Source organism: Sphingosinicella sp., from assembly GCF_041916975.1.
GTDB lineage: Bacteria > Pseudomonadota > Alphaproteobacteria > Sphingomonadales > Sphingomonadaceae > Sphingosinicella.
Window position 1 is genome coordinate 2,339,321 of sequence record NZ_JAYRYK010000001.1, and the last position, 114,028, is coordinate 2,453,348.

A 114,028-nucleotide genomic window follows, 5' to 3' on the forward strand; every position below is an offset into this window, starting at 1 on the left:
CACCTCCATGGTCCGCCGGCACCAGCGCATCGAGAAAACCGGATTCGGCGACGCCCTGCCACATCGCCGCGATGGGCTTCCCCGCCTCGACGGCCCGCACCGCCGCGGGATCGCAGAGCGCTTCGAGCATGCGATCGAAGGGTTCGAGAAATTCGCTCATCGGCTCACCTCAATCCCATTCCGCGCGCGATAATGCCGCGCAATATTTCCCGGGTTCCGCCCCGCAGCGAGAAGCTCGGCGCCATGTGGGTGACATAGGCGAGGGTCCGGTACAGCTCGGCATCCACGGCCTCGTCCGGATGGGCGGCGAGGTCGTCGCCGATGGCGGTGGGCAGATGCTGTTCGAAACTGGTGCCGAGATCCTTGACGAGCGCCGCCTCGACCGCCGGGCTCTCCCCTGCGACGAGGCGGGCCGTGCAGGCGATCGACATCGCGCGAAGCATCGCGAGCCGCGCGGTGAAATCGCCGACCAGCGCCAAGGTCGCGGCATCGTCGCGGCCCACGGCCTGCAAATGCCGAATCCAGCCATCGAGCAGGACCGCGCTCGAATAAATGCGTTCGGGCCCGCTGCGCTCAAACGCCAGCTCGGCGGTAACCTGTTTCCAGCCGTCGCCTTCATTGCCGATCAGCGCGTCGGCGGGCAGATCGACATCCTCGAAAAACACTTCGCAGAAATGCGCGTCGCCGGTGAGATCGGCGATTGGACGGACGGTGATGCCGGGGGTCTTGAGGTCGAGAATGATCTGCGACAGTCCCGCGTGCCGATCGTCGGCCGCACCCGTGCGGACCAGCGCGATCATGTAGTGGCTGTGCTGCGCGTTGCTCGTCCATATCTTCTGGCCGTTGACGCGCCAGCCGGTCGCGGTGCGCTCGGCGCGGGTGCGGACGCTGGCGAGATCGGAGCCCGAGCCGGGTTCGCTCATGCCGACGCAGAAGAATATCTCGCCCCGGCAGATGCCCGGCAGATAGGCTCCGCGCTGCGCCTCTGTGCCATAATTGAGGATGAGCAGCGCGCTCTGCCGGTCTGTGATCCAGTGCGCCGCGACGGGGGCGCCCACCGACAAGAGCTCCTCGGCGACGACGAACCGCGTGAAGGCATTACGCTCGCCGCCGCCGTAGCGTTTGGGGAGGGTTAGCCCCAGCAGGCCCGCCTCGCCCAGCTTGCGGCTGAACGCGGCATCGAACCCCAGCCACGACCGGGCGCGGATATCGGCCGGGGTTCCGGCGATGGAATCGACAAGCGCCCGGACAATCGGGCGGATAGCCTCCTCCTCATCCGGCAGCACGGCAAGGTTCAAGGTGTCGAACAGTGTTCCTCTCCCATGGCGGGGCCGAAGCCTCCAGCGTTGCCCACCAGAGAGCCCCGCGCCGCGCGGCTTTCAAATATTTACTTCGTCCCCAGCGATATCGATTGCGTATCGGCAGGCGCGCGGGCCACGGCGACGAAATTCCCCACGAGGGGACCGGCATCCCGCCGGCAGGCAACCCCCATCTCGATCTCCACCGGCTCGGCAAGCGGAACCAGCACGACCCCCTTGGGCGCGATCGGCGCCATCGACGCCGGAACGAGCGCGAGGCCAAGGCCGGACTGCACAAGGCTGAGCAGTGTCGGCACCTGCGTCGCCTCCTGAGCGATGCGCGGCGTGAAGCCCGCGCGCTGGCAAGCCAGCAGGACGACGGTTCGCAGCACGCTGACAGGGCCATGCAGCAGCAACGGCTCGCTGGCCAGCTCGGGCAATGCCACGACCGATTGCCGCGCCACTGGGTGTGTATCCGAAACCGCGACCGCGAGCCGGTCGCGTTCGATGACGCTGATGTCGAGCGCCTCTGGCCGCAACATCGGCAGACGAACCAGACCGACATCGAGCTGCCCCGCCATCAGCGCCTCGCCGACCGAGACGCTCGTCATCTCCTCCAGCCGCAGATCGACGTGCGGAAAGCGGGCACGGAACGCTGGCACGATGCGCGGCAGGACGACGCTGATCGCCGATCCGACGAAGCCGACCGCGATTGTCCCGCTCTCGCCCAGCTTCGCGTGGGTAGCCGCTGCCCGGACGCGGCCAGCCTGCTCGAGCGCGGCGCGGGCCGCGGGCAGCGCGGCGCGGCCCGCCTCCGTCAGCCGGACACCGCGCGTTTCGCGGATGAACAACCGGATTCCCAGCTCCTCCTCCAGCTTGCGGATGGCCACCGTGAGCGGCGGCTGCGACATGTGGAGCCGCTCGGCCGCGCGATGGAAATTCAGCGTATCGGCCAAGGTCGTGAAATAGCGTAATTGGCGAAGGTCCATCGATAGTTCCCAAATATCGCAATCGCGATAATCAATATTGGCGACTGCAGGACGCCTTGCCTAGACGCCTAACAACCCACCCTTCAAACGGGAGCTGATCGCGCCATGGACCCATTTCTTCTTGTCGAGCGTGACGGCCCCGTCGTGACCGCCACGCTCAATCGCCCCGACCAGCGAAACGCCATTTCCGAGCTGTCGCACAGCGAGGAGATACAGGATTTCTGCGCCGACGTGACGCGCGACACGACGATCCGGGCCGTGATCCTGACCGGGGCGGGCAAGGCGTTCTGCGCCGGCGGCAACGTGAAGCACATGCAGGACAAGGCCGGAATGTTCGCCGGATCGCCTTACACGCTGCGCAACAAGTACCGCACCTGGATCCAGCTGATCCCGGCCGCCCTCCACGAACTGGAAGTGCCGGTGATCGCCGCCATCAACGGTCCGGCGATCGGTGCCGGACTCGACCTTGCCTTGATGTGCGACATTCGCATCGCCGCTGACGACGCGGTGTTCGCGGAGATTTTCGTGAAGCTTGGCCTCGTTCCCGGCGACGGCGGCGCCTGGCTGCTGCCGCGCGTCATCGGCATGGCGCGCGCCGCCCAGATGACGCTGACCGGGGACACGATCGATGCCGCCAAAGCCCTTGGATTCGGCCTGATCTCTGAAACGATGCCAGCGGCGGATCTGATGGACCGCGCACGCGCCATCGCCGCCTCGATTGCCGCCAACCCCGGACACGCCACGCGCCTCGCCAAACGCTTGCTGCGCGAAGGGCAGGACATGAAGCTCGGCCCGCTCCTTGAGCTGTCGGCGGCCTATCAGGCGCTTGCCCATCACACCGCCGATCACGACGAAGCCATCGCCGCCGCAGTCGCCAAACGCCCGGCGAAATTCACCGATCAATAGCGGTCCCGCTCACGCGCCGGCCACCTTCATGAAGGTGGCGCGGCCCGTGGCGGCGATCCGCCCCGCGGCATCCACGACGCCGCCCTCGACGCGCGACAGGCTTTTCGAGGCGTGCGTCACACGGCCAAAGGCGCGCACGATGCCCGGCGTCAGCGGGCGCAGGAAACTCGCGGTCAGTTCGATGGTCGGCCGGTAGCTGCCGACATCCAGCGCGTGGCGGACCGCGCGCGACATGGCAGTGTCGAGCAGCGCCAGGATCACCCCGCCATGCACCAGATGCTGGTCGTGCAGATGGGTTTCGCCGGCCTCGATCTCGATCCAGTAGCCATCATCGCGTATGCCGAGGTGGCGAACGCCCAGCAACGCATTGAACCCAGATATCCCGTCGTTCCCGGCCACCGCGCCCTCCCAACGAGAAGGCTACGCCCGAAACCGGTTCAAGAAATACTCACCTTCGCGGCGCCGCTAAACGAGTTTTACCTGAGCGCCCGCTTTCCTAGGCAGGCTGGCAGCAGCGCACCGCCCGGCCTGCGGCAGGGTGACAGAGCGGAGAGAAAATGTTCAGAACCGGTATCACCTCGATCGCGGGTTATCTCCCGAGGCGGCGGCTCCTGCGCAAGGCGATCGTCGATGCGGGCAAATGGGCCAACCCCGGGCTGGCGGCGCATGGCAAGGGTCGGCGCACCATCTGTTCGCATGACGAGGACAGCCTGACGATGGCGGTCGAGGCGAGCCGCTTTTGCCTGGCGGGCGCCGATGACACGCCGCTTGGCCTCATCCAGTTCGCCAGCACCACGGCGCCCTTCGCCGACCGTGCCAATTCGGTGATCCTGAACGAAGCGCTCGGCCGGTCCGCCGATGTCCGCTGCAGCGACGTCACCGGCTTCCTCGGCTGCGGCGTGACCGCCTTGATCAATGCGCTGGAATGCGAGCGGCCGGCGCTGACCGTAGCTTCCGAAAAGCGGCTGGCAAAGGCGGCATCGGTGCAGGAATTGTCGCTCGGCCACGGCGCAGCGGCGGTCACGACCGGCACCGACAATGTCATCGCGCGCGTCCTTGCCGCGCATTCGATCGCGGCCGACTTCGTCGACCACTACCGCACCGCCGGGGCGCAGACCGACTATCTCCTCGAAGAACGCTGGGTGCGCGACGAGGGGCAGATGAAGGCGGCGCCGCCGGCAATCGCGGCGATTCTCACCGCCGCCAATCTGGGCCCCGGCGATATCCATCATCTCGTGCTCGCGGGGGCGAGTCGCGCCGCCGCGCGCCAGATCGCGGCGCAGGGGGGCATTCCCGAGGCGCGGCTCGTCGACATGCTCGACGCCGGATGCGGCGACACCGGCTCCGCACAGGCGCTGCTGCTGCTGTGCCACGCGCTGGAGACGGCCGGGCCCGGCGAGACGATCCTGTTGGTGAACATCGCGCAGGGTTGTCAGGCACTGCTGTTCGAAACCACGGATGCGGTCGGCAAGCAGGCACCCGTTCGTTCGATCCGCAGTCAGCTGGACGGCGGCGTCGATGACGACAATTATCTGCGCTTCCTGTCGTTCAACGATCAGATCGATATCGACTGGGGCATTCGTGCCGAGCGCGACAACCGGACGGCGCTGTCCGCCTTCAATCGTCATCGCAAGACGGCGACGGGCTTCGTGGGCGGCCTTTGCACGGCCTGCGGGACACGGCAATTTCCCAAGGGCCGGTGCTGCGTCAATCCCGAATGCCGGCAATTCGACACGCTGGTCGACGAGCCCTTCGAGCACAAGGTCGGCACGGTCAAATCCTACACCGAGGACTGGCTGGCCGTCTCCGCCAACCCGCCACTGATGTACGGCAATGTCACCTTCGACGACGGCGGCGTCATCATGATGGAATTCACCGATTTCGAACCGGGCGAGCTGCGCGTCGGCCTACCCGTCCGCTTCGTTTTCCGCATCAAGGAAAAGGACCCCAAGCGGCAGTTCCACCGATATTTCTGGAAAGCCGCGCCGGTGCATGGAGAAGAAGGAACGGCGCATGGCTGAGGGCATCAGGGACAAGGTCGCCATCATCGGCATGGGATGTTCGCGATTTGGCGAACGATGGGACTGCAGCGCCGAAGACCTTATGGCCGAATCATTCCGCGAAGCCATCGCCGATGCCGGCATCGACCGCGACCAGATCGACGCGGCCTGGTTCGGCTTGTCGATGGACGAGCAGAACCTGGGCAAGTCGGCGCTGTCGCTGTCGCAGACATTGCGCCTGCCGAACATCGCCGCGACGCGCGTGGAAAATCTCTGCGCGACGGGATCGGAAGCGCTGCGCGGCGCCGTCTATGCGGTCGCGGCCGGCGCGGCCGACATCGCGCTCGCGCTCGGCGTCGAAAAGTTGAAGGACACCGGCTATGGCGGCCTTCCCGAACGCAGCAGGGGCACGTTCAACGACCTCTGGCAGCCGGGCGTGACCGCGCCGGGTTCGTTCGCCCAGTTCGCGAGCGCCTATATGTCGCGCCACGGGCTGACGTTCGACACACTGAAGGAAGCGATGGCGCACGTTTCGTGGAAAAGCCACGAGAACGGCGCCAGGAACCCCAAGGCGCATCTGCGGCGGCGGCTTTCGAAGGACGCGATCATGAGCGCGCCGATGATCGCCTACCCGCTCGGCCTGTTCGACTGCTGCGGCGTCAGCGACGGGTCGGCCTGTGCGATCGTGGCCAGCCCGGAAATGGCGAAGCGGCTGGGCCGGACGGGCGATCTCGTCAGCGTCAAGTCCATGCAATTGTCGCTGAGCAATGGTTCGGAAATGTCGCACAATGGCTGGGACGGCAGCTACGCGCACACGACGCGGATCGCCGCCGCCAAAGCCTATCGCGAGGCCGGCATCACCGATCCCGTGCGCGAACTCGACATGGTGGAGGTGCATGACTGTTTCTCGATCACCGAGCTGGTGACGATGGAGGACCTCGGCCTGTCCAAACCCGGCGAAGGTTATCGCGACGTCCTCGCAGGCAAGTTCGATGCGAACGGCGAGGTCGCGAGCAACATCGACGGCGGCCTCAAATGCTTCGGCCACCCCATCGGCGCCTCGGGACTGCGCATGGTCTACGAGAGCTACAACCAGCTGCTCGGCCGCGCCGGCGATCGCCAGCTTTCGCGGCCGCGCCGGGCGCTGACCCATAATCTCGGCGGTTTCCCGAACAATAATGTGTGCAGCATCTCCATCCTTGGATTGCTGGACAGCTGATCTCGAATCGCATTCACGAAGGAGCGCGCGTGCACAATCCGGCATCGCTTGAGAATAAGGTCATCATCGTCACCGGCGCGGCGCAAGGCATCGGCAAGGCGCTCGCCGACCATGCGCTGTCGATGGGCGCGCGTGTCGCCGCTGTCGACATCAACGCGGCGGCGCTCGACGAGAGTTTCGGCGCGCAGGATGCGAAACGGGTGCAATGCTTCGCGGGCGATATCACCGCCGAGGATTTCATCGCCGGCGTCGTCGCGGAAACCGCCGCGACCTTCGGCGATGTGAACGGCCTGCTCAACAACGCTGGCATCGTCAGGGCGGCGATGATCACGGACATGCGGCGCGATCAGTGGCAGGCGGTTATCGACGTGAACCTGACCGGCGCCTTCCTCTGCCTGCAGGCCGTCGGGCGCTTCCTTGTCGACAAGGCGAAGAGGGGCGATCCGAATCTGGGTTCGATCGTCAACGTGTCCTCCGATGCGGGACGTCGCGGCACGTTCGGGCAGATCAACTACGGCGCGGCGAAATCGGGCATGCTGGGGCTGACGATGAGCGCGGCGCGCGAATGGGGCCGCTATAACATCAACGTCAACAGCGTCTGCTATGGCCTCGTCGAAACCGCAATGACCGAGACCATCCGGCAGGACAAGTTTCGCGACCGCTATCTCGAAGCGATCCCGCTCGGCCGCTTTTCCACACCCGAGGACGTCGCACCGGCGACCTGCTTCTTCCTGTCCGACGCCGCCGCGTACATCACAGGGCAGCATATCGGCATCGACGGCGGGTTTCACATCACTGCGTAGGAGGATTGTGCGCGCTCAATCCGGCTGAAGCCACTGCTTCCCGTGCCGCGCCCACGGATTGTCGCCCGCTGACGCCGGCAGAGCATACAGCGCCTCGCACGTCGTCGCGAGCCGGCCCTCCACCGACAGGGTGATGTTGACCGCCGCCGAGGCACCGCACGGCCCTTCGGCAAGCACCTGTTCGACGCTGCCGCCGAGCAGCACGCGATCGCACGCGAAGATGGACGACTTCATCCGGAACTGCATCCGGGCGATTCGCCCCAGCGGGCCGGACCAATCGCCGAGATAGCGCTCGATGAGCGCGGCCTGAAACTGGGTGTTGGCGAAGATGTCGCGCTGCCCCGCCACATCGACGACATAGGTGCGGTCGTGATGGAGCGGCGAGTAATCGCGGCTTGCGAGCGCTCCGGCGATCAGCCGGGTCGCGGTCACTTCGTAGGTCAACGCCGGAAGCGCCGCACCCACCGCGACGTCCGCGATCAGCAGCTGCGTCACGGCGCGTCCTTTCGAAATCCGAAAAATTCGTAGCGCTCGACCCCGACCAGATCGCCGGCCTCATCGAGATACTGCATCTCGACCGTCCAGAAGCGACCCCGTCCCAGCTTCGTGTCCTTGATGTCGCCGATGTCCCGAACGACCTGCTGCGTCCGCAGCCGGTCGCCGATCTTCACCGGCGCGTAGAAAATGAGGCTGTTCGACACCGCGACCGAGGCCGGATACCCAAGCAGGTCCTTGAGATCGAAATGCGCCTGCAGCGCCCGTAGCGGCTCGCTCTGGCCAGGCTCCCAAAGCTCGGGCCGGCCCCAGGCGGCCAGCATCGTCGCCGGCGTGTAAGGCGCGCCCAGCACGGCTGAGGCCTCCGCCTCGTTCCAGTGCACGGGGCCGGCGTTTTCCACCGCCGCGCACATGGCGCGCACCGACAGCGCATTGGCCGTGATACCGAGATCCGACACATATTGCGGCTTGCCGATCAGCCGGACGACAGCCTCGTCCAGCGCATCGGCGGGGCCGGCTTCCCGGTTCATCTCACCGGCCGCCGATCATGCGAAGACATGATCGGATATCCGCGCTCTGAGCTCCGCCGGTGTCCCGTACATCAGTTCGTGAAATTTCGACCGGCGGTAAAAGAGTTGCGGCTCGGCCTCGGTCGAATAGCCGATACCGCCATGGACCTGAACGCTCACCGTCGCCAGCCGGCGGAACAGCGATGTCGCCTTCAGCTTCGCCATCTGCGCGAGGTGGCGATGCGGCATGCCGCCGTCCTTCGCCCACGCCGCCTGATAGACCAGATAGCGCGCACCCTCCAGTTCCGTGGCGCACTCCGCCAGCGGATGCGACACCGCCTGGAAATTTGCGATCGGCCGGCCGAATTGCTGGCGCTGGTTGGCATAATCCGCCGTCAGCGCGAGCAGCCGTTCCGCCGCACCCACCGCCTCCGCGGCGACCGCGACCAGAACATCGCCGAAGATGGCCGCGTCCGATCCGGGCATCTCCCCATCGGCGAAGCTGCGCGCCGGATCGATTTCGACATCATCGAAACGGACGGCGAACAGCGCCTGCGAGGCGTAGTTGGGCTGCGCCTCGATGGAAACGCCGCTGGCGTCCGCCGGTATCAGCGTCCAGCACCCGCCGCCCTCGCCGCGCGCGTGGACAAGGAACAGGTCGGCGACGCTGGCGAACGGAACGAGCAGCCTTTCCCCCGACAACACTGCGCGCGCAGAATCGATCGTAGCCAGCGCTGCGTCGGCTTCATTCCCGTCCCACGCGGGAATCACGATCCGCGCGCCGGCCGCTATGGCGGGCAGATATTCATCCTGCACATCGGCCGGCGCCAGCGACGCCAGGATGCTGGCCGAAAGGATGCAACTGGAGAGGAAAGGCGACGATGCGAGCGCGCGGCCGAACTCCTCACTGACAAGCGCGAGATCGAGCGTGCTCATCGCGGCGCCGCCATGGGCTTCGGCGATGCGAAGCCCGCACAGCCCCGCCGCGCCAAGCTCCGTCCAGAACGGGCGGTTCAATTTGTCGTCTTCGGCTTCGAGCGCGCGGATCTTCCCGGCGTCGAAGGTCGCTTCGCAAATCCGCCGAACCGTATCGCGCAGCAACTGCTGCCCTTCGTTCAGATCGAGATCCATCGCTACGCTCCGACCATCAGTCCCAGCCCGCGTCGGGCCACGATATTTTTCTGAACTTCGGACGAGCCGCCGCCGATCGTATCGACGACCGTGGCCCGGTCCGACATTTCCCACTTGCCGCCGAACGGCGCGTGCGGGGCCCCGGCCTTCAGCAGCCCCAGCGGCCCGAGACAATCGATCGCATAATTGGCGATCCGCCGGCCGAGCTGCGTGCTGTAATATTTGTACATCGCCGCCTCGACGGTGGGCACTTCGCCCTTGATCGCTCGGGCGATCACGCGCCGTTGCAGCATCTTCGCGGTTTCGACATCGCACGCGAAATCCGCCACCTGCGACCGGACGACGGGGTCGTTCGACAGCGGAACACCGTCCCTGCGGGTCAGCTTCAGCAGTTCCACCAGCGACTGGAATCGCAGCAGCAAAGGCCCGACCGTGTAGAGCGCAAAGCGTTCATAATCGAGCGCCTCACACACGTACTGCCAACCGGCATTCTCTTCGCCGACCAGATAATCCTGCGGCACATCGACATCGTCGAAGAACACCTGGTTCGTCCGGTGGTCCCCCATCGTCTTGATTTCGGTGATCGTCAGCCCCGGATGATCCATCGGGACCAGAAATACACTGATCCCCTTGTGCTTGGGCACGTCCGTATCGGTGCGCGCCGCCACCCAGTACCAGTCCGCGAAATGCGCGGACGTGGTCCACATCTTCTGGCCGTTCAAAACCCATTTGTCGCCGCGCCGTTCGGCACGCAGCTTCAGCGAGGCGAGATCCGACCCGGCGCCGGGTTCCGAATAGCCGAGCGCGAATTCGATATCCGCGGCAAGGATCTGCGGCAGGAATTCCTGTTTCAGCCGGTCCGATCCGTGCGCGATGATCGTCTTGCCGATACAGCCGACACCCTTGCCGATGATCGGCGCGCCCTGGCTCGAAAGCTCCTCGTTGAGCAGGTAATCATAGACGCCGGGCATTTCCCGTCCGCCATATTCGCGCGCCCAGGACATGCCGATATAGCCGGCTTCGGCCAGCCGTTTCATGAACTGGCGACGCTCAGGCGAATCGACGAGCCAGGAATCGGTTTCCCGCCACGGCGCGAACACGATGTTCGCGTCGGGCCGCTGCTTCTCACCTTCCAGATAGGCCTGGAACCGTTCGAGGAACGCCAGCTCTTCTTCGGCAAATGAAAAATTCACGCTGCGTCCTGCTCCATCAGTTCAACGGTGTTGCCGTCGGCATCCTCGACGAGCGCGACGCGCACGCCGGGACGCAGCGTCCGGATCGGAACGCTGACGGTGTAGCCCGCGCCCGCGACGCGATGCACGGTCTCCGAAAGGTTGGAGATTTTGAGCGCGATGTAGCCGATGCCGATCCGGTCCGAAAACACGTCGCCTCTTGCGGCCGGTGCGGGCGTCTTGTCGGGCACGAGGACGCGCAGGATGCTGTTGCCGATCTGGATGCGCGTGACCTGGCCGACGTTCGGAATCTGCACGCTGCCGGCGAGCGGAAAGCCCAAGAGTTCGTTATAGAACCGCATTGGGCCATCGATCGCTGCCGAGACGATGCCAACGTCAATCTGCTCGCAGGCGAGTTTGGCGGTCATGATATTCTCCTATCCACGGGGCGCGGACGCGAGGTTCTTCTCGATCGTTGCGGGGTCGAGGCCGCGATGCCCCCAGATGTCGCCTTCGACGAACTGGTTGGGTGTCCAGCTGTCGTCGATCATCCGCCCGCCGAAGCCGATCTCGACCTCGAAACCAAAGGGCGAGCGCATGTAGAAGGACAGCATATCGTCGTTGACGTGCCGCCCGAGTGTCGAAGTGATCTCGATTCCCGCGTCAGTCACCCGCTCGAGACATTGAAGAACCATATCGATCTCGGTCACCTCGATCATCAGATGGTGAACCCCGCGCACATCGCCGACCTTCAGCAGTCCGATCGAATGATGGCGCGCGTTGCAGCCGTAGAAATTGGCTGAATTGCCGCTGCCGAAGTGGATATAGTCGACGAGGTTGAAGCCCAGAATGCGCGTGTAAAATTCCTGCGCGGATTCAAGATTGCGGGACGCCAGCAGATTGACGTGACCAATGCCGAGCGGACCGGCGAGGAATTCCATGCCGAGCGGCGACGCGAACTTCCTGTCAACGGTCGGGCCGTGAAAGAGCTCGATCGCATTGCCGCAGGGATCGGCGGTGTGGGCAATCGCGGTGACGGCGCGCTGCCGTGCCTGCGCGGCGGTTCCCATTTCGGCGTCGAAGCCCGCAGACCGGAGCTTTTCGACATGGGCCTCCAGGTCAGCCTGATCTTCCACCTCGAATCCGAGATATTTGATCCCCCGGTTGTTTTCGTCGGGATGGACCGCGATGCGCCACTGCCACTCGTCCATCTTCAGATAGACGCTGCCATCGTCGGCGATTCCGCTGCCGCCGCTTTTCGGGCCTGCCCCCGGGATCGCAGGTATGCCCCAATCCTCGCCCGCGTAGGCGCGCGCCGGCATCAGGCCGATGATTTTGGTGGCATAGTCGAGCCAGGCCATCGGGTCCGGTGCGCCAAAGCCCACATATCCCAGGCTGCGAATGGACATGAGATTACTCCTGAACGGGTGCGGTTGTTGGCCTAGCGGCCAAGCTGCACGGGCACATGATCGAATCCGGACAGAAACTCGCCATAGAACCGGGTGCAGCGAGGTGTATCGACGGTGTAACGTCCTGAAACCTTGAAGAACTCTTCGAGCGCGATCGTCCCAGCCATGGTCGCGAGGTGCATCCCGAGACATTTATGACCGCCGATGCCGTAGGTCAGGTCACGCTTGTAGGAACGGAAAATGTCGAATTCGCTGGCCCGCTCGAATTCCGCTTCGTCGCGATTGCCCGATGCATAAACCATCAGCAGATTTTGGCCCGCCTTGATCTGCCGGCCCCTTACCGAAAAGTCCTTCGTCGCGCGCCTGCACAGTATATTGGTCGGCTGGTCATAGCGCGCGGCCTCGAAATAGGCGCGCGGTGCCAGTGCGACATCGTCGATCACCGCCTGCTGCTGCGCCGGGTGCTGCGCGAGATAATAGACCGCGCCGGCACAGACGTTGGGAGTGGTCCCCGATCCGACGGTGAGAAAAATGATCAGGATGTTCACGATGTCCTGATCTTCAAGGCGGTGGCCATCGACCTCGGCTTCCAGATATTTCCGGATATGTCCGCCCGCCAAATCCGGCTGATCGCGGATTTTGCGGACATACGCATGTAGCTGCTGGAACAGCTCGGCACCGGCAGCCTGGTTGCGCGCCGAGGACGTGCCGATCTGCCCCGTCTCACGGTGCATGGTTTCATCGATCAGCTTTCGCCACGCGATCGAGTCTCCGGGAGGGAGGCCCAGATTATAACCAGCGTTGATCGCGAACAGGCGATTCACGTAGTCGGTGTAGAAGTCAAATGCGCCGTTTTCGGCCAGCGGCTTCAGCAATTCCCGCGCCAGCGCCGTAATACGCTCGCTGTCCTGCTCGACATTCGACTTCGTATAATCGGCATGGACAATACGCCGCCATTTGCGATGTTCCTGAAGGTCCATGCTGGGAAAGGCATGCGGGACCGGCTCACCAAGAAGAACGTTTGTCAGCGGCTGCCCTGCCGTAAAGGTAATGTCCGCCTCGTGCTCGACACTGACCTTCCAGATGTCATCGAAATGAACAAGCGCCCATGCGTTATACTTTTCGATGAAGTATGCCCCGTCGCTTTTCCTCAGCTGATCATAAAGAGCATGCGGATCGCGCATCGCCGCATCGGAGAAAGGGTCATATTCCATTCGCGATCACCCCGGATGAGCCTGTTTCAGCGCTCTTCACGCCTTCGATCGTGGCGGAGCCTATTCGGCGGGGCGGCTCATAATAAACTCGTGTTCCCCAGCGCCGGGAAAGCGAGTTTAACCTTAGCCGCCCGAATACCAGAGTCCGTGCCCGGAAACCGAGTGACGGACAAAGGCGGCAATGGTCGAAACGGAACCCACGGGCATCGAGGTGACTGTCGCCGACCGGATCATGACGATCCGGCTGAACCGGGAAGCCAAGCGGAACGCGATCACCTACTATATGTACCGGGAATTGGTCGATCTTCTGCATGTGGCCGAACGCAGCGAAGAGATCAGCTGCGTCCTCTTCGCATCGACCGGCACGATTTTCACGGCCGGCCACGACGTCAGCGGTTTCGCGCAGGGGCTGGAGATAGCCTACGACGAAAAGCCGTCCTTTCTGTTCATGAAGGCGCTCGTCGATTTTCCCAAGCCCGTCGCCGCGGCGCTGAATGGTAATGCCGTCGGTATCGGCGCGACCATGCTGTTCCACTGCGACCTGGTGTACGGGGTGCCCGAGGCGCGGATCGTCTTTCCGTTCGCCGACATGGGGCTGATCCCCGAATTTGCCTCAAGTCTGCTGCTGCCGCGGCTGGCCGGGCACCGCAGAGCGATGGCGATCCTGCTTCACGAGCGTGGCTGCGACATGAACACGGCGGTGGACCTCGGCCTTGTCAACGAGGCGGTGCCGCGGAGCGGATTGGAGCCTCGCGCGCTTCAGGTCCTGCGCGGAATCGCGGCACTCTCGCCGGACGCCGTTGTCATGACCAAGAAGCTGCTGAAGGCCGAGGAACGAACGGCGATCCATGCCGCGATCCGGCACGAGGCCGAGAGTTTTCACCACCTGTTGCAATCGCCCTTCGTCCGCAACCGGTTGGCGGCCATCAAAGAACGCATATCGCGTGATTAGGAGCGCTCCGCCCTATTTCGTAAGATAATTGACCGCCATTCGCGTCACTTCGTCGATGAGCTGCTCCTCCGAGATGTTGGTCGGATTATGCGCCAGGAAATATTCGATATTCTGAATGGTCGCGCGCTCGACGAGGAGCAGCGCCGTCCGCAGGTCCGAGACCTTGAGTTCGGCCTGATGCTGTTCGAGGAAAGCCAGATTTGTCGAGTGCGTATAGTTCTCGACCGAAAGGCTTGAGGTATATTTCTTCAGTTCCGGCACCTGGTCCAGAATGCGGAACAGGATGAAATGGTTTTCCTTGTAGATTTCAAGCAGCAGCGCCATCACACGCCGCAGCGCCGGCTCAAGCGGCTCCTCCATGGAGTTTCGCAGCGTTTCGCGGATGCGCGCCGCGGCCTTCGTCACCGTCTCTTCGATCAGCGCCTTGACGATCGCCTGCTTGTTCGGAAAATACTGATACAGCGATCCGACGCTGACCCCCGCCACCTCGGCGATCCGGTTGGTCGTCGCGGCCTGGAAGCCTTCGCGAACGATGATCTGTTCAGTGGCCTGCGTGATCGCTTCGGCGGTGACCATTGCCCGCTGCTGCTTGGGGTTCTTGCGGCGTCCAACGTCAGTCGCTTCGCCTTGAGCGGCAGGGGGCGTGTCTGCAGGGGGCGTCATCGGCAACTCGATCCCATCGACTTTACACAAACTCGGCCCGATAGTGTCGCAAAAGCCCCACTTCGGCAATTCGGCAATGGACTGCTCTGACACGGCCTGCCTGTGCGCCGGCCCCCATGCGAGTTCATTGTGAGGACAGGCCTTGATATGCGGCAACCAAAGAAGATGGAGCCACCATGCCGGCATATGTATTCGGGAAGCTGATCGTCGAGGACTGGGATTGGTACCGGGAGTATCGCTCCGTGACCGAGCCGCTCGTGGAAAAATATCGTGGTCGCTACCTGATCAAGGGCGGTGACGCCGAAAAGCTGGAAGGCGCCGAGCCGCCGGGCCACGCACTGGTGCTGATCGAATTCCCGGATCGCGAGGCGGCGCAAGCTTGGTACTCCGATCCCGATTACGCGCGCATGATCGCGCTGCGAAAGGCCAGCGGGGTGACGACGGAGCTGCTGCTGGCCGAAGGCATACCCCCGACAGCCTGACCCTTCACCCCTGTTGCTTCGGGAGCCGGACGACGAGACCGTCCATCTCCTCGGTCACGGTGATCTGGCAGGACAGCCGCGAACCGCCGCCGGGCTCCGAAACATATTCGAGCATCGCCTGCTCCATCTCGTCGGGCATACCCGTTCGACCGATCCACGCCGCATCCACATAGACATGGCATGTCGCGCAGGCGCAGGCCCCGCCGCAATCGGCGTCAATGCCCGGGACCATGTTGCCGATCGCCGCCTTCATGACCGACACATCGACTTCAGTCTCGGCCACATGCTGCGTTCCATCGGCCTCGATGAAAGTGATTCTGGGCATGCGCTATTTCTTCAGCTTCATCATGTTGCAGATATTGTTCTTCTGGATCGCCGACGATCCGCCAAGGATAGGCATGATCAATATGTCCCTGACATGCCGCTCCATGTCGAATTCCTTGATATAGCCATAGGCGCCCAGAACCTGTTGGCAGGTAAGGACGATCTCCTGAGCCGCCTGGCATACGAACAGCTTGGCCATCGACGTTTCGAGTGACGCCCTGCCTTCGCGGTCCAGCGTGTCGGCGGTTTGATAGGTCAGCACGCGGCAGGCGTGCAGCTTTGTCTGCACCTCGGCCAGCATGTGCCGGATCGACTGGAAAGCCGATATGGGCTGGCCGAACTGGATACGCTCCTGCGCATACGCCCAAGCCTCCTCTACCGCCGCGGATGCAATGCCCAGCGCCATGGCGGCAACTTCCATCTTTTCGATATCGAGCCCGGGGCCAAGCAACATCGACCAGGCGTTGTTCCAGCCTGCTTCTTCGCCGACGACATTCTCCAGAGGGACCGCGACATCGGCGAAGGTCACGTCATAGGTGCCGGTTCCCTTCAGACCCATGGCATCTTGCGCCTCGTAGGTCAGACCGTCTGCATCGGACGGAACCAGCACCAGCGTGAGATTGCGGTATTTATCTTCCTGCGGCCCTGTGCGCACCAGCGTGTAGATGTAGTCGGAGATTTTCGCGCCCGAGCAAAAGCGCTTCGATCCGTTGATGATCAGCCGGTCGCCATCGGCCTTGGCGGTCGCTCGCACCGAAGCGACGTCCGCCCCCACATCGGGTTCGCTGATGCCGTATGCGAAAATCATGCCGTCGCTGACGACCTTGGGCAGGATCTCCCGTTTCTGACGCTCGCTTCCCACCTCGGCGATGTTGAGACCTGCATAACAGGCGGACTGGATATAGGGTCCGCCGACGGCCATGCTGCGGCCGCACAGGATTTCGATCGCTACGATCGTCGCGCGGACGTCGCGGCCGCCGCCGCCATATTCGGCGGGCACGGTGAGCCCCATCAGGCCCAGCTCCGCCAGCTTGCGATGCACGTCGCGCGGAAAATGGTTATCGTGATCCCATTTCCTGACGAGTTCGAGCGGCATCTCCCTTTCGATGAAGCGGGACAGCGTCTCACGCAGCATCAGGATGTGGTCGGCCTCGGATAAGCTGTTCATAGGTGTTCCGGCAATGCGGTCCGGCTCCAAGTCCCGCCCCGCACGTGTCCTTCTCGATGATCAATGTCCGGTGCTTCGACTAGGGAGAAAGGCGTTCAACTTGAACTCGCATAAGCCTCGCATGGCTGGATGCGCGCACCGCCCGAACACACCTAAAACGAGTTTAAGGTGAGCGCTGCACGAGGTTAATCCAGCGACGTTCGCAGCCGCGGTGCGAACCCGGATTACGGATCAAGAACATCAGCGTGACCAACCCCGCAGTCCTCCTGTCCGAATGGATCGCCCCGGCCGCTGCACAGCCGCGTGCTGGCTTGGCTCTGGGCGCCGCTCTTGCGGAATCGGCACGCAAATGGGGGGATCGGCAAGCCGTCGTCTACCGCCATCAGCCCGCCATAGAAGACCGGGCCTGGACCTATTCCGAACTGGACGCCGATGCCGGACGGCTGGCGGCCGTCCTGCTGGCGCTGGGCCATGAGCCTGGCGACCGGATCGCCTTGTGGGGACCCAACAACCCGGAATGGGTGCTTCTGGAATATGCGATCGCCAAGGCCGGCATGGTGCTGGTCGCGCTCAATCCGCTCTATCGGCTGACCGAGCTGGCGTTCGCGCTGCGCGATTCAGGCGCGGCGGGGATATTCCATGCCGACCTGATCGGCGGCGAATCCCCGGCCGCGACAATCGCCCAGGCCCGGATGGATGCACCGGCGCTGCGCCACGTTCACAGCTTCTCCAGCATCTGGACCGACCTCATGCAACGGGGCACCGAAGGCCCCGTCTCGGTCGCGGTCGATCCCAACGACATCATGATGATCCAGTACACGTCGGGAACGACAGGCGTGCCGAAGGCGGTCCGCCTGTCGCACCGGGCCGTCACCACCACGGCGCGAAACTCATACCATATATGGGGCATCGGCGAAGGCGACCGGGTATGTCCGGGCTTTCCGCTGTTCCATGTGGGTGGGTCTGGAAACTCCCTGCCCGGTGCCGCACTGGTTGGCGCGACCTCGCTGCCCCTTTACATCTTCAAGCCCGGCATCACGCTCGACGTCCTTGAACGCGAGGAATGCACGGCATTCATCGGCGTGCCGACCATGCTCATCGCGATGCTCGACGATCCCTCGGTCCGGCATCGCGCGCTCGGCAAGCTGACGCGGATCATCGTCGGCGGCGCGCCTGTGACGAGGGACCTTCTCCACCGCTGCCAGGATGTTTTCGGCGCCGATGTCATCAATTGCTACGGCCAGACCGAGACCTGCGGCGTGACGACGACAACGGTTCCCGGCGACAGCGCCGAGCGCAAGATCCGGACGAGCGGCACGCCGCTCACCGGAGTCAGCGTCTCGATCCGTGGCAGCGACGGCCAGGCCGTGCCGCGCAATGCGACGGGTGAGCTGTTATACTCCGGCCCCGGCGGCATGCTGGGCTACGGTGCCGCGGCCGGCGGCGAGAGGCCGGACTGGATCGCATCCGGAGACCTCGCCCGGATGGACGACGACGGATTTGTATCGATCGTCGGGCGCAAGAAGGAAATGATCATCCGCGGCGGCGAGAACCTGTCTCCGGTCGAGATCGAAACCTACATGAAGGAGCATGAGGCGATCCGCGATGTCGCGGTCGTCGGCGTGCCTGACGAAAAATACGGTGAGGTCGCCTGCGCGGTTGTCTGCCTGCGCGACGGCGCCGACATCAGCGGCGCGGCGATACGGCAGTGGTGCTTCGACCGGATTTCGCGGTGGAAAGTGCCCGAATATGTCGAATTCATCGACGCTTTCCCACTGACGCCCTCGGGCAAGATCCAGAAATTCCTGCTCCGTGAGCAAATGTCGCAGCGGCTGGGCCTGACCACGGCCCAGCCGGTCGAAACCGAGTGAAACGATCGAGGATGATCAGGCATGAAATATGACGACTACAAAGCGCTTCGCATCGAGCAGGATGGATCGATCCTGACCATCACGGTCAATCGCCCCGAAGCGAAGAACGCGATCAACCATGATCTTCACCGCGAATTTTCACTGATCTTCGACGATGTCGATCGGGACGAGAGCGTCGATGTCGTCATCCTCGCGGGGTCGGGCGGCGCCTTTTGCGCGGGCGGCGACCTAAAATGGCTGCTCACGCTCCACGGTGACCCGGTCGCGACAAGCGCCGGCATCCGGCAGGATCGAAAGATCCAGAACTCTCTTCTCGATCTTGAAAAACCCATCATCGCAAAGGTCGACGGGCCGGCCATCGGCCTTGGCTGTTCGCTCGCCCTCTATTGCGATTTCGTCTATGCCTCCGAACACTCGGTGTTCGCTGATCCTCACGTTTCGGTGGGGCTCGTCGCGGGCGACGGCGGCGCGGTCATGTGGCCGCAGCTGATCGGCTATGCGCGCGCGCGCCGCTATCTGCTGACCGGCGATGCGATTTCTGCACCGGATGCGGCGGCTATGGGGCTGATCACCGAATCGGTGCCGGCTGATGCGCTGGACGAAACCGTCGCGAAGATGGCGAAGCGGCTGGCGAAGGGCGCGACCCATTCGATCAAATGGACGAAGGCATCGATCAATGCGGGGCTGAAGGTAACGGCCAACGCAGTCATCGACCGCGCCGCGGCCTTCGAGAACGTCACGCAGCTTCTGGACGATCACCGGATCGCGCTGGAAGCCTTCCAGAACAAGGAAAAGCCGAAGTTCACCGGACGCTGAACATCTACGTTGCTGGGCCGGAGTCGGAGCTGGCGCGCGGATCAAGCGCGCTCCAGCTCCAGCGACATTTCATAGGGTTCGAGCTTGTGGACCGGGACGTGTCTGCCCTCGGTCTGCGCGTGGAACGCGGCGGACTGGCTGCGCGGATTGTAGAACTGCCGGTACCATGTCCGCCCGAGCCGGAAGTTGCGCTCGGTGGGCAGGCTCATGATGTGGAGGGCGGGCATCTTGTTACGCCAGATATCGAAATCCTGCCCGAAGGCCGCCAGTACCTCGGCCTGATGATGTTTCGCGTGGGCCCTATCCTCTTCGCTGGGGGCATCGCCCGCCACTTGTAGAAGATTATTGTGCCACACCTTCGTCATGCCATCCTCGACCGGTGTGTGAAAGATGAACTCGATCGACCGGATATCGCCGATCGCCTGTCGTGAAAGCAGAAGACCGGGACCGGTGTACCAGGTGAAGGTCATCAGATAGGCATCATATTCGCGGCGAAACCCGCCCTGCCGCTGATAATAGAGATGGCGATCGAACTCGTTCTCGAAATATTCGCACGGCGACCCATGCGTGGGTCCGAGATGGTTGGAATCCGCCATGTTATCGAGAATTTCCTGAGGATGGATGTCCAGACAGCCCAGATGATCATAGGCGCCGTTGATCCAGTTGGGCTGATCCCATTCGGGTAGCCGGGGTGGGTCGAACTCCGGCTCGCCGCCCTCGGGATCATGCCACATCATGATCGCGCCCATCACTTCCTCCACCCGGTACGACCCTAATTTCGCGGCCTTCGGGCACGGCCCGTCGAAACCCGGAATGTCGTCAAGGTCTCCGTCGGCCGTATAGCGCCAGCCATGATAGGGGCAGCGGATGGAATCGCCTTCGATCTGTTCGCCGTGAACCGCGATCGAAGCGCTGGCCGACGCGGCGAGATGCGCGCCCATGTGGCTGCAATGACCGTCGAGCAGCACGAGCCGGCCGCTCTGGCCGCGAAAAAGCGCGAAGTTCTTGCCGAAGAAGCGCAGCGGCAACGGCGCGTCCTTCAGTTCGGACGCATCGGCGATCATGAACCATCCGCGCGGGAAGGTGAATTCGCCCATGTTATAGTCACTCGATTTCGCCACGTTCTCGTTCCTCATTCTGCAACCCATCCGTCAATGCGGACGGAGATCGCTATTCCTCGTTCGCGCCCATCGCCCGCGCCGAGGCGCGGTATGCGATCGTCAGCGCAGGCCCCAAGGTGCAGCCAGCGCCGGGATATTTATCGCCCATGATCGAAGCGCTGCTGTTCCCCGCCGCGTAAAGACCCTCGATTGCTCTTCCAGCTTCGTCCAGCACCTGCCCGTCGCCATTGATCAGAAGGCCGCCCTTCGTGCCGATATCGCCGGGGTAAATGCGTGCGCCGTAGAAGGGCGCCTTGTCGATCGGGCCGAGGCAGGGATTGGGCGCGACCGCTTCATCGCCATACTGGCGATCGTGCTCGTCGCTGCCGCGGCCGAATTTCTCGTCGACACCGCTTCTGGCAAACCGCGCCATCTCGTCCGCCGATGCGCGCAGGCCTTCAGCGTCGATACCCAGCTTCGATGCCAGTTCGGCGAGCGTCGCAGCCCGGGTCAGCATGCCGTTCTCGCCAAAGGCGCCGGGGTTCATCCAGTCGGGTGACATGGTCGACTGCAGCAAGCCTCCGAACATGTAGCGGGCGCGGTAGCGTGCATCGAAGATGACGAAGGCCGGCACCCGTTCGGCATTGTCGTAGTTTTCGCCGTAGATGCATTTTCCATAGGAGTTGTAGGTGATCGATTCGTTCATGAACCGCTCGCCCCTGCGGTCGACGATCATCAGCCCGGGCTTGGATTTTTCGAAGAACAGGATGACGGTGCGGTCGCCCCATCGCACCGAGGGCGCCCACCAGGCTTCGTTCATCAGACCCGTGGCAGCGCCGACCTGGCGCCCCGCATCGATCAGGTCGCCGGTATTGCCGGCGCTACCCGCAGACCAGTCGGGCGAGGTCGGCGCGGCCAGGTGCGCACGCCGCATCGCCGGGCTTTTTTCGAAGCCGCCCGCCGCGACGATCACGCCGCGCCGGGCGCGAAGGAGGCGCGGCTCGCCCCCTTCGCCGCCCACCATAACGCCGCTGACCCGGCCGCCTTCGGAGGCAAGCGCCGATACCGGGCTGCTGAGGCGGAGTTCGATGCCGCGCTGGCGAACGGCGAGATACAGCCTGGCAACCAGCGCCTCGCCCATGCACAGGCGCCGGTCGCGCGCGCCGCGCAGCCGCGCACCGATATCGAACATGTAGCGAAGCACTGCAGTCGCGGCGATCCGCTGCCATCCGGGAGCGACGGCCTGAACCTTCGAGGCTTCGGTGATCGAAAGGTTGATGTGACCGAACGCCTTGGACGCGGGCGGCATCTGGCGCATCCGAGGCAAATGATAGCCGAGCTGCCGCCCATCTACGGGCGCGCAGTCCATGGTGCGCCCGCCGGGTTTCCAGCCGGCGACGTCGGGATAATAATCGGGGTACTTCGCCACCGGGCTATAGGGCACGCCGAGGCGGCCAAGGTAGGCGATCATCCGGGGCGCCGACCGGATGTACGTCCAGATGATGTCATCTGCGATCTGGTCAGCCGGAATGACGGCTCGCAGATAGGCGAAGGCATCCGTCTCGCTGTCGGAGATCCCCACCGCGCCGATGTCCGGATTGTTCGGCACCCAAACACCGCCGCCCGACATCGCCGAATTGCCGCCGAACTTCGCCTCTTTTTCCAGGATCAGGACCCGCCCGCCGAAATCGGCCGCGCGCGCCGCCGCGAGCAACGCCGCCGCCCCGGAGCCCACGACGATGACGTCGTAATCCTCGTCTCTCGACGCCGTCGAAGCAGAGGATGTGTGCGATGTTTGCATGTGGTTCGCAGTCATTCCATAAATTTGCGGTAAGATGGCCGGCCCCGCAAATATCGCCGGAAAAGACGTTCGGTCCTACTCAACATAAACTCGCTTTCGCTCGCGAAGCCTCACGGCCGTTCGGCCTCAAGATGCCTGAAGAGTGGCTGTAAACCGCGAAAATTCCGGCCCATTGGCAAGAAAATGCGAGTTTATCGTGAGCCGCCCCGGCGCCCATAAAACTGCTTCAGGCGCTGTCTGAAGAGGAGCAGGATATTCAGTTCGAGACTTTGCATTACCGGGTCGAGGACGGCGTGGCGGTTATCGAGCTTGCCCGGCCGCAACGGTTGAACGCCGTCAACAGCGTCATGAGCCGCGAACTGCCGGCAGCCTGGCGTGCCTTCGATGCCGATCCTTCCGCGATCGTCGCGATCGTGACGGGGGTTGGCGAGAAGGCCTTTTGCACCGGCGCCGACCTGACCGACCTGCCGGAAATGATCGTCGACGAATCCGGGCGCCCGGCCCTCGAATCGATCCGCTGGACGCCGCTTCAGAACAACGTCTGGAAGCCCGTTATCTGCGCGGTGAACGGCGCTACTGTGGGCGGCGGCCTGCATTTTGTCGCCGAATGCGACATCGTGCTGGCATCCGACCATGCAGAATTTTCGGACACGCATGTCAGCGTCGGCCTTGTATCGGCGCTGGAAACGGCGGTTCTCGCCCGGCGCATGCCGATGGGCGCGGTGCTGCGCATGGCGCTTGGCGGACGCGGCGAAAAGATCACCGCGGACGACGCCTTCCGCCTTGGTATGGTGGACGAGCTTTGTCCTGGTGCCGAACTGGCCGAGCGTGCCCATCGTCTTGCGGACCGGATACGGCGGAATTCGCCCAGCGCGATGGCGCGCACCAAGCGGGCAATCTGGGGCGCCAAGGAACGAGGCCTGCACGACGCGGCCGACTTTGGCTGGGACGCCATCGTCGCGCACAACCAGTCGCATGACTTTGCCGAGGGCATTCGCGCCTTCTCCGAAAAGCGCACGCCGCAATGGGCGGCCTATCCCGGCGAAAGATCTGTGCGATGATCGAAACGATACCATTGCCGGCGACCGACGATCCGCTCGACCGGCCGTTCTGGAGCAACGCCCTCGAAGGCCGCCTTGTCATCCAGGCCTGCGCCGTATGCGGAGAGATGCGGTTTCCGCCGCGCCCGATGTGCCCGCACTGCCAGTCCGAGGACAGCATCTGGAACGAGGTCGCGCCGGAAGGCGCCGTGTGGTCCTTCGCTTGCCCGGCACGGCCCCTGCTCCCGGCCTTCGAGGCTATGGCGCCCTATGTGACCATCATCGGCGCGCTGGGTGCGCATCCCGCGATCCGTATTGCGGGCATGGCTGCGGCGGGCGACGCGGGCAGCGTCACCGGCCTTACCGCCGATGACGTCCGCATCGGACAGCCGGTTCGCCTGCTGTTCCGGCAGGTCTCGGCCGACTGCGCCTTGCCCTTTTGGCACCTCGGCCCGCCGCCGACACGCAAACCAGAGACACATCAATGACGCAGCCTGCCAACATGCCGGAATTGGACCAGCGGGATTATGCGTTGGAGGATCGCTATCGGAAGACAACTGGCCGCGTCTATCTGTCGGGTTCGCAGGCACTTGTCCGGCTGCCGATGATGCAGCGCAGCCGCGATCTTGCAAACGGTCTTAACACCGCCGGCTTCATATCGGGGTACACGGGTTCCCCGCTTGGCGGCTACGACACGGCGCTGAAAGCGGCAAAGCGCGATCTCGACGCGCATCACATCGTGTTCCAGCCCGGAATCAACGAGGAGATGGGGGCGACTGCCGTTTGGGGTTCGCAGCAGACCGACCTGTTCGGCGAAGCCCGCTACGACGGTGTGTTCGCGCTCTGGTATGGCAAGGGTCCGGGCGTTGACCGTGCCGGCGACGCGTTGAAGCACGGCAGCTATGCCGGATCGTCCAGACATGGCGGTGTGCTGGTTCTTGCCGGCGACGACCACGGCGCGAAATCCTCCACCGTCGCGCACCAGAGCGACCATGCCTTCATTCACTACGGTATGCCCTACTTCAATCCGGCCTCGGTTCAGGATTATCTGGATTACGGGCTGTACGGGATTGCCCTGTCGCGCTTTTCCGGCTGCTGGGTCGGCATGAAATGCGTGACGGATACGATCGAGAGTTCGGCGTCTGTCACGATCGCCGACGATCAGGTCGAGATCACCCTGCCTGACATCCCTGGCCTGCCGGAACGGGGGCTGAGCGTCGGCTGGGGCATCCACCCCGTGATGGTCGAGCAGCGCCACTATCAGCAGCGAATTCCCGCAGTGAAGGCGTTCGTGAAGGCGAACCGGCTGAACCGGCCCGTCGTCCACGGCGAGGGCAGCCTGCTGGGGATCGTGACGACGGGCAAGGCGCATCTCGATCTTATGCAGGCGCTGGAGGAGATCGGCCTCGACGCCGATCAGTGCCGCAAGATCGGCGTCGGCGTGTTCAAGGTCGCGATGCCCTGGCCGCTGGAACCCGACCTGATTTCCGAATTCGTCCGTGGCTATGGCGCAATACTTGTCGTTGAAGAAAAGCGGGCGATCGTCGAGACGCAGCTCGCCAGCCTGTTCGTCAATGATAAAGACGCCCCCCTGCTGCTGGGCAAGCAGGACGAGCTGGGCGTGCCGCTGATCCCGGCCGAGGCCGAGTTGAACGCGGCGGCACTTGCGGGAATTCTCCGATCGCTCCTGATGCGTCTGGGCGGCACGGCGGTGGCGCTGCCAGCGGCGGCGGCGTCCGTAGCCGGAGCGGCGGCGGGCGGCGGCCTCATGCGGCTGCCCAGCTTCTGCGCGGGATGCCCGCACAACACATCGACGAAGGTGCCGGAGGGCAGCGTGGCGTTCGGCGGTATCGGCTGCCACGGCATGGCGACGTTCCTTCCCGAGCGCAACACACCGACGCTGTTCCAGATGGGCGGTGAGGGCGCGCCGTGGATCGGCCTTTCGCCCTTCACCAAGCGCAAGCACATCTTCCAGAATCTGGGCGACGGCACCTATTATCACTCGGGCCTTCTGGCGATCCGCGCCGCAGTCGCCGCAGGCGTGAACATCACATATAAAATTCTGGTCAACGATGCGATCGCCATGACCGGCGGTCAGCGCATCGAAGGCAATGTCCGCGTAGACGAATTGACGCGCCAGGTCCATTCGGAGGGTGTCCGCCGGATCGCGGTCGTCAGCGACGATATCGAGAAATACGGCGCGGACTATGATTTCGCGCCCGGCGTTACCATCCATCACCGCGACACGCTGGACGAGGTGCAGAAGGAACTGCGCGAGATCGAAGGCGTCTCGATCATCGTCTATGAACAATTCTGCGCCACCGAGCTACGCCGCCGCCGCAAACGCGGCTCCGCCGCCGATCCCGACAAGCGCATCTTCATCAATCCGCGCGTATGCGAAGGCTGCGGCGATTGCGGCGTGCAATCGAACTGCATCGCCATCGAACCCGTCGAAACCGACTTGGGTCGCAAGCGGCGCATCAACCAGTCCGCCTGCAACAAGGACTTCTCCTGCACCAAGGGCTATTGCCCCAGCTTCGTCACCGTGCACGGGGGAACGCCGCGTACGCGCACGGCGGGAAAGGGAGCGACCCTGCCCGCAGAAGCCGCCGATCGCGCCGCGCGGCTCCCCGAACCCGAGGTCGCGGCATGCGACCGTCCGTTCAGCTTGCTGGTGACCGGAATTGGCGGTGCCGGCGTCGTCACCATCGGCGCGCTTCTGGGCATGGCCGCGCACCTCGAAGGCAAGGGCTGCTCCGTTTTGGATGTCGCCGGGCTTGCCCAGCGCAACGGCCCCGTGACCAGCCATGTGCGGATCGCCGCCCACCCGGATCAGCTGCACGCGAGCCGCATTGTCGCCGCCGATGTGGTGCTGGGCTGCGACATCGTCGTGACGACGGGCCAGGACGTCATGTCGAAAATGATCGCCGGCAAAAGCCGCGCAGTCGTGAATACGCGTGTCATGCCGACATCTGCCTTTGCGCGAAATCCCGATCTCAATCTGACAGCCGAAGCCATGGTGGCGGGCATTCGCGGCCTGCTGGGCGAGGATCGCTCCGAATTCGTCAATGCGGGCCGCCTTGCCTATGCATTGCTTGGCAACGAGGTGGCCGCCAACCTCTTCCTGGTCGGCTATGCCATGCAGAAGGGATGGCTGCCGGTCGGCCGCGTGGCCTTGCTGCGGGCCATCGAACTGAACGGGGTCGGGGTCGACATGAACAAGGCCGCGCTCACGTGGGGTCGACTCGCTGCCACGGATCTGCCCGCAGTCGAGGCGATGGCCTTTGGCCAGGGCGGGGCACATGAAGTTGCGCAGGTGGAGGATGTCGACGCGCTTGCCGCCCGGCTGTCCGATGAATTGACGCGCTATCAGAACGGCGCCTATGCGGAACGATACCGGGCGCTGATCGCGCGCGTTCGCCGGATCGATACGAAGCATGGCGGCAAACAGCAGGCGCTGACCGAGGCCGTCGCACGCTATTATTTCAAACTGATGGCGATCAAGGACGAGTATGAGGTCGCCCGGCTCTATAGCGACGGCAGTTTTCTCAAAGCGTTGAAGCAGGAATTCGAGGGCGACCTAAGGCTCGAATTCCACATGGCGCCGCCCATTCTGCAGCGACGCGACAAGCGCACCGGCCGCTATCCGAAGCGGAGGTTCGGGCGGGGCACGATGCTGCTCTATTCGGTTCTCGCGCGGCTGAAATTCCTGCGCGGAACGCCGTTCGACCCGTTCGGGTACGATGCGCATCGCCGCGCGGAACGTGCGCTGATCGCCGACTATGAAGCGATGATCGACGACCTTCTGAAGGACATGACGCCCGCGACGTACGATATCGCGGTAGAGATCGCATCCTACCCCGAACTGATCCGCGGCTACGATGTCGTGAAGGACGAGAGCCTCGCCAAAGCGCGCACGCATCTGGCCGCGCTGCGTGAGCGCTATTCGGCGGCATCCCGTGTCGAGTAGCTGGTGCCGGCCGAATAGCGCGACACGGAAGGTGGCATGATGCTGAAAGACCAGACCGCGATCGTCGGGATCGGCGAAACCGAATTTTCCAAGAATCTGGAAGCCTCTGAATTCCGGCTGGCTTGCCGTGCGATCAAGGCGGCCCTTGACGACGCGGGCATTCACCCCGCCGAGGTCGACGCGCTGTCCTGCTATACCTATGAACAAACCCCCGAGTTCGAGATCGCGCGCAGCATTGGCATGGGCGAAGTGCACTTCCTGTCGCAGTCGCCGCATGGTGGCGGCGCGGGTTGCGGCGCGGTGGGCCATCTCGCGCTGGCGATCGCAGCGGGCGTTGCCAACGTCGGTGTGGTGTGGCGATCGCGCAAGCGCGGCGCCCGGTCGAAGCGGTTGTGGGCTGGGGTCCGTGAATGCGTGGAAGACCATTGGAAATGGACGCGGCCGCAGGGGCTGCTCCGTCCCGTCGATGAAGTCGCTGTGCTCACACGGCGCTACATGCATGACCATGGCTTGACGCGTGAGCAACTGGCCGAAGTGGCTCTGTCCATGCGGGCCTATGCAAGAAACAATCCCAAAGCGCTGATGGGCGCGCGGCCACTATCGCTGGATGATTATTTGGGCGCGCGGATGATTTCCGATCCGCTGTGCCTGTTCGACAATTGCCTTGAAAGCGACGGCGCGATCGCCCTCGTGCTCGTACGCCGCGACCGGGCGGCGGATTGTGCGAAGCCGCCCGTGCATATCCACGCCTTTTCCCAGGGCATGAAACCGCAGCATCAACTGATGACGGATTATCACAGCGCCGATCCCCTGCGCAGCTCGTCCTGGACCTGTGCGGCCAATCTGTGGCGGCAGTCGGATATTAAGGCGACGGACATTGATGTCGCGCAGATTTATGATGCCTTTTCGCCGCTGGTTCTGTTCAGCCTCGAAGCCTATGGATTTTGCGGCAGGGGCGAAGCCGGAGATTTTGTTGCGGACGGCGCGATGCGGCAGGACGGACGCCTGCCGGTGAACACCTCTGGTGGCAGCCTTGCCGAAGTGTACCTGCACGGCATGAACCTGATGACCGAAGCCGTGAAACAGCTGCGCGGTGACGCGCTGACCCAGATCGCGGGCGCCGCGACCTGCCTCGTGACGTCATGCGACACGACTCCCAATGGCGCGCTGGTGCTCAGGAACTGAAAATCTGGAGCTTGGAAATGAGCCAAAGCCTATCGAAAACGAGTTCAAGTTGAGCACCGTGGGGATGTAGCGGTCGTAAGTCGATTTCCCGGCGGACGGTTGGATTGAAGGATAATCAGTGGCCGGCATGGATTTTCTGCCCATCGAACGAACCATCTTTGCCGAGGAACACGAGCTGTTTCGCGCCAACGTGCGCCGGTTCATGCAGGACATGGTCATCCCGAACCTCGATCGCTGGAACAAGCAGTGCCACACCGATCGCGACGTCTGGCTGGAAGCCGGCAAGCACGGCTTCCTGTGTGTAACAACGCCGGAGCAGTATGGCGGTGCCGGTGCCGACCGCAAATACAGCGCGGTGCTGATCGAGGAACAGCAGCGCGCCAATGCTGCGGGGCCTGGCTTCGTCATGCACTCTGAGATCGTCGCCGGCTACATCGAGCGGTTCGGCACCGAGGCCCAGAAGAGCGAATGGCTGCCCCGAATGGCGCGCGGCGAAGTGATCGGCTCGCTGGCGATGACCGAGCCGCGCGGCGGATCGGACCTGCGGGCCATTTCAACCCGCGCTGTTCTCGACGGCGACGATTATCTGATCAACGGCTCCAAGACCTTCATCACAAACGGCTACATCACCGACCTCATCATCGTCGCAGCCAAGACGGAGCAGGAGGATGGATCGGGCGGCCTGTCGCTGTTTCTTGTCGAGGCGGCGCGCGACGGCGTGTCGAAAAGCCTGCCGCTCGACAAGGTTGGGCAAAAGGCACAGGACGCCGCCGAGCTGTTTTTCGACGGCGTCCGCGTTCCAAGGAGCAACCTGCTGGGACGGCAGGGCGAGGGGCTGCGCTATCTGATGCAGGAACTGGCGTGGGAACGGCTGATGATCGCGATCCGTGCGGTCGCGGGCTGCGAGGTCGCGCTGGAATCGACGATCGACTACACCAAGTCGCGCGAAGCCTTCGGCAAGAAACTGATCGACTTCCAGAATACCAAGTTCAAGCTTGCCGAATGCAAGACGAAGACGCAGATCGCACGCGTCTATATCGACCGCTGCATCGATCTCGCCTGCGCCGGCGCCCTGAACGCCGAAGCATCGGCGATGGCCAAATGGTGGTGCACCGAACTCCAGAACCGCGTTCTCGACGAATGCGTCCAGTTGCATGGCGGCTATGGCTACATGCTCGAATATCCTGTCGCGCGGGCCTGGACCGACGCACGGGCACAGATGATCTACGGCGGCACGAACGAGATCATGAAAGAAATCATCTCGAGGAGCTTTTGATGGCGGCGTCCCCGGACTTTCCCGACGGCGACGGCGTGGCGCTGGTCATCGGCGGGAGCGGCGGTATCGGCAGCGCGATCTGCGAAAAGCTGGCGGCCGCCGGCACCGATGTCGTCCTCACCTATCGCAGCAACGCGGCGGCGGCGATCGCGGTCGCCGAGACCGTCCGGGGCCTTGGCCGTACCGCTTCAGCCTATCCTCTGGCGATCGAGGATAGTGCCCAGGTCGCCGATACCTGCGCCCGGATCATCGCAGCGCATGGACGCGTGCACACGCTGGTCAACGCCAGCGGTTCGCACATCGCGATGAAGTTCATCGGCGACATCGGCCCCGAGGAATTCCGGCAGGTGATGGACGCCGACACCAACGGTTTTTTCAACGTCGTGCAGGCGCTGTTGCCGCATATGCGGCAGGCGGGCGGCAGTTTCGTGACCATCAGCACCACCGGATTGCTGCGCTGGCCCGCGAAGGATGCGCTTTCGGTCATACCGAAGGCGGCCATTGATGCGCTGATGACGGGCATCGCCCGCGAAGAAGGCCGGAACCGCATTCGTGCCAACACGGTCGCGCTGGGCCTGATCGACGCCGGGCTGTTCCGCAAGCTGATCGGCATCGCCTACGACGACGCCTATATCGAGGCGGCAAAGCGCAATTCCGCGCTGAAACGGCTGGGTACGGCGGAAGAGGTCGCCGAGGCCGTTCTGTTCTTCGCTTCGCACCGGGCCCGTTATGTGACGGGACAAACCCTAACGCTCGACGGCGGCTACAGCCTTTGACGCCCAGCGATCCGGCAGACTTCGACGTTGTCATTTGCGGTGCCGGCGCCGCCGGTCTTCTCGCCGCCGTGCGCCTGCACGATCTTGGCCTCAGCGCCGTCGTTATCGAAAAATCCTCCCGCTACGGGGGCACTTCAGCCACGTCCGGCGGCGGCATCTGGATTCCAGGCCACGGCATCGGCGCCGAACCGGACAGTCGTGAGGCGGCGCTCACCTATTTGAACGCCGTGAGCAAGGGCGACTTCCGGCCCGACAAGCTGACCGCCTATGTCGACAACGGCCCTGCGATGATCCGCTACCTGGCGGCGGTCGGCGTGGCGATGATCTCCATTCCGGGCTTTCCCGATTATATCGCCGAGGCACCGGGCGCCGCCACAGGGCGGTCGTTGTTCCCGCTGGAAATGGACGGCGCCAGGCTGGGCCGCGACTTCCATCTGCTGCGTCCATCCCCCTCGGGCTACAAGCTGTTCGACCGTTATGCACTGAACCTGCAGCAGTCCTTCGCGCTCGCGGCGCGCAGGTTCGGCTGGCAGTGGACCGCCGTGAAACTGATCCTGAAATACTGGCTCGACTGGCCGTGGCGCGGCCAAACCGCCGTCGATCGTCGGCTGACGATGGGCCGCGCGCTGGTCGGCGGATTGCGACAGGCCATGCGCGAGCGCGGCATCCCCATGATGCTCAACTGCGCGCTTGCCGACCTCATCGTCGAAGACGGACGCGTGACCGGCATCGAAACAATGTCGAAAGGCAGGGCGGGCCGGATCGGCGCGCGTCGCGGCGTGATCCTGACGGCTGGCGGATTCGAGCAGAACCAGATGCTGCGCGACAAATATCTGCCCGTCGCGACGCGCAGCAACTGGAGCCTGACCCCGAGGGACATGAATGTCGGCGACGCGCTGGTCGCGGGGCAGCGTATCGGCGCGGCGACCGAGACGCTGGACGCGAACTGGTGGGCGCCCAGCATGCAGCTGCCGTCGCGCAGCGTTCCCAACCTCGACTTGGCGCAGCCGATGTTCTTCGATCATCGTCATCCCTACAGCCTGTGCGTCAACCGGCTCGGCAACCGCTTCGTCAACGAAAGCTGTTCCTATGACGAATTCGGCCAGGCGATGATCGCGGACCAGAAAGCGACCGGGGCGAACACGCCCTGCTGGATGGTTTTCGATGCCAAGTTCCGCCGCAAATACGCATGCGGTGCGATCCTGCCCGATTTCATCATGCCCGACCGCAGCCTGCCGCCCGAATGGTGGGACAGCTATATCTTCAAGGCGGACAGCATCGAGCAGTTGGCGGGCAAGATGGCCATCGATCCGGCGGCGCTCAAGGAAACGGTCGCGCGGATGAACGGCTTCGCCGCGAGCGGCGACGACACGGAATTCGGGCGCGGGAAAAACCGGTTCGACCAGTTCTTCGGCAAGGCGGACGTGGGGCCAAATCCCTGCATGGGACCGATAAACCAGGCACCCTATTATGCCGTGCAGATTGACCTTGGGGACCTGGGGTCGAAAGGCGGGCTGAAGACCGATGCCAACGGCCGCGTCCTGGCGGAAGATGGCGATCCGGTCCCCGGGCTTTACGCGGCCGGCAATTGCGCTGGATCGCCGTTCGGCAATTGTTACCCCGGTGCGGGCGGCACGCTGGGGCCCGCCACCGTTTTTTCCTTCGTCGCCGCCAATCATATTGCGGCGCAGACATGGTGACATCAAGGTCCTTATCTTGACCTTTGCTCACGTGTCTCAGCAACAGGATCGAGAGGACACAGCATGATCAAACATGTGGCATTGATGAAATTCCGGTCCGACGTTCCGCGCGCCGACCTGATCGACCGCTATGAAAGGGAGCATGTTCCACTCGTCCGCTCGCTCCTTCCCTTTTTCTCGGATTATCGCCGCAATTATGTCGCCGATCATCCGATGGTGCCGCGCGGACGTGACCAGCGTGATCCGGCGCAGCCCGATTTCGATGTCGCCACCCAACTCTGGTATCAGGACCCGAAGCAATTGATCGCTCTCGGCCAAGCTCTCGGCGACCCCGCCATTGAGGCGGCGATCCTCGACAGCGAAGCGCGGCTGTTCGACCAATCGACGATGACGATCCTCGAATGCGACGAACATGCGACCCCCGCCGCGTATCTCCAGCCGCGCCGCGCCGGCTATTCCGGATGGCCAGCCATCAAGCTGATGGGCTTGATCCGCAAGAAAGCGGGTATGACGCGCGAGGCCTTTATCGACCGCTATGAAAATGGCCATTGCCCGCTGGCGCTCAGCGTTCTCACCAAGGATGGGATGCCGACCTTCGCCAAATATTGCCGCACCTATCCGGTCGCCGCGCCGCGCTTTGCCATGGCTTCCGAGAAGCTTTCGCCGTCGGCGCCAACCATCGACGCCATAACCGAAGCGTGGTTCTGGACCGAAGCGGACTTCCAGCACTTCCTGACCCAGCGGACCGACCCCCATGTCGCTGCCACGATTGCTGACGACGAGGTGGAGTTGTTCGACCCCAGTTCTATCGCCATCTATTTCGTCGATGAAAACCTCTGAGCCGCCGGAACATCAGGCCGGCCCTTTGAGATACCCCATCGCCAGGCGGACCATTTCGTCGATGAACTCCTCGTCGTTCAGGTCCGCCGGTTCGTCCCGGATATAGCGACGTATGTTCGACAGAACGGCGATTTCCAGAATGTTGAGCGAATGGTCGATGTTCTTGACCGATATCTCATCGGCATGCTGTTCGAAAAAGGCCTTGTTCGTCATGTGCGTGAACTTTTCGACCGAAAGGTTCTGCGTCAGCTCAACAAGTTCAGGCGTCTGCTTGGCCAGCGAATAGAGAAGCACCTTGTTTTCGCGAAAGCTCTGGAGAAGATAGGTCAATATCTTCCGGCTTGCCTCTGGGAGCGGCAGGTCCATCGTCTCCCTCAGGATCGTGCGGACGCTGTTGGCGACGGTCGACACCTTGAGTTCGATTAGAGCCGACAGCACGGCGTCCTTGTTGGGAAAATACTGATACAGCGACCCGATGCTTACCCCCGCCCGTTCGGCGATATAATTGGTGGTCGCCTTTTCATATCCTTCTTTCAGGATGATGATCTCGGCGGCTTCCAATATGGCCTCGGAGGTGACTTTCGCCCGGCTCTGGATCGGCGTCTTGCGTCGCAATGTTGGAACCCTAGCTCAAATCACCGTTGCCAACGCCCCGGTAACGCCGCGCGGCCGGAGCGTGCTGAATGGACGGAGGAAAGTCTACAGTCCGCACCTTTAGGCACTGACGACGTGGCACAGCCATTTTCTCCCTACCACTTCCCTTCAGCCTCTTCCTCTTCGCGTAACAGGCTCCGATCGGCGATGCCACAGCAAACTCGATCGGGAAGATCGCAACCGGCCGGTGGCCTGCATGTTGAATGCTTGGCTGAGGCAAACCAAACCTTGCTCGCTCGGCGGCTTACCAAAGCGCTTCTCGCGGTGCAGAAGCCAGCGCCCGCTTCTACTACGCTTGGGGCTGTGGAACATCTATTTCCGCTTTCATGACACAACCGTCATCAATGGCTTTGACGAGGACGACCGGGGGAGGCTCGGGTAATGAATGGGAAAATAACATCGATTGGGAATCGAATTCGAAGCCCTACTTTTGACGGTACATCTGTCGGCATAAGGGATTCAAATTTAACCGTCGTCACATTGAAAATATTGATAAATCTGTACTATTTCGATTTCGGCCGTGGCCGTGAATCCCTTTGCATCTTCGCAATTCTGAACCATGTCAGTTCAAGACTGGTTGTTTCACCTTCTGTCAAATCGGACGTTCCGGCGTGTCAGCCATACCGTTGCCAAGCCGATATGCGAGTACGCAGGCGAAGGTCACAGCAACGGCGCTGAGCGAGCCGATCAAGAGCGGGAGGGCTGTACCCGCGCTGCTGTCGAGTGCGACCCCGCCGAGGAGTGGCCCGAGAGCGCCGGCGCCAAACACGAGCCCGCCGCAGATCGCTGTCATCCGGCCGGAGCTATCGAGCGCGGCGGACATTTCGATGATGTAGTTCCAGGCAAAAACGGATGATGCACTCCAGAACAGGAACGCGCCGCAGTAGAGCAGCGGAGTCTCGACGAGCGCAATCGAGAGCAGTACAAAGGCAGAGAGCAGTTGGCTGAGCGTGACCATGCGCAAGCGCCCGAAACGGAGCCCGAGCCAGATCGTGGCGGCTGAACCGGCCAGGCCGATGACCGTGCCGACCGACAGCACTACCGACAGAACAGCACTATCGATATCGAGCATGACAGCGCGGCGCTCCACGAGCGACCAGGTCGTGGAATCACGAAGCCAGAATGCCGCAGTGCAACCAATGATAAGCACGACGAGGCCCGGGGGCAGGCGCAGCTTTGCCGTTGGCAGGCTTTGGGCTGGTGTGTAATTCTGCAATCCTTCCGCGCGCGAAGAGGCACAGAGCAGTAAGATCATCATGGCGGCCATGCCCGCCGCTTGAAGTCCGAACAGGCCATCGAGTCCGTAGCGCGCGCTGAGCACCGGCGCGGCGGCCCAGATTATCATTTGCCAAGGCAGCATCAGCGCCCAGACCCTTGCGTTGAGACGCGCCGGATCGCGTGATGTCGCGATCAATGCATTTCCACCCGCACTGCAAAGCCCGAAGCCGATACCGGAAAGCGGTAGAGCGATCACGAGTAGACCGGGACTTCCAAAAAGAAGAACAAGCGTCGAGAGAAGCCCGATGGCGGCGCCAAGCAGGATAATCAGCCGCCGCTCGAACCGATGGATGCAAAGACCGGTCAGTGCTGCCGACGCGGCAAGGCAGGCCTGCTGCGCGCTGGCGAGCAGACCTGCTCCGCTTGCGGAATACCCTTGATGTTCGACGAGCGCGCCGATCAGCCACGGCAGAAGCAGTGTCGGGAGATAAGCAATCGCATTTGCCGCGAAGATCGACAAGAGAAGGGCAGGCTCTTCGCGCCAGCCCTTGAGAAGGGTCTGGCCTTCTGTCGGGCGCGCAGTGTCGCCCGCGCTCAATGGTGGCCTGCGGCCGCCATTGCGGCGAGGCCGATCGTGACGCGGAGCGGCTCGATGACCGAACAGCGAACGCCCTCCACGAACAGACGTTCAGCGAGCATGTCTGCGAGATCGGCAAGACCGGTACAACCAAGCAGAATGGCAGTTGCGCCAGCGTCTGCGGCAAGTCGGCTGGCGGCTGCGAGCGCCTCGACGGTGCGCACCGGATCGGTGTGAAGCGCGAGCACGGGAACCTTGATCGACCAGTAGCCTGCAAATGCATGGCCTACACCGAAGTCACGAACCTGTGCCCTGACTTCCACCTCCGCGCCCTCGACCACATCGATGACCGCGAAGCGCAGCCCGAGGCCAGCGGCATAGTGCATCGTGGCCTCGGCAGGCCCAAGCACGGGGATGGCGCATCGCGCGCGGAGCTGAGCCACACCCGGGTCGCACATGCAGTTGACTATGATCGCATCGACGCCGCTTTCAGCGAGTCGCGATCCGATTTCCAGAACATGCGGTGTGCAGGCTGCGACATCCGCTTCGTTTTCGATTGACGACGGGCCGTGATCAAGAAACATCGGTTCAAGGATAATGCCGGGCTGTGCGTAGCTGGCAAGCGCCTGCATCGGAACGGCGCCGGTGTCGATCACGGGATTGAGGATGGCGATCCTCGTCATTGCGCGTGGTGCCGCGTGTCGACCGGCCGGTAGTCGATATCGTATCCGAAAGCGCGGGGGCCGACGACCTCAAGCGCGCGCGGCGTACGCATCAATGCAGGGGCGCTCATCGCCACCACTTTCACACGCTGCCCGTAGCGTATCGCGTCGGAGGTGATGGGCAGGAGCGTGTGGCTATCAAGAACGGAAATGATGTCAGGCGTTGAAGCGACTGCGTTTCCATCTTTCCAGGCGACGAGGAATTCGTTCTGGAAATCGATGCGGAGCGTGTCATCCACGTTGCCGGCGCGCTTCACGATGGCCGTGCCGACGTCGAAGCCGCCTTTCGTGTCATGCTCGCGCGCGGTGATGCTGCCCTCGAACAGCAATTCGCAGGAAAGACCCCAGCGTACACGAAGCGCCGCGCGAAGCGTTTCGAAAGGGTCTCCCGGTGCGCTTGCCGCATCGCGGAGATACCGACCGATATCCCTCGCGAGCGACACGGTTCGTGGCACGGCGTGCGCGCGCACGTCCCGGCCCGAGAGTGGATAGTCGACGCTGAAGCACTTGCTGCCCATCGCCACGGAAAGCGCGCGGACCAGCGCTTCAGCCTTCGCGGTCGACGCGTTCTCGATCACAACGGTCTCGCCGCCTTCGCCCGACACAACGGTCGGCACTGCGCTGAGGCCGCAGATCGCGAACGTGACATGGTCGCTGCGCGGAAAGGCTCTGCCCATGCCGTCTGCGTCGATGACAGGAAGCCCCGTAAGCCCGGCGGCAATCAATGGGACGAGGCCGTTAAAGCCGCCGATTTCGGCTGCGATGAGCGCATCGATCGGTGCGTTCAGGCGCCCCCGCATCGCCGCGATCGCCTGGACGATTTCTCCGTCCATGATCAGCTTTTCAGTGAGCGTGATCGGCGCGCCCACGAACCCCACATTCACGGCAAGCGCATCGTCAGAAAGTTCGGACGGATCGATGATCCTGATTTCTGCCCCGCGCGCGAGGATCGCCTTCAGCAAGGTCACCGCATAGTGCGGCTCGCCGCCGCCGCCCGAACCGAGCATGGCGCAGCCGATGGCAAGATATCCCAAATCCTCGACAGACAAGGTCCAGGCCATGTTCAGGCGTCCGCCAGCTCGCCCGCAACGCGCACGCGTACGCGCCGCGAGTCTCCGGGCATATAGGCCATCGGCAGATCTTCCACCTCGATGGTTTCAATCGACGACGGCGCCGCGCCCGCATTGAGCGCCCGCTCCTCGGCCATTGCGATCGCTGTCCGGATCGCATCTTCGCGGCCGATGTTGTTGAACACCTGATCGACCTCGCCGCTGATCTTGGCCATGGCCGCCCCGACCGCGTTGGCAACGTCGTGATGCTCTACGAACAGCACGTCGGACACGCCTCTCAGTGATTCCGGGATCAGGAACGAACCACCGCCGACTGCAATTAGCGGAACGTCACCGGCACGGGTCTTCATCGAATCGATGCCGTCTTCCAGCATCGTTTTCACCTCGGCGTCAAACCAGTCGAGGGTTGCTGCCGGAATGTTCGCGACACGCTCAGGCGCGCCGATGATTGCGCGGCCGCGGGCAACGCCCATGTCAGTCGCGGTCAGCACGTCGCCGCCAAAAACGCGGCCCTCCTGGGTCAGCCGGTATCCGACGCTGTCGGGGCCAAGGCAAAGCGGATCGGCGTGAATGCGCGTGCCGCCACCAAGGCCGAGACAGAGCACATCCGGCATTCGGAACAGCGTGCGCACGCCGCCGATCTCGACGACGCCATTCGCCTGCCGGGGGAAGCCGTTGACGAGCATGCCGATGTCGCTGGTGGTGCCGCCGACATCGATGACGACCGCGTTCGCAAGGCCGCTCAGCGACGCGGCGCCTCGCATGCTGTTTGTCGGCCCCGACGAGAAGCAGAGCACAGGCGCCCGCTCCGCAGCTTTGGCGGACAGGACGGTGCCGTCGTTCTGCGTGAGGTAGAGCTTCGCGCTGATGCCGCTTGCCGCTATGGCGTCGCGAAAGGCCAGTGTCGTCGTCTTCGCGAGATTTGCGAGCGCGGCGTTCATCAACGCGACATTCTCGCGTTCTAGCAGGCCCATGCGACCAAGGTCGCGCGACAGGGTGACGTTGACACCAGGGCAGAATTTCTCGAGCGCTTCGGCCGCGCGAAGCTCATGGTCGCCGCGCAGCGGCGAGAAGACGCCGGACACCGCCACGGCCTCGACGCCGGAATCGGCGATCCTGCGTGCGGCGTCCTCCATCAGCCGGTCATCGAACGCCGCGATCTCGGCGCCGTCGACTTCGTATCCGCCCGGCAGCAGGATGGTTTCATGCTCCACGAGCGCACGCAGATCGGATGGCCAATCGACGAACGGTGGCAGCGAGGACGAGGCCGGCAGACAGATCCTGATCGCGGTCACGCGGTTGAGGCGCTGGCGTTCGACAACGGCGTTCACGAAGTGTGTCGTGCCGATGATGACGGCGCCGGCCTCGTGCGTTTCCTGGCTCGCACGTGCGATCAGCTCTGCGAGCGCAGCCCTGATACCCGTGGTGACGTCCGCTGTCGTCGGGGACTTGACCGCCGCGACCACGCGCGCACCGTCGAGCAACACGGCATCCGTGTTGGTGCCGCCGACATCAATGCCGATCCGCTTCAATGGGAAGATCCTCTTTGATGGGGGGAGGTGTAATCAAAATCATAGCCGAAGCCGCGCGGTCCAAGCACGGCGAGCGCATGCGCCGTCATGTGCGCAGCGGTGGGTGGCAGTGCCGCGACGACGACCTGCTGTGCATAGCGCAGCGCCTCGGTGCCGATCGGCTCGCCGCGCTGTGCATCGAGGACGCAGATGAGGTCGGGAACGGTGGCGAGGATCGTGTCACCCTGGGCAACCACTGCATACTCGTTCTGGAAATGCACGGTCATTGCATCTCCGTTTGCGGGCATCACTGTCGCAACACCGCGCACGAAGCCGCCCGTGGTTTCGCGGGCGATATCCACGATCCGCCCCCGGACGAGCTCGATTCCCGCTTCCGCCTGCAGAAGCGTTGCAACGGCGTCCGACTGGTCCTGCTGGGCGGCGAGTATGGCCTTGCCGATCCGAATTGCCCGCGAAGGCGTTCCGGCGATACCGTGCGCCTTGATCGTGGCGCCGCGCGCCGCGCTCGCGATTGCGGCAATCGAACCGAAACTTGTCGTCACGGCCCGCATCATGGTTTCCGTCCAGCGGCCATCGAGAGCTTCGGTCATGACAACGCTGTTGTCGCGGATATCGCAGAGCGCCATCGGCGTCATGGGAACGCCGGCGAGCGCAAAGCTCGTCATGTGCGCTTGCGGGAACGAGCGTCCCATCGTGTCGGCATCGACAAGCGGCAGCCCGGTTCGGGCGGCGACGAGCACGGGGATAATGCCGTTCATGCTGCCGATTTCATGGCCCATGATGGCATCGAAACGGTGCCCCAGCGCTTCGAGGGCGCGGACGGGTTTTGCGAAATGGTCAGCGTCAACGAACCGCTCGGTCATGGCGAGCGGGGCACCGGCCATCGCCACCATCGCGACGTTCGCGTCATCGGAAAGCGCATCCATCGGAATCAGCTCGACAGTCGTGCTGCGCAGCAAATCAGCAGCGCACAGGCATTCGAGATAGGGGAAGGAGCCGCCCCCGGCGCTGAGAATGGCCGCGCCCATTCCCAGTGCCTCAAGCGTCTCCGTATCTATACGTGTAGAGGGCATGGCCTAGAACTTTGTCCGCAGGGAAACTCCGTAGGTTCTAGGCGGACCATAGACTTCGATGACAGCCCCGTTTGTTGTCACGAACGGAATGGCGGCGACACGATAGTCCTGCTGGGTGATATTCTGAGCATAGAGCGACAACTCCCATGAGTCGTCGCTGGCGCCGAATCCGATGCGCGCGTTCACGGTCAGATACGCGTCTTCGCGTGTTGCCGGATGATCGGTGAGATTCAGCTTCTGCGAACTCACCCATTTGCCGTCAGCGCGAACGCTCAGCTGGTTTGCATCGATATCCCAGGTCTTCTCAACGTAAGCGCTGACGCTTTCGTCCGGCGCATTGGGAAGGCGCTGCGACTGGAAACTGACAGTGCCGTTGATCACGTCAGGAACGGCGATCGGATCGATACGCGTGTGGAGCAGCGAACCCGACAGGCCTGCCGTCAGCCCCTGACCGAGACGCGCGCGCACATCGATTTCCGCGCCATAGATCTCGCCATCGGTATTGAAGGTCACTGTCGACGGTCCGAGCTGGCTGAACACCTGCACGTCCTTGTAGTCGTAATAGAAGACGCTGCCGTTCACCTGTAGCCAGCTGCCCAGGCTGTACTTCGCGCCGGCTTCGTAGCTCGTCAGCACCTCATCCTTGAACACCGTCTCGTCGACCGTGAAGAATGCGAGGCTGCCTGCGTTATAGCCGCCGGCCTTGGTGCCGCGCGAGATGCCGCCATAGATCATCAGGTCGTCAGACGCAGCATAGGAGAGTTGCAGCTTGCCGTCCCAATTGTCCGACGTGCGGCGCGGGCGGGCGCCGGGCACGGACGCATCGTACCCCGTGCCCTGCACAATGGAAGGATCGGTAAATCCGAACGCATCGCAGCCTGGGCCCGCACAGGGGGCGGACAGGCCAAAATTCTTGCGGTCGTAGGTGTAACGCAGACCGGCAATGAGTTTCAGCTTCGGCGCAAGCGCGAACTCGGACTGCGCGAACACGGCCCAGGTGCGCGTGTCGAGCTTCCAGGCATTGCCGACATTCGCTTCGAAATCGGGGTCGCCGGAATAGAACCCGACCGCGCTGCTGTAGTCGCCATTGATGGCGAGGTAATAGCCGCCGACAACCCATTCCGCCGGACCGCTCGTGCCCGCGAGGCGCAGCTCCTGCGAATAGTCTTCAGCGCGCGCAATCTGATCGTAATAGAGGAGGTCGTAGGATGTGCCGTCGGAATCCTCGTCGCGGTAGGCTTTCCGCAGCCGGCCGTAAGAGGAGATCGACGTGAGGGTGAGATCACCGAGCTTCAGGTTGAGCGTGGCGTTCGCGCCGAAGTGGGTTCGCTCGAAACCGCCCTTGCGATTGTTGGTGATGGTACGCGGACTGCTGTCGTCCACATCGCCGCTGAGGCAATCCGCAGCGTTTGCGCCAATCGCCGTTCCGAAGAACCCGGCGCAGAAATCCGCGAAGTCTGCACCGTTTCCGAGCACAAACAGGCCGGTCGCGGGATCGGGATATCCGGCGCGCGCCCTGAACGGGCTGGTGCTGATCTCGTCGCGCGAGCGGCGTACGGTGATCGAAAGGTCGCTGCCGTTGCCGAACTCTTTGTAGAGCTGCCCGCGCAGGCTGAAATTGTCGCCGTCGCCCTTGCGACCGCCAAGCGTGTTCCGCGCGTAACCGTCGCGCCGATCCTTCACGGCGGAAATGCGTGCAAGCACGCCGCCGCCAAGCGGACCGCTGAGCGCACCTTCCGCACGGAGGCTGTCGTAGTTCCCATACGAGATCTGGCCATAGCCCGAGAACGTCTCGGTCGGTTTGGCGCTGATGATCTGGATGACGCCGCCCGTGGCGTTGCGTCCAAACAGTGTCCCCTGTGGACCGCGCAGGACTTCCACGCGCTCGAGGTCGAAAAGGTTGGCGCCAACCGCGCTGAGATAGGGAACGTAGGAGCCGTCGGCAAAGACCGCGACAGGCGATTCCTGATGATCACCGAAGTCGAACTGCGAAACGCCGCGGAGCGTGAACACGGTGATGACCGGATTGCCGTAGTCGGAAACGGTGAGATTAGGCGCCACGCGTCCAAGCGAGGCGGTCGCAACGATGTTCTGCGCCTGCAGCTCGGTGCCGGTGGCGGCACTGACCGAAATCGGAACGTCCTGGAGACTTTGGGCACGCTTCTGCGCGGTGATGATGATCTCGCCTTCGACCAGAGCCTCACCGCCAGGCGTTTGCGCCAATGCTGCGTGTGAAACGATCGCCGTGCCGCAAAGCGCGAACGCGCGCACCAACGGAGACGTTTTCTTGCCGTTCAACATCCGCGTACCCCCTTTTTCCTCTTTGCTGGCCATTATGTGGCATTGCAGCAAAGGCTCCAGTCATGTTGGTAGTAGGGCGCAAGAGGTGATTAGTAGGGGCCAGTGGAGCGTGCGGCGCCTTTGGCCTTGCGGCTTGCCTGTTCGCGCGTGTGTACGCCAAGCTGCGCATAGATCCGCTTCAGGTGGTAGCGCACTCCGTGGGGTGTGATGCCAAGCTCAAGTGCGATCGCCTTGTCGGACAGGCCGCGCTCCACGCGCTCCAGAACGGATAGCTCTCTTGGCGTAAAGAACGCTGACCCCGCAGTTTCGAAAGTCGCGCCGCGAGGGTGCGGCTTTCCATTCAGCCCGCTGCGCCGCATCCGCTCGATCAGCAGCACCGACCGGGAAAAGCCGCTTTGTGCGATCATGGCCTCGCGCGCGGCCTCACCCCCAAGGCCCATGCTGGCCTGAAACGACCGAAAGCGCAGCTCTGAACGGAGGTTGCCATGTCCCCTGGCCCATTCCGAGGCTTCCTCCAGCATGGCCTGTGCATCCGCATTGCCGGAATGGAAAGCGATCGCGGCCATGGCCTCTACCCGCGCCTCATACGCGCGCCACGGCATGAAGCTGGGTGCAAGCAGGTCTTCGGCAGCAAGGGACGCAAGGGCCCGCCTTGCCTCCGCATGCTTCCCCATCAGAACCAGCAGAAGCGCGCGGTGGTGACCGAGGATATGGGCAAGCGAGCGCACATCCTCCCGGCGCGCATAGTCGATTCCCGTATCGATGAGGGTCAGCGCAGCCTCGTCACTACCTGTGAAGACAAGCTTTTCCGAATAGGTTCGGAAGGCGGCCGCAAAGACATCGGGCCAGCCTTCGAGGCGTGGAAGCCGACGGCAGATGTTACGCAGCCGGGGCAAAGCGGTCTCATCCTCAGGACTGAGCTCGTGGTGTAGTTCCAACCGAAAAGCATCGCGGATCATCGTGAGGCGTTCATCGTCCCGCAGCGCCGCGTTGCACGCGCGGTCGCCTTCATGAAAGGCAGCCTCAGCCTCTGCGACCCTGCCCTTCAGCCCTGCGATCATTCCGATATCGCAGTGCAGGAAGAGCGCCGCATACTGCGATTGCACATCTTCGGCATGGACGATCGCTTTGCGCGCCGCGTCTTCCGCGGCATCGAACGCGCTTTCCATCTGCAGTACGTAGCCTCTCATCGTTCCGGCGGCGCTCATGATGAGCGGCGCCAGGTCCGGAAATTCCATCGTGAAGCCCTCAAGCTCCTCGACATCCGCCATTGTGAGCGGCGTTCCCTGATAGATGGCGAGTAGCGAGCGGCACATCGCCCGCTCGATACGAAGCGCGGGCGGCAGCGAACAGATATCTATCCCGGAGAGCTCGCCTTCGATCTTCGTGAAGAGGTCGCTACTCTCTTTCAGTTGGCCGGTCTTCGACCAGCAGGTGATGCAGGCATAACCAATACGCGGATGCCGCCACCTGAGTTCGGCAGGCAGAAGGTTCACGATCCTGCGTAGTGGCCCGAGGCCGAGTTCGAACCAAAGCCGCAGCGGATTGCAGGCTTCGATGATCTCGGCGATCAAAGGCTCGTCGCCGATGGCAACCGCAATCGCCGTCGCGTGCACGAATTGCCCCATTTCGAGGTGCGCCTCTGCCGCTCTTTTCTGGAAATCCCGCACCGCATTTTCTGTGAGGGCGTCGCTTGCACCCGCGAGCAGATCGACGAAGGCGGGGTGGACCACAAGATCAAGCCCTTCGTCAGCCGGAACCCGGCAGACGAGGCGCCGCTCCAGAAGTTCCGCAAGGAGGCCGTCCGTGGCGCGGCCGTGCATCAGCTGATCGAGAAAGGGTTCAGAAAAGCGCTTGAGATGCGCAAGCCGGCTAAGCAGTTCCCGCTCTTCGTGACCGAGGGCGGAGAGTAGTCGATCATGCAGAAAAGCGCTGATAGGGCTGCTGTCCTGTTCCTGCTGCGGCACGCTGCCCATGCGATCGGCGATCATGATCTGGGCAAGTACAGGCCAGCCTCCGCTCTTCCGGAGTATGACCCGGATCTGATGGTCGGTCACGGCACGCCCTGCAATGGCACGAAGATCGGATCGGTCGAAGAGGAGCATATCTGCCGACAGGCGGCGCAGAAAACCACGACGGGCGAGGTCCGAAACGGGAAGCCTCAGGCGTCCGTCGCTCGCAAGAGCAACAGAGAGATTGCCCGGCATGAAGCGAAAGAGCGGTGCCAGCAGACCGTCCGCGATCTCGGCGGCACTTGACGTGAGATTGTCTAGAACGAGAAGCCATTGCCGTCCCGATCGTTCGATTGCGGCAAGCAGCTTCTGCACTTCGAGCGCAATGACCCCGTCTTCGGCCGGTGAACATTGGATGCCTGCTTCGTGGAGTGCAAAGAAGAGATATTGAAGTGCGGTCTGCGGACTGTCTGTCTCGTCAAAGGTAAACCACGCCGTCCCCCAGCCTTCTGCGTGAAGACGTCCTCGCCAATCGACGAGCAGGCTGGTCTTGCCGAAGCCGGCTGGCGCCTCGATCAGCATCACGCCGCCGGCTGGGGCAACGAAACCATCCAATAACCGAGCGCGTTGGATTCTGGGTGTTTTATCGTGCGCTGGTGCTATCCTGCTCCGCAACAACCACTGAGCACACACCGCACATCTCCAGAACGCTTCTATAAACTGCAACTTTGACACGGAGAGTGCTCAGCACAAGCCTATCGTGACGATTCTGCGGGCGATAGCGTTCGGATGTCCCACTTGTTGGGAACTACTGCCCCCACACTCCGACCGCTCAGTCCGAAGCCCCGCAGTTTACACTGAAGGCAGGGTAAAGAACGCCGACGACACATGCTCTTCCGATTGAAAAATAAGCTATTTTTGTCTTTTTTTATTTCGTCTCCGGCACCACTTTTCACGCTTGTCCGTCGCAGCAACGTGCCGTCCTCGAATGTGCAGGCGTTGAAATGCGCGGATTGCCCGCTCTTAAACGGGAAGCCCCACGTAGTTTTCTGCGATGCTGATCTGCGCGGCGCGGCTTGATGCGATGTAGTCGAGTTCGGCGGCCTGCATGGCGCGCTCGAAAGGGCCGTCGTTCGGGAACCTGTGCATCAGGCGGGTCAGTGCCCAGCTGAAGCGTTCGGATTTCCAGACGCGGCGCAGCGCTTTGGCCGAATAGCCTGCGACGGCATCGTTGTCGGCCTTTTTGAAGAAGCGGGCGAGTGCTGCCGCGGCGTAGTGGACGTCGCTCGCTGCGAGGTTCAGGCCTTTCGCACCGGTGGGCGGAACGATGTGCGCGGCGTCGCCACAGAGCAGCAGGCTCCCGTAGCGCATCGGCTCGAACACGAACGAGCGCAGCGGCGCGATCGATTTTTCGATCGCCGCGCCGCGCGTCATCCGCGCGCCCGCGGTGGGTCCGAGGCGAATCGAAAGCTCGTCCCAGAGTCGTTCGTCGGACCAATCCTCCAGCGCCTCGGTGATCGGCACGTCGATATAGTAGCGGCTGCGCGCCGCGCTGCGCATCGAGGCGAGAGCGAAGCCGCGTTCGTGCGCGGCGTAGATCAGCTCTTCGTTGCACGGCGGCACGTCGGCGAGAATGCCGAGCCATCCGAACGGATAAGCGCGCGCGAACACCTGTCCTGCTGCCGCCGGTATCGCCTGCCGGCTAGGCCCGTGGAACCCGTCGCAGCCCACGATGAAGCGCGCGTCCACGCGGAACTCGCGCCCGTCCTTCCGGTAGGTGACGTAAGGCGTCGTACCCTCGATATCGAACAGGGCGACATCCGCGCAATCGTAGCGAACGTCGAGGCCGCGCGCCGCGCTTGCGTCCATGAGGTCGCGGGTCAGTTCGGTCTGGCCGTAGACCACGACATGTCCGCCCACGAGGGCTTCGAGATCGATACGGATCAGCCGCTCGCCGTCCGCCAGATTGAAGCCGTCATGCTTCAGGCCTTCGGCCTTGAGCCGGGCGTCGAGGCCGAGCCGTTCCATGAGATCGACCGTGATCCGTTCGAGCACGCCGGCGCGGATGCGGGAGAGCACATGCGCCGGGCTGCGGCGTTCGAGAACGATACAGTCTATGCCCGCGCTGTGCAGGCTGTGGCCGAGCAGCAGTCCGGCCGGACCCGCGCCGATGATGCAGACCTGTGTTCGTGCCATCGGCTGCGCCTCAATCGGTGCCGAAGCCGAACAGCGTCTTCGGATTGTCCACGAGGATGAGCTTTCTGTCGGCGGCGTCAGGGGCCCACAGCGCGAGCTGGTTTAGAAGCACGCCGGTGTCGCGGCCGCCGTCCGGAATATGCGGCCAGTCCGATCCCCAGATCGTCCGTTCCGACGCGGCGCGAACGATCGCCTTCGCGATCTCGTCCACGGCGTCCATGCCGCGCTTCTTCGCGAGCCGGTAAGGCGCGCTCGCCTTCAGCCAGCACCGCCCGCCTTTGAGAAGCGCGAGCAGGCGTTCGAAATCCGCCTCGGTGAGCCCGTCTTCCTCTAGCATGTAGCCCATGTGATCGATGACGAAATCAATCTCGAGCGTCGCCAGGAAATCGATGAGATCGCGAACGATGTAGCCGGGGGCGTAGAACTGCAGATGCCATCCGAGCGGCGCCACCTTCGCCGCCGAATCGAGGATGAACTGCTGGATCTCCGCAAGCGGAAGCTCGCGCCGCTTGAAGAGATCGAGCCGGACCCCGCGCACGCCCACCGCGTGCCATTCGCGAAGCGTATCCATCGAAATGTCGGGTTCGATCATGACGACACCGCGTGCGGCGTCTCCCGAAGCCTTGAGCGCGTCGATCAGGCAGCGATTGTCGGTATCGTAAAAGCTCGGCTGAACGATCACGAAAGAACTGAGGCCGAGCACGTCCATCACCGTCCGGTAATGGGCGAGTTTCGCATCGGGCAGTGTGTACTGCGGGTAGCGGACGCTGGGATAGGTTTCAAGCGGGCCGAATACGTGCATGTGCGTGTCGCACGCGCCCGCCGGCATTGCGAAGCCGGGGCGTTCCAGCGAGTCCGCCGCGCGCATCGGCTGCGAGACAAGGGGTTCGATGGGGATCATGTTGCGCGTCTCTCTAGTTCCGATTGAAGTCGTGTCCGGCCATCCGCTCCCGCCAGGCGTTGCAGCGCGCGGCGATTCCGTCCGCGATGATGTCGGTGTCGATCCCGGTGAAGACGAAGGGCGAAAAGCCTGATTTCAGAAAGCCGATGAAGTCCTCCTCGGCTGCAATACCGCCGATGACCGCGATCTTGCCGTGGCGCCGCGCGGCATCGGCCACGGCATTGCAGGCATCGATGAACGCGGGGTGGCGCACATCGCCGGGAAAGCCCATTTCCGCGGTCAGGTCGTTGGCGCCGATGGCGAGAATGTCGATACCGTCCGTGGCGGCGATGGCATCGGCATTCTGAACGCCGAGCCGGGATTCGATGAGCGCCTGACAGATCGTTTGCCGGTTGGCAGCCTCGGTGAGTTCGGCGGTGGATAATCGGCCGAATCCGCTTTGCGGCAACCTGGCGATCATCGACCGCTCGCCTGCCGGTGGGAAGCGGCAGCAGGCCGCAAGGCGCTGTGCCTGTGCCTCTGTTTCCACGCGCGGTAGGATGATGCCTGTGGCGCCGCTGTCGAGAAGCCGCCCGATCACGCCGAAATCGTTTTCAGGGACGCGCACCCAGGCGCCGAGCCCCAAATCGTGGGCGCAGCTCAGGATCTGGCCCGCCACGTCGATCGACATGCCGCAGTGTTCGAGATCGACCCACAGCAGGTCGCAGCCGGCCATGGATGCCATGCGCGCGATATCCGCGGACCGTGCCAAGCGGATGCCGAGCGCGTAGACGGGGGTGCCGTCGGCAAGCCGCACCATAAGATCCGAACCCGTCGCCGATGGCCTGCGAGTGTCGTAGCGCATGTCCCTCGTCCGAAGCTCCCCGCCCGTGGAGCGGCGCTGCCAACCAGCGCGAACTCACGGCACTCCGTTGATTTGCCGGGCCCTATCGATTTATGCTAATTCAATCCGGCTCAACGATTGATTGCTCTGACATATCAATGGACCTCCGCCAGCTTCGGTATTTCGTCACGCTTTGCGAGGAGCTGCACTTCCGCCGCGCTGCGGAAAAGCTGAACATCACGCAGGCGCCGCTCTCGGTCGCGATCAAGTCGCTCGAAACAGAACTGGGTGCCCAGCTGTTTCACCGGACGCAGCGCCGTGTTTCGCTGACACAGGTCGGTGCGGCGTTTCGGCAGCAGGCGGCGGCCGTGCTGGATCAGCTCGATCGCAGCATCGAGGAAATTCGCGAGATGGTCTCCGGCGAAGCCGGGCAGCTTCGCATCGGTTTCACGACGGCATCGTCGCTGCTGGTGTTCTTCCCGCAGATCATTCGCGCCTTCCGCACGCGCTATCCGAAGGTCGATATCCGGCTGCATGACCTGTCGTCGCAGCAGCAGATCGCGGCGCTGGAGAACAGAGACATCGATGTCGGCCTTCTCCGCAGCCCGCAGATTCCCGTGCGTTCGGATATCCACTTCGTCCAGATCCTGCAGGACCCGCTCATCGTCGCGATGCACGCCGACAGTCCGCTGCTGGCGCGCGAGAAACTGCATATCGCGGACCTGCGCGGCGAGCCGATGATCTTCTATCCGCGCAACTCCGGCGTCGGCATTCACGAGCAGTTCCTGCGCCTGTGCGGCGAGGCCGGCTTCGTGCCCAACATCGTACAGGAGGTTCGGGAATCCGCCACGATCATCAGCCTCGCTGCATCGGGCCTCGGCGTTGCCGTCGTGCCGTCCGAGCTGCAATGCATCAATGTCCCCAATATCCGCTTCAAGCCGCTCGCGGACGAGGGTGCCATGACCTATCTGGTGATGGCGTCGCGCGCCGGTGAGGCCAGCACGCTCGTCGCGAACCTCAGGCGCATGGTTCAGGCGTCGATCGCGCGATCGACCACGCCTGTTGATTGCGTTTTCCCATCAATCGACGTGCAAGATTGAATTGGAATAAATCACCCGTTCTCACCTACCTCTACGGTCAGTCACGTTGCACCGCGGAGAAGGTCTGTCAGGGACGGGAACGGCGCGTCGGCTTTCTTCCCCGACCCTGCGATCCCAATTCTCAATGAACCTCCGCAAGGTGCCGGCTGCTGTTCGGGGAGGCACAACAATGAACATGATATCGATGCCGCGTCACGCCGCGATCCTTCTGGCGAGCGCGGCGCTGCCGCTTTACGGGCAGGCGGCCGCTGCCCAGACCAGGGGCGATGCAGTTACCGCGGCGGATGGCGAGGTGCTGGACACCATAGTCGTCACGGCGATGCGGCGCGCTGAAAACCTCGAAAAAATCCCCGTCTCTATCACGGCGCTTACCGGCGGTACGATCGAGAAACTCAACATCGAGACGACCGAGGGCCTCTCGCAATACACGCCGAGCCTCCACATCTACGCGGAGGCGGTCGGTTCGGAAAAATACACGATCCGCGGCATCGGGCGGACGAGCGAGGATCTGAGCGCGGATCCTGGCGTCGCGATCTTCCTGAACGAGGTCTATATTCCGCGGCAGGCGGCCGCGAACCTCGCCTTTTTCGATACGGAGCGCGTTGAAGTCCTGCGCGGTCCGCAGGGCTCGCTCTACGGCAAGAACGCGACCGCAGGCGCCATCAACATCATCACGCGGCAGCCGACCGAGCAGCTCTCCGGCTATGGCGAGGTCGCCTACGGCAGCTTCGACCGCATCACGACCAAGGGTGCGATCAGCGGTCCCATTGTGGATGGTAAGGCCTATGCCCGCCTCGCGTTCCTCACCGACGACCGCGACGGCATGTACCGCAACCTCACCACCGGCGAGAGCGCGAACGACATCAACACGCGCGCTGTGCGCGGCACGCTCAAAATCACGCCGACGGATCGGTTGACCCTGAGCCTGATCGGCGACTGGGCGAAGAGCAAGCAGGACGGTGTGCTGAAGAGCATCATCTCGGACGTTCCGGGGCTGCGCTATGTCTTCTTCACGAACAATCCCGTGACCGGCGCGCCGCGCCCCGGCGTTACCCCGCCGACGCAGGAAGAGAAGCTGCGGACGGCACGCTCGGCGATCAACGGCCGGCAGGGCGTCGAGACCTACGGCGGTGCGTTCAACGTGACCTACGAGGCATCCGGTTTCGATGTCGTTGCGATCACCGGTGTGCGCGCCGAAAAGAGCTACGGCCTCGAGGATAACGGCCGCGCGCAGGAAGTCACTTCCTACACCGAAACCGCGCAGGATACGTGGTCGGCCAGCCAGGAGCTTCGGCTGGTGTCGAGCGAACCGAACGAGCCGGGCAGCGCCAACAGATTCTCGTGGACGCTCGGCGTCTACGCATTCCACGAAGAAGGCAGCCGCACGACGGATATCTACCGCAATGTCGCCCCGTTCAGCGGCATCGCGACCTTTACGCAGCGGATCAACACCGACGCGCTCGCCGCGTTTGCGGAGGCCAAGTACCGGGTTCTCGACAATGTCAGCCTCACCGCCGGCATACGCTACACGACGGAAGAAAAGGCGCTCGACGTCACTGGCATCGCGCGGCGGATCACGGGCATACCCGCAGGTGGACCGGTATCGCCCTTCGTCAACGCCGATTACACGGCAAGCGCATCCAAGCGCTGGAACCGGCTCACGCCACGCGCCGTATTGGACGTATCACTCGCCGAAGGCGCGATGATGTACGCCAGCGTTTCGAAGGGGTTCAAAAGCGGCGGCTTCCAGGGCCAGCCCCCCGCTCCGCCGCTTCGGGAGTTCAGCCCCGAAGACGTGATGAACTACGAGCTCGGCTTCAAGGGCGACTTGCTCGACCGCCGCCTGCAGTTCAGCGCCGCCGTGTTCTACAGCGACTATAAGAACCTGCAGCTTCAAACGTTCGACGTGAACGGCGCCCCGACGACGGCAAGCGCCAGTGCGCGCAGCAAGGGCATCGAATTCGAGATCACGGCGCTTCTTGCAAAGGGCTTCACGGTCAATGCCGGCGCCTCGTTCATCGATCCCGAATATAAGGATTATATCGCGCAGCAGCCGGGCTTCAGCGATCCCGCGCACACTTTCGATCGCTCGGGTGAACGGATCGGCGGCGTGCCCCGGTACAATCTTTCGCTGCGCGCCGATTATCGCTACTCCCTCGGCGATGCCGGCGACCTCGTTTTCTCGGCAAGCGCCGTTGCGGTCGACAAGGTCGTCACCGAGTTCAACACCCTGTGGGCGAACGAATACGCCAAGGGCGATGTCCGCCTGAGCTGGGAGTCGCTGGACGGCGGCTGGATCGTCTCCGGATGGGTCAAGAACGTGACGAACGAGATGTACTATCGCGGCGGCGGACCCGTGGCGAAGTACGATACGGACAAGATTCGGCTGGGCCTGATCAGCGATCCCCGAACTTTCGGCGTCAGCGTCCGGCGTTCGTTCTGACGCCTGCCCGAAAACAGCACGCCGCCGCGCGGCATCGATGTTAGAACCACCTGAAGAAATCGGGGGAGAGCGGAGCGTTGCCGATAGCGATTGACAGGCGTTCGTTCGTTGCGCTCGGCGCGGGTGCAGCAGTATCGATTGCGGCAGGCCCCGTGCTTGCAAAGCCCGCCGCGTCCCACCTGCCCAATATCGTGTTCATTCTGGCGGACGATCTCGGCTACGCGGATGTGTCGTGCTACGGAAATACGTCGCTTCAAACACCGGCGATCGACTCGCTCGCGAGCGACGGAATTCGTCTCCTGAACGGTTATGCGAATTCGCCGGTCTGTTCCGCGACGCGAACCGCGCTCATCACGGGCCGCTATCAGTACCGGCTCCCGATCGGGCTTGAAGAGCCGCTCGCGCATATCAGCCCCGATGTCGGTATCCCGAGGGACCACCCCACGCTGCCGTCGCTGCTTCGCGACGCCGGCTACCGGACAGCGCTTGTCGGCAAATGGCATCTCGGAAAGGCGCCGAATTACGGCCCACTCCTCAGCGGCTATGACGAATTCGTTGGAATGCGTTCAGGTGCGACGGACTATTTCTCGCACCGCAGTGTGGTCGACGAGCCTGATCTCTGGAGAGGGAATGCGCCTCTTGAGGCGGAAGGCTATCTGACGGAGATCCTCGGGCGAGAGGCGACGGGGTTCATCGAGAGAAGCGCGCGGGGGAAACAGCCGTTCTTCCTCAGCCTGCATTTCAATGCGCCCCACTGGCCGTGGGAAGCGCCCGAAGACGGGCCGGAATCGGAACGCATCGCGGGCACCAAGCTGAAGCACCTCGATGGCGGAACGATGCGAACCTATCAACGCATGATCGAGGCGATGGATGCTGAGGTCGCGCGCGTTTTCGAAACGCTGAAGCGGTTCGGCCTCACGGAAAACACCATCGTCGTGTTCACCAGCGACAACGGCGGCGAACGCTTTGCGAAGACATGGCCGTTCAGCGGCCAGAAGTCGGAATTGCTGGAAGGCGGCATCCGCGTTCCCACGATCGTGTCGTGGCCCGCCATGCTGCCGCGCGGCAAGACCAGCACACAGCCGGCGATCACGATGGATTGGCTGCCGACGCTGCTCGGTGCCGCGAAACGCACACCCGATCCGGCCTATCCGACCGACGGCATCGATCTCTTCCCGTTGCTCCGTGGCGGAAGCACTGTCGAGCGGTCGCTCTACTGGCGCTACAAGGGCAATCACCAGCGCGCAATGCTGCGCGGCGCCTACAAATATCTCAAGATTCTCGACAATGAGTATCTCTTCAACGTCGATGAAGATCCGCTGGAGCGGGCCAATCTGCACAGCAGAATGCCCGATATGTTCGAGGACATGAAACGGTCGTGGAAGGCATGGAACCACACCATGCTTCCACAAATCGACGCAAGCTTCACCGAGGCCGTGATGGCGGAGGAGCAGGCGGATCACATCGGCGCTGGGTGGGTCGTCGAAACCGCCGACAATCCCGACTGAGATCTCAGTCCGCGGCCGTGCGGGCCTTGCGCCGCAGGATTGCGGCGGCGAACACCGCCAGTGCGGCAACGGCGCCGGGTATGGCCGCGAAGCTCAGCAGGGTACGGGGGCTCATTTCGGTCGCCATCAGGAAACCGCCGACGAGTGGCCCCACGATCGATCCGAGCCGTCCGACACCGGCGGTCCAGCCCCCGCCAGCGCTGCGAACCTCGGGCGGGAACAGGTCCGCGGTCATCGCCGGGAAGTTCAGCTGTGCACCGAGCAGGAGCATCCCGATGATCAGAAACCCGATCATGGCCGGTGCTGTCCCGGTCGCCATCTGGCCGACGACGAGTACGGCGAATGCGCCCAGCAGCGCGAAGCCGGCATTGAGGAAATAAGGGCCGAACCGGTTGATGACCCTCGCGGTGATGAGCGCACCCACGATCCCGCCGAGATTGAGAACGACAGGCCCCAGCGCCGCGACCTGCGGGCTCGCGCCTTCGGCAAGAAGGATGCTGGGCGTCCAGCTCACGAGGAAATAGGTGAGCATCAGTGTCGAGAACAGTCCGGTCCAAAGCGCAATGGCGGGGAGCAGGCGTCCTTCGGCGAACTGCGCGGTGAACAGTTTCACCATTCCGGAGCCGAGATGGGAATGCGGGGCGACGCGGTAGGTGGGCATCGTCATGCCGACAGCCGCCGCGATCAGGCAGACGATCCCGGTGCCCAGAAAGATCGCGCTGATGCCGTGATGAAGCAAAGCGGAGGTGAGCGCGCCGCCCACCACGGCGCCCAGCGGATAGCCGATGTACATCAGCGTCACCGTGCCGCTGCGTTTCCCGGGTGCGGCGAAATCGGCGGTCAGCGCGATGATGGCGGGGATCGCGCCCCCGAGGCCGAGTCCTGCGACAAAGCGCAGAACCAGAAGGCTCTGGAACGTTTCGGCAAGGGCGCATAGCAGCGTCGCGACGCCGGCGAGCAGCAATGACAGGACGAGCATCGGCTTGCGGCCGAGGCGATCGCCGAGCGGCCCCATCGCGAGCCCACCGATCACCGCCCCGCTGTACCCCGCGGCGAACACGCCACCGATCTGGGGATGCGTCAGGCCCCAGTGCTGCGCAAGGAGCGGCGCGATGAATGCGATCATCAGCGTGTCGTAACCGTCCACCATGGCGATGAAGAACGCCTTCGTCGCAACACTCTTCGATGTCGTGCCCGTAGACTCTGGTGCGCGCGTCATTTCCGTTCACTCCCCCGGATTAACCGACTGAAGCCTCTCCCAAAGGCGCGTGCCGATCCAATTCAATCCTCCTTGACGATTGATTGGTGTTCTAGATCAATTGCCGGGTAAAAATGAAATTGTGCGAACCATTCGGCCGCAATACCCATGCCACGACAGTATAAGCGCAATCCGGGCAAGGCAGGTGATGTCCATCCTTTCGATCCACCAGCGCCTTGAAACCTCGGGCGCAAGAACGGCGCTGCCTTTCAGACTCGGAAACGACATCTGGCTTGGGGTGGCGCAGCTCGCCGAAGACATCGAAGGCACGCCGCCGCACATGAACGGCGGCAACAACGACATCGACGCGCTTCTCTTCAAATGGGTGGGCGAAGGTTTCGAACCGCAAGCCCGCATTCCCGCACACGGCGGGGAGGACATCGAGGTCTTCCGGATCGGCGATGCCGTGTTTCTGGCCCTCGCCAACCTCAGAAGCGGTTCGGGGCCTTACGAGCCGAACGTGGCATCCGTCATTTACCGATGGCGGGATGAGAGATGGGAGGTCTTTCAGACCATCGATACCTTCGCCGCAAAGCAGTGGCGCCACTTCACGTTCGACGGACGCCATTTCCTGGCGCTCGCGCAGGGGCTCACCCTGCCGCATCTCACCGCCGTGAACCCGGCGCAATCCTGCATCCTTGAATGGGACGGTGCGCACTTCGTGCCGTTTCAGGTGCTGGACGGTCTGTGGGGGTATAATTTCACGCACTTCACGGTCGATGGTGCGCACTATCTCGCCTACGCCGATCACACGAGCGAGAGTCTGATCTACCGCTGGGACGGCAAGACCTTCGTTCGCTTCCAGTCGGTTGTCGATAAAGGTGGGCGCGCGTTCAGCCATTTCCGCAGGAACGGGACCGACTATCTCGCCTTCGCCCGGATCGACGGCGAATCCGTGCTTTACCGGTGGAACGGCGGCGAATTCGCGCCCTATCAGACGCTCGGCGGTCCGGCCGGGCGTGAGTTCTGTGTTTTCGAGGCCGGGGGCGATCTCTATCTCGTCCGCATCTGCTTCATCGAAGGCACGCCCGCGGACCCGAAGACCGATCTGCAGTCGGAGCTTCATTGCTGGCAGGACGATCGCTTCGTTCTCGCCGAGACGTTCCCGACCTTCGGCGGAACCGATGCCCATGTTTTCGAGGCGAATGGCGCCAGATATCTCGTCGTTTCGAACAGCCTGACGGCTGATATCCGCTTCCGTACCGACACGATCGTTTACCGTCTCGGCGTTTGAGCAGGGCAATCCGATGCAAGAACCGCACGCAGCATTTCTGGATCTCTTCGAGGCCTATACCGGGCAGCCCGACGCGATCGGCCCGCACCTCAACGCGCACATGGGCAGGTTGTCGGCAGGTGCTCCGCTTCTGGTGGCGACCGGAACCGATCTCGTGCTGTTTCCCGGCGGCGGCGCGAAGCCGCGCATCCTGAACTTCCGTCTCGGTACGCGGGGGTTCAAGGAACTGACGGCGATCTCGCACTTGGGCGTCGCGGTTCCCTACCTGCGGCGCATGTACGAGCTCGACTGCGCCCAGTGGCGGGATGATGCGATCCGGCTCAAGGCTGCTGTCGAGGCCGCGCAGCGTGCGAATTCACCCGAATTCTGGCGGGACGATGTCGCCGCCGTCGCATTCCGGGGACGCGAAGAGGCGATCGCTGGAATGACCGCCTACGCCTGCGCGGCGACGCTCCGGGTCCTGGAACGCCTGCTTCGCGATCCTACGGGTATCGACTTCGAATATCTCCGAACCGAATGGCTGGACGTCCGCGAAGGCGGCGATTTCCCTATCGCCATGAACGACGTGATGGCGGCGACCTTCGCGCTTGTCTTCCTCGATGCCGCATATCGGACGATCACATGGCTCGGCGAGCACGACATCGCGTGGGACCGCGCGATGGTTCTCATCAGCGGAAAGGCGGGCCGGCCGACGGCGGGCGTGACCTGGCAGACGAACAGCATGTGCCATCTCCTTTGGCAGGCATCCGGTCAGCAGTTGCCGCCCGATCGTCTGTACATCGCGCCGCACGGGCCCGATCTCGATCTGGCCCAGTTGGCGGATGAAGGCGTCGCCAGTAGAATCGAGGCGCGGTTCCGGGAAATCTGGTTTAGCACCAACGCGACGGTGGAAATGGGCCGCCTGATGTTCGACGGCTACCCCGCGTTTCATCGCCCGGTCGAGGCGGCGCCCGTCGTCGACGCCGGGACGCGTGAAGCCGCCGAGCTTCCCCACGTCCGCTCTGTCGACGATCGCAGGGCGATCATCACGCGGCTCCGTTTCGTCATGGAAGATCCCGCGCAGCAGCTTGCAAACGCGGGTGCGCAGTTCATTGTCGATCAGCTCTGCGGCAACGGCAATGTTCCCGAAGCGGTCGTCGTTCCGGGCCTCGACAATATCGATTATCGCGCCGGATAATCCGACTATCCCTCACGCTTCAGGAAGCCGCGTGTGAACAGACGGATCATGAACGCGTTGCGCCTTGCGATCATCGGCTTCGCGTACATGGATTGGCCGAGCGCGTGCTCGGCGAAGGGTTCGATGACGGCGGGGCCGATGAAGTCGAACACCATGTAGATCGCCGCCCATTCGCGGTCGACGTCGGGCTGCAGGAAACCGAGCCTTGCATTGTTGTCGATGAACTGGCGCATCACCGCCAGCATCTCGTCGAACAGCGCCTGGCTGCCGGGGGTGCGCTCCATCAGCGACATGCGCGCGTACATCAGCGCGTCGTGGTCGCGGGGGATCCAGTCGAGCGCGTCCTCGATCGCCTTTTCGAGCGCCTCGACGGACGAGTGCTCGAGTACGGTGGCGTAAAGTTCACGAATCTCCTCGCGCACATGCGCGTCGATGGCTTCGCGCAGGCCGTCCTTCGATCCGAAGTGCGTGCGCACCAGCCCGAGTGAAACGCCGGCCTCCGCGCCGATCTCGCGCAGACCAACGGCGGCGAAGCCCCTTTCGGCGAACAGCTTCATGCCGGCTTTCAGAAGCTGGCGGCGGCCCTGCGCCTCGACCTGACTCACAATCGCGTTCCTTCAAAACAGGACTATACAGACGTATACATTCGATATATACGATCGTATACGTGAGGGGAAATTAGACACGATCCCGATCTGGATTTCCAGCGGGCAGGAGGGAGGGGCTCATGGTTAGGGTGGAGAAGAGGCGCGCGGCAGGCTTGCTTGTCGGCGTTGCGGGTCTGGTGGTGGCTGCAACGTCGGCGCTGGCGCAAGAGGAAGGCGGCGTGGAGCGCGAGGAAATCGTGGTCACCGCGCAGCGGCGGGCGCAATCGATTCAGGATGTGCCGATATCGATTTCGGCCCTCAGCGCCGAAGACATCGAGCGCGCGGGCTTCTCCGAGTTCGACGATTACGCGACGCGCATTCCGAACCTCAGCTTTTCCGCCTCGGGCTCCAGCTCGACCGACGGCGCGCTGTCGATCGCGATCCGTGGCGTGTTCGGCAACAACACGACCGGCTTCTACATCGACGATTCGCCGCTGCTCGCAACGCTCAACCCGCGCGTTGTCGATCTCGAGCGCATCGAGGTGCTGCGCGGCCCGCAGGGCACGCTCTACGGTGCACGCTCGATGGGCGGCACGGTGCGGCTCATCACCACCCAGCCCGATCTCGATGAAACGTCCGGACGGGCGCACGCGCTCGTATCGACGATCCACGAGGGCGGCATGAACTATGGCGTCGACGGCGCCGTGAACGTGCCCGTCGTGCCCGGCGTATTTGCCGTGCGCGCCGTGGGCTACATTCAGGAAAACGGCGGCTTCATCGATCGCGCGTCGCGCGATGATGCGCCGACGCCGTTCGCCCGGCGCAAGGACATCGACAGCGAGTCGGTACAGGGCTTGCAGCTTTCCGGTCTCCTGTCGCTCGCGGGCGGCGATCTCACGATCGCGCCGCGCATCATGTACGAACGCACTGAGCGCGACGGCCGCACGCAGGCGGATTTCCGGGCGGGCAACCGCGTCAATCTCCGCCAGTACGACATCGACGAGCCGAGCGAGAACGAATGGACGCTCGCAACGCTCACGGCGACGTACAACGCATCGTTCGGCACGTTCCTCGCCGCCACGTCGTGGTTCGATCGCAGCTACAGCGATTCCGAGGATTTCTCGGAATGGACGACAGCAGTGCTCGGCTTCCAGGGCGCATCGACCACTTTTTCCGAAACCGACCAGAAGATCTTCAGCCAGGAGCTGCGCTTCGTATCGGGCTGGGAAGGCCCCGTCGATCTTACCGCCGGTCTCTTCTACCAGCGCTCGAAGTCGGACTGGCGTTTCCCGACCACGATCGTCGAAGGCTTCTCCGACGACGCGTTCAATCTCGACAACCCCACCAAGGTGACCGAGAAGGCCGTGTTCGCCGAGGCGACGTGGCACGCGACCGATGCGCTTCGGTTCATCGTCGGCGCACGCGCGTTCAAGAACGAGGTCGATTTCCATCTCCGGCAGGGCGGCGATTTCATCGGTCCGGATGAATTCTACGCGGGCAAGCAGAGCGAAAAGGGCGTCACCCCCAAGGTCGGCGTTCAATACGATATCGACGACGACCGGATGCTGTATTTCACCATGTCCGAAGGCTTCCGTGTCGGCGGCGTGAACTTCTATGCCGCTGCGCTCTGCCAGGCGGAAATCGACGGCCTCGGCCTCGGCGATACGACAACGTTCGATTCGGATTCGCTGCGTTCCTACGAGGCGGGATTGAAATCGTCGTGGCTCGATCGCCGTATGACGGTAAATGTCGCCGCGTTCCGCATCGACTGGAAGGATCTGCAGCAGCGGCAGGGTCTCGGCTGCGGCTTCTCGCTCAATGTGAACGCGGGCGAGGCGCGGCTTCAGGGTGCCGAACTCGAATTCGATCTGCTGCCGTTCGACGACACGCGCATTCTGTTCAACGTCGGATACGTCGATACGGAAATCACCGACACGGGCGGGCTTAGCACGGTCACGCGCGGGCAGGCGATCCAGAACGTCCCCAAGTGGACGTGGAGCGTCGCGCTCGATCAAGATTTCGAGATCGGCTCGATCCCGGCGTTCCTGCACGCTGATTACTCCTACACCGGCGGCAGTTGGAGCGGGAACAACAACCCGACGACGCCGCTGCGTCGGCCTGCGTTCCAGGTGGCGAATGCGCGGCTTGGCGCGGAATTCGGGCTGGGCAGGATTTCCCTCTTCGTCGACAACGTCTTCGATGAAGCGGCGAACTATGCGGATATTCCCCCGCTCGGCGTGCAGACGCCCGGCCGTCCGCGGATCGTCGTCAACCAGCCGCGGACGATCGGTATCGAGTGGCGCCGCAGTTTCTAGCGCATCGTGCGGAAAAGTGGGAACCGGTTTTCCGCATGAAACGATGCGTCAACAAAGAGCTAGAGCGTGCGTCCTGCGTCGGATTCCGCACAGCGCGCTCTAGCGCCGGTTTCAGTGCAGGGGTGCGCCCGTATCGTCCGCGGGCGCGCCATCACCTTCGGAGAGCATGATGTCTGATGCAACGCCTCGCAAAGCTGCGGCGCTCGAGAGGCTGCGCGCCCGCACGCCGGGGTCCGCGGCGATGCGTCCGCGCGCCGAACGGCGCCTCGCGCTCGAGGCCGTCCCCACCTTTGCGATGCCGGTGCCGCTCTACATCGAAAGCGGCGATGGGGCGTATATGACCGACGTGGATGGCAACGCCTATCTCGATCTCGCCATGGGCTTCGGATCGCTCATCCTCGGCCACCGTCCGCCCGAGGTCGTGGCCGCGATGCACGGTCAGATCGACAAGGGCTGGCATACGATCCTGCCGGGCTTGGCCCAGATCGAGCTTGCCGAACTGCTTGCGGAGGCCGTGCCGTGCGCGGAGAAGGTCGCCTTCCAGAACTCGGGCACCGAGGCCACGATGTTCGCGATGCGGCTCGCGCGCGCATTCACCGGCAAGGACCGCGTCGCCGTGTTCGGCGGCGGCTATCACGGCACGCACGATTATGCGCTGGTGCAGGAAGACCCGACGACGCCCGAGGCGGCGCCGGCCACCAAGACGGTCGGCGGGGGTATTCCCGGCGCGGTGCGCGACCAGACGATGCTCGCGCTGCCCTATCGAAACGCGGCTGCGTTCGATCTCATCCGCAAGCACCGGGACGAGCTGGCGCTGGTCGTGATCCAGCCCGTTCAGAACACCGTGCCGCATCTCGACAACGGTGCTTACTTACGCGAACTGAGAGCGGTGTGCGATGAGGCGGGCGTGCTCTTGATGTTCGACGAGGTGGTGACGGGCTTCCGCCTCGCCTATGGCGGCGGGCAGGTCTATTACGGCGTCACGCCCGATCTTGCGGCGTTCGGCAAGATCATCGGCGGCGGCACGGCGGTCGGCGCGGTCTGCGGCCGCGCCGATATTCTGGGGCTGTTCGCCAAGGGCGGCACGGCGGGCGTATTCGCGGGCGGAACCTTCAACGGCAACCCGCTCACGATGGGCGCGGGCGCGGCGACACTGCGTGCGCTGAAGGCGCGGAAGGACACACTCTACCCGGCGCTCGCAGCGAAGTCTGCTCGCATGGCCGGAGCGGTTATCGCGCACTGCGAAAAGCATGAAATGGACGTGACGCTGATGCACGCCGCGTCGATCCAGTGCTTTCATTTCCGCAAAGGCCCGATCCATTCGTTCCGCGAGACCTATCCGGCGAACCGCGCCGCCGAGGAGGCGTTCTACGCGCTCGTGCTCGATCGCGGCATTCTCCTGCCGAGCTTCCACGTCTACTTCCTTTCCGCCGCGCACGACGACGCGATGATCGACCGCGCGACCGGCGCGTTCATTGAGGCGCTCGACGATTGCCGCGCTGACGGGCTGCTGTGATGAAGACCAATGATCTTTTGGCGTGGGATCTGCTCGAGGCACAGGCGGCAGCGCTTGGCGACAAGGACTTCCTGCGCTTCCATAGCGGCCGCGTCAGCTATGCCGCGTTTCGCGCGCTTGCCGAAACCACGGCGGGGCGGCTCCACACCGCAGGCGTTCGCCCCGGCGACATCGTGCCGACCTTCCTGCCGAACGGCATCGCCGCGGCTGCAACATGGTTCGCGCTCATGCGGCTGGGTGCGGTGTGGGCGCCGATCAACACCGAGTTCCGCGGCACGCAGCTCGTCGCCGCGCTGAACGCGACGGGCGCACGGCTGATCCTCGTCGATCCGCGTTACGTCGATCTCATCACGGGCGTTCTTCCCGAGCTTCCCGCTGTCCGGGATGTGATCGTTTCCGGCGCGGCAACACACGACGTCGGTACGGTGCGTTTCCAGGCGCTCGAAGATATTCCGCCGACATCCTCGCCCCGCGCCGACGTAGAGCGCACGGCGATCGCCATGATCCAGTTCACGTCGGGCTCCACGGGTGTCTCGAAGCCCGTGCAGCTCAGCCACGGCTATCTCGTCGGGCAGGCGCGGCTCACCTCGCGTTATTTCGATTTGCGGGAGAGCGACGTCGTTTACTGCCCGTTCCCGCTCTATCACTGGGATGCGACAATAGGCACGGTGATGGGATCGCTTGTCACGGGCGCGACGGCGGCGCTCGGCGAACGCTTCAGCGTTTCGCGCTTCTGGGATGATATTCGGGCGTTCGATGCCACCATGTTCGATTTCATGGGCTCGACGCTCACCTTCCTCCATCAACGCGCCCCCGATCCGCGCGACCGCGAGCATCGCGTGCGACTCGCATGGGGGTTGCCGATGCCGGAATTCCGCGCGGACTTCGAAGCCCGTTTCGGCTTTCCGCTCTACGAAGGCTATGGCAGCACCGAAGGGGGTGTCTGCGTCTTCCAGAACCCCGGCGAGGTGTATCCGAAAGGGAGCTGCGGTCAGGTCGCGCCGGAATTCGAGCTGCAATTGCTGGACGACGAGCGGAAGCCGGTGCCTACCGGCGAGGTCGGCGAGATCGTCACACGGCCCCGCGATCCCACGCTGATGTTCAGCGGCTATCTCGGGATGCCTGAAGTGAACGCGGAGCTGATCCGTGATGGCTGGTACCACACCGGCGATCTCGGGAAACTGGATGCGGCAGGCAATCTCTATTTCGCGGGGCGGAAGAAGGACATCATCCGCCGCCGCGGCGAGAACATGTCGGCGCTCGAGATCGAGCGCGGCATCGAAACGCATCCGGCGGTGTTCGAGGCGGCGGCGTTCGGCGTGCCGAGCCCGGCGACCGAGGAGGATGTCGCCGTGGCGGTCGTGCTTCGCCCCGGCGCTGCGCTCACGGACGACGAGCTCCGCGCCTACTGCGAAGGCCGCATGGCGCGCTACATGGTGCCGGAACACGTGCTGTTCATGAATGCGCTGCCGAAGACGCCGACCGAAAAGATCGACAAGCCCGCGCTGAAACGCCTGTTCGCGGAAACACGCGGATGAGCGCAGGCCTTCGCCGCACGCTCACGCCCTTGCAACTGGCGGCGATCGGCATGGGCACCACGATCGGCGTGGGCTGGATCGTCGTCACCGGCGGCTGGATCGCAAGCGCGGGGCCGCTTGGCGCGGCACTCGCGTTCCTCATCGGCGGCGCGGTGATGGGGCTTGTCGCGCTCTGCTACGCCGAGGCCGCGACACGCGCGCCGGAGGCGAACGGAGAGTACGGCTACGTCTCCATGGCGTTCGGGCGCGGCTGGGGCTTCGTCGTCGGCTGGAGCGCGCTCCTCGGCTACGTCGGCATCTGCGGCTTCGAAGGGCTGGCGCTGGCGTGGCTGCTCGGCGTTCTGGCGCCGGATTTCACCGGGCCGACGCTTTACACGGCGGTCGGCGTGCCGGTGCGCCTGCTCGATCTTGCCGTCATCATCGGCGGCGCGCTGTTCTTCACCGCGATCAACTATTTCGGTGCGCGCGAATCGGCGCGGGTGCAGGTGGCGGTCACGGTCGGCAAGGTGCTGCTCAGCTTCGGCTTCGTCGCGATCGGTTTCGGGGGCGGGGCGCCTGCCAATCTTGAGCCCGCGTTCCTGCCCACAGAAACGCCGTGGCACGGGGTGCTCGCCGTGCTCGTCATGGTGCCGGCCTGGTTCTGCGGCTTCAACGCGCTGCCGCAGGCGCTCGGCGAAGCGCGCGAGCGCCCTGCGGCAAGGGCACTCGCGCGTTTGCTCGGGATGGTGATCCTGCTCACCACGCTCTTCTACGTCTCGGTCATCACCGCGACCGCCTTTGCGGCGCCGCGCGGCGTGCTCGATGGTGCAGAGCTTCCGGTCGTCGCGGCGATGGAGGCGGTGGCGGGTCCATGGGGAGGCCGTATCGTGCTCGTCGCCGGTGTCGTCGCGCTGCTCAGCGCGTGGAACGCGGCGATGTTCGCAGCCTCGCGACTGCTCTACGCGCTCGCGCAGGATGGCGCGCTGCCGTCGCCGCTTGCGCGCGTGCATCCGGAGAACGGCACGCCGTCGAACGCGGTTGTGTTCGTCGGCGTCATCGCGCTCCTCGGCGGTCTCATGGGCCGCGCCTTCATCGAGCCGCTGGTGCAGATCGGCGCGATGGGATTCGCGGTCGCCTTCATCGGCGCGTGCCTGTCGAGTCTCGCGCTTCGGCGCGGCACGGGCGGCAGCCGCTTTCCCGTGTTCGCGGCATGGGCGGGGGCGCTGGCGCTCGGGGGTGTCGCCGCCTATTCGGCGTGGACGATCCTCGCGAACGTGGACGAAAGACTGCCTGAGGCCGCCGCGCTCGCGCTCTGGGCGGCTCTCGGCGCGGCGATGTGGGTGTTCGCCCGCGCGCGAAGGGAGAGGATATCGTGATGGCACGTGGCATGGCCGCGCTCGTTGGCCTGTGTCTGCTTGGCGCCTGCGCCGCGCAGACACCCGTGGAGCGCCCTGCGGGCTGGAGCGACCAGTCCTATTATCTGCCGATGCGCGACGGCGTGCGCCTCGCGGTCAGCCTGCATTTCCCGGGGGGCAAGCCGCCCGCCGCGAAGGCGACGACGATCCTCATCCAGACGCGCTACGGCCGCGCCGTGGAAGCGCGCCGCGGCGGCTCGCCGACGGATATCGAGATGTTCCTCGCGCGCGGCTACGTTGTCGCCGTCGTCGATACGCGCGGCTCCACGGCCTCGTTCGGTCCGCGCGATGTCGAGATGGGGCCGGACGAGCGCGTAGACATGGACGAGATCATCGCGCATCTCGCGGCGCGAAAATGGTCGGATGGGAAGGTGATCGGCTACGGCATCTCCTACATGGCCGACACCGCCGATTTCGCTGCGAGCCGCCCTGCGCCCGCGCTCATCGCCGCCGTGCCGCGCCAGATGGATTTCGATGCCTATCTGCAGGGCTTTCTGCCCGGCGGCGTGCAGAACAATTTCCTGCTCTACACGTGGGGCAATTATACGCTGAAGGTCGATCTCGGGCGCTCGCCCCGGAACGATGCGCTCGATTGCCGCCTGCGCGCGGAAGACTGTCCGGGGCTGTTCCCGGATATCCAGCCGGTCGACAACGACACCGATTTCACGCTGCTGCGGCAGGCGATTAATGGCCGCCGGCACTGGACGCCCGAGGATTATGTGAACGCGCCCTTCCGCGACGACAAGGGCGGCAACGGCCATTCGATGCTCGACTTCTCGCCCGCGGCCGAACTCGCCGGGCTGATCCGCGAAAACAAGCCGGTGATGATCTGGGGCTCGTGGCTGGATGCAACCACGGCGCTGGCCGCGATCACGCGTTTCCATTCGACACCCGATGCACCCGTCGAGATCGTGATCACCGCCAACAACCACGGCCACGACCGCAGTGCCGATCCGTTCTTCCCCGATCGCGTCGCCCCGGTGCCGACGCGCGACGCGCAGTTCGCCACTGTGTTCGATTTCATGGACCGTGTCCGTGCCGGCAAACCCGTCGCGCGCAACATTCATTACTACGTGCTCGGCGCCGATACCTTCCGCGACACGAAGGTCTGGCCGCCCGCTGGTGTCGCCGACACGCGCCTCTACCTCGCGGAAGGAACGCTGCAGGCGCAGCGTCAGGCAAAGGCAGAACACGTCGACTACACGGTCGATTTCACCGCGGGCACGGGCAAGAACACGCGCTGGTCCACCCAGTTCGGCGCGCCGCCCATCTATCCCGATCGCCGCGAAGCGGATGCGAAGCTGCTCGTGTTCGACAGCGCCGCGTTCGATGCGGACATGGAGCTGGCGGGCACACCCGTGATCGAGCTCTTCGCTGCCGCGCAATCGAATGATCCGGTGTTCTATGTCTATCTGGAGGACGTCGCGCCCGATGGCCGCGTGACCTACATCACCGAAGGTCAGCTCCGCGCGATCCACCGCGCGCCCGCCGATCCCGCCACACTACCCTACGATCAGGGACCGGCACCGCACAGCTTCCGACGCGCCGACGCGCTCCCCGTCGTTCCCGGCGAGACAATGCGCATCGAGTTCGCACTCAATCCCACCGCAGCACTCATCCGCAAGGGCCACCGCCTGCGCATCGCCATTGCGGGTGCCGATGCGGATGTGTTCCGCCGCTATCCGGAGCAGGGACCGGAGCGGTTCCGCGTATCGCTGGGTGCCGCTGCCGCAAGCGCGATCTCGGTGCCGCTGCGTCCCTGGCGCTAAAGGGATTTGCTCTCCCATCGCCGATGCGGCATCGCTTCCCGCCAGACGAAAGGAAGCGAGCGATGGGTGTGTTGCGGACATTGTATCCCGAGATCGAGCCGTATGAGACGGGACTGCTCGACGTGGGCGACGGGCACCAGATCTACTACGAGCGCTCGGGGAAGCCCGGCGGCAAGCCTGCGGTGTTCCTGCACGGCGGCCCCGGCGGCGGCATTTCGCCCGCGCATCGGCGCCTGTTCGATCCCGATGTCTACGATGTGATGCTGTTCGATCAGCGCGGCTGCGGCCGGTCGCTGCCCTATGCGTCGCTGGAGGCGAACACGACCTGGCACCTCGTCGCCGATATCGAGCGGCTGCGCGCGCTCGCAGGCGCCGAAAAGTGGCTGGTGTTCGGCGGTTCGTGGGGCTCAACGCTCGGGCTCGCCTATGCGGAAACCCATCCCGAGCGCGTCAGCGCGCTCATCCTGCGCGGCATCTACACATGCACGCGGCAGGAACTCTCATGGTACTACCAGTTCGGCGTCTCGGAGATGTTCCCGGACAAGTGGGAGCGTTTCGTCGCCCCGGTGCCGGAGACGGAGCGCGGCGACATGATCGGCGCCTACCGTCGCCTGCTCACCGGAGACGACGAGGCGGCAAAGCTCGCCGCGGCGAAGGCGTGGAGCATCTGGGAGGGCGAGACGATCACGCTGCTCCCCGATCCGTCATTCTCGGCACCGTTCCACGACGGCCACTATGCGCTCGCGTTCGCGCGTATCGAGAATCACTATTTCCACCATGGCGCATGGCTCGAAGACGGCCAGCTGCTGAACAACGCCGGGCGGCTTCGCGGCATTCCCGGCGCGATCGTGCACGGCCGCTACGACATGCCGTGCCCCGCGCGCTATGCGTGGGCGCTTCACAAAGCGTGGCCCGATGCGGCGTTCCATCTCGTGGAGGGCGCCGGCCATGCCTATTCGGAGCCGGGAATCCTCCACCGGCTGATCGAAGAGACGGATCGTTTCAGAAACGGCTGAGATGCCGCTCGGTGCCGGTCAGGCGGCGTGCGCGGCCGCCTTGGGCGCGGCGGTGCTTTCCAGTTCGTCCTCGCCCACCACGCGGTTCCGGCCGGTCGCCTTCGCTCGGTAGAGCGCCATGTCGGCGCGCTCGACGAGCGTGTCGACGGTGTCGTTCCAGCGCAGCTGCGAGATGCCGAGCGACAAAGTGATGCGCCCCACTTCCTTGTTGCTGTTCTTGGCGCGGACGCTGCGCGACGAGATGTAGTCGCGGATCTGCTCGCAGATGTCGTGCGCCGCCTGCAGCGTCTTGCCGGGCAGCACGATCACGAACTCCTCGCCGCCGAAGCGCGCGGGATAGCCGACGCCGTGCGAAAGCTGCTCGAGGCTCTGGCCGACAAGGCGCAGCACCTCGTCGCCCATGCGGTGGCCCCACGTGTCGTTGAACTGCTTGAAGTGGTCGATGTCGCAGAACGCGACGCACAGCGGCTTGCGGTCGGCGAGCGCCCGGCCCGCCTGCGCTTCCAGATACGAGGTGAACGCCTTGCGATTGGAAAGGCCGGTCAGCGGATCGGTGCGGCTTTCGGTGCGCGCCGTTTCCAGATCCTGCTTCAGGATGTTGATTTCCTGGCCCGAGATCGCGAGCTGCGCTTCCAGCCGCTCGGTCTTGTCGATCATCGCGCCGGTGGCGGAAACGAGCTCGGCGAGCAGCGCGCGCTGCGTGTCGATGTCGGCGGCGGCGTTGATGCTGTCGGAGCTTTCCCGCAGCGTGCGGCTGTAATCCTTGGCATCGCCGCCGGTTTCCTCGACGAAGTGCGCCATGCGCTTCAACTGCGCCTGCGTCTGGTCGATGAGCGTGCTGAGGTCCGACGGCATCGAGGCGCCGTAGAGCTCGCGACGGATATTGTGCATCGCGCGCGTCGAAACCCGGCCGACGGTCTGCATCACCGCATCCACGGCAACACGCAGTTCGGGATCGGACCCGGTGACGTAGCGATACCAGAATTCGTAATTCGCGGGCGTGGGCGAGATTCCTCCAGCCTCCATGTGCTGTCGGATTTCCTCGAAAATCTGGCCCGAATCTGTCATTTATAGCCCGCCGAATGTCCCCTGAGACCTTGTCTGCAGCTTTCCGTGCCCGTTTCGGCACACGGAAACACCACTGACCGGCCCATTCCTGGGAACCTATCGCAGGCTCTGGTTAAAATTTCCGAAAAGGAAGAAGAAATCAGCCGCGTGCGGATACGGAAAGGAAGTCGGGGAGGGGGCCGTTCCAGCCGCCATCATCGAACTCTTCCTCGCGCGCCGGGCGCGGAGCCGCCTTGGGCGCAGGGTCTGCGCGCGGCGCTTCCGGCTTGCGGTCGCCGCCCCGCGCACGTTTTCCGCCCCGCGCGCGGCCACCTGCCGGGCGGGCGTCCTTATCGGCGTCCCGGCTCGCGTCCGCATCCCTGTCAGCACCTTTATCGGCACTTTTGGCGCCGCCGCCGTCCTGCTGCGGCACGGTGCCACGGCGTTCGACGCGAGTGCCGATCAGCTTCTCGATGTCGGCGATGAGTTCGGCGTCAGCGGGAGTGACAAGCGTGACCGCGATACCGGTCTTGCCGGCGCGGCCCGTGCGGCCGATGCGGTGCACATAATCCTCGGCGTTGAACGGCACGTCGAAGTTGAAGACGTGGCTGACGCCCTTGATGTCGAGGCCCCGGGCCGCGACGTCGGAGGCGACGAGGATCGAGATGCGGTCGGCCTTGAAGTCTTCCAGTGTCGACAGCCGGTCGCGCTGCTCCATGTCGCCGTGAATCTGCCCGGCGCGGAAACCGTAGCGTTTCAGCGAATCGGCAAGGTCCTTCACGTCGCGCTTGCGGTTGCAGAAGACGATCGCGCTCGTCACGTCTTCAGCTGCGAGCAGGCCGCGCAGCGCTTCGCGCTTCTCGCGCGGGCCGGTCATCAGCAGCGACTGGGCGATGTTGGCGTTGGTGCTCGATTGCCGCGCCACCTCGATCATGCGCGGCTCTTTCAGGAAGCGGTCGGCGAGCTTCTTGATGGGCGGCGCCATGGTGGCGGAGAAGAGCAGGCTCTGACGATTCGGGCCGAGCAGCGAGCAGATGCGTTCCACGTCGGGGATGAAGCCCATGTCGAGCATCCGGTCGGCCTCGTCGATGACGAGGATGTCGACGCCTGAAAGCAGGATCTTGCCGCGCTCGAACTGGTCGAGCAGGCGGCCGGGCGTCGCGATCAGCACGTCGACGCCCTTTTCCAGCGCCTTGTCCTGATCGCCGAAGCTGACGCCGCCGATCAGCAGCGCCATCGAAAGATTGTGGTTCTTGCCGTATTTCAGGAAGTTCTGTGCGACCTGGTCGGCAAGCTCGCGCGTCGGCGCGATAATCAGCGAGCGCGGCATCCGGGCGCGGCCGCGGCCGTGGGCAAGGATGTCGATCATCGGCAGCACGAAAGAGGCGGTCTTCCCGGTCCCTGTCTGTGCAACGCCGATGATGTCGCGGCCCATCAGAACAAGCGGAATCGCCTGCCGCTGAATGGGGGTAGGCTCAGTGTAGCCGCTGTCTTCAACAGCCGCGAGAAGCTCGTCCGAAAGGCCGAGGGCGTGAAAGCTCAAATTCAATGACCTTGTGCAGGCGTTAACAGGGTGCCTTGCGCCGCGCTTTTGGCGCTTCCCTGCCAAATGTCAAGGAAACTGCGCGACGCAGCGACAAGAGGCGGCATTCTCAGCGGACGATCTGCACCCGGTCGCGGCCGCTCGACTTGGCAAGATACATTGCCGCGTCGGCGGCTTTCAGCACGTCTGCGGGCACTCGGCCGCGCGCCAGCGCCGCCACGCCGACGCTGATCGTTACCGGCACGACGCCCTCCGGCATGTCGTCCGTGTCGGAGCAGGCCTTGCGCAGCGCCTCGCACAGGCTCGCCGCCTGATCGAGGCTGCGGCCCGGCATCAGCACGGCAAACTCTTCGCCGCCGAGCCGCCCGACGAGCCCATGGCGCCCAACGATGGCCATCGCAAGCGCGCCGACATGGCGCAGCACGGCGTCGCCGACGTCGTGGCCGAAGCGGTCGTTTACGGACTTGAAGTGGTCGACATCGAACAGCGCGACCGAAAAGGCAGTGCCGTTCGCGTTGGCGGCCTCGCCCGCGGCTTCGAGCCGGGCAAGGAACATGCGGCGCGAAGCGGTCCCGGTCAGTTCGTCGGTCGAGGCCTGCCGCTCCGCGATCGCCGCGAGCGCGTCGCGCTCGTCGAGCACCGAAGCGACCGGAAGCGCGGGCAGGAAGGCGACCGCGAGAAAGAACTGGAAGAAATAAATGCGGTCTGCAACGTCGCCGGGCATCAGTGCGATCGGCCCGGAGCCGATGGTCGTGAAATAGGACCCGATGCACGCGACGGTGACGATGGCGACCGTGGCGCCCGCCGAACGCAGGCGAAATGTCATCAGCAGCATCGGCGGCAGGAGCAGAAACAGCATCGGCCAGCGCGTCTGCGCGAAGACGAGAAGGCTGAGCCCCGTGATGAGCGCAAACAACGCCGCGGCCTCCACGGCGCTGCGGCCTTGCAGGAACGAGCGCTTCCCGGACCAGATCGCGAAGACGATCAGCAGGATAGGCGTCACAAGCAGGAGCCCGAGCGTGTCGGAGGCGAACCACGACAGCCAGCTGCGCCCCATCGCCTCGTCCACAGCCGCCGACATGAAAGGTGCGCTGAGTGATGCCGAAAAGGCGGCGGCGACGATCGAGGAGCCAATGAATTTCAGCAGATGGTCGGGATGCTCGAGCTGCAGCGGCCCGCCGATCAGGCGCCGGGTGAGGAGGGCGGCGAGAGCTGCTTCGGCGATATTGAGCGCGGCGAAGGGCGCGGCGGCGAAGGCGGGGTAGCCGCCCAGAAGATTGGCCGCGAACCCCGCGATCCAGACCGAAATCACATAGGGGGTCCAGCGCCGCGTGGGCACGACCAGCAGTGCGGCGAGCACCAGCGCGTTCGCGGCCCACACCGTCGCCATGCCGACAGACCAGCTCGTCAGGCGGATGTTGATGAGCGCGACGACGAAATGCGCAAGGCCGATGACGAGCGGACCCGTGGTGAACGGGCCTTTCGCCCGCACCACGCGCTTCTCGATCATGTAGAAGCCTTGATTCAGCATGAGTCCCCGCCCGTTTCAGGCGCGATATAGCGCGTAACCTGAATTAAGCCTTTACAAAAAATGCGGGCGGAACCGAAGTCCCGCCCGCATCCCTGTGTGAACCTTATCCTAGAACTTGAAGCCGGCACCCACGCCGTAGCGGCGCGGCTCCAGCGTGAAGATGTTGGTGAAGAGGCCCGACGAGGCGTCCGTCACGTAGAGGCCGGTGGTGGCGCTGTTGTCGAGAAGGTTCTGGACGAAGCCCCGGATGTACCAGCGGTCGTTCGCGCCATTGAGCTGCAGCTGGGCGTTGATCTGGGCGTAGCCCGAGATCTTGTTGACCGTCCCGTTGAAGATGCTGCCGTAGCTTTCACCCGTGTAGGTGAGGTCGACGCGCGGGACGAGCGACATGCCGTTGTCGAAGTCCGCCGTGTACTGGGCGCCCACCGAGAACTTGTAGTTCGGCGCCTGCGGCAGCTTGTTGCCCTTCAGGTTCACCTCGACGCCCGAAGGTGCGACCGAGATTCCGCCAAACAGTGATCCGGCCGATGCGGCCGCGGCCGTGAGCACGCTGCAGATGCTGAATGCACCCGTCGCGCCGATGCCGCTGTCGGAGGGGAACGGCGTCGTTCCGGCGAGCGGCGAGTCGTTCGGCTGCGAGACCGTCCTCGGCACAAGTCCGCTGGATGTGACGATGCTGGGGTTGATGACGTTCGCGTTCACGTAGTTCACGAAGGCGTTGGCGCCCGCGGCGTTTCCGGCGGTGGTCGGGACCACGGCGCAGTTCGAAGCGTTGGTGATATCCTTGATGATCACCACGTCCGAACGGCCGCCGGAGGGGTCGCGGGGGTTCGAGAGGTACTTGTCGCTCGATACCTTGGTGTGCAGGTAGCTGAAGCCCACGTTGAACAGCAGGCCCTGCGTCGGGCTGAGGATCGCGTCCCCTTCAACACCGTAGATGTCGGCGTCGACGTTATCGTTCACCGATGTGCGCGCGACGATGCGGCTGAGCTGCAGACCCTTGTACTTGTAGTAGAAGGCCGTGAGGTTCAGTTGCAGCGTGCCGTCGAGGAAGCTGTTCTTGGAGCCGATTTCGAACGAGTCGATGAACTCCGGCTCGAAGCTGTCCGAAACCGCGAAGATCGGCGACAGCGGCGGATTGATGCCGCCCGATTTGTAGCCGCGCGAGTAAGATGCGTAGAGCAGGTTGTCGTCGGTGATCTTGAAGTCGAACACGGCGCGGCCGGTCCACTCCTTGAACGAAACCTGGCGGTTCTGGAAGGCTTCGCACCCGGCGACAGAGCCCGCCGCGCCGACGGGCGAGCCCGCAGGGCAGGGCGTTCCGGGGTCGGCATCGAAACGCGCCGCAAAGGGCGAATCGAAGGCGTTGTCCAGCCCGTGCGGGGTCAGGAAGTTGGCGAGTGTGGTGCGGGCGCGCACGTTTTTCTTGTCGCTGTTGTAGCGCAGGCCGAGCGTCAGCTTGGCGCGGTCGCTGAACTCGTAATAGACCTCGCCGAAGATGCCGTAGGATTTCAGGCGGAAATAATCCGTATTGTTCCGATACGAAGGCGTGGCGAGGTAGCTCGGCGCCGGTATGCCATTGGAGAAGGAATTGAAGGCGCCAAGGACGCCGCTGGCGTAATCAAGGCCGAAAGCGTTCACGTAATAGCTGTTCTCGGTCAGCTTCAGGTCCGCATAGATGCCGCCGATCAGGAAGTTGATCGGGCCATCGAAGTTGCTGCTGAGAATGCCTTCGATCGACCAGTCCGTGCTTTTCTGGACGGACCTGTCGAAGTCCTGCGGCGTCGCCGCACACACGACATGGCCGCCGTAGCTGCCGGTGCCGGTCGGTTCAGCATCGGACGTGCAAAGCGCGCCGCCCGGACCGCTCGGAATAAGGGCCGACGCGACCGGGGCGAGATAGCCCGAAAGGCCCGGGGGAAGGGGGATGAGGCCGTTTGCCCCGGCGTAGAGCGCGGTCAGGCCAGGCGTAAAGCCGGCCCGGTTCTGCACGGAGAGGTTGTAGTCCTGCCGCGAATCGACCCGGCTGGCATGGTAGAGGCCGGTCACCTGCGCGGTGAAGGCGCCAATATCCTGCGTGATGCGCGCCTGATATTGTTCTTCATCGGTGAAGTAGGTCGGCGTGAAGTCGGTGTTCACCTTCCGCACGTCGTCGGGGTTGGTGAAGCCGGCATAGACGTCGGGGCCGTAGAGGCTGCCGAGCGCGAACGCGGTGGGCAGTCCCTGCGTCGAGAAGAATTCGCGGGACGTCAGGATCGAGGCGACGGTCGCATTGCCGTTCAGCGTTTCGAATTTCAGGTCGCCCGGAAGGCAGCCGAGAATGCCGGTCGGATCGCGCTGGCACTTCTGTTTCTGAATACGGGCGCGGTTGTCTTTTTCGCGGAAATAATACCCCATCAGGTCGATGGTCGTGGAATCGGTCGGCTCCCAGCGCAGCGAGCCGCGGATCGCGTACATGTCGCGGTCGTCGATGTCGTTGCCGTCGTAAAGGTTCTCGGTATAGCCGTCGCGCTTCAGATAGAAGCCGGCGAGACGGACCGCGAGCGTGTCGCCGATCGGCAGATTGACCATGCCTTTCAGCTTGTAGGCGTTGAAGTTGCCGTATTCGGCATCGCCTGCAGCGCCGAAGCTGCCAAGTTCAGGCTTGGCGGTCACGATGTTGACGACGCCCGAGGTCGCGTTGCGGCCGAACAGCGTGCCTTGCGGGCCGCGCAGCACCTCGATGCGCTCCATGTCGAAGAATTCGGTTTCAAAGAGGCGCGTCTGCAGCAGCGGCGTGTCGTTCACGTGGATGGCGGTCGCGGAATCGCAGGTCACGCCGACGCAAAGATCGCCGATACCGCGGATCGTGAAGCTGGATGAGGTGAAGTTGCCTTTGCTGAACGACACGTTCGGCAGCGTGAGCTGCAGGTCGCTCGAATTCTCGATCTGCTGGCGCTCCATCGCCTGCGAGGAGAAGGCGCTGACGGCGATCGGCACGTCCTGCAGCGATTCAGCCTGGCGCTGGGCGGTGACGATGATGGTTTCGATGCCGGAGTCGTTCTGCTCGGTCACCTGCGCGAACGCGGGCGAGGCGGCGAGGACGGCAAGTGCTGAGGCGCTGGAAACGAAGACACTACGGGCGCGGAAACGAGACTGCATGACGAGTACCCTCCCAAGGTTACCGTTGCATCCGCGCGCCTGTTCTGGTGTGGCGCGTCGGACGGCGGGAGGAGGCCCAGCCCATCACAGCGATAGCCTCCCCTATACCGCTCGAAGGGCATAGAAACCCGGATTCAAGGGCTTGTCCAGCGATGCCGCGCGATCCCCCGGTTTTGAACAGGTATACTGACATCGCTGACAGCAAACCGTTGCCGGATTGCAACGCTTGTGGCCTTGCGGACTATCGGTTTTTGCAGGGTGCATTTCGGAAAACGTTGCAGCTTCCGTGGGGCGGCGGTTTCCCCTAAAGCGGGCGCCGCTATGGCGACACAACCCGAAACCACCGTCCTCGACCTCTTTCGCGATGCTGCCGGGCCCGGGGGCTGGTCCGACGATCCCGATCGTCTCGCGCCCAAGCTCACCGATTGGCGCGACCAGAAGACGGGCGTCTCGCCGCTGCTCCTGCTGCCGCGCGACACCGAAACGCTGGCGCGTATCGTCAGAATCGCGAACGAGACCGGCACGCCGCTGGTGCCGCAGGGAGGAAACACGAGTCTCGTCGGCGCCGGCGTGCCAGAGGCGGACGGCCGCGCCGTGCTCGTCTCGATGGACCGTATGAACCGCATCCGCGCGCTCGATGCGACGGGTTTCACGGTCGTCGCAGAGGCCGGCGTGATCCTCGAAACGCTGCACAAGGCCGCGGAGGATGCGGACTGCATGTTTCCGCTCTCGCTCGGCGCCAAGGGCTCGGCGACGGTGGGTGGCCTCATTTCCACGAACGCGGGCGGCGTGCAGGTGCTCCGTTACGGCAACATGCGCGCGCAGGTCATCGGCCTCGAAGCCGTGCTGCCGGATGGCAGCATCCTCGATCAGCTCACGCCGCTCCGCAAGGACAACACCGGCTACGATATCAAGCAGCTGCTGATCGGCGCCGAAGGCACGCTCGGTTTCGTCACCGCCGCGTCGCTCAGGCTGGTGCCCGCACCGCGCGAGGTGGCGACCGCCTTCGTCGCACTCGCCGATCCGCACGCGGCGCTCACACTGCTCGCCCGTCTCAAGGCGGCGACCGGCGACAATGTCGATTCCTTCGAGCTGATTCCCCGCCACGGCCTCGATCTCGTGCTGCAGCATATCCCCGGCGCGCGCGATCCGCTGTCGGACGTCTATCCGTGGTACGTGCTTGTCGAGGCGACCTCGGCGATGGCAGGTGAAACCCAGCGTCAGGCGCTCGAAACCGCGCTTGCCGCCGCGTTCGAAGACGGGCTCGTGGTTGATGCGGCGCTGGCCGAGAACCGCACGCAAGGCCTCGATTTCTGGCGCCTGCGCGAAGAGCTCCCCGAAGCCGAACGGCTCGACGGACCTTCGATCAAGCACGACGTCTCGGTTCCGGTGTCAGACATGCCGCGCTTCATGGAAGAGGCGACGCGCATCATCGAGGCGGACTGGCCCGGCACGCAGGTGATGGCGTTCGGCCATCTTGGCGACGGCAACGTGCACTACAACGTCAAGACCTCCACCCCCGGCCCCCGCACGGAGCTGATGGCCCGGCGCTACGAGCTCAGTGAGCAGGTGTACGACATTGTCGCGCGGTATGGCGGCTCGATCAGTGCCGAGCACGGAATCGGCACATCAAAGGCAAAGACGCTCGCACGCCTCGGCAATCCGGCGAAGCTCGCCGCGATGCGCGCCGTGAAGGCCGCGCTCGATCCGAACGGCATCATGAACCCCGGCAAGATTTTCGTCTGAGGACTCAGGCCGGAACGCCGAACAGGTCCGTCTCGTCGGCATCTTCGATGCGCACGCGCACGATGTCGCCCGGCGCCACATCGGCGTCGCGCAGCAGCACCTGACCGTCGATCTCGGGCGCGTCCCACTGCGAGCGGCCGGTGGCGCCGCCCTCATCGTCGGCTTCGTCGATGATCACGTCGATCTCGCGACCCACGCGGCTTTGCAGGCGACCTGCGGAAATCCGCGCCTGCGTTGACATGAAGCGTTGCCAGCGCTCGTCCTTGATTTCTTCCGGCACCGCGCCGTCCAGCGCATTGGCGGCAGCGCCCTCCACGGCCTCGTACTTGAAGCAGCCCGCGCGATCGATCCCCGCTTCTTCGAGCCAGTCGAGCAGGTACTGGAAATCCGCTTCCGTCTCGCCGGGGAAGCCGACGATGAAGGTCGAGCGGATCGCGAGGTCGGGCACGACCCGGCGCCACGAGCGGATGCGCTCCAGAACCTTCGCCTCGTTCGCGGGCCGCGCCATGCGCTTCAGCACCGCAGGGCTCGCGTGCTGGAAGGGAATATCGAGGTAGGGCAGCACCAGCCCCTCGGCCATCAGCGGCATCAGTTGATCGACGTGCGGGTAGGGGTAGATGTAGTGCATCCGCACCCACGCGCCGAGCTTGCCGAGATCGCGCGCCAGATCGGTGATGTGCGCGCGGTATTCGCGCCCTTCCCACTTGGAAGTCGCGTGTCGGATATCGACGCCGTAGGCCGACGTGTCCTGGCTGATGACGAGCAGTTCCTTCGTGCCCGCTTCCACCAGTTTCGCCGCTTCGCGCACCACGGCGGCGGCGGGCCGGCTGACGAGATCGCCGCGCAGGGAGGGGATGATGCAGAACTTGCAGCGGTGATTGCAGCCTTCGGAAATCTTCAGATACGAATAGTGGCGCGGGGTGAGTTTAAGGCCCGCCTCCGGCACCAGGTCGACGAACGGCGAGGGCACCGGCGGCGCGGCCTCGTGCACGGCCTCGACGACGGCCTCATACTGATGCGCCCCCGTCACCGCGAGCACATCCGGGAAACGCGCGCGGATCACGTCCGCCTCGTTCCCCATGCACCCGGTCACGATCACGCGGCCGTTCTCGGCGATCGCCTCGCCGATCGCGGCAAGGCTCTCTTCCTTCGCAGAATCCAGGAACCCGCAGGTGTTCACCAGCACGACGTCTGCGCCCGCGTAATCCGGGCTCATCGCATAGCCGTCCGAGCGCAGCTTGGTCAGAATCCGCTCGCTGTCGACCAGCGCCTTCGGGCAGCCGAGCGACACCATGCCGACCTTCGGCGGCGCGGGGAGCGTTTTCACGGACATGAGACGCGCGCCAGTGACGGAAAACGTGCCGCGACGCAAGGGGGCGCGACGTTCTATCCGCCCCACGCCGTCGTGTCGCGGGTAGAGGGCCATACGACGGAGCTTATGGATCCCGGCCTGCACCGGGATGGGGAGAGGGTGTGAACTTGCTCCAGTCGATCGGCCCGCTGATCAGCTCGACCGTCTCAAATCGGTCCACGAGCACTTCGCCACTGTATGCGTCTCTAATGCCATAACGGCCTGACCACAGGTTTTCCCAACCGGTCAAGCGGACACGGAACTTGGCATGCCCATCTAGCAAATACTGCGTCAGCACGGGGAAATCGCGTAATGCCTGATCATCGAAGCGCAGCCATTTGCATGGCTCGCCGCTGTCAGGACAGAACTTCGACATTTCGATTCCGTAGGCCAAGGTGCCGCTGAACGATTTCTTGAAGCCGAAACTCGTTTCCCATGGGCATTGCCCCGGCGCGATGCGATCCGCGTAGCGCGCTGGTGTCAATGGAGAGGGTAGATGAGCGCAGATTTGGGGGAGTGGGGGGAATTCATCCCGAAAATCATAAAGTGTGAAGCCAATAGTCGCCGCGATGCCGACCGCAATCAACGCGGCTATGCGCATGGTCTCACCCAACCCCCGGCAAAAGCGGCAGCGGGTCGACCGGCTTCTTGCCCTGCCGGATCTCGAAGTGAAGCTGCGGCTCGTCCACGGATCCGGTCTTGCCGACGCGGGCGATGGGGTCGCCCTGGCGCACGGTGTCGCCGCGGATCACGAGCAGGTCTTCGGCGTGCGCGTAGGCCGTCACCCAGCCGCCGTCGTGCTTCAGCAGCACGAGGTTGCCGAAGCCTTCGACGGCGTTTCCGGCATAGGCCACGACGCCGTTCGCCGCCGCGCGGATCGGCGCCCCGGCGGGCGCGCGGAGGTTGATGCCGTCGTTGTAGAGCCCGCCGGATTTCGCACCGAAGCGGCTGATGAGCTTGCCCTCCACAGGCGCCATGAAGCGCCCGTTGAAGGCCGGGGTCGGCGGCAGCGCGGCCACCGCCTGCGGCGGAGCGGTTTCGCCCGCCGGATGCGCCGCCGCGGCGGCTTCGGTCGCGGCAGGTTCGCTGCCGGTGATGAGGTCGTCGATATCGAGCGTGAAGGCAGCGGCGCGCTCGGCGAGCGTCATCTCGCGCACCTGCGCCTTCGTCGGCAGCCGTAGCCGCTGGCCGACGCGCAGCGTGTAGGGCGCGGTCAGTTCGTTGGTCGCGACGATGCCTTCCCAGTCCGCGCCATAAGCGCGCGCGATGGTGATACCCGTCTCGCCCGCCTTCACCGTGTGATAGCGCCCGCCGGGGATGGTGAGCACCTGCCCCACCTCGATCGTGTAGGGCGGCGCGATACGGTTCGCCTGCGCGATGGCCTGCACGGAAGAGCCGGTGCGCGTGCCGATACCGGACAGCGTGTCTCCCCGCACGACGGTGACCGTCTGCTGCGGCACGTCGACAGCGTCCGCCACCACCTTCACGGGCTTCCACGGCGCGCGCTTGGGCGCTGCCGGCGTCACCGGTGCGGGCGTTGCGGCGCTTTCGATTGGCTTCTTCGGCGTCGGCACGGGAAACTGCGGACGCGACGGGGCCGAGCAGGCAGCGGCGAGAAGCAGGACGAAAGGAACGGCGAAGCGGAACATGGAGATGTCTCTAACCCGGCGCGATCCGGATTTGAATCGCCGATCGTGCCTAGCCGAGGTGCTTCACCGCATCCCGCAGCGCATCCAGCGTTTCGTAGTGCGTGAGGTCGAGGTGCAGCGGCGTCACGGCGATCAGGCCTTCGTGCGTCGCCTGCAGATCGGTGAGGTGTCCGGCTTCCGAAGCCTCGCGGCCGAGGCCGAACCAGTAATAGGTGAAGCCGCGCGGATCGACGCGTTCTTCGATGGCGGTGGCGCCGTAGTCGCGGAAGCCCTGCTCGGTCACGCGCACGCCCTTCACCGCGTCCGGCGCGACGGCGGGGAAGTTCACGTTCATCAGCACGCCCTTGGGCCATGTCTTCGCGGCGAGCGCACGCACGACCGTAGCGCCCCACTTGGCCGCGGTCTCGAACGCCTGTGCGGCGCGCATCTGCCCGAGGCACTGACTGAGCGCGATGGCGGGCACGCCGTACAGCGTCGCTTCCATCGCCGCCGAAACGGTGCCCGAATAGGTCACATCCTCGGCAAGGTTCGCGCCGCGGTTCACGCCCGAGAGCACGAGGTCGGGCAGGTTGTCCTTCATCAGAAGGCCAAGCGCCATCATCACGCTGTCGGTCGGCGTGCCGCGCACCGCGAAGCGGCGCTCGCCGTGCTTCTGCAGGCGGATCGGCTGCGTCAGCGTCAGCGAATGGCCCGCGCCCGACTGTTCCTCGGCGGGCGCGACCACCCAGATGTCGTCGGTAAGTTCGCGCGCGATCGCCTCGAGCACCGCCATGCCGGGCGCGTGGTAGCCGTCGTCGTTGGTGAGCAGGATTCTCATGCCCGCAGCGCCTCCAGCCCGCCCATATAGGACCGCAGCACCTCGGGGATGGTCACCGATCCGTCCGCCTGCTGATAGTTCTCCAGCACGGCGACGAGCGTGCGGCCCACGGCGAGCCCAGAACCGTTCAGCGTATGGACGAACGCCGTGCCCTTCTCGCCCGCCGCGCGGTGCCGCGCGTTCATGCGCCGCGCCTGGAAGTCCCCGCAGTTGGAAACGCTCGAAATCTCGCGGTAGCAGCCCTGCCCCGGCAGCCAGACCTCAAGATCGTATGTCTTGCGCGAAGCGAAGCCCATGTCGCCGGAACACAGCAGCATCACGCGATAGGGAAGGCCCAGCGCCTGCAGGATGCCCTCCGCACACTCCGTCATCCGCGCGTGCTCGGCTTCGGACTGGTCCGGCGCCGCGATCACCACCATCTCGACCTTCTCGAACTGGTGCTGGCGGATCATGCCCTTCGTGTCGCGCCCCGCAGAGCCTGCTTCGGCGCGGAAGCAGGCGGAGAGCGCGGTGAGGCGCAGCGGAAGGCTCGCCGTATCCAGGATTTCGCCCGCCACGAGGTTCGTGAGGCTCACCTCGGCAGTCGGGATCAGCCAGCGGCCGTCCGTCGTCTGAAACAGGTCTTCGGCGAATTTCGGAAGCTGGCCGGTGCCGTACACCGCCTCGTCGCGCACCAGCAGCGGCACGGCGGTTTCGGTGAAGCCGTTTTCGATCTGCCGGTCGAGCATGAACTGCGCGAGCGCGCGGTGCAGGCGCGCGACGCCGCCGCTCATCACGGCGAAGCGCGCGCCGGAAAGCTTGGCGGCACGCTCGAAATCGAGGCCGAGCGGCGCGGCGACGGCATCGTGTTCCTTCGCTTCGAAATCGAAGGCGCGCGGCTCGCCCCATGTCTTCACCACGACGTTCGCGGTTTCGTCCGGCCCTTCCGGCACGTCGGCGGCGGGGAGGTTCGGGATCGCGGAAAGCCGCGCGTTCAGCGCCTCGGAAAGTTCGCGTTCCTTGGCCTCAAGGTCGGGGATGCGCGTCTTGAGTTCGCTCACTTCGACCATCAGCGCGGCGGCGCTTGCCTCGTCCTTCTGTGCCTTCGCGGCGCCGATCGCCTTCGATGCCTCGTTGCGGCGCGTGAGCGCGGCCTGCAGCGTCGTCACCGTCTCGCGCAGCGCGGCGTCCTGGCCAAGGATTTCCGCTGACAAGGGCGTGAGGCCTTTGCGCGCTAGACCCAGATCAAATTCGGCGGGGTTTTCCCGGATATAACGGATGTCATGCATGGCGAAGGCTCTATGGAACGGCCGCCTTTGGGTCGCAACCGGTTTCGCCATGCTGCGTTGAAGCTTCACACACAGGCCGAAAAGGGAGACGCCATGATCCTCCAGCACAAGACCGAGATTTGCGTCGCCGACGGGCGCAAGCTGCTGCTGCTCGTCAACGAGGGCGACACGAAGTTCCCCGATCTGCAGGTGATCCGCGAGGAAGAGCAGGACCTGCGCCCCGACCGCGAACTTTCAAGCGACCGGCCCGGCCGCAGCTTCCGGAGTGTCGGCAGCCGTCGTAGCAGCTACGAGGAAACCGATTTCAAGCAGCTCGCCGAGGATCGTTTCGCAGCGGACGTAGCCGATATCCTGAAAAAGCGTGCACTGGCGGGGAAAACAGACCGCCTTGTCGTGATCGCGCCGCCCGCCACGCTTGGCGAGATGCGCAAGCACTACCACAAGGAAGTCGTGGACCGCATCGTCGCCGAGATCGCCAAGGAAGCGACCAATCTGCCGCCCGATGCCATCGCCGCGATGGTGGAGGCCGCGTAAGTCCGCTTGGCGGGCATGGGCGTCCGCGCTATGCGAGACGCCCATGCAGCCTGCCATCGAAATCCGCGACCTCGAAAAAACCTATTCGGACGGAAAGCGTGCCCTGAAGGGCGTCAGCTTCGATGTGCCGCGTGGCCAGATCTTCGGCCTGCTCGGCCCCAACGGCGCGGGCAAATCGACCCTGATCAACATCCTCGCGGGCCTCGTAAACAAAACCGGCGGCACCGCACGCATCTGGGGCTTCGACATCGACGCGGACCGCAGGAACGCGAAGCGCGCCATTGGCATTGTGCCGCAGGAAATCCTGTTCGACGCCTTCTTCACGCCCTTCGAAGCACTGGAGATTCAGGCAGGTCTCTACGCCGTGCCGAAGGCCGAGCGCCGCTCGATGGAAATCCTCCGCGCGCTCAGGCTGGAGGACAAGGCGCACGCCTACGCCCGCACGCTCTCGGGCGGCATGAAGCGGCGGCTCCTCATCGGCAAGGCGCTCGTCCACAATCCGCCGATCCTGATCCTCGACGAGCCCACGGCGGGCGTCGACATCGAGCTTCGTCAGCAGCTCTGGTCCTACGTGCGCCAGCTCCACGCCGCGGGCACCACGGTCGTGCTCACGACGCACTATCTCGAAGAGGCCGAGGAGCTTTGCGACCGCATCGCGATCATCAACAACGGTGAGGTCGTGGCGAACGACGAGACGCACGCGCTCCTTGCGAGCGCACAGGAAAAGTGTCTGATCGTCACGGTGGACCGCGATCTCGATGGCGCACCGGCCGGTCTCCCGGCCGAGAAGGTGGAGGTGAAGGGCACCCGCCAGCTCATCCTCACCTACAATCGCAGCATGCTCACGGCGGGCGAACTGCTGCAGGCGATCAGCGCCACCGGCCTCGGCGTCGTCGATGTCTCGACGCGCGAGGCGGACCTTGAGGACGTGTTCCTCCACCTCACGCAGCAGCAGGCGGCCTGACGATGCAGTTCGACGTTCTCGTCATCGGCTCCGGTGCCGCCGGGCTCACCTGCGCGCTCAATCTGGCGCAGCATTTCCGCGTCGGCGTGCTCTCGAAGGCGGACCTGTCGGCCGGGTCCACGTCGTGGGCGCAGGGCGGCATCGCGGCGGTGCTGGAGCCGGGCGACACGTTCGAAAGCCATATCGAAGATACGATGGTGGCGGGCGCCGGCCTCAACCACCGCGACATTGTCGAATTCGTCGTCGAGAACGCCCCCGCCGCGATCGAGCGGCTCGCCGAGATCGGCGTGCCCTTCAACGCAGGCGGCACCGAACGCTGGCACCTGACGCGCGAGGGCGGCCACAGCCATCGCCGCATCGTCCACGTCGACGACGCGACCGGCTGGGCCGTTCAGCAGGCGCTCGAAAAGGCTGCCGCCGCCAGCCCCAACATCACGCTTCTGCCGGACCGCGTGGGCATCGATCTCGTCACCAGCCGCCACGGCGAGCGCTATTCGGGCGACGGCCACGTCTGGGGCGTTTATGCGCTCGACCGCACCACCGGCCGTGTCGAGACGCTGACGGCGCGCGCCACGGTGCTCGCCACGGGCGGCGCGGGCCGCACCTACCTGTTCTCCACCGCGCCGCGCGGCGCCACCGGGGACGGCATCGCCATGGCATGGCGCGCGGGCTGCCGCGTCGCCAACATGGAATTCATGCAGTTCCACCCGACCTGCCTCTACAACCTCGAGGTCAAGAACTTCCTCATCACCGAGGCGGTGCGCGGCGAGGGTGGCCATCTCAAATTGCCCCCCGGCGTCCCCGGCGGCGGCGAGCGTTTCATGCCGCGCTTCGACAGCCGCGCCGAGCTTGCCCCGCGCGACATCGTCGCCCGCGCGATCGACCACGAGATCAAGCGCCTCGGCCTCGATTATGTGCACCTCGATATCAGCCACCGTGAACCGGAGTTCGTGAAGCACCACTTCCCGAACATCTACGAAAAGCTGATCGGCCTCGGCATCGATATGACAAAGGAGCCGATCCCCGTCGTGCCTGCGCAGCACTACACGTGCGGCGGCGTCGTCATCGACCGCGACGGGAAGACTGACCTTCCCGGCCTTTACGCGGCGGGTGAGGTCAGCCACTCCGGTCTCCACGGCGCAAATCGCCTTGCCTCCAACTCGCTCCTCGAATGCTTCGTCTTCGGCGAAGCGGCGGCAAAGCACATCACCGCGAACTGGGACGGGCTTGCATCGCCGCCGCCGATCCGCGCGTGGGACGAAAGCCGCGTCACCGATTCGGACGAAGAGGTCGTCATCAAGCAGAACTGGACGGAAATCCGCCGGTTCATGTGGAATTATGTCGGTATCGTCCGCACCACAAAGCGGCTGGAGCGTGCGCAGCACCGCATCAAGCTGCTCACCGGGGAGGTCGAGGATTTCTACGGCCATTTCCGCGTGACGCCCGACCTCATCGAGCTTCGCAATCTGCTGACCGCCGCCGACCTCATCGTCCGCTCGGCGCTCCGCCGGCACGAAAGCCGGGGGCTGCACTACACGCTGGATTACCCGCAGCCGTTGCCGACGGCCGAAGACACGATTCTCGTGCCCTGAAGCGCAGCCGTGCTTCCAGAATAGGAAGCGCCATGCTTGGATAGGCCATATGGCCCTTCACCTCGCGCTTCCGTCATTGTCGTCGAGTCCCCATGCCTCGTCCGGGAAAGTCACACTGAGAGAAATACGCGTTTCGCACAAACTTCGTGACCTTCCGCGCCGTGCGCTCGCCAACGCCGCGCCCGCTTGCTACACGCCTCAGCCATGACCGATGCTCCGCAGCACCTCTATCTCGTCGACGGGTCGAGCTTCATCTTCCGCGCCTATCACCGCCTGCCGCCGCTCACTGATCCCGAAGGCACGCCGGTCAACGCCGTCTTCGGCTTCACGGCGATGCTCTGGAAGCTGATCGAGGAACTCAATCGCGGCGAGGGGCCGACGCATCTCGCCGTTATCCTCGATGCCTCGAAGCACAGCTTCCGCATGGATCTCTACCCGGAATACAAGGCGAACCGGCCGGAACCGCCCGAGGACCTGATCCCGCAGTTCCCGCTGATCCGCGATGCCGTGCGCGCCTTCTCGGTGCCGTGCATCGAGGAGATCGGCATCGAGGCGGACGATATCATCGCCGCCTACGCCGTGAAGGCGCGTGAAGACGGCATGAAGGTCACGATCGTCTCGTCGGACAAGGATCTGATGCAGCTCGTCGGCGGCGGTATCGACATGCTCGATACCATGCGCGACCTCCGCATCGATGTGGCACATGTCGAGGAGAAATTCGGCGTGCCGCCGGAGAAGGTCGGCGATGTGCTGGCGCTGATGGGCGACGCGGTCGACAACATTCCGGGCGTGCGCGGTGTCGGCCCCAAGACGGCAACGCAGCTCATTCAGGAATACGGCGACGTCGAGACGTTGATCGCCCGCGCGTCCGAGATCAAGCGCGACAAGCTGCGCGAGATGATCCAGTCGAGCGTCGACGACATCCGCATGTCGCGCGTGCTCGTCACGCTCAAGATCGATTGGCCGCTTCCCGAGCCGATCGAGACCTTCGCGCTCAAGGATCCGCCTCACGAGCCGCTTTCGGCGTTCTTCAAGAAGCACGGCTTCCGTACGTTGCTCTCCAAGCTCGGCAAGCACGCGGCGGTGGAAGCGGCAGGCGGCGCGCCGGGTACTGCACTGCCTCCGCCCGACGCCTTCTCGCCGGCGCTGTTACCCTTCGAGCAAGACAAGTACGAGACCGTCGCAACGCTTGAGGCGCTCGACCGCTGGATCGCCGAGGCGTTCGCGGTGGGCACTGTCGCCGTCGATACCGAGACGGACAATCTCGATGCGATGCGCGCCAATCTCGTCGGCGTCAGCCTCGCGACCGCACCGAACCGCGCCTGCTACATCCCGCTCGGTCATGTCGCGAGCGAGGGTCTGCTTGGCGAAACGCCCGTGCAGGTGGACCGGGCGGAAGCGCTCGTCCGGCTGAAGCCGCTGCTCGAAGACGCCGCGACGCTGAAGGTCGGCCAGAACCTCAAATACGACATGCTCGTGCTCGCGCGGCAGGGCATCGCCATTGCGCCGTTCGACGACACGATGCTGATCTCCTACGCGCTCGATTCGGGCAAGGCGCTCGAAAACGGCGGCCCGATGGGCCACGGTATGGACGGGCTTTCTGAGCGGCTGCTCGGCCACAAGCCGATCCCGTTCAAACAGGTCGCGGGCACCGGCAAGGCGCAGGTCACGTTCGACAAGGTGCCGCTGGACGTTGCGACGAAATACGCCGCCGAGGATGCCGATTGCACGCTGCGCCTTTGGCAGCACCTGAAGCCGCGCCTGTGGCGGGAGCATGTGACCGGCGTCTATGAAACGCTCGAACGTCCGCTCGCGCCGGTGCTGATGCGCATGGAGCGGCGCGGCATCAAGGTGGATCGCTCGGCGCTGGCGCGCCTCTCGGCGGACTATGCGCAGGGTCTCGCTCGTCTCGAAGCCGAGATCCACGCGCTTGCGGGCGGTCCGTTCAACGTCGCCTCTCCGCGCCAGCTCGGTGAGATCCTGTTCGAACAGATGGGGCTTCAGGGCGGCAAGAAGTCCGCCAAGACCGGCGCTTATTCCACGGACGTCGACGTGCTCGACCGGCTCGCCGGCGAAGGCGTGCCGATCGCGCAGAAGGTGCTGGATTGGCGCCAGCTCGCCAAGCTCAAGTCCACCTACACCGATACGCTGCAGGAACAGATCAACCCCGAAACCGGCCGCGTCCACACCAGCTACGCGCTCGCTTCCACCACAACGGGGCGTCTCTCCTCCACCGATCCCAATCTCCAGAACATCCCCGTCCGCACGGAAGAAGGCCGCAAGATTCGCGACGCCTTCGTGCCGGATGCGGGCAACGTGCTGCTCTCGGCGGACTACAGCCAGATCGAGCTGCGTCTGCTCGCGGAGATCGCCGAAATTCCGCAGCTCCGTCAGGCGTTCGCGGACGGGCTCGACATTCACGCGATGACCGCGTCCGAAATGTTCGGCGTGCCGATGGCGGAGATGACACCGCTCATCCGCCGCCAGGCGAAGGCGATCAACTTCGGCATCATCTACGGCATTTCGGCGTTCGGCCTCGCGCGCAATCTCGGCATCGATCGCGGCGCGGCCGGTGATTACATCAAGAAATATTTCGAACGCTTCCCCGGCATCCGCGATTACATGGAGCGCACCAAGATGGGCGCGCGCGACATCGGCTATGTCGAAACATTGTTTGGTCGCCGCATCCACACGCCGCTCATCAAGTCCTCGAATCAGGCCGAGCGCGCCTTCGGCGAGCGCGCTGCGATCAATGCGCCGCTGCAGGGCACGGCGGCGGACATCATCCGCCGCGCGATGATCCGTATCGAGGATGCGCTCGAAGCCGAAAACCTCACGGATGCCCAAATGCTGCTGCAGGTCCACGACGAACTCGTCTTCGAAGTGCCTGCGGAAAAAGCCGCAGCGGCGGGCGCCGTCATCAAGCGCGTGATGGAGGAAGCCTGCGCGCCCGTCGTTGAAATGACCGTCCCGCTCGTCGTCGAGGTTGGCACCGGCCAGAACTGGAATGCCGCCCACTGATTGGCACTGTAACGGTTCCGCCATTTCACTGTCACCAAAGCGTCATCGAACGCGCCTAGGGGCGGCGTCAGAAACAGGTCGTCCTTGAAGCGGAGACGGAATCCCATGCGCACCACCAGCCTTGCTCTTGCCGGTATCGGTCTTCTGGCGCTCGCCGCCTGCGATTCGTCGCCTGCGCCCACGCCGCCGCAGGGTGGCGACACGGCCGCGACCGGCGGCGTCAACGTCTCCGGCCCGGCGCTCCGCATCGTCGGCTCCTCGACCGTTTATCCGTTTACCACGGCGGTCGCCGAGAACTTCCGCCGCAAGTATCCTGCGGCGGCCGCGCCGATCGTCGAATCGACCGGCACCGGGGGCGGCATCAAGCTGTTCTGCGGCGGCGTCGGCACGCAGCACCCCGACATCGCCAACGCCTCGCGCCGCATCAAGAAGAGCGAGGTCGAGCTCTGCAACACGAACGGTGTCAAGCAGATCGTGGAGGTTCAGGTCGGTCTCGACGGCATCGCCATCGCGCAGTCGAAGTCCGATGCGCATCTCGACGTGACGCCCGCGCAGATCTTCCTCGCGCTCGCTGCCACGAAGCCGGATGGTTCGAAGAACACCGTCACCACCTGGAACCAGATCGATCCCAAGCTCCCGAGCCGCAAGATCGAAGTGCTCGGTCCGCCGCCGACCTCGGGCACGCGCGACGCCTTCAACGAACTCGTGATGGAAGCGGGCTGCTCCACCTTCCCGAACCTGAAGGCGCTGAAGGACTCGAACGAGGACGAATACAAGACGCGCTGCACCAAGCTCCGTGAGGACGGCGTCTATGTGGAAGCCGGTGAGAACGACAATCTCATCGTCCAGAAGCTCGTCGCAAACCCCACGGCGGTCGGCATCTTCGGTTACTCATATCTTGAAGAAAACCTCGACAAGATCGAAGGCGTGAAGATGAACGGCGTCGCGCCGGAATACGAAGCGATCGCGAGCGGTGCTTATCCGGCATCACGTCCGCTCTACATCTACGTGAAGGGCGAGCACGCCCGCGCCAAGCCCGCGCTCGCGGTGTTCCTGCAGGAATATACGAGCGAGGCGGCATTCGGGCCGGAGGGCTATCTCAAATCACGCGGCCTCATCGCGGAGCCGGACGCCGAGCGCAAGGCGAGCGCCGCTGCGGCTGCCGCGCTGACGCCGCTTGATATCACCGCGCTCAAATAGGCGTCAGTTCAGCCGGAGTTCGTGGTCGACAAAACGGTATTCGGCCGGGCGGATCGATGCGCCGTGCATGATCCGCACCGAATGCAGCATTCCATCGATGCTGTGCGACCAGAAATCGAGAAACCGGATCAGCCGCGGAAAGCGCGGCGCCATGTCCAGCGTCTGCCACGTGAAGCTCTGCAGCACGTGCGGGTGGTCCGGCATATGGTAGAGGATATCGGCGGTTAGCGGGCGCCAGTCCTGCATCTGCCGGACAAAATCGCCATCAACCCCGTGCGGTACGTCATCGTGCATCGCAAGTTCCTTCCCTGTGGAACCCAGACACAGGGAATCATGCCGTCACACGACTGTAAATATCCTTAACGGGTGAGGTAAGTGGCTTCTAGGAAGTCACCTTTCCTTCATCGGGCTTGTGGTCGACGAAATGCTCCACCGACATGATTGTCCATGGCGCGCAACGCTGCCATAGACGCCGGCCGCTCGAGGCTGGAAAGGAACCACAATGCCCGCCGGCACAGCCAGCGCCATCGGCATCGACTTCGGAACGACCAATTCCGTGATCGCGCGCACAAACGGCGAGGGCATGGCCGATCTTGTCAGCTTTGCCGCGCCCGATGGACCAACGAGCGTGTTCCGCTCGGCACTTTGTTTCTGGCAGGACGAGGATGCACGCGGCGGGCTTGCCCATGCCGCCGGTCCCTGGGCCATAGCGGAGTTTCTCGAATATCCACAGGGATCGCGCTTCCTCCAGTCCTTCAAGTCGGTCGCCGCCAATCCCAACTTCGAACAGGCGAGCGTGTTCGAGGCGCGGCTGCGTTTCGAGGAATTGGGGCAGGTTTTCCTGTCCCATCTGCGCACTCATGGCGGTGATGCGCTTACCGCTCTGCCCGAACGCATCGTCGTGGGCCGCCCCGTGCGTTATGTCGGCGCACGGCCTGATCCCATGCTTGCACGGACCCGTTACGACGCCATGTTCGAAGCCCTCGGCCGACCGGTCCACTATGTTTACGAGCCGCTTGGCGCGGCATACAGTTTCGCCTCTCGGCTGAGCGCGCCCGCAACGCTGCTGGTCGCCGATTTCGGCGGTGGTACCAGCGATTTCTCGATCGTCCGTGTGACGCCCGGCGCTGCGCAGCGCTGCGTGCCGCTGGGCGCCGCAGGCATCGGCATCGCCGGTGACCGCTTTGACCACCGGATCATGGACCATCTTGTTCTGCCGCTGCTCGGCAAGGGCGGCCGCTATCGCTCCTTTGACAAGGCGCTCGAGATCCCGGCTGGCCATTTCGCGGATTTCGGTGACTGGTCCAGGCTTGCGCTCATGCGGAACCGCAAGACGCTCGACGAACTGGCGCGGCTGAAACGCGCGGCACTCGACCCAGCGGCCATCGGACGCATGATCGCCGTGGTGGAACACGAGCTCGGCCACAGCCTCTACGAAGCCGTCGGCAAGCTGAAGCGTACCCTGTCCACCGAGAGCCATGCCGCTTTCAATTTCGAGAGTGCGGATCTTACGATCAATGCCGAGGTTGCCCGCGCCGACTTCGAATGCTGGATCGCAGCCGACCTCGCCCGCATCGCCCAAACGGTGGATGAAGCGCTCGCCGCTGCACGCCTCAACCACGGTGATATCGATCATGTCTTCCTGACCGGCGGCTCCTCACTGATCCCGGCTGTGCGGCGGATTTTCGACGAGCGCTTCGGCGAGGCGCGCCTTGCCGGCGGCGGGGAGCTGACCTCGATCGCGCATGGGCTTGCACTCATCGGGCAGGCGCCCGACATCGCAGACTGGACTGCGCCAGAGGGGAGCAGAGCATGAGTGTTGCCTTTCGCCGTGAAAGCGATGACGAACATCTCGAACCGAAGTTCGAGCTGCCGATCCCGCCCGGCCCGAACCTCGTGACTGCGCGCGGGCAAGCGCAGATACGCGCGCGCGTTGCCGAGCTGGAAACCGTGCTGCAGGGCCTCAGCGATGAAGATGCGATCAAGGCGACGCGTCGCGACCTCCGCTACTGGCGCAACCGGCAAGCCACCATGCAACTCATGGAAGACGCGGATGCCGCCCGCGTGAGCTTCGGCTCCACGGTCACCTTTCTGCTGAACGGCGCCGAGCGCACCGTTACGATCGTCGGTCATGATGAGGCCGACCCGGCCGCCGGCCTGCTTTCGGTCTCCGCGCCGCTCAGCCGTGCGTTGATGGGCGCCGAGCCCGGAGATACGCTGGACTTCGCAAACGCGAGCGATGCGATCGTGGTCTCAATCTGTGTCCCGGAAGGCCGAGACGATAGCCGCATTTCGCCGAAATAGCAGTCGCTCCATCCTTCAGTCCGGCTCATCGGAAGCCGTCGGTACTCGATCCGGGGGAGCGTGTAAGTGCTTTCGGTGATCTTCAGCAGCCCCTCGACCTTCGTGCGGTCAGGCATGAAGAACACGCCGACGATCAAGGCCCTGGTGCCCACGGCCGGGATCGAACCGGCACGCCTGAAACAGGCGAGGGATTTTAAGTCCCTTGCGTCTACCAATTCCGCCACGTGGGCCGCTGCGGTCTCCGGCGTGCGTAGCGACTCTAGATGGCGCCGTCGAGGGGCTGGTGTCCGGCGGCGGACAGTGCGTCCATCAGGCGGGTCGCGGCGTCGTCGAGCGCGGCCCGCTCGCGGCTGCGGATCACGAAGTTCGCGCCGATGCGCCCTTCGCGCCAAAAGGGATAGCTGCCGATCTGGATGCCGGGTTTCTCCCGCTCCACAGCGATCAGGATCTCCGAAACGCTGCTTTCCGGCACCCAGGCGCCCACGGTGCGGTCGAGCACGGGGAGGCCGCCTTCGAGTTTACCGTCGAGCCCCGCGAGCATCCCCTGCGTGATTTTGGGCACGCCCGCGAGCATGAGGACGTTGCCGATGCGGATACCCGGCGCGCCCGAAACCGGGTTCTCGATAAGGGTCGCGCCCTCCGGCACGCGCGCCATGCGCAGCCGCGCCTCGGTGATGCGCTCGCCATAGTATCGGCGCAGCATGGCTTCGGCCTCCGGGTGCAGCACGACCGGCACGCCGAGGGCCTCCGCGACGGCATCGACGCTGATGTCATCGTGCGTCGGCCCGATGCCGCCCGTCGTGAACACATAGTCGCACTGGGCGCGGCAGGCATTGACGGCAGCGACGATGGCACCCATCTGATCGGCAACGACACGCGCCTCGACGAGCTGGATTCCCTGAATGTTAAGCCATTTCGCGAGATAGGCGAGGTTGGCGTCCTGGGTCCGGCCGGAGAGAATCTCGTCGCCGATGACGATGAGCGCGGCGGTCCAGATGCGGGGCGTGACCATGAAAGCATCCGTAGCGGCAGCGGCGTAGAGGGTAAAGCGTGATGGCAGGTTCGAAAGGCGGGGCATGAAACGGCTGCTGGCACTCGTGCTGCTGCTCGTCGCCGCGCCCGCGCTGGCGCAGGGCGATGCGAAGTCCTGCCCGGCGGGTACGGACCCGATGGCGCTCAATCCGGGCCAATTCGTCTGGATGCCCGCCGCGGCGCCCGATGGGCCGGTTCTTGTCGTCATCAGCCTCCCCCAGCAGCGCGCCTATGTGTTTCGCAACGGCGTGCAGATCGGCGCGGCGCGCGTTTCCACCGGCCGGCCGGGCTATGAAACGCCAACGGGTGTGTTCCGCGTTCTCGAAAAGGACGTCGATCACAAATCCAATCTCTACGACGATGCGCCGATGCCGTTCATGCTGCGGCTGACGTGGGGCGGCGTGGCGCTCCATGCTGGGTACGATCCGGGGCGCCCGCAGTCGCACGGCTGCATCCGTATGCCGCTCGCCTTCGCGCGCGACCTGTTCAGCATCGTGCCGCTCGGCGCGATCGTCGTCGTCACGGATCGCGCGCTTGAAGCGGGCCTGCGTGTCTCGCCGGCCTTGCTGACGGCCGATACCGCCGTGGTGGAAGGCGGGAAGGGCGATCACTGGTCGCCGGAGCGCGCGCCTGCGGGGCCGGTCACGCTCGTCGTCAGTGGCCGGGACCAGCGGCTGAGCGTGATGCGCGGGGGCGCCGAGATCGGGCGCACACGCATCACGATCACGGGCGATGCACCGCTCCACACGCACGCGCTGATGCTGATGGCGGGTGCGCCGGCGGGGGCGCCCGCATCCGGTTCGTGGATGCTGGTCGATCTGCCCGGAGACGCCGCGCTGCCGCCCGAAGCGAAGGACAGCCACGACGTCGATCGCATCCGTATGCCGCCCGAATTCGCACGCGCGCTCGGCGGAGTCCTCACGGCCGGGGCCACCATGCTCATCAGCGATTTGCCGCTGGATGTTGCCGGAGGGTCCGAACTTCAGTTATTTGGAGCGCAGCAATGATTCATCTGATGGCCTTTGCCCTGCTCGCGGCGCCTGCGCCGAAGGCGGTTACGCTCGATGCAAACGTGCGCCGTGCGGCGCTCGACGTCGTGTCGTGCGCGCAGGCGGCGGGGGTGGGCAAGGGCGCACACACCGTCACGATCATCGATTACGGCCGCACCTCGCTGGAACCGCGCCTGTGGGTGGTGGATTTGAAGACGGGCGCCGCGCTCGTGCAGGATTATGTCGCGCACGGCCGCAACTCGGGCGAAAACCGCACGACAAGCTTTTCGAACGCGATGAACTCGCGCCAGTCGAGCCTGGGCCTTTTCGTCACTGCCGAAACGTACATGGGCTCGAACGGCTATTCGCTGCGCATGGACGGGCTGGTGCCGGGCATCAACGATGCGGCGCGTGATCGTGCCATCGTCATGCACGGCGCGCCCTACGTGAATCCCGAAGCAGGCGCGAAGCAGGGCCGGCTCGGGCGCAGCTGGGGCTGCCCGGCACTGCGCAGCGCGATCGCGCACGGCGTCATCGATCTCATCAAGGGCGGCAATTTCGTGTTCGCCTGGCACCCGGACCGGAACTGGGTCGCGGATTCACCCTATGGCAAGTGTGTGCTTGCCATGAACGATCGCCCGGCTGGCGCCAGCCGCACGGCGCGCTGAGGCAGGGAACATGGACATAGAAGTTTCAGACGTCATTCTCGATGCATCCGGCATCAAGCTGCACGGGCCCGATGCGTTCGAAGGCATGCGCCGCGCCGGTCAGCTCGCCGCGGCGGCGCTCGATATGCTGGTGCCGCACGTCGTGCCCGGCGCCCGCACGATCGATCTCGATACGATGGTCTACGAGTTCGTGCGCGAACGCGGCGGTGTTCCCGCCACCGTGTTCTACAAGGGCTACAGCCATTCGAGCTGCATCAGCATCAACCATGTCGTCTGCCACGGCATCCCGAGCGCGAAGCGGCTGGTGAAGGGCGATATCGCCAACATCGACATCACGGTCATCGTCGATGGCTGGCACGGCGACACGAGCCGCATGTTCCTTGTGGGGGACGTGCCGCTGAAGGCGCGCCGCCTCGTCGACATCACCTATGAGTGCCTGATGCGCGGCATCGCGGCGGCGAAGCCGGGCAACCGCCTCGGCGACATCGGCCACGCCATCCAGTCTTATGCCGAGGAGCAGCGCTGCGGCATCGTCCGCGATTTCTGCGGCCACGGTCTCGGCCGCATGTTCCACGACGAGCCGAGCGTCGTCCATGTCGGTAAGCCCGGGCGCGGCGTGCTGCTGAAGCCGGGCATGTTCTTCACGATCGAGCCGATGATCAACCTCGGCCGCGCCGACGTGAAGGTGCTCGACGACGGCTGGACGGCGGTGACGCGCGACCGTTCGCTCTCCGCACAGTTCGAGCATTCGATCGGCATCACCGAAACCGGCTGCGAGATCTTCACGAAATCGCCCGCCGGCCTCGATCGCCCGCCCTACACAGCCTAGGAAATGTCCCTCCTTCAGGGGGGAGGCGTTTACAGCTCCAGCGTCATGCAGACGCTGTAGGGGTCTTCGGTGTATTCCCCGAACGGCGGGCACAGCGTGAAGCCGCGGCTCGCATAGAGCAGCCGTGCCGCATCGAACGCGGCGGGCGTGCCCGTTTCGAGGCTGAGCCGCGTGTAGCCGCGCTGCCGCGCCTCTTCGATGATGTGGTCCAGCATGACTGTGGCGACCCCGCGCCGGCGATAGCGCTCGTCGGTCCGCATCGATTTGATCTCGCCGTGCTGCGGATCGAGTTCGCGCAGCGCGCCGCAGCCCAGAAGCACGCCTTCGTCCCACACCGTCCAGAAGCTGATGTCGGGCGCGCGCAACGCTTCGAGATCGAGCGCATGGACGCTCTCGGGCGGCGAATGGCGGTGCATCTCGTCGAGATGCGCCTGCAGCAGCGCGGCAATTTCCGGGCCTTGCAGATCGTCGCGGCGAATCTCCATCAGCCAAGCGCCTCCCTCAGCACCGCGATCAATCGGTCGCAGTCCGCATCGTCGTTGTAGAGGTGCGGTGTTACACGCAGCGAACGGCCGCGCAGCGAAACAAAGACGTTTTCACCGGCAAGACGTTCGAGCAGCCCGGCCGGCACGTCCCCCGGAAAGCCGAGCGACAGGAAATGCGGCGCGCGGGTGCCCGGATCGGGCGCGAGCAGGCCGATGCCGCGCGCCGCCTCGCCGAGCGCGAGGTTCCGGCTTCCGAGCGTTTCGGCGATGTTCGCGATGCCCCAGCCGAGCAGCATGTCGATCGCGGCGGCGGCGCCCATCAGGAGCGGCGGATTCGCCTTCTCGCCCATGTCGAAGCGGCGTGCGCCCGGCTGGAAGTCGTTCCGGTAATCGACGAGCCGAGCGAAATCCTCGCTGCCGCCGCGGTTCATCCAGTTGTGCTCGATGGGCGTGCCGTCCTGATGCTGCGGTGCAACATACAGCATGCCGATGCCATAGGGACCCATCGCCCATTTGTAGCAGGCGGCGACCATGAAATCGGGCTGCACGCGCGCCGCATCGAACGGTAGCGCGCCGAGCGACTGGGTGAGATCGAGCACGAGCGCCGCGCCCACTTTGCGGCACGCCGCGCCCACGGAATCGAGGTCCACAAGGCCGCCGTCCGCCCAGTGGCAGTTCGGCACGGCGACGATGCCCGTATCGGGGCCGATCGCGGCAAGCACGGCGGGCGTCCATGCGCTGCCTTCATCGCGCTTCACCGTCACGATGCGCGCGCCGCAGGCGATGGCATGTTCGCGCCACACGTAGAGGTTCGAAGGGAACTGGTCGGTAAGCACCACGATCTCTTGCCCGCGCCGAAGCGGCAGGTTCCGTGCGGCGACGGCAAGGCCGTAGCTGACGGAGGGAACCACGGCGAAATCGTCCGCGCTGCCTGCGGCAAGCGCGGCGAAGCGCGCACGCGCAGCCTCGGTGTGGGCGAAGAAATCGGCGGGCCGGTAGGTCCACGGCGCGGCTTTCAGTGCCGCACCGCGCTCTATCGCCGCTGTAACCTCGTGCGCGAGCGGCGACATGTAGGCACAGTTCAGGTAGGCGACCTCACGCGGAATCGCGAACCGGTCGCGCTGGCAGGGGATCATGCTCATGGTCCCGTTAAGCCAGAAGCCCATTGCGGCTGCAAGGGACTGGCCTTTACCCCCGGCTTGCGGCTAGCGTCGTTTCATGCCCGATATGGACTCCGCCAATGCTGATGCCGGCCACCGCGCCCGCATGCGTGCCCGCATGCTGCAAGGCGGGGGCGACGCGTTCCACGATTACGAGCTGCTCGAATATCTGCTCGGCCTCGCGATTCCGCGCCGCGATACGAAGCCGCTCGCGAAGGCGCTGATCGCGCGCTTTCAGTCGTTCGCCGGGGTGATCTCGGCTGAGCCGCGCGACCTGAAGCGCGTCGAAGGCGCGGGTGACGCCGTGATCGCGACGCTCGGCTTCGTGCGCGCCGCCGCGCTGCGGCTCAAGCGCGCGAACGTCTATGGAAAGCCCGTGCTCGCCGGCTGGCAGGCGCTGCTCGATTATCTCCATGCCGACATGGCGCATCTGGGGCGCGAGCGTTTCCGCGTGCTGTTCCTCGATTCGCGCAACGTGCTCATCGCGGACGAGGCGATGTCGGACGGCACGGTGAACCAGACTTCGGTCTACGTGCGCGAGGTCATCCACCGCGCGCTCGATCTCGGCGCCACCGCGCTGATCCTTGTCCACAATCACCCCTCGGGCGACCCGAAACCGAGCCGGGACGACATCCAGCTCACCAACCACGTCCGCGATGCGGCGCGCGTGCTCGGCATCCAGCTTCACGATCACATCGTCATCGGCCGCGAAGGCCACGCCAGCTTCAAGGCCCTCGGGTTGCTCTAAGGCTGGAAACCGCGCGCCCCGTCTGCTACCCGCGCGGCCCTGACAGGAGCCCACGCATGATTCCACGCTACAGCCGCCCCGAAATGACGACGATCTGGGAGCCGGAAACCCGTTTCCAGATCTGGTTCGAGATCGAGGCGCACGCCATGGACGCGCTCGTCGAGCTTGGCGTGGTCCCCGCGGAGGCCGCAAAGGCGGTTTGGGAACGCGGCGGCTTCGACGTTGCGCGCATCGACGAGATCGAGCGCGAGGTGAAGCACGACGTGATCGCCTTCCTCACCAGCCTTGCCGAGCATGTCGGCGAGGAGGCGCGCTTCGTCCACCAGGGCATGACGAGTTCGGACGTGCTCGACACGTGTTTCAACGTGCAGCTGGTGCGCGCGGCGGACCTCCTCATCGCCGATCTCGATGCGCTGCTCGCCGCCATCAAGCGCCGCGCGCTTGAACACAAGATGACGCCCACGATGGGCCGCAGCCACGGCATCCATGCCGAGCCGACCACCTTCGGGCTCAAGCTCGCGCAGGCCTATGCCGAGTTCGAGCGCTGCCGCGCGCGGATGGTCGCGGCGCGCGAGGAAGTCGCCACCTGCGCGATTTCCGGCGCGGTCGGCACGTTCGCGAACATCGATCCGCGCGTCGAAGAGCATGTCGCGAAGGCGATGGGGCTGAAGGCGGAGCCGGTCTCGACGCAGGTGATCCCGCGCGACCGCCACGCCATGTATTTCGCGACGCTCGGCGTCATCGCCTCGTCGGTCGAGCGGCTGGCGGTGGAGATCCGCCACCTGCAGCGCACCGAGGTGCTGGAGGCGGAAGAGTATTTCTCGCCCGGCCAGAAGGGCTCCTCAGCGATGCCGCACAAGCGCAACCCGGTGCTGACCGAGAACCTTACCGGTCTCGGTCGGCTGGTACGCGGCTATTCGATCCCGGCGATGGAAAACGTCGCGCTCTGGCACGAACGCGACATCTCGCATTCGTCGGTCGAACGCATGATCGGGCCGGACGCGACCGTCACGCTCGATTTCGCACTCGTCCGGCTCACCGGCGTTATCGACAAGCTCCTCATCTACCCCGAGCGGATGCAGAAGAACCTCGACAAGATGGGCGGGCTCATCCACTCGCAGCGCGTGCTGCTGGCGCTCACGCAGGCGGGTGTGAGCCGCGAGGATTCGTACCGGCTCGTGCAGCGCAACGCGATGAAGGTGTGGGATTCGGACGGGCAGCTCCAGCTGCTCGACCTCCTGAAGGCCGACCCGGACGTGACCGCGCGGCTTTCGAACGCGGAGCTCGAAGGCCTCTTCGACCTCGGCTACCATTTCAAGCATGTCGATACGATCTTCCGGCGCGTTTTTGGCGAATAAGTCCTTGTAAAATAGGACTTGCTTTGCCAGCCAGGGTGCCGGCAGCGCGTTGGCCTCCACTTCGCCCACTTGTCGCTTTTTTCAGAAGCGGTGGTGCTTGCGTTCCTGCCGAAGCTGGATGCCGGCGTCGAGCAGCGGTGTCGGTGTGCGTTCGAACTCGGCGGGCGTCATGCCGATGAAGTGCTTGAACTCGCGCGTGCGGTGCGACTGGTCGAAATAGCGCAGCGCGGCGAGATACTCGTCATCGGGATCGCCGAGACCGCGCATCGCGGCGGCCATGTCGAGGAAGCGGCTGCGCCGCATCACGGTTTTGGGCGTGTGCCCGAAATGCGTGGTGGAGAGACGTTCGAGTTGACGCGACGAGATTCCGAGCTGATCGGCAAGGTCTTCGACACGCGTCGCGCTGTCGAGGCGGGCGATGCTTTCGAGGTGCTGCATGGCTCCGTTCACGCGTTCGGGTGCTTTCAGCTGGGCGCTGATCGCGGCCTCGCAGATCGAAACGATCGCATCGTCGTCGGTCAGCCTGGCGACATCTGCGAACCGGGCTTCCGCCTCTTCGCCCCACACGTCGGCGAGCCGCACCATGCGGTCCGCGAAATCGGAAGCAGGGCGGTCCGAAAGCGCGCGCCAGCCGGAGGGGCGCAGCGCGACGCCGACGATGAAGAAAGGGCCGCGTACGCGCACCTTGAACGGCCGTGCGTTGGCGCCGAAGAACAGAACGTCGCCCGGCCGCTCCCAGCGCCCCGGCGCGATCTCCGCCGCCCAGTCGCCGGTGATGAGGATACGGACGAACGCGGTTTCGGCGAGCAGCCGGTCCACCATGACGAAATCGTCAGGGAGCGGTGCCCGGAATACATAGTGGCGCGCGACATAGGGCGCGAGGTGCGACGAGGGAGCATAGTTGCGCGACTGCAGCATGAATGGCTCTTCCGGCTCAATTCTTATACTCAGGGCAACTGATTACGAGCACGTATTGTTCCGCCCCCGCAAGTAAAATCCGGCGAGTTCAGAGAAGCCGTATCTCCCGAAGCCGCTGCAGCAAGTAGGCGTTGGCGGTGATGCCTTCGGCGTAACGATCCGGATTGGCCGCAGTGACGCAACCCGGCAGGGTCTCGATCCGGTAGTCGGGCGCGAAGTGGAGGAAGAACGGCATCGAATAGCGCGCGCGCCCCGCGGCGTGGCCCACGGGGTTCGCCACGCGGTGCGTGGTCGAGGGCAGCACATGGTTGGTCAGCCGCTGGAGCATATCGCCGATGTTCACGACGAGCGCGCCCTCGGGCGGGCTCACCGGCAGCCAGGAACCGTCGCGGTTCAGCAGTTCGAGCCCGGCTTCCTCGGCGCCGAGCAGCAGTGTGATGACGTTGATGTCCTCGTGCGCGGCGGCGCGAATGCCGCTCGGCGCGGCGGGTTGCGGCGGGTAGTGCAGGAAGCGCAGCACGCTGTTCCCGTCGCGCGTCGGCTCCGCGAAAAAGCCGTCCGGCAGGTTGAGCCCGATCGCAATGGCTTCGAGCAGGCGCGCGCCCGCCGCCTCGAACGCCGCGAAGATGCCGAGTGCCGCCTCGCGGAAGCCCGCAACCTCGGGCCACACGTTCGGCGGCATGTCGGCGGCATAGTGATGACCGGGGGGAAGCTCGCGGCCGACGTGCCAGAACTCCTTCTGGTCGACCTCCGCTGCGTCCTTGGCGGCCTCGACGCCGAACGGCGTATAGCCGCGCGCGCCGCCCGTGCCCGGAATATGCCATTGCCGCTTCACGGCATCGGGCAGTGCAAACAGGCGCCGCGCCGCGGCGTCGGCCGCGCGTATGGTTTCAGCCGGGATGCCGTGATCGGTCACCACGCCGAAACCGTACATCCTGAAATCGTGCATCAACTGCCGCGAAAAATCAGCCGGCCGGCCCGCCATCGAAACGGGGCTCAAACTCTCGGCGGTTACCGTCATCGCGCAGGCTCGAATGCAGTTTTCACGCTGGAAATCCTAGCGCGACGGGAACCGCTTGTCGCCTGCGGTGTTATGTCATCTGACTCGCGTGATTTCTGCCCCCAACGCACGCGGGTCACCCTGCCCGAAGGAGTGGGCCGCGTCGGCTTCATGCTGGCGCGGCCCTTTCCATATAAGGCACGGGCCTTTCAAAAGGACTTTTGCCGAAGCGGTCGCTAGGGTTCCCCTTCGAACAGGGAGAAGCCGATGCGCCGTTTCGTTGCCGCCGCCGTTTTCATGGGTCTCGCCGGGCCTGCTGCCGCCGATGCGCTCACCGATGCGGTCGCGGCCGATACGCCGTATCTGGTGGCGCTCTACGCGCATCTACATGCCAATCCCGAAGTGTCGTTCCAGGAGGTGGAAACCTCGGCGCGCATGGCAGCGGAGCTGAAGAAGGCCGGGTTCACCGTCACGACCGGCATCGGCAAGACGGGCGTGGTCGCGGTGCTGAAGAACGGCGACGGGCCGGTCGTGATGCTGCGCGCGGACATGGACGGGCTTCCCGTCACCGAGGAGACCGGCCTGCCCTACGCCAGCAAGAAGACCATTCAGGTTCCCGGTGTCGGCACCTCCGGCGTGATGCACGCCTGCGGGCACGACATCCACATGGCGAGCATGATCGGCACCGCGCGGCGCCTCGCGGCGACGAAGGCCGAATGGTTGGGCACGCTCGTCGTCATCATGCAGCCCGCCGAGGAACGCGGGGGCGGCGCGCGCGATATGCTCGCGGACGGGCTCTATGCGCGCTTTCCGAAGCCCGCGCATGTCATCGGGCTGCATGACAGCGCCACGCTTCCTGCCGGAACGCTCGGGATTTCGGACGGCTACGTGATGGCGAACGTCGATTCGGTCGACATCGAGGTGAAGGGCAAAGGCGGCCACGGCGCCTATCCGCACACCACGAAAGACCCGATCGTGCTCGCAAGCCGGATCGTCGGTGCATTGCAGACGCTGATCAGCCGCGAGCTCGATCCACAGACGCCCGCCGTGGTGACGGTTGGCGCGTTCAACGCGGGCACCAAGCACAACATCATTTCGGATGGCGCACACCTGCAACTCACGGTGCGCAGCTATTCGGACGAGACGCGGCAGTACTTGATCGATGGCATCAAGCGTATCGTACGGGGCGAAGCGATTGCGGCCGGGATGCCGGAAGAGCTGATGCCCGTCGTCATCGTTGCCGATGAGTTCACACCTGCCACTTACAACACGCCGACGCAGACGGAGGCGCTCAAGACTGCCTTTGTCGCGCGCTTCGGTGCGGACAAGGTGAAACCGTATAAACCCGAAATGGGCGGCGAGGATTTCAGCCGCTATTACCGCGAGGACAAAAGCATCGAGAGCACGCTGTTCCGGGTGGGTGCAGTCAAGCAGTCGACCTATGATGCGGCGGGCGGCGATCCGACGAAGCTGCCATCGCTCCATTCCTCGAAGTTCGCGCCCGATCCCGAGCCGACGATCCGCGCCGGTGTCGAGGCGATGGTGACGGCGGCGCGGACGGTGCTCGGGAAACGCTAGGCGCGGTCTTTCAGGTAGTAGCGCTCGATTTCCTTGAGGTCGGCATCAAGCTCGTAGACGAGCGGCTGGCCGGTCGGGATTTCGAGCGTGGGGATTTCGTCGTCCGAAATGCCCGAGAGGTGCTTCACGAGCGCGCGCAGGCTGTTGCCGTGTGCGGAGATCACAACGCGCTCGCCTGCCTTCAGGCGCGGTGCGATGGCGGCCTCCCAATAGGGGAGCACGCGGGCGATCGTGTCTTTCAGGCTCTCGGTGCGTGGCACGGCGATGCCTGCATAGCGACGGTCTTTCGAAACGTCGAACGCACTGTCTGCTTCAAGCTCCGGCGGCGGAATATCGAAGCTGCGGCGCCAGATATGCACCTGCTCGGCACCCACCTTGTCGATCATCTCCTGCTTGTTGAGCCCGGTGAGGCCGCCGTAGTGGCGCTCGTTGAGGCGCCAGTCCTTGGTGACCGGCAGCCACAGGCGGCCCATCTCCTCGAGGACGAGGTTGAGCGTCTTGATCGCGCGCGTTTGCAGGCTGGTGAAGCAGGTATCGAAATCGAAACCGGCGCCGGCGAGAAGCTGACCGGCGGCGCGCGCTTCGGCGGCGCCCTGTTCGGTGACATCGACGTCCCACCAGCCGGTGAAACGATTTTCAAGGTTCCAGGCCGACTGGCCGTGGCGCAGCAGTACGAGACGGGGCATTGTTTGTGTTCCTGAAGGTCAGCGGAGTTGGGGAAGCACTTCGAGCGCGGCGGCGAGGCAGTCGCGCCCCAGCGCCTTTGAACGCGCGGGCGACCAGCCGTAGACGGCGTCTGGCGCGACGTTCGCGTCTTTGAACGGCATTTCGAGCGTCATCGACAGACAGCCGTAGCGTTCCGCAAGCGCATTGGTGGCGACGGTGAGGTTGGCCTTGCCCGGCGGCGGCGTCTCGTAGCCGTCAGCGGTCTGGAAGTCCGGCGAAAGGCGGTCGAGAATCGCGATGTAGGCGGCAAGGCGCCGGGTCATTGCGTCGGTGATCGAGGGGATGCCCTCGAACCCCGCGATGAAGTTGTTCGGGATCGCCTCGTCGCCGTGCACGTCGAGCACGAAGTCGGGCTTGTCGCGGTCCATGCGAGCGAGCACCGAATAGACCTCGGGACTGCGTTCGAGCGACGGCGACGCCCATTCGCGGTTGAGGTTCACGCCGACGGCGTTCGTGCGCAGGTGTCCGCGGCGCGAGCCGTCCGGGTTCATGTTGGGGACGATGCGCAGCGTCGCCTTTGCACGGAGCGCCCGCGCCACCGGGTCTGCCGGATCGATGAGGCGTTCGAGCGCGCCTTCCATCCACCATTCCGCCATCGTCTCGCCGGGGTGCTGGCGGGCGATGAACCACAGGTTCACGGGGCCTTCGCCCATTGTGAGCAGGTCCATGTCCTGCCCGTCGAGCGTCTTGCCGATCACTTCGCTCGTCACGCCCGGGGCGCTGCCGATACGGGTGACGAGGTCGTTGTGCCGCTCCATGCTGTAGGGCGCGAAATAGGCGATCCAGACGCTGTCTTCCTCCGGCGTCAGCCGGATGGTGAGCGTGCCGCCGTCCGCGGCTTTGTCATAGGCGGTGTCAGCACGGCACCAGTCGCTGCGGTCGTAGGAGACGACCGCGCGGTAATCCGGCCAGCCGCCCGGATAGGCGGAGGCTTCGAGGCCCACGAGGCGGATGATGCAGGCCGCGCCGCGCACGCCCGAGAGGCGGAAATAGAACCACTGCGCGAACTCCGACATGTGATCGCGCGGGATGGTGAGCACGATGTCGTCCGCGCGCTCGGCACGCGTGACGGCGATATTGCCGCCGTCGAAGGCGGCGGAAACGGTGACGGCCATGAAACTCCTGTAGAGCAGGGCTTACTGGGATTTGTATGTCACCGTTTGGCCCGACGTGCCCGGAAAGTCACGCAAAAGTGCATCGGCGAGCGCGGGCATGGCCGCCGCGAGCGGCCCGTAGCGCGTCGTGCTGCCCGCCTCGGCAACCGCACGGCCTTCCCAGAGCACGCTCTTGTCGGAGGTCCGCTCGATCTTGAGCGCGAGCATGTTGATCGCGGTTTCCTTCGTCTTCTTCTCGCCGATGCCGAAGCTGGTGCCGAGCCCGACGCCGACGTTCTTGCCGAACGTGCCGCCGCCGATGCCGATGGTGACGGGAGAGCCGCCGCCGACGCCTTCACGCGTCGTCTGCCCATAGGCGAGCACGCCGATGTATTCCGCGCCTTCACGTCCCGATGCGAGCGAGAAGCCGTGCTCGGCAAGCTCCGCGTTGACGGCGGATGCGTAGTTCTGGAATTCGAGCGTCCCGGCTGCGGTCTTCTCGAGTGGTTCGAGGTAGATGCTGCCGCGCAGCCCGGGCTGCGTCATGTGGAAGCGCGTGACGTCGGCCTCGAAACGGTTGGTGGTGCAGGCGGCGAGAAGTGCGAGCGCGGTGAGCGCAAGGGCCTGTTTCTGCATGGCGGTTCCCCTGAAACGATTGTGCAATCCTATCGCATCATCCTGTAGCTTCACAGCTTTCTTATGCCTGAACGGCTTGCCGGGCCGCCTGTGTCCGCATATCGGGCAAGAGCGCAGACAGGAGTGGCAAGGATGGTATCGGTTCTGGTGACGGGCGGCGCGGGGTATATCGGCAGCCATGCGGTGCTGGCGCTGAAAGACGCAGGCCACCAGGTCTCGGTGATCGACAATCTCGTCACGGGTTTCCGCTGGGCGGTGCCGGAGGACGTGCCTTTCTACGAAGGCAATGTCGCCGACGAGGCGCTGCTGGACCGGATCGTCGCCGAGCAGGGCATCGCGGCGATCATGCACTTCGCGGGCTCGGTCGTCGTGCCCGAATCAGTGAGCGATCCGCTCAAATACTATCGCAACAACACGGCCGCGAGCCGCACATTGATCGAATCGGCGGTCAGGAACGGCGTGAAGCACTTCATCTTCTCGTCGACCGCGGCGGTGTACGGCATTCCCGACCACACGCCGGTGGACGAGGAAACGCCGCGCGTTCCGATCAACCCTTACGGCACCTCCAAGCTGATGACGGAGTTCATGCTGGCGGACGTCGCGGCCGCGCACCCGATCAACTACGCGGCGTTGCGCTACTTCAACGTTGCGGGTGCGGACCCGGCGGGTCGCACCGGCCAGTCGACGGCGGGGGCGACGCATCTCATCAAGGTCGCGGTCGAAGCGGCGACCGGAAAGCGCTCGCACGTCTCGGTGTTCGGCACGGACTATGCGACGCCCGACGGCACCGGCGTGCGCGACTATATTCATGTCAGCGATCTCGCCGCCGCGCATGTGCTGGCGCTCGGCTGGCTCGAGGAACGGCCGGAGGAGTCGGTGACGCTCAACTGCGGTTACAATCGCGGCTTCTCGGTGCTGGAAGTGCTGGATGCCGTGGAGCGTGTCTCCGGACGCAAGATCGAACGACACATGGAACCGCGCCGCGCGGGCGATCCCGATGCGCTCGTGGCCGAGAACGCGAAGATTCTGGACACTTTCCGCTGGCAGCCGCGCAACGGCAACCTCGACACGATCGTCACCCATGCGCTCGCGTGGGAGGAGAAGCTCGCCGCGCGCGGCTGACCCTTCAGGTCGAAAGAAAGCGTCGCGAATCGCCTTCCAGCACCATCGCGGTGAGGCGGCCGGTGGCGTAGGCGCCGGTGTCGATGCCGGTGCGGTTCGCCTGCGCGTCGACATCGCGCGTGATCGAATGGCCGTGGACGACGTGGAAGCCGTGGTCACCCTTGTGTTCGAGGAAGGCTTCGCGAATCCAGATGAGGTCGCGTTGGCGCTGTTCCTCCACCGGCACGCCGGGCCGGATGCCGGCATGAACGAAGAGATAGTCGCCCGCGCGGCGCATGAGTTCGAACGATTCGAGAAGCTCGATGTGCGTGCGCGGCATCACCTCGCGGAGCGCGCCGAGCGCCGCGTGTTCATCATCGCCGAACGCGAGTGCTGCCGGGAGCCCGTAACTCGCCAGTGTTTCACGCCCGCCGTGCTTCAGCCAGGCAGGATAGAGCGATTCGTCCTCGCGCGGACGTCCGCTAACGAGATGCGCGAGGATCGATTCGTGGTTGCCCTTGAGCAGCGTCCAGCGCCGGCCCTGGGGCGGGCCTTCGGCAAGCCGATCGAGCACCGCGGCGGAAGCGTTGCCGCGATCCACATAGTCGCCGAGGAAAACGATCTCCGAATCGCCGCTCCAGCCCGCGAGATCGGCATCAATCTGGCCGAGCAGCGCGTCCAGCAGGTCGCGACGGCCGTGAATGTCGCCGATCGCATATAGGCGCAGACCCTCCGGCAGGCGGTCTGTGCGTTTGGGACGGGATCGGAAGCGGGACAGCATGGCGCCCATGTAATGCACGCGGCGCGGCGGGCAAGCCGGAAGCCTTGACTTCATAAGGTTTGCCCCGTAGGGACGCGCGCTCTTGAACAGCACCAGAATCAGTTTCGCAGGCGGAAAACATGAAGATCCGGAACAGCCTCAAGTCCCTGAAGGGACGTCATCGCGATTGCCGCGTCATCCGCCGCCGCGGCCGCACCTATGTGATCAACAAGACGAATCGCCGCTTCAAGGCGCGCCAGGGCTAAGTCCTCGCTGAACGCCGAAGCTTCGATCGACGCCGTCATCTTCGACGTCGGCGGCGTTCTTTATCACTGGCACCCGCGCTACCTCTACGAAAAGCTGATCCCGGACCGGGGGCGGCTCGAATGGTTTTGCGCCAACGTCGTGACGCCGGAATGGCATTTCCAGCATGACGCCGGGCGCCCCGCCGCCGAAACCACCGCAGAGCTTGTCGCGGCCTTCCCGGATGAGCGCGACCTGATCGAAGCCTATGTGCCACGGTGGCTGGAAACGCTGCCGGGGCCGGTGGAAGGGATGATTGAGCTGGTGCACGCGCTCGCCGACACGGGCGTGCCACTCTACGGCATCACCAACTTTTCGCACGAGTTCTGGCCGCGATTCGCCTCAACCGAGCCTGCGTTCGCGCGTTTCCGCGATATCATCGTGTCGGGCGAGGAACGGCTGGTGAAACCGGATCCGGCCATTTTCGCGCTGGCGAAACGCCGCTTTCCGGTGGACCCGGCGCGCGCGCTCTTCATCGACGACCGTGATGACAATATCGCCGCCGCGGAAGCGGCAGGCTATCGCGGTCACGTATTCACCGACGCGGCGCGGGCGAGAGCGGCGGTGACGGCGCTGGGGTTGTCGCTCTGAGGCCGGCAGGGCGGCCCGGCAACAGCGGGCGCCGCGAACAGGATGGGCGTCGCGAACAGTGCAAGTCCTGCTGATCCCGCGCCAAGCAACAGCAGGTCGCCGTGAAGTTTACGCATGTGAGAACATCCCGAAATCGTGCCTGATGATGCACGGCTACAGGGGCGTCGTCATATAAGCGTCAAAAGACAGACAGCGGAGGCGAAACAATTGCCGCCCGCGTGTTTCCCCTGGCGGCAATTGACTTGCAGCAGGCCTATTTGCGGCCCCTCAGTTCATCGCCGGTAAGCCGCGCGATGTGCAGCACGTTGGTGGAGCCCGGTGTGCCGAACGGAACCCCGGCCATGATGATGATGCGGTCGCCGCTGCCCGCGACGCCAGCGCGCAGCGCCATGCGCTTCGCCTTGTTCACCATCTCCTCGAAGTCGCTCACATCGCGCGTGTGAACAGCATGGACGCCCCACAGCAAACCGAGCTGGCGTGCAGTCGCGAGCTTCGGCGTGAGGACGAGGAGCGGCACGTTGATGCGCTCGCGGCTGGCACGGCGCGCTGTCGAGCCGGACGTGGTGAAGCAGCACACCGCACGTGCCGATATGGTCCCGGCGATCTGCCCTGCGGCGCCGGAGAGCGCGTCGGCCGTGGTGGCTTCAAGCAGCGTTTCAGTGAAATGCACGCGCCGGGCGTGTTCGGGATCGGTTTCGACCGCGCTCGCGATCGCGTCCATCATCCGCACGGCTTCGACGGGCCAGGCGCCTGCCGCCGATTCGGCAGAGAGCATGACGGCGTCAGCGCCATCATACACGGCGTTGGCGACATCGCTCACCTCGGCGCGCGTCGGCGTCGGCGAGGCGATCATCGATTCGAGCATCTGCGTGGCGACCACGACCGGCCGCCCCGCCTTGCGCGCGGCCTGCACGATGCGCTTCTGCGCCATCGGTACGGCCTCGGGCGGCATCTCGACGCCAAGATCGCCGCGCGCAACCATCACCGCATCGGCGATTTCCAAGATCTCGGTGAGGCGGTCGAGCGCCTGCGGCTTTTCGATCTTGGCGAGAAGCTGCGCGCGTCCGCCGATCAGCCGCCGCGCTTCCGCGACGTCCTCGGGTCGCTGCACGAAGCTGAGTGCGACCCAGTCCACGCCCGCGTCGAGCGCGAAATCGAGGTCGCGCCGGTCCTTCTCGGTGAGCGCGGCGAGGGGCACGACCGCATCAGGGACATTGAGCCCTTTGTTGGACGAGAGGCGGCCGCCCACGGCAACCTCCGTCTCGATCGCGTCCGGTGTCACTGCGAGCACGCGCAGCGCGACCTTGCCGTCGTCTATGAGCAGCCGGTGACCGGGCTCCGTAGCGCCGAAAATCTCCGGATGCGGCAGGAGGGCGCGCACCGTGTTGCCCGGCGTATCGTGCCGGTCGAGCGTGAAGCGCTGGCCGTTCTTCAGCTCCACGGGCGCGTCGAAGCGGCCGATGCGGATTTTTGGCCCCTGCAGATCGGCAAGGATCGTCATCGGGCGCGACGTTTCGCGTTCGAGCGCACGGATGTGGCCGACGACCTCGGTATGGCCTTCATGTCCGCCGTGGCTCATGTTGAGCCGGAACGCGTCCGCTCCGGCGAGGTAGAGCGCGCGAATCTGCTCGTAACTGCTCGACGCAGGCCCGAGTGTTGCGAGAATGCGGACCTTGCGGCGGCGCGGCTCTATCTTCATGTGACCCCTTCGTAGTGCTTGCGCGCGGATACCCCTAGTGCGTTACGCCTATGGGTGCAAAGACAGGAGTTGAAGATGGCGATCGACGACAGTGTTCGGACCGAAATGGAAGCGGCGGCGTTCCGGCGGCTCGTTGAACACCTGCGGCATCGCACCGACGTGCAGAACGTCGATCTGATGGGTGTGGGCGGCTTCTGCCGCAACTGCCTGGGTGACTGGCTGCGCGAAGCGGGCGAGGCGCGCGGCGTCGCGCTCGGCAAGGACGCGGCGCGCGCGCTCGTCTACGGCATGGACCCCGCAGAATGGAAAGCGAAGTACCAGACGCCTGCCACCGAAGCACAGATGCGCCGCATGGACGAAAGCGTCGCGAAGAACGCGCACTGACCTGCCTTGCGGAGTTGGAGCGGGCGACTTACGAACCCCGACCGATTTCTTCATCCATGATTCGAGGCAGGCATGACCGACAACGTATCCGTCGAACAACTCCGTCTTTTCATCGAACGCATCGAGCGTCTTGAAGAGGAAAAGAAGGGCATCGCCGACGACATCAAGGACGTCTACCTCGAAGCCAAGAGCCAGGGCTTCGATCCCAAGACGATGAAAACCATCGTGCGCCTGCGCAAGATGGACAAGAATGCGCGCCAGGAAATGGAAGCGCTGCTCGATACCTACAAGGCGGCGCTCGGCCTCGAGGTCTGAAGCCTCGTGGCCCGGGCGTCCCATCGCGGGACGCGTGGAGCGCCGACTGTCCCGATTCGAGCCGGAATGCCGGTACCGGAAAATTGCCAATTTCAATAAAATCAATGACTTGAGATTCTGGCACGGCGCTTGCTGTTCTCTGGACAGCCGCCGGCGCCACGGCCCCGGCAAAGGCGGCGACCCAACCTGGCGGTGGTCAATGACCCCGACCGCCTCCAGGCGAAAACCCTGAGTTGAGCGGCGATGCCACGGCCCCGGTATCGCCGCTTTTCTCGTTTTGGGCGACTTGGCGCATCGCATCCGCGCCGATACTATCCCGCACATGCAAATCAGCCTGACCGTCAACGGCTCCCGCCGCGAACTCGACGTGGAACCGACGATGCTGCTCGTCGAAATCCTCCGCGATCAGCTGCGCCTCACCGGCACGCACATTGGCTGCGACACCAGCCAGTGCGGCGCCTGCAACGTACTGATCGACGGCAAGGCGGTGAAGAGCTGCACGGTGATCGCCGGACAGGCGGATGGCGCCGCCGTGACGACGATCGAGGGGCTGGGCGCGGAAGGCGCGCTGCACCCGATGCAGGCGGCGTTCCGCGAGGCGCACGGGCTGCAGTGCGGCTTCTGCACACCGGGCATGGTGATCGCGGGAATCGCGATCGCCGGGCGGCACGGGCCGAATGTGGATGAGGAAACCATCCGCCACGACCTTGAAGGCAATCTCTGCCGCTGCACGGGCTATACGAACATCGTGAAGGCGATCCGCGCGGGGGCGTCTGCGCTGTGACGGACTATCATCGCCCAGCGACGCTTGGCGAAGCGGCGGCGCTCGCCGCAGGAGGCGGTGATGTCGCCTATCTCGCGGGCGGGCACACGCTGATACCGGCAATGAAATCCAGGCTGCGCGCACCCGATGCGCTCGTCGATCTCGCGCATGTCTCCGGACTGTCGGGCATATCGCGCGAAGGCGACCGGGTTTGGGTCGGGGCGATGACGCGCCACGCCGAGGTCGCAGCGGAAGCGCCGATCCGCGCGCTCGCACGGCTCGCGGGCGGCATCGGCGATCCGCAGGTGCGGGAGCGCGGCACGCTCGGCGGCAGCGTCGCGAACAACGACCCGGCGGCGGATTACCCGGCGGCGGTACTCGCGCTCGATGCCGTGATCGAGACGGATCGCGGCACGTACGCGGCGGATGATTTTTTCCTCGGCATGTTCGCGACCGCGCTCGAAGAGGCCGAGATCATCACGCGCTTCGGCTTCCGGGTGCCGCAGGCGGCGGCCTACGCGAAGTTCGCGCACCCGGCCTCGCGCTATGCACTCGTCGGTGTGTTCGTCGCCCGGTTTGCGGAGGGCACGCGCGTTGCCGTGACCGGCGCGGGGGCGGGCGTGTTCCGCTGGAGTGAAGCGGAAGCCGCGATCGACGCGGGCGCCGCGCTTCCGGAGCTTGCTTCGGACGATCTCAATTCCGACATCCATGCCGGCGCCGAATATCGCGCGCATCTCGCCGGCGTGATGCTGCGCCGCGCACTGGGAGACATGGCATGATCCTTTCCACCACCCCCACCATCGAAGGCCGCCCGGCGACGCAGTATCACGGCGTCGTCACCGGCGAGGCGATCCTTGGCGCCAACATCTTCCGCGATCTGTTCGCGGGGATCCGCGACATTGTCGGCGGGCGCGCGGGCTCGTACGAAACCGTGCTGCGCGATGCGCGCCAGCAGGCGCTTTCGGAACTCGCGGACGAAGCGCGAAAAATGGGTGCGAACGCCGTCGTCGGCATCGACCTCGACTACGAGGTGCTGGGGCAGGGTGGGTCGATGCTGATGGTCTCGGCCTCGGGGACAGCGGTCACCGTTTCCTGAACATTGCCAGTGGGCGCCTCGCTCGCGTAAAGACCCGGCCACATTCCTAGAAACCGGCACGAACGAGTCCCATGGCAGGTCATTCCAAATTCAAGAACATCATGCACCGCAAGGGCGCGCAGGACAAAAAGCGCTCGGCGATGTTTTCCAAGCTCTCCCGCGAAATCACCGTCGCGGCCAAGATGGGCACGCCCGATCCCGACATGAACCCGCGCCTGCGCGCCGCGGTGATCGCGGCGAAGGCGCAGTCGATGCCCAAGGACAATATCCAGCGCGCAATCGACAAGGCGAGCGGCGGCGACGTCGAGAACTATGAAGAGATCCGCTACGAGGGCTTCGGCCCCGGCGGCGTGTCGCTGATCGTCGAGGCGCTGACCGACAACCGCAACCGCACGGCGACGAACGTCCGCACGATCTTCTCCAAGAACGGCGGCAACCTCGGCGCATCGGGTTCGGTGAGCCACGGCTTCGATCGCATGGGCCTGATCGAATATGCGGCCAAGGCGGGCGACGCTGAGAAGGTGTTCGAGGCAGCGCTCGAAGCGGGCGCGGAGGATGTGCAGTCCGACGAGGAGGGCCACGAGGTGTGGACCGCGCAGGATACGCTGCACGAGGTCGCGAAGGCGCTCGAAGCCGTGCTCGGCGAGCCGGAAGGCGCGAAGCTCGCATGGCGGCCGCAGACGATGGTGTCGGTGGCCGAAGGTGATGCGGGGTCGCTCCTCAAGCTGATCGATGCGCTCGACGACGACGACGACGTGCAGACCGTGTCGGGCAACTATGAAGTCTCCGACGAGGTCATGGAGAAGCTCGGCTGATCATTCTCGGCGTTGATCCGGGGCTGAATGCCACCGGCTGGGGCGTGATCCGGGCCGAGGGCAACCGCATCTCGCACATCGCGCACGGTACGCTGCGCATCCCGGCGGACATGCCGATGGCCGCGCGGCTCTCGGCGCTTTACACGGGCCTTGCTGGTGTCGTCGCAGAAAGCGCCGCCGGGACGGCGGCCGCCGAAGAGGTGTTCGTCAACAAGAACCCGCAATCGACACTGAAGCTGGGGCAGGCGCGCGGCGTGGTGCTCGCGGCGCTCGCGGGATCGGGGCTGGAGGTTGCGGAGTATGCGACGCGGCTCGTGAAGAAGGCGCTGGTCGGAACGGGCGCGGCGGAGAAGGATCAGGTGCGCGCGATGGTCGAGCGGCTGATGCCGGGCGTGAAGATCAAGAGCACCGATGCGGCGGACGCGCTTGCGGTGGCGATCTGCCATGCGCATCATCAGGCGAGCGCAAAGGCGCTGGGGGGATACCGATGATCGCCAAGCTGAAGGGCCTGCTCGACACAGTCAACGCAGACGCTGCGGTCATTGATGTGAACGGGGTCGGGTATCTCGTCTCGGCATCGACCAAGACGCTTGCGTCGCTCGGCGGAGCAGGCACAGCGGTTTCTCTGCATATCGAGACGCACGTGCGCGAGGACGCGATCCAGCTGTTCGGTTTCGTGACGGAACGCGAGCGCGACTGGTTCCGACTGTTGCAGACGGTGCAGGGGGTCGGTGCGAAGGTGGCGCTGGCGATCCTGTCGGTGCTGACGCCGGATGAAATCCACGCCGCGATCGCGAACCGCGACAAGACGATGGTGGGCCGCGCGAGCGGTGTCGGGCCGAAGCTCGCCGAGCGCATCGTCAACGAACTGAAGGACAAGGCGGGCGGCATCGCCGGGGTTGCGATCCCGGTCGGCGGCTTCGCGCCCGCAGCGCCGAAGGGCGGCCTCGCAGCGGACGCGCTCTCCGCACTCGCCAACCTCGGCTACAAGCCCGCCGAAGCGAACCGGGTGGTGACGGCCGCCATCGAGGAAGCCGGCGAGGGCGCGGATGTCGGCACGGTGGTGCGGCTGGCGCTCAAGAAAGCGGCGCGGTAGGGTCCGCGCATGGCCACGCAACCCGATGATCAGCGCTTTGTGACCGGCGAACGCCGGGCCGAGGACGTGGATGCCGCGCTGAGGCCGAAGCGGCTGGAAGAGTTCGTCGGGCAGGCGGCGGCGCGGGAGAATCTGCGTGTGTTCATCGCGGCTGCGAAGCAGCGCGGCGAGGCGATGGACCATGTGCTGTTCTTCGGGCCGCCGGGTCTCGGCAAGACGACGCTCGCCCAGATCATCGCGCGCGAGCTTGGCGTCGGGTTTCGCTCCACGTCGGGGCCGGTGATCGCGAAGGCGGGCGACCTCGCGGCGCTGCTCACCAACCTCGAACCCAACGACGTGCTGTTCATCGACGAGATTCACCGGATGAACCCGGCGGTGGAGGAAATCCTCTACCCGGCGATGGAGGACCGCGCGCTCGATATCATGATCGGCGAGGGGCCGTCGGCCCGATCGGTGCGGATCGATCTGCCGCCGTTCACGCTCGTGGGCGCGACGACGCGCTCCGGGCTCATCACGACGCCGCTGCGCGACCGGTTCGGCATCCCCGTGCGGCTTAATTTCTACACGGTCGACGAACTCGAACATGTGGTGACGCGCGCCGCCGGACTGCTCGGCATGGCGCTGTCGCCTGAAGGTGCGCGCGAGATCGCGGGCCGCGCCCGGGGAACGCCGCGCATTGCAGGGCGGCTGCTGAGGCGTGTGCGCGACTTCGCGCATGTCGCGGGGGCGGATATCGTGGATCGCACGATGGCGGATACGGCGCTGCTGCGGCTGGAGGTCGACGCGCTTGGGCTCGACGCCATGGACCGGCGCTACCTCGGCATGATCGCGGACATCTACAAGGGCGGCCCGGTCGGCATCGAGACATTGGCGGCGGGGCTTTCGGAGCCGCGCGACACGCTGGAAGAGGTCATCGAACCCTATCTGATCCAGCTCGGCCTCGTCGCGCGGACGGCGCGCGGGCGGATGCTGAACGGGCGGGCGTGGACGCATCTTGGCCTTGCTCCGCCGGCAGGCGCGGGCGACGTGCTGCCCTTCGAGGACTGAGCAGCGCTCACGAATCGGCGCATTTTCGGGCTTCCCCGCCGAGTCGCGCCCGGTTAGACACCGGACGGAATGACGGGTGAAACAACAAGCGGCCCGCCCTCAGGCGCCTTTGTGGACGGTGTTCACCGCTTTCCCGTGCGCGTCTA

The 114,028-nt window shown here is 64.6% G+C and carries 103 protein-coding genes and 1 tRNA gene (2 of these 104 cut by a window edge); 54 read left to right on the plus strand and 50 right to left on the minus strand.

Features of this window, described 5'->3' with window-relative positions:
* The 3 genes from ACE3TJ_RS11180 to ACE3TJ_RS11190 all read right to left on the minus strand — a co-directional run.
* Nucleotides 1-160, minus strand: partial view of an acyl-CoA dehydrogenase family protein gene (locus tag ACE3TJ_RS11180; protein ID WP_374596136.1) — the beginning only. The gene continues 809 nt to the left of window position 1, outside the view; the window shows 160 of its 969 coding nt (coding positions 1-160); it begins with the start codon at nt 158-160; its stop codon lies beyond the left edge, outside the window.
* Between the two features lie 4 nt (nt 161-164).
* Nucleotides 165-1,298 (minus strand): acyl-CoA dehydrogenase family protein, encoded by a 1,134-nt coding sequence (locus tag ACE3TJ_RS11185; protein ID WP_374596137.1) that lies wholly within the window; start codon nt 1,296-1,298, stop codon nt 165-167.
* A gap of 89 nt (nt 1,299-1,387) precedes the next feature.
* Nucleotides 1,388-2,287, minus strand: coding sequence for a LysR family transcriptional regulator (locus ACE3TJ_RS11190; protein ID WP_374596138.1), 900 nt, complete (start codon nt 2,285-2,287; stop codon nt 1,388-1,390).
* A gap of 105 nt (nt 2,288-2,392) precedes the next feature.
* Here ACE3TJ_RS11190 and ACE3TJ_RS11195 point away from each other — a divergent pair, with 105 nt between their 5' ends.
* Entirely contained in the window at nt 2,393-3,193 is an 801-nt protein-coding gene (locus tag ACE3TJ_RS11195) for a crotonase/enoyl-CoA hydratase family protein (RefSeq protein ID WP_374596139.1), read from the plus strand.
* A gap of 9 nt (nt 3,194-3,202) precedes the next feature.
* Here the strand turns inward: ACE3TJ_RS11195 and ACE3TJ_RS11200 are convergent, their stop codons facing one another.
* Complete coding sequence (locus tag ACE3TJ_RS11200) at nt 3,203-3,592, minus strand: PaaI family thioesterase (protein WP_374596140.1); 390 nt, start codon at nt 3,590-3,592, stop codon at nt 3,203-3,205.
* Nucleotides 3,593-3,750: 158 nt separating this feature from the next.
* Here ACE3TJ_RS11200 and ACE3TJ_RS11205 point away from each other — a divergent pair, with 158 nt between their 5' ends.
* Genes ACE3TJ_RS11205 through ACE3TJ_RS11215 form a run of 3 tightly spaced genes read left to right on the plus strand, consistent with a single transcriptional unit; the run spans nt 3,751 to nt 7,215 of the window.
* Nucleotides 3,751-5,214 (plus strand): 3-oxoacyl-[acyl-carrier-protein] synthase III C-terminal domain-containing protein, encoded by a 1,464-nt coding sequence (locus tag ACE3TJ_RS11205; protein WP_374596141.1) that lies wholly within the window; start codon nt 3,751-3,753, stop codon nt 5,212-5,214.
* Nucleotides 5,207-6,412: an acetyl-CoA acetyltransferase gene (locus tag ACE3TJ_RS11210; protein ID WP_374596142.1), complete on the plus strand. Its 1,206-nt coding sequence runs from the start codon at nt 5,207-5,209 to the stop codon at nt 6,410-6,412. The genes ACE3TJ_RS11205 and ACE3TJ_RS11210 overlap by 8 nt, the downstream gene beginning before the upstream one ends.
* A gap of 29 nt (nt 6,413-6,441) precedes the next feature.
* Entirely contained in the window at nt 6,442-7,215 is a 774-nt protein-coding gene (locus ACE3TJ_RS11215; protein WP_374596143.1) for an SDR family NAD(P)-dependent oxidoreductase, read from the plus strand.
* Nucleotides 7,216-7,230: 15 nt separating this feature from the next.
* On the opposite strand, the gene ACE3TJ_RS11220 is transcribed toward ACE3TJ_RS11215, so the two are convergent.
* Genes ACE3TJ_RS11220 through ACE3TJ_RS11250 form a run of 7 tightly spaced genes read right to left on the minus strand, consistent with a single transcriptional unit; the run spans nt 7,231 to nt 13,145 of the window.
* Complete coding sequence (locus ACE3TJ_RS11220; RefSeq protein WP_374596144.1) at nt 7,231-7,710, minus strand: hypothetical protein; 480 nt, start codon at nt 7,708-7,710, stop codon at nt 7,231-7,233.
* Complete coding sequence (locus ACE3TJ_RS11225) at nt 7,707-8,240, minus strand: MaoC family dehydratase N-terminal domain-containing protein (protein ID WP_374596145.1); 534 nt, start codon at nt 8,238-8,240, stop codon at nt 7,707-7,709. Before ACE3TJ_RS11225 ends, ACE3TJ_RS11220 begins: the two co-directional genes overlap by 4 nt.
* A 15-nt stretch (nt 8,241-8,255) precedes the next feature.
* Nucleotides 8,256-9,350 (minus strand): acyl-CoA dehydrogenase family protein, encoded by a 1,095-nt coding sequence (locus ACE3TJ_RS11230; protein ID WP_374596146.1) that lies wholly within the window; start codon nt 9,348-9,350, stop codon nt 8,256-8,258.
* A 2-nt stretch (nt 9,351-9,352) separates the two neighbouring features.
* The gene (locus ACE3TJ_RS11235; RefSeq protein ID WP_374596147.1) at nt 9,353-10,543 is read right to left on the minus strand and encodes an acyl-CoA dehydrogenase family protein; all 1,191 of its coding nucleotides are present in this window, start codon (nt 10,541-10,543) and stop codon (nt 9,353-9,355) included.
* The gene (locus ACE3TJ_RS11240; RefSeq protein WP_374596148.1) at nt 10,540-10,950 is read right to left on the minus strand and encodes a VOC family protein; all 411 of its coding nucleotides are present in this window, start codon (nt 10,948-10,950) and stop codon (nt 10,540-10,542) included. The genes ACE3TJ_RS11235 and ACE3TJ_RS11240 overlap by 4 nt, the downstream gene beginning before the upstream one ends.
* A gap of 9 nt (nt 10,951-10,959) precedes the next feature.
* Nucleotides 10,960-11,931: a VOC family protein gene (locus ACE3TJ_RS11245; protein WP_374596149.1), complete on the minus strand. Its 972-nt coding sequence runs from the start codon at nt 11,929-11,931 to the stop codon at nt 10,960-10,962.
* A gap of 32 nt (nt 11,932-11,963) precedes the next feature.
* The gene (locus ACE3TJ_RS11250; protein ID WP_374596150.1) at nt 11,964-13,145 is read right to left on the minus strand and encodes a cytochrome P450; all 1,182 of its coding nucleotides are present in this window, start codon (nt 13,143-13,145) and stop codon (nt 11,964-11,966) included.
* Between the two features lie 181 nt (nt 13,146-13,326).
* Here ACE3TJ_RS11250 and ACE3TJ_RS11255 point away from each other — a divergent pair, with 181 nt between their 5' ends.
* Nucleotides 13,327-14,097 (plus strand): enoyl-CoA hydratase/isomerase family protein, encoded by a 771-nt coding sequence (locus tag ACE3TJ_RS11255; RefSeq protein WP_374596151.1) that lies wholly within the window; start codon nt 13,327-13,329, stop codon nt 14,095-14,097.
* A 12-nt stretch (nt 14,098-14,109) separates the two neighbouring features.
* Here the strand turns inward: ACE3TJ_RS11255 and ACE3TJ_RS11260 are convergent, their stop codons facing one another.
* Entirely contained in the window at nt 14,110-14,946 is an 837-nt protein-coding gene (locus tag ACE3TJ_RS11260) for a TetR/AcrR family transcriptional regulator (protein ID WP_374596152.1), read from the minus strand.
* Between ACE3TJ_RS11260 and ACE3TJ_RS11265 the strand changes: the two genes are divergently transcribed.
* A complete protein-coding gene (locus tag ACE3TJ_RS11265) occupies nt 14,937-15,242 on the plus strand; it encodes a DUF1330 domain-containing protein (protein WP_374596153.1) in 306 nt (101 codons plus the stop codon). The genes ACE3TJ_RS11260 and ACE3TJ_RS11265 overlap by 10 nt on opposite strands.
* A 4-nt stretch (nt 15,243-15,246) precedes the next feature.
* Here ACE3TJ_RS11265 and ACE3TJ_RS11270 read toward each other — a convergent pair whose 3' ends face one another.
* Complete coding sequence (locus tag ACE3TJ_RS11270) at nt 15,247-15,567, minus strand: 2Fe-2S iron-sulfur cluster-binding protein (RefSeq protein WP_374596154.1); 321 nt, start codon at nt 15,565-15,567, stop codon at nt 15,247-15,249.
* 3 nt (nt 15,568-15,570) lie between these two features.
* A complete protein-coding gene (locus ACE3TJ_RS11275) occupies nt 15,571-16,734 on the minus strand; it encodes an acyl-CoA dehydrogenase family protein (RefSeq protein ID WP_374596155.1) in 1,164 nt (387 codons plus the stop codon).
* Between the two features lie 245 nt (nt 16,735-16,979).
* Between ACE3TJ_RS11275 and ACE3TJ_RS11280 the strand changes: the two genes are divergently transcribed.
* Complete coding sequence (locus ACE3TJ_RS11280; protein WP_374596156.1) at nt 16,980-18,605, plus strand: class I adenylate-forming enzyme family protein; 1,626 nt, start codon at nt 16,980-16,982, stop codon at nt 18,603-18,605.
* Between the two features lie 21 nt (nt 18,606-18,626).
* Complete coding sequence (locus ACE3TJ_RS11285; RefSeq protein ID WP_374596157.1) at nt 18,627-19,421, plus strand: enoyl-CoA hydratase/isomerase family protein; 795 nt, start codon at nt 18,627-18,629, stop codon at nt 19,419-19,421.
* Nucleotides 19,422-19,462: 41 nt separating this feature from the next.
* Here ACE3TJ_RS11285 and ACE3TJ_RS11290 read toward each other — a convergent pair whose 3' ends face one another.
* Nucleotides 19,463-20,542 (minus strand): Rieske 2Fe-2S domain-containing protein, encoded by a 1,080-nt coding sequence (locus tag ACE3TJ_RS11290; protein WP_374596158.1) that lies wholly within the window; start codon nt 20,540-20,542, stop codon nt 19,463-19,465.
* Between the two features lie 49 nt (nt 20,543-20,591).
* Nucleotides 20,592-22,322, minus strand: coding sequence for an FAD-dependent oxidoreductase (locus ACE3TJ_RS11295; protein ID WP_374596159.1), 1,731 nt, complete (start codon nt 22,320-22,322; stop codon nt 20,592-20,594).
* 293 nt (nt 22,323-22,615) lie between these two features.
* Here ACE3TJ_RS11295 and ACE3TJ_RS11300 point away from each other — a divergent pair, with 293 nt between their 5' ends.
* The 8 genes from ACE3TJ_RS11300 to ACE3TJ_RS11335 all read left to right on the plus strand — a co-directional run bounded on the left by ACE3TJ_RS11300 (nt 22,616) and on the right by ACE3TJ_RS11335 (nt 33,109).
* Nucleotides 22,616-23,383 carry an enoyl-CoA hydratase/isomerase family protein gene (locus tag ACE3TJ_RS11300; RefSeq protein WP_374596160.1) on the plus strand — a complete coding sequence of 256 codons (768 nt, stop codon included), beginning with the start codon at nt 22,616-22,618 and terminating at the stop codon, nt 23,381-23,383.
* Nucleotides 23,380-23,850, plus strand: a complete 471-nt coding sequence (locus ACE3TJ_RS11305; RefSeq protein ID WP_374596161.1) for a Zn-ribbon domain-containing OB-fold protein — start codon at nt 23,380-23,382, stop codon at nt 23,848-23,850. The genes ACE3TJ_RS11300 and ACE3TJ_RS11305 overlap by 4 nt, the downstream gene beginning before the upstream one ends.
* A complete protein-coding gene (locus ACE3TJ_RS11310) occupies nt 23,847-27,332 on the plus strand; it encodes an indolepyruvate ferredoxin oxidoreductase family protein (protein ID WP_374596162.1) in 3,486 nt (1,161 codons plus the stop codon). The genes ACE3TJ_RS11305 and ACE3TJ_RS11310 overlap by 4 nt, the downstream gene beginning before the upstream one ends.
* A gap of 36 nt (nt 27,333-27,368) precedes the next feature.
* Nucleotides 27,369-28,517 carry a lipid-transfer protein gene (locus ACE3TJ_RS11315; RefSeq protein ID WP_374596163.1) on the plus strand — a complete coding sequence of 383 codons (1,149 nt, stop codon included), beginning with the start codon at nt 27,369-27,371 and terminating at the stop codon, nt 28,515-28,517.
* A 127-nt stretch (nt 28,518-28,644) separates the two neighbouring features.
* Entirely contained in the window at nt 28,645-29,793 is a 1,149-nt protein-coding gene (locus ACE3TJ_RS11320) for an acyl-CoA dehydrogenase family protein (protein WP_374596164.1), read from the plus strand.
* Nucleotides 29,793-30,569, plus strand: coding sequence for an SDR family NAD(P)-dependent oxidoreductase (locus ACE3TJ_RS11325; protein ID WP_374596165.1), 777 nt, complete (start codon nt 29,793-29,795; stop codon nt 30,567-30,569). Before ACE3TJ_RS11320 ends, ACE3TJ_RS11325 begins: the two co-directional genes overlap by 1 nt.
* Nucleotides 30,566-32,269 (plus strand): FAD-dependent oxidoreductase, encoded by a 1,704-nt coding sequence (locus ACE3TJ_RS11330; RefSeq protein ID WP_374596166.1) that lies wholly within the window; start codon nt 30,566-30,568, stop codon nt 32,267-32,269. Before ACE3TJ_RS11325 ends, ACE3TJ_RS11330 begins: the two co-directional genes overlap by 4 nt.
* Nucleotides 32,270-32,332: 63 nt before the next feature.
* A complete protein-coding gene (locus ACE3TJ_RS11335) occupies nt 32,333-33,109 on the plus strand; it encodes an EthD domain-containing protein (protein ID WP_374596167.1) in 777 nt (258 codons plus the stop codon).
* A 12-nt stretch (nt 33,110-33,121) separates the two neighbouring features.
* Here ACE3TJ_RS11335 and ACE3TJ_RS11340 read toward each other — a convergent pair whose 3' ends face one another.
* The 11 genes from ACE3TJ_RS11340 to ACE3TJ_RS11390 all read right to left on the minus strand — a co-directional run bounded on the left by ACE3TJ_RS11340 (nt 33,122) and on the right by ACE3TJ_RS11390 (nt 48,149).
* Nucleotides 33,122-33,724: a TetR/AcrR family transcriptional regulator gene (locus ACE3TJ_RS11340; protein ID WP_374596168.1), complete on the minus strand. Its 603-nt coding sequence runs from the start codon at nt 33,722-33,724 to the stop codon at nt 33,122-33,124.
* Nucleotides 33,725-34,355: 631 nt separating this feature from the next.
* On the minus strand, nt 34,356-35,579 hold the full coding sequence (locus tag ACE3TJ_RS11345; RefSeq protein ID WP_374596169.1) for an MFS transporter: 1,224 nt from the start codon (nt 35,577-35,579) through the stop codon (nt 34,356-34,358).
* Nucleotides 35,576-36,241 carry an aspartate/glutamate racemase family protein gene (locus tag ACE3TJ_RS11350; RefSeq protein ID WP_374596170.1) on the minus strand — a complete coding sequence of 222 codons (666 nt, stop codon included), beginning with the start codon at nt 36,239-36,241 and terminating at the stop codon, nt 35,576-35,578. The genes ACE3TJ_RS11345 and ACE3TJ_RS11350 overlap by 4 nt, the downstream gene beginning before the upstream one ends.
* Nucleotides 36,238-37,341 carry a DUF917 domain-containing protein gene (locus tag ACE3TJ_RS11355; RefSeq protein WP_374596171.1) on the minus strand — a complete coding sequence of 368 codons (1,104 nt, stop codon included), beginning with the start codon at nt 37,339-37,341 and terminating at the stop codon, nt 36,238-36,240. Before ACE3TJ_RS11355 ends, ACE3TJ_RS11350 begins: the two co-directional genes overlap by 4 nt.
* Before the next feature lie 2 nt (nt 37,342-37,343).
* Complete coding sequence (locus tag ACE3TJ_RS11360) at nt 37,344-38,882, minus strand: ROK family protein (RefSeq protein WP_374596172.1); 1,539 nt, start codon at nt 38,880-38,882, stop codon at nt 37,344-37,346.
* The gene (locus ACE3TJ_RS11365) at nt 38,879-39,955 is read right to left on the minus strand and encodes a DUF917 domain-containing protein (protein ID WP_374596173.1); all 1,077 of its coding nucleotides are present in this window, start codon (nt 39,953-39,955) and stop codon (nt 38,879-38,881) included. The genes ACE3TJ_RS11360 and ACE3TJ_RS11365 overlap by 4 nt, the downstream gene beginning before the upstream one ends.
* Nucleotides 39,956-39,958: 3 nt before the next feature.
* Entirely contained in the window at nt 39,959-42,256 is a 2,298-nt protein-coding gene (locus tag ACE3TJ_RS11370; protein WP_374596174.1) for a TonB-dependent receptor, read from the minus strand.
* Between the two features lie 89 nt (nt 42,257-42,345).
* Nucleotides 42,346-44,790: a LuxR C-terminal-related transcriptional regulator gene (locus tag ACE3TJ_RS11375; protein WP_374596175.1), complete on the minus strand. Its 2,445-nt coding sequence runs from the start codon at nt 44,788-44,790 to the stop codon at nt 42,346-42,348.
* Between the two features lie 441 nt (nt 44,791-45,231).
* Nucleotides 45,232-46,404, minus strand: coding sequence for a 4-hydroxybenzoate 3-monooxygenase (gene pobA, locus ACE3TJ_RS11380; protein WP_374596176.1), 1,173 nt, complete (start codon nt 46,402-46,404; stop codon nt 45,232-45,234).
* A 10-nt stretch (nt 46,405-46,414) separates the two neighbouring features.
* Nucleotides 46,415-47,305, minus strand: coding sequence for an amidohydrolase family protein (locus ACE3TJ_RS11385; RefSeq protein ID WP_374596177.1), 891 nt, complete (start codon nt 47,303-47,305; stop codon nt 46,415-46,417).
* A 13-nt stretch (nt 47,306-47,318) separates the two neighbouring features.
* Entirely contained in the window at nt 47,319-48,149 is an 831-nt protein-coding gene (locus ACE3TJ_RS11390) for an HpcH/HpaI aldolase/citrate lyase family protein (RefSeq protein ID WP_374596178.1), read from the minus strand.
* Between the two features lie 137 nt (nt 48,150-48,286).
* Between ACE3TJ_RS11390 and ACE3TJ_RS11395 the strand changes: the two genes are divergently transcribed.
* The 3 genes from ACE3TJ_RS11395 to ACE3TJ_RS11405 all read left to right on the plus strand — a co-directional run bounded on the left by ACE3TJ_RS11395 (nt 48,287) and on the right by ACE3TJ_RS11405 (nt 53,179).
* Nucleotides 48,287-49,228, plus strand: a complete 942-nt coding sequence (locus tag ACE3TJ_RS11395) for a LysR substrate-binding domain-containing protein (RefSeq protein ID WP_374596180.1) — start codon at nt 48,287-48,289, stop codon at nt 49,226-49,228.
* 169 nt (nt 49,229-49,397) lie between these two features.
* Entirely contained in the window at nt 49,398-51,671 is a 2,274-nt protein-coding gene (locus ACE3TJ_RS11400; protein ID WP_374596182.1) for a TonB-dependent receptor, read from the plus strand.
* Between the two features lie 77 nt (nt 51,672-51,748).
* Nucleotides 51,749-53,179, plus strand: coding sequence for a sulfatase (locus ACE3TJ_RS11405; protein WP_374596184.1), 1,431 nt, complete (start codon nt 51,749-51,751; stop codon nt 53,177-53,179).
* Between the two features lie 4 nt (nt 53,180-53,183).
* On the opposite strand, the gene ACE3TJ_RS11410 is transcribed toward ACE3TJ_RS11405, so the two are convergent.
* Nucleotides 53,184-54,398 carry an MFS transporter gene (locus ACE3TJ_RS11410; RefSeq protein ID WP_374596186.1) on the minus strand — a complete coding sequence of 405 codons (1,215 nt, stop codon included), beginning with the start codon at nt 54,396-54,398 and terminating at the stop codon, nt 53,184-53,186.
* 187 nt (nt 54,399-54,585) lie between these two features.
* Between ACE3TJ_RS11410 and ACE3TJ_RS11415 the strand changes: the two genes are divergently transcribed.
* Complete coding sequence (locus ACE3TJ_RS11415) at nt 54,586-55,671, plus strand: hypothetical protein (protein ID WP_374596188.1); 1,086 nt, start codon at nt 54,586-54,588, stop codon at nt 55,669-55,671.
* Between the two features lie 13 nt (nt 55,672-55,684).
* Nucleotides 55,685-56,848 (plus strand): DUF5624 domain-containing protein, encoded by a 1,164-nt coding sequence (locus ACE3TJ_RS11420; protein WP_374596190.1) that lies wholly within the window; start codon nt 55,685-55,687, stop codon nt 56,846-56,848.
* A gap of 5 nt (nt 56,849-56,853) precedes the next feature.
* Here ACE3TJ_RS11420 and ACE3TJ_RS11425 read toward each other — a convergent pair whose 3' ends face one another.
* A complete protein-coding gene (locus tag ACE3TJ_RS11425) occupies nt 56,854-57,453 on the minus strand; it encodes a TetR/AcrR family transcriptional regulator (RefSeq protein ID WP_374596192.1) in 600 nt (199 codons plus the stop codon).
* A 122-nt stretch (nt 57,454-57,575) separates the two neighbouring features.
* Here ACE3TJ_RS11425 and ACE3TJ_RS11430 point away from each other — a divergent pair, with 122 nt between their 5' ends.
* From ACE3TJ_RS11430 to pip, 6 genes are all read left to right on the plus strand, one after another.
* Entirely contained in the window at nt 57,576-59,750 is a 2,175-nt protein-coding gene (locus ACE3TJ_RS11430; protein ID WP_374596194.1) for a TonB-dependent receptor, read from the plus strand.
* A gap of 169 nt (nt 59,751-59,919) precedes the next feature.
* The gene (locus ACE3TJ_RS11435; protein ID WP_374596196.1) at nt 59,920-61,266 is read left to right on the plus strand and encodes an aspartate aminotransferase family protein; all 1,347 of its coding nucleotides are present in this window, start codon (nt 59,920-59,922) and stop codon (nt 61,264-61,266) included.
* Complete coding sequence (locus ACE3TJ_RS11440) at nt 61,266-62,804, plus strand: AMP-binding protein (protein WP_374596198.1); 1,539 nt, start codon at nt 61,266-61,268, stop codon at nt 62,802-62,804. Before ACE3TJ_RS11435 ends, ACE3TJ_RS11440 begins: the two co-directional genes overlap by 1 nt.
* A complete protein-coding gene (locus tag ACE3TJ_RS11445) occupies nt 62,801-64,159 on the plus strand; it encodes an APC family permease (protein ID WP_374596200.1) in 1,359 nt (452 codons plus the stop codon). Before ACE3TJ_RS11440 ends, ACE3TJ_RS11445 begins: the two co-directional genes overlap by 4 nt.
* Nucleotides 64,159-65,967: a CocE/NonD family hydrolase gene (locus ACE3TJ_RS11450; protein WP_374596202.1), complete on the plus strand. Its 1,809-nt coding sequence runs from the start codon at nt 64,159-64,161 to the stop codon at nt 65,965-65,967. Before ACE3TJ_RS11445 ends, ACE3TJ_RS11450 begins: the two co-directional genes overlap by 1 nt.
* A 62-nt stretch (nt 65,968-66,029) precedes the next feature.
* A complete protein-coding gene (gene pip / locus ACE3TJ_RS11455; protein WP_374596204.1) occupies nt 66,030-66,983 on the plus strand; it encodes a prolyl aminopeptidase in 954 nt (317 codons plus the stop codon).
* 18 nt (nt 66,984-67,001) lie between these two features.
* Here the strand turns inward: pip and ACE3TJ_RS11460 are convergent, their stop codons facing one another.
* The 4 genes from ACE3TJ_RS11460 to ACE3TJ_RS11475 form a co-directional block, all read right to left on the minus strand.
* Nucleotides 67,002-68,051, minus strand: coding sequence for a GGDEF domain-containing protein (locus ACE3TJ_RS11460; RefSeq protein WP_374596206.1), 1,050 nt, complete (start codon nt 68,049-68,051; stop codon nt 67,002-67,004).
* Between the two features lie 139 nt (nt 68,052-68,190).
* Nucleotides 68,191-69,573 (minus strand): DEAD/DEAH box helicase, encoded by a 1,383-nt coding sequence (locus tag ACE3TJ_RS11465; RefSeq protein WP_374596208.1) that lies wholly within the window; start codon nt 69,571-69,573, stop codon nt 68,191-68,193.
* A 109-nt stretch (nt 69,574-69,682) separates the two neighbouring features.
* Nucleotides 69,683-71,104 (minus strand): diguanylate cyclase, encoded by a 1,422-nt coding sequence (locus tag ACE3TJ_RS11470; RefSeq protein ID WP_374596210.1) that lies wholly within the window; start codon nt 71,102-71,104, stop codon nt 69,683-69,685.
* 108 nt (nt 71,105-71,212) lie between these two features.
* Nucleotides 71,213-74,245, minus strand: a complete 3,033-nt coding sequence (locus ACE3TJ_RS11475) for a TonB-dependent receptor (RefSeq protein ID WP_374596212.1) — start codon at nt 74,243-74,245, stop codon at nt 71,213-71,215.
* Nucleotides 74,246-74,566: 321 nt separating this feature from the next.
* On the opposite strand from ACE3TJ_RS11475, the gene ACE3TJ_RS11480 reads away from it, so the two are divergent.
* Nucleotides 74,567-75,991 (plus strand): FAD-binding oxidoreductase, encoded by a 1,425-nt coding sequence (locus ACE3TJ_RS11480; protein ID WP_374596214.1) that lies wholly within the window; start codon nt 74,567-74,569, stop codon nt 75,989-75,991.
* Between the two features lie 4 nt (nt 75,992-75,995).
* Here ACE3TJ_RS11480 and rimO read toward each other — a convergent pair whose 3' ends face one another.
* The 5 genes from rimO to serS form a co-directional block, all read right to left on the minus strand.
* A complete protein-coding gene (gene rimO, locus ACE3TJ_RS11485) occupies nt 75,996-77,324 on the minus strand; it encodes a 30S ribosomal protein S12 methylthiotransferase RimO (protein WP_374596216.1) in 1,329 nt (442 codons plus the stop codon).
* Between the two features lie 103 nt (nt 77,325-77,427).
* Complete coding sequence (locus tag ACE3TJ_RS11490) at nt 77,428-77,943, minus strand: hypothetical protein (protein WP_374596218.1); 516 nt, start codon at nt 77,941-77,943, stop codon at nt 77,428-77,430.
* A 4-nt stretch (nt 77,944-77,947) separates the two neighbouring features.
* Nucleotides 77,948-78,991, minus strand: coding sequence for a peptidoglycan DD-metalloendopeptidase family protein (locus ACE3TJ_RS11495; protein WP_374596220.1), 1,044 nt, complete (start codon nt 78,989-78,991; stop codon nt 77,948-77,950).
* A gap of 49 nt (nt 78,992-79,040) precedes the next feature.
* Nucleotides 79,041-79,808 carry a 5'/3'-nucleotidase SurE gene (surE, locus tag ACE3TJ_RS11500; RefSeq protein WP_374596222.1) on the minus strand — a complete coding sequence of 256 codons (768 nt, stop codon included), beginning with the start codon at nt 79,806-79,808 and terminating at the stop codon, nt 79,041-79,043.
* Entirely contained in the window at nt 79,805-81,076 is a 1,272-nt protein-coding gene (serS, locus tag ACE3TJ_RS11505) for a serine--tRNA ligase (protein WP_374596224.1), read from the minus strand. Before serS ends, surE begins: the two co-directional genes overlap by 4 nt.
* A 93-nt stretch (nt 81,077-81,169) precedes the next feature.
* Between serS and ACE3TJ_RS11510 the strand changes: the two genes are divergently transcribed.
* From ACE3TJ_RS11510 to ACE3TJ_RS11530, 5 genes are all read left to right on the plus strand, one after another.
* Nucleotides 81,170-81,610: a host attachment family protein gene (locus tag ACE3TJ_RS11510; RefSeq protein WP_374596226.1), complete on the plus strand. Its 441-nt coding sequence runs from the start codon at nt 81,170-81,172 to the stop codon at nt 81,608-81,610.
* A 43-nt stretch (nt 81,611-81,653) separates the two neighbouring features.
* Nucleotides 81,654-82,574, plus strand: a complete 921-nt coding sequence (locus ACE3TJ_RS11515) for an ABC transporter ATP-binding protein (RefSeq protein ID WP_374596228.1) — start codon at nt 81,654-81,656, stop codon at nt 82,572-82,574.
* A 2-nt stretch (nt 82,575-82,576) separates the two neighbouring features.
* Nucleotides 82,577-84,166: an L-aspartate oxidase gene (nadB, locus tag ACE3TJ_RS11520; protein ID WP_374596230.1), complete on the plus strand. Its 1,590-nt coding sequence runs from the start codon at nt 82,577-82,579 to the stop codon at nt 84,164-84,166.
* Between the two features lie 204 nt (nt 84,167-84,370).
* On the plus strand, nt 84,371-87,187 hold the full coding sequence (gene polA, locus ACE3TJ_RS11525) for a DNA polymerase I (protein ID WP_374596232.1): 2,817 nt from the start codon (nt 84,371-84,373) through the stop codon (nt 87,185-87,187).
* Nucleotides 87,188-87,292: 105 nt separating this feature from the next.
* The gene (locus ACE3TJ_RS11530; protein ID WP_374596234.1) at nt 87,293-88,387 is read left to right on the plus strand and encodes a PstS family phosphate ABC transporter substrate-binding protein; all 1,095 of its coding nucleotides are present in this window, start codon (nt 87,293-87,295) and stop codon (nt 88,385-88,387) included.
* Nucleotides 88,388-88,390: 3 nt separating this feature from the next.
* On the opposite strand, the gene ACE3TJ_RS11535 is transcribed toward ACE3TJ_RS11530, so the two are convergent.
* On the minus strand, nt 88,391-88,681 hold the full coding sequence (locus ACE3TJ_RS11535; RefSeq protein WP_374596236.1) for an usg protein: 291 nt from the start codon (nt 88,679-88,681) through the stop codon (nt 88,391-88,393).
* A 208-nt stretch (nt 88,682-88,889) separates the two neighbouring features.
* Between ACE3TJ_RS11535 and ACE3TJ_RS11540 the strand changes: the two genes are divergently transcribed.
* The gene (locus tag ACE3TJ_RS11540; RefSeq protein WP_374596238.1) at nt 88,890-90,203 is read left to right on the plus strand and encodes an Hsp70 family protein; all 1,314 of its coding nucleotides are present in this window, start codon (nt 88,890-88,892) and stop codon (nt 90,201-90,203) included.
* Nucleotides 90,200-90,691, plus strand: coding sequence for a GreA/GreB family elongation factor (locus ACE3TJ_RS11545; RefSeq protein ID WP_374596240.1), 492 nt, complete (start codon nt 90,200-90,202; stop codon nt 90,689-90,691). The genes ACE3TJ_RS11540 and ACE3TJ_RS11545 overlap by 4 nt, the downstream gene beginning before the upstream one ends.
* Before the next feature lie 142 nt (nt 90,692-90,833).
* On the opposite strand, the gene ACE3TJ_RS11550 is transcribed toward ACE3TJ_RS11545, so the two are convergent.
* Both ACE3TJ_RS11550 and ACE3TJ_RS11555 read right to left on the minus strand, forming a co-directional pair.
* Nucleotides 90,834-90,921, minus strand: a tRNA-Leu gene (locus ACE3TJ_RS11550).
* A gap of 29 nt (nt 90,922-90,950) precedes the next feature.
* Nucleotides 90,951-91,703, minus strand: a complete 753-nt coding sequence (locus ACE3TJ_RS11555) for a competence/damage-inducible protein A (RefSeq protein WP_374596242.1) — start codon at nt 91,701-91,703, stop codon at nt 90,951-90,953.
* Between the two features lie 64 nt (nt 91,704-91,767).
* On the opposite strand from ACE3TJ_RS11555, the gene ACE3TJ_RS11560 reads away from it, so the two are divergent.
* From ACE3TJ_RS11560 to map, 3 genes are read left to right on the plus strand one after another with little or no spacing between them, the layout of a single operon-like run.
* A complete protein-coding gene (locus ACE3TJ_RS11560; protein ID WP_374596244.1) occupies nt 91,768-92,730 on the plus strand; it encodes a L,D-transpeptidase family protein in 963 nt (320 codons plus the stop codon).
* A complete protein-coding gene (locus tag ACE3TJ_RS11565) occupies nt 92,727-93,380 on the plus strand; it encodes a murein L,D-transpeptidase catalytic domain family protein (RefSeq protein WP_374596246.1) in 654 nt (217 codons plus the stop codon). The genes ACE3TJ_RS11560 and ACE3TJ_RS11565 overlap by 4 nt, the downstream gene beginning before the upstream one ends.
* Nucleotides 93,381-93,390: 10 nt before the next feature.
* Nucleotides 93,391-94,209, plus strand: a complete 819-nt coding sequence (gene map / locus ACE3TJ_RS11570; RefSeq protein ID WP_374596248.1) for a type I methionyl aminopeptidase — start codon at nt 93,391-93,393, stop codon at nt 94,207-94,209.
* A gap of 29 nt (nt 94,210-94,238) precedes the next feature.
* Here map and ACE3TJ_RS11575 read toward each other — a convergent pair whose 3' ends face one another.
* A complete protein-coding gene (locus ACE3TJ_RS11575; RefSeq protein ID WP_374596250.1) occupies nt 94,239-94,694 on the minus strand; it encodes a GNAT family N-acetyltransferase in 456 nt (151 codons plus the stop codon).
* Nucleotides 94,694-95,836: an aminotransferase class V-fold PLP-dependent enzyme gene (locus ACE3TJ_RS11580; protein ID WP_374596252.1), complete on the minus strand. Its 1,143-nt coding sequence runs from the start codon at nt 95,834-95,836 to the stop codon at nt 94,694-94,696. The genes ACE3TJ_RS11575 and ACE3TJ_RS11580 overlap by 1 nt, the downstream gene beginning before the upstream one ends.
* Before the next feature lie 76 nt (nt 95,837-95,912).
* Between ACE3TJ_RS11580 and radC the strand changes: the two genes are divergently transcribed.
* Together radC and purB are read left to right on the plus strand one after the other, a co-directional pair.
* Nucleotides 95,913-96,602: a DNA repair protein RadC gene (radC, locus tag ACE3TJ_RS11585; RefSeq protein ID WP_374596254.1), complete on the plus strand. Its 690-nt coding sequence runs from the start codon at nt 95,913-95,915 to the stop codon at nt 96,600-96,602.
* 56 nt (nt 96,603-96,658) lie between these two features.
* Nucleotides 96,659-97,960, plus strand: a complete 1,302-nt coding sequence (purB, locus tag ACE3TJ_RS11590; protein WP_374596256.1) for an adenylosuccinate lyase — start codon at nt 96,659-96,661, stop codon at nt 97,958-97,960.
* Nucleotides 97,961-98,041: 81 nt separating this feature from the next.
* Here purB and ACE3TJ_RS11595 read toward each other — a convergent pair whose 3' ends face one another.
* Entirely contained in the window at nt 98,042-98,878 is an 837-nt protein-coding gene (locus tag ACE3TJ_RS11595) for a helix-turn-helix domain-containing protein (protein ID WP_374596258.1), read from the minus strand.
* 88 nt (nt 98,879-98,966) lie between these two features.
* Entirely contained in the window at nt 98,967-99,899 is a 933-nt protein-coding gene (locus tag ACE3TJ_RS11600) for an isopenicillin N synthase family dioxygenase (protein WP_374596260.1), read from the minus strand.
* A 246-nt stretch (nt 99,900-100,145) separates the two neighbouring features.
* Between ACE3TJ_RS11600 and ACE3TJ_RS11605 the strand changes: the two genes are divergently transcribed.
* Complete coding sequence (locus tag ACE3TJ_RS11605) at nt 100,146-101,456, plus strand: M20 family metallopeptidase (RefSeq protein ID WP_374596262.1); 1,311 nt, start codon at nt 100,146-100,148, stop codon at nt 101,454-101,456.
* Here the strand turns inward: ACE3TJ_RS11605 and gpmA are convergent.
* From gpmA to ACE3TJ_RS11620, 3 genes are read right to left on the minus strand one after another with little or no spacing between them, the layout of a single operon-like run.
* Nucleotides 101,453-102,142: a 2,3-diphosphoglycerate-dependent phosphoglycerate mutase gene (gpmA, locus tag ACE3TJ_RS11610; RefSeq protein WP_374596264.1), complete on the minus strand. Its 690-nt coding sequence runs from the start codon at nt 102,140-102,142 to the stop codon at nt 101,453-101,455. The two genes, ACE3TJ_RS11605 and gpmA, sit on opposite strands and share 4 nt — an antisense overlap.
* An 18-nt stretch (nt 102,143-102,160) precedes the next feature.
* Nucleotides 102,161-103,297 (minus strand): M14-type cytosolic carboxypeptidase, encoded by a 1,137-nt coding sequence (locus ACE3TJ_RS11615; RefSeq protein WP_374596266.1) that lies wholly within the window; start codon nt 103,295-103,297, stop codon nt 102,161-102,163.
* A gap of 21 nt (nt 103,298-103,318) precedes the next feature.
* On the minus strand, nt 103,319-103,912 hold the full coding sequence (locus ACE3TJ_RS11620; protein WP_374596268.1) for a DUF4136 domain-containing protein: 594 nt from the start codon (nt 103,910-103,912) through the stop codon (nt 103,319-103,321).
* A 132-nt stretch (nt 103,913-104,044) separates the two neighbouring features.
* Between ACE3TJ_RS11620 and galE the strand changes: the two genes are divergently transcribed.
* Complete coding sequence (gene galE, locus ACE3TJ_RS11625; protein ID WP_374596270.1) at nt 104,045-105,034, plus strand: UDP-glucose 4-epimerase GalE; 990 nt, start codon at nt 104,045-104,047, stop codon at nt 105,032-105,034.
* Nucleotides 105,035-105,038: 4 nt separating this feature from the next.
* On the opposite strand, the gene ACE3TJ_RS11630 is transcribed toward galE, so the two are convergent.
* Nucleotides 105,039-105,848 carry a metallophosphoesterase gene (locus tag ACE3TJ_RS11630; RefSeq protein ID WP_374596272.1) on the minus strand — a complete coding sequence of 270 codons (810 nt, stop codon included), beginning with the start codon at nt 105,846-105,848 and terminating at the stop codon, nt 105,039-105,041.
* Nucleotides 105,849-105,913: 65 nt separating this feature from the next.
* Between ACE3TJ_RS11630 and ykgO the strand changes: the two genes are divergently transcribed.
* A complete protein-coding gene (ykgO, locus tag ACE3TJ_RS11635; protein WP_050599643.1) occupies nt 105,914-106,039 on the plus strand; it encodes a type B 50S ribosomal protein L36 in 126 nt (41 codons plus the stop codon).
* Between the two features lie 37 nt (nt 106,040-106,076).
* Nucleotides 106,077-106,667: an HAD-IA family hydrolase gene (locus ACE3TJ_RS11640; protein ID WP_374599397.1), complete on the plus strand. Its 591-nt coding sequence runs from the start codon at nt 106,077-106,079 to the stop codon at nt 106,665-106,667.
* 253 nt (nt 106,668-106,920) lie between these two features.
* Here the strand turns inward: ACE3TJ_RS11640 and pyk are convergent, their stop codons facing one another.
* On the minus strand, nt 106,921-108,366 hold the full coding sequence (gene pyk / locus ACE3TJ_RS11645) for a pyruvate kinase (RefSeq protein WP_374596275.1): 1,446 nt from the start codon (nt 108,364-108,366) through the stop codon (nt 106,921-106,923).
* Between the two features lie 75 nt (nt 108,367-108,441).
* Here pyk and ACE3TJ_RS11650 point away from each other — a divergent pair, with 75 nt between their 5' ends.
* From ACE3TJ_RS11650 to ybgC, 10 genes are all read left to right on the plus strand, one after another.
* A complete protein-coding gene (locus ACE3TJ_RS11650) occupies nt 108,442-108,750 on the plus strand; it encodes a DUF1244 domain-containing protein (RefSeq protein ID WP_374596277.1) in 309 nt (102 codons plus the stop codon).
* A 72-nt stretch (nt 108,751-108,822) separates the two neighbouring features.
* Nucleotides 108,823-109,065, plus strand: coding sequence for a DUF2312 domain-containing protein (locus tag ACE3TJ_RS11655; protein ID WP_374596279.1), 243 nt, complete (start codon nt 108,823-108,825; stop codon nt 109,063-109,065).
* 322 nt (nt 109,066-109,387) lie between these two features.
* Nucleotides 109,388-109,849, plus strand: a complete 462-nt coding sequence (locus ACE3TJ_RS11660) for a (2Fe-2S)-binding protein (protein WP_374596281.1) — start codon at nt 109,388-109,390, stop codon at nt 109,847-109,849.
* Entirely contained in the window at nt 109,846-110,607 is a 762-nt protein-coding gene (locus tag ACE3TJ_RS11665; protein ID WP_374596283.1) for a xanthine dehydrogenase family protein subunit M, read from the plus strand. The genes ACE3TJ_RS11660 and ACE3TJ_RS11665 overlap by 4 nt, the downstream gene beginning before the upstream one ends.
* Complete coding sequence (locus tag ACE3TJ_RS11670; RefSeq protein ID WP_374596285.1) at nt 110,604-110,924, plus strand: heavy metal-binding domain-containing protein; 321 nt, start codon at nt 110,604-110,606, stop codon at nt 110,922-110,924. The genes ACE3TJ_RS11665 and ACE3TJ_RS11670 overlap by 4 nt, the downstream gene beginning before the upstream one ends.
* A gap of 71 nt (nt 110,925-110,995) precedes the next feature.
* Nucleotides 110,996-111,739 (plus strand): YebC/PmpR family DNA-binding transcriptional regulator, encoded by a 744-nt coding sequence (locus ACE3TJ_RS11675; RefSeq protein WP_374596287.1) that lies wholly within the window; start codon nt 110,996-110,998, stop codon nt 111,737-111,739.
* Entirely contained in the window at nt 111,736-112,230 is a 495-nt protein-coding gene (ruvC, locus tag ACE3TJ_RS11680) for a crossover junction endodeoxyribonuclease RuvC (protein WP_374599399.1), read from the plus strand. The genes ACE3TJ_RS11675 and ruvC overlap by 4 nt, the downstream gene beginning before the upstream one ends.
* Nucleotides 112,227-112,835: a Holliday junction branch migration protein RuvA gene (gene ruvA / locus ACE3TJ_RS11685; protein ID WP_374596289.1), complete on the plus strand. Its 609-nt coding sequence runs from the start codon at nt 112,227-112,229 to the stop codon at nt 112,833-112,835. Before ruvC ends, ruvA begins: the two co-directional genes overlap by 4 nt.
* Nucleotides 112,836-112,844: 9 nt before the next feature.
* Nucleotides 112,845-113,882, plus strand: coding sequence for a Holliday junction branch migration DNA helicase RuvB (ruvB, locus tag ACE3TJ_RS11690; RefSeq protein ID WP_374596291.1), 1,038 nt, complete (start codon nt 112,845-112,847; stop codon nt 113,880-113,882).
* Nucleotides 113,883-113,951: 69 nt separating this feature from the next.
* On the plus strand, nt 113,952-114,028 hold the 5' end (the start) of the coding sequence (gene ybgC, locus ACE3TJ_RS11695; RefSeq protein WP_374596293.1) for a tol-pal system-associated acyl-CoA thioesterase. It continues 403 nt past the right edge of the window; only the first 77 of its 480 coding nucleotides appear in the window; it begins with the start codon at nt 113,952-113,954; its stop codon lies beyond the right edge, outside the window.

Excerpts from the sequence above, each read along its gene's own strand:
- radC (WP_374596254.1), top strand. The coding sequence starts at position 95,913 with ATGCCCGATATGGACTCCGCCAATGCTGATGCCGGCCACCGCGCCCGC.
- ACE3TJ_RS11320 (WP_374596164.1), top strand. The coding sequence starts at position 28,645 with ATGGATTTTCTGCCCATCGAACGAACCATCTTTGCCGAGGAACACGAG.
- rimO (WP_374596216.1), bottom strand. The coding sequence starts at position 77,324 with ATGTCCGTGAAAACGCTCCCCGCGCCGCCGAAGGTCGGCATGGTGTCG.
- ACE3TJ_RS11650 (WP_374596277.1), top strand. The coding sequence starts at position 108,442 with ATGGCGATCGACGACAGTGTTCGGACCGAAATGGAAGCGGCGGCGTTC.
- ACE3TJ_RS11495 (WP_374596220.1), bottom strand. The coding sequence starts at position 78,991 with ATGTTCCGCTTCGCCGTTCCTTTCGTCCTGCTTCTCGCCGCTGCCTGC.
- gpmA (WP_374596264.1), bottom strand. The coding sequence starts at position 102,142 with ATGCCCCGTCTCGTACTGCTGCGCCACGGCCAGTCGGCCTGGAACCTT.
- ACE3TJ_RS11310 (WP_374596162.1), top strand. The coding sequence starts at position 23,847 with ATGACGCAGCCTGCCAACATGCCGGAATTGGACCAGCGGGATTATGCG.
- ACE3TJ_RS11490 (WP_374596218.1), bottom strand. The coding sequence starts at position 77,943 with ATGCGCATAGCCGCGTTGATTGCGGTCGGCATCGCGGCGACTATTGGC.
- ACE3TJ_RS11480 (WP_374596214.1), top strand. The coding sequence starts at position 74,567 with ATGGCGACACAACCCGAAACCACCGTCCTCGACCTCTTTCGCGATGCT.
- ACE3TJ_RS11285 (WP_374596157.1), top strand. The coding sequence starts at position 18,627 with ATGAAATATGACGACTACAAAGCGCTTCGCATCGAGCAGGATGGATCG.
- ACE3TJ_RS11335 (WP_374596167.1), top strand. The coding sequence starts at position 32,333 with ATGATCAAACATGTGGCATTGATGAAATTCCGGTCCGACGTTCCGCGC.
- ACE3TJ_RS11365 (WP_374596173.1), bottom strand. The coding sequence starts at position 39,955 with ATGCCCTCTACACGTATAGATACGGAGACGCTTGAGGCACTGGGAATG.
- ACE3TJ_RS11315 (WP_374596163.1), top strand. The coding sequence starts at position 27,369 with ATGATGCTGAAAGACCAGACCGCGATCGTCGGGATCGGCGAAACCGAA.
- ACE3TJ_RS11225 (WP_374596145.1), bottom strand. The coding sequence starts at position 8,240 with ATGAACCGGGAAGCCGGCCCCGCCGATGCGCTGGACGAGGCTGTCGTC.
- ruvB (WP_374596291.1), top strand. The coding sequence starts at position 112,845 with ATGGCCACGCAACCCGATGATCAGCGCTTTGTGACCGGCGAACGCCGG.
- ACE3TJ_RS11575 (WP_374596250.1), bottom strand. The coding sequence starts at position 94,694 with ATGGAGATTCGCCGCGACGATCTGCAAGGCCCGGAAATTGCCGCGCTG.
- ACE3TJ_RS11660 (WP_374596281.1), top strand. The coding sequence starts at position 109,388 with ATGCAAATCAGCCTGACCGTCAACGGCTCCCGCCGCGAACTCGACGTG.
- ACE3TJ_RS11605 (WP_374596262.1), top strand. The coding sequence starts at position 100,146 with ATGCGCCGTTTCGTTGCCGCCGCCGTTTTCATGGGTCTCGCCGGGCCT.
- ACE3TJ_RS11510 (WP_374596226.1), top strand. The coding sequence starts at position 81,170 with ATGATCCTCCAGCACAAGACCGAGATTTGCGTCGCCGACGGGCGCAAG.
- ACE3TJ_RS11255 (WP_374596151.1), top strand. The coding sequence starts at position 13,327 with ATGGTCGAAACGGAACCCACGGGCATCGAGGTGACTGTCGCCGACCGG.
- ACE3TJ_RS11395 (WP_374596180.1), top strand. The coding sequence starts at position 48,287 with ATGGACCTCCGCCAGCTTCGGTATTTCGTCACGCTTTGCGAGGAGCTG.
- ACE3TJ_RS11595 (WP_374596258.1), bottom strand. The coding sequence starts at position 98,878 with ATGCTGCAGTCGCGCAACTATGCTCCCTCGTCGCACCTCGCGCCCTAT.
- ACE3TJ_RS11475 (WP_374596212.1), bottom strand. The coding sequence starts at position 74,245 with ATGCAGTCTCGTTTCCGCGCCCGTAGTGTCTTCGTTTCCAGCGCCTCA.
- ACE3TJ_RS11265 (WP_374596153.1), top strand. The coding sequence starts at position 14,937 with ATGCCGGCATATGTATTCGGGAAGCTGATCGTCGAGGACTGGGATTGG.
- ACE3TJ_RS11195 (WP_374596139.1), top strand. The coding sequence starts at position 2,393 with ATGGACCCATTTCTTCTTGTCGAGCGTGACGGCCCCGTCGTGACCGCC.
- ACE3TJ_RS11375 (WP_374596175.1), bottom strand. The coding sequence starts at position 44,790 with ATGCTGATCGAGGCGCCAGCCGGCTTCGGCAAGACCAGCCTGCTCGTC.
- ACE3TJ_RS11275 (WP_374596155.1), bottom strand. The coding sequence starts at position 16,734 with ATGAACAGCTTATCCGAGGCCGACCACATCCTGATGCTGCGTGAGACG.
- ACE3TJ_RS11355 (WP_374596171.1), bottom strand. The coding sequence starts at position 37,341 with ATGGCCTGGACCTTGTCTGTCGAGGATTTGGGATATCTTGCCATCGGC.
- ACE3TJ_RS11260 (WP_374596152.1), bottom strand. The coding sequence starts at position 14,946 with ATGCCGGCATGGTGGCTCCATCTTCTTTGGTTGCCGCATATCAAGGCC.
- ACE3TJ_RS11530 (WP_374596234.1), top strand. The coding sequence starts at position 87,293 with ATGCGCACCACCAGCCTTGCTCTTGCCGGTATCGGTCTTCTGGCGCTC.
- ACE3TJ_RS11295 (WP_374596159.1), bottom strand. The coding sequence starts at position 22,322 with ATGCAAACATCGCACACATCCTCTGCTTCGACGGCGTCGAGAGACGAG.
- ACE3TJ_RS11535 (WP_374596236.1), bottom strand. The coding sequence starts at position 88,681 with ATGCACGATGACGTACCGCACGGGGTTGATGGCGATTTTGTCCGGCAG.
- ACE3TJ_RS11630 (WP_374596272.1), bottom strand. The coding sequence starts at position 105,848 with ATGAAGTCAAGGCTTCCGGCTTGCCCGCCGCGCCGCGTGCATTACATG.
- ACE3TJ_RS11675 (WP_374596287.1), top strand. The coding sequence starts at position 110,996 with ATGGCAGGTCATTCCAAATTCAAGAACATCATGCACCGCAAGGGCGCG.
- ykgO (WP_050599643.1), top strand. The coding sequence starts at position 105,914 with ATGAAGATCCGGAACAGCCTCAAGTCCCTGAAGGGACGTCATCGCGAT.
- ACE3TJ_RS11230 (WP_374596146.1), bottom strand. The coding sequence starts at position 9,350 with ATGGATCTCGATCTGAACGAAGGGCAGCAGTTGCTGCGCGATACGGTT.
- ACE3TJ_RS11515 (WP_374596228.1), top strand. The coding sequence starts at position 81,654 with ATGCAGCCTGCCATCGAAATCCGCGACCTCGAAAAAACCTATTCGGAC.
- ACE3TJ_RS11325 (WP_374596165.1), top strand. The coding sequence starts at position 29,793 with ATGGCGGCGTCCCCGGACTTTCCCGACGGCGACGGCGTGGCGCTGGTC.
- ACE3TJ_RS11555 (WP_374596242.1), bottom strand. The coding sequence starts at position 91,703 with ATGGTCACGCCCCGCATCTGGACCGCCGCGCTCATCGTCATCGGCGAC.
- ACE3TJ_RS11385 (WP_374596177.1), bottom strand. The coding sequence starts at position 47,305 with ATGATCCCCATCGAACCCCTTGTCTCGCAGCCGATGCGCGCGGCGGAC.
- ACE3TJ_RS11565 (WP_374596246.1), top strand. The coding sequence starts at position 92,727 with ATGATTCATCTGATGGCCTTTGCCCTGCTCGCGGCGCCTGCGCCGAAG.
- serS (WP_374596224.1), bottom strand. The coding sequence starts at position 81,076 with ATGCATGACATCCGTTATATCCGGGAAAACCCCGCCGAATTTGATCTG.
- purB (WP_374596256.1), top strand. The coding sequence starts at position 96,659 with ATGATTCCACGCTACAGCCGCCCCGAAATGACGACGATCTGGGAGCCG.
- ACE3TJ_RS11560 (WP_374596244.1), top strand. The coding sequence starts at position 91,768 with ATGAAACGGCTGCTGGCACTCGTGCTGCTGCTCGTCGCCGCGCCCGCG.
- ACE3TJ_RS11305 (WP_374596161.1), top strand. The coding sequence starts at position 23,380 with ATGATCGAAACGATACCATTGCCGGCGACCGACGATCCGCTCGACCGG.
- ACE3TJ_RS11415 (WP_374596188.1), top strand. The coding sequence starts at position 54,586 with ATGTCCATCCTTTCGATCCACCAGCGCCTTGAAACCTCGGGCGCAAGA.
- ACE3TJ_RS11655 (WP_374596279.1), top strand. The coding sequence starts at position 108,823 with ATGACCGACAACGTATCCGTCGAACAACTCCGTCTTTTCATCGAACGC.
- pyk (WP_374596275.1), bottom strand. The coding sequence starts at position 108,366 with ATGAAGATAGAGCCGCGCCGCCGCAAGGTCCGCATTCTCGCAACACTC.
- ACE3TJ_RS11600 (WP_374596260.1), bottom strand. The coding sequence starts at position 99,899 with ATGACGGTAACCGCCGAGAGTTTGAGCCCCGTTTCGATGGCGGGCCGG.
- ACE3TJ_RS11210 (WP_374596142.1), top strand. The coding sequence starts at position 5,207 with ATGGCTGAGGGCATCAGGGACAAGGTCGCCATCATCGGCATGGGATGT.
- ACE3TJ_RS11250 (WP_374596150.1), bottom strand. The coding sequence starts at position 13,145 with ATGGAATATGACCCTTTCTCCGATGCGGCGATGCGCGATCCGCATGCT.
- ACE3TJ_RS11390 (WP_374596178.1), bottom strand. The coding sequence starts at position 48,149 with ATGCGCTACGACACTCGCAGGCCATCGGCGACGGGTTCGGATCTTATG.
- galE (WP_374596270.1), top strand. The coding sequence starts at position 104,045 with ATGGTATCGGTTCTGGTGACGGGCGGCGCGGGGTATATCGGCAGCCAT.
- ACE3TJ_RS11435 (WP_374596196.1), top strand. The coding sequence starts at position 59,920 with ATGTCTGATGCAACGCCTCGCAAAGCTGCGGCGCTCGAGAGGCTGCGC.
- ACE3TJ_RS11670 (WP_374596285.1), top strand. The coding sequence starts at position 110,604 with ATGATCCTTTCCACCACCCCCACCATCGAAGGCCGCCCGGCGACGCAG.
- ACE3TJ_RS11430 (WP_374596194.1), top strand. The coding sequence starts at position 57,576 with ATGGTTAGGGTGGAGAAGAGGCGCGCGGCAGGCTTGCTTGTCGGCGTT.
- ACE3TJ_RS11350 (WP_374596170.1), bottom strand. The coding sequence starts at position 36,241 with ATGACGAGGATCGCCATCCTCAATCCCGTGATCGACACCGGCGCCGTT.
- surE (WP_374596222.1), bottom strand. The coding sequence starts at position 79,808 with ATGAGAATCCTGCTCACCAACGACGACGGCTACCACGCGCCCGGCATG.
- ACE3TJ_RS11270 (WP_374596154.1), bottom strand. The coding sequence starts at position 15,567 with ATGCCCAGAATCACTTTCATCGAGGCCGATGGAACGCAGCATGTGGCC.
- ACE3TJ_RS11240 (WP_374596148.1), bottom strand. The coding sequence starts at position 10,950 with ATGACCGCCAAACTCGCCTGCGAGCAGATTGACGTTGGCATCGTCTCG.
- ACE3TJ_RS11615 (WP_374596266.1), bottom strand. The coding sequence starts at position 103,297 with ATGGCCGTCACCGTTTCCGCCGCCTTCGACGGCGGCAATATCGCCGTC.
- ACE3TJ_RS11460 (WP_374596206.1), bottom strand. The coding sequence starts at position 68,051 with ATGACAGATTCGGGCCAGATTTTCGAGGAAATCCGACAGCACATGGAG.
- ACE3TJ_RS11400 (WP_374596182.1), top strand. The coding sequence starts at position 49,398 with ATGAACATGATATCGATGCCGCGTCACGCCGCGATCCTTCTGGCGAGC.
- ACE3TJ_RS11580 (WP_374596252.1), bottom strand. The coding sequence starts at position 95,836 with ATGAGCATGATCCCCTGCCAGCGCGACCGGTTCGCGATTCCGCGTGAG.
- ACE3TJ_RS11370 (WP_374596174.1), bottom strand. The coding sequence starts at position 42,256 with ATGTTGAACGGCAAGAAAACGTCTCCGTTGGTGCGCGCGTTCGCGCTT.
- ACE3TJ_RS11450 (WP_374596202.1), top strand. The coding sequence starts at position 64,159 with ATGGCACGTGGCATGGCCGCGCTCGTTGGCCTGTGTCTGCTTGGCGCC.
- map (WP_374596248.1), top strand. The coding sequence starts at position 93,391 with ATGGACATAGAAGTTTCAGACGTCATTCTCGATGCATCCGGCATCAAG.
- ACE3TJ_RS11440 (WP_374596198.1), top strand. The coding sequence starts at position 61,266 with ATGAAGACCAATGATCTTTTGGCGTGGGATCTGCTCGAGGCACAGGCG.
- polA (WP_374596232.1), top strand. The coding sequence starts at position 84,371 with ATGACCGATGCTCCGCAGCACCTCTATCTCGTCGACGGGTCGAGCTTC.
- ACE3TJ_RS11190 (WP_374596138.1), bottom strand. The coding sequence starts at position 2,287 with ATGGACCTTCGCCAATTACGCTATTTCACGACCTTGGCCGATACGCTG.
- pip (WP_374596204.1), top strand. The coding sequence starts at position 66,030 with ATGGGTGTGTTGCGGACATTGTATCCCGAGATCGAGCCGTATGAGACG.
- ACE3TJ_RS11245 (WP_374596149.1), bottom strand. The coding sequence starts at position 11,931 with ATGTCCATTCGCAGCCTGGGATATGTGGGCTTTGGCGCACCGGACCCG.
- nadB (WP_374596230.1), top strand. The coding sequence starts at position 82,577 with ATGCAGTTCGACGTTCTCGTCATCGGCTCCGGTGCCGCCGGGCTCACC.
- ACE3TJ_RS11545 (WP_374596240.1), top strand. The coding sequence starts at position 90,200 with ATGAGTGTTGCCTTTCGCCGTGAAAGCGATGACGAACATCTCGAACCG.
- ACE3TJ_RS11445 (WP_374596200.1), top strand. The coding sequence starts at position 62,801 with ATGAGCGCAGGCCTTCGCCGCACGCTCACGCCCTTGCAACTGGCGGCG.
- ruvA (WP_374596289.1), top strand. The coding sequence starts at position 112,227 with ATGATCGCCAAGCTGAAGGGCCTGCTCGACACAGTCAACGCAGACGCT.
- pobA (WP_374596176.1), bottom strand. The coding sequence starts at position 46,404 with ATGGCACGAACACAGGTCTGCATCATCGGCGCGGGTCCGGCCGGACTG.
- ACE3TJ_RS11420 (WP_374596190.1), top strand. The coding sequence starts at position 55,685 with ATGCAAGAACCGCACGCAGCATTTCTGGATCTCTTCGAGGCCTATACC.
- ACE3TJ_RS11205 (WP_374596141.1), top strand. The coding sequence starts at position 3,751 with ATGTTCAGAACCGGTATCACCTCGATCGCGGGTTATCTCCCGAGGCGG.
- ACE3TJ_RS11540 (WP_374596238.1), top strand. The coding sequence starts at position 88,890 with ATGCCCGCCGGCACAGCCAGCGCCATCGGCATCGACTTCGGAACGACC.
- ACE3TJ_RS11620 (WP_374596268.1), bottom strand. The coding sequence starts at position 103,912 with ATGCAGAAACAGGCCCTTGCGCTCACCGCGCTCGCACTTCTCGCCGCC.
- ACE3TJ_RS11410 (WP_374596186.1), bottom strand. The coding sequence starts at position 54,398 with ATGACGCGCGCACCAGAGTCTACGGGCACGACATCGAAGAGTGTTGCG.
- ACE3TJ_RS11470 (WP_374596210.1), bottom strand. The coding sequence starts at position 71,104 with ATGCTGAATCAAGGCTTCTACATGATCGAGAAGCGCGTGGTGCGGGCG.